Source organism: Pseudomonas sp. LFM046 (assembly GCF_000949385.2).
Classification (GTDB): Bacteria; Pseudomonadota; Gammaproteobacteria; order Pseudomonadales; family Pseudomonadaceae; genus Metapseudomonas.
In genome coordinates, this window is the sequence record NZ_JYKO02000001.1 from 5,728,787 (window position 1) to 5,841,428 (window position 112,642).

At 64.3% G+C, this 112,642-nt stretch carries 107 protein-coding genes (2 of these 107 cut by a window edge); 47 read left to right on the forward strand and 60 right to left on the reverse strand.

Translation table 11 applies throughout. The features are described from left to right. The 4 genes from TQ98_RS26360 to TQ98_RS26375 form a co-directional block, all read right to left on the reverse strand. Positions 1–333: the 5' portion of a hypothetical protein gene (locus tag TQ98_RS26360; protein WP_044873284.1), read on the reverse strand. Its footprint begins 300 nt before the window's first position; the window shows 333 of its 633 coding nt (coding positions 1–333); its start codon is at positions 331–333; its stop codon lies beyond the left edge, outside the window. Between the two features lie 15 nt (positions 334–348). Next, positions 349–1,158, reverse strand: a complete 810-nt coding sequence (locus tag TQ98_RS26365; protein WP_044873285.1) for an EAL domain-containing protein — start codon at positions 1,156–1,158, stop codon at positions 349–351. Between the two features lie 208 nt (positions 1,159–1,366). Beyond that, positions 1,367–3,172 carry a sodium-extruding oxaloacetate decarboxylase subunit alpha gene (gene oadA, locus TQ98_RS26370; RefSeq protein ID WP_103103104.1) on the reverse strand — a complete coding sequence of 602 codons (1,806 nt, stop codon included), beginning with the start codon at positions 3,170–3,172 and terminating at the stop codon, positions 1,367–1,369. Between the two features lie 16 nt (positions 3,173–3,188). Then, positions 3,189–4,604, reverse strand: a complete 1,416-nt coding sequence (locus TQ98_RS26375; protein WP_103103105.1) for an acetyl-CoA carboxylase biotin carboxylase subunit — start codon at positions 4,602–4,604, stop codon at positions 3,189–3,191. Between the two features lie 202 nt (positions 4,605–4,806). Between TQ98_RS26375 and TQ98_RS26380 the strand changes: the two genes are divergently transcribed. After that, positions 4,807–5,754 (forward strand): LysR family transcriptional regulator, encoded by a 948-nt coding sequence (locus TQ98_RS26380; protein ID WP_177410232.1) that lies wholly within the window; start codon positions 4,807–4,809, stop codon positions 5,752–5,754. Here TQ98_RS26380 and TQ98_RS26385 read toward each other — a convergent pair. Further along, a complete protein-coding gene (locus TQ98_RS26385; RefSeq protein ID WP_082073254.1) occupies positions 5,696–5,917 on the reverse strand; it encodes a transcriptional regulator in 222 nt (73 codons plus the stop codon). The two genes, TQ98_RS26380 and TQ98_RS26385, sit on opposite strands and share 59 nt — an antisense overlap. A 180-nt stretch (positions 5,918–6,097) precedes the next feature. On the opposite strand from TQ98_RS26385, the gene TQ98_RS26390 reads away from it, so the two are divergent. Beyond that, complete coding sequence (locus TQ98_RS26390; RefSeq protein ID WP_044873291.1) at positions 6,098–6,472, forward strand: thioredoxin family protein; 375 nt, start codon at positions 6,098–6,100, stop codon at positions 6,470–6,472. 6 nt (positions 6,473–6,478) lie between these two features. Here the strand turns inward: TQ98_RS26390 and hexR are convergent, their stop codons facing one another. Next, a complete protein-coding gene (gene hexR / locus TQ98_RS26395) occupies positions 6,479–7,345 on the reverse strand; it encodes a transcriptional regulator HexR (RefSeq protein WP_044873292.1) in 867 nt (288 codons plus the stop codon). 196 nt (positions 7,346–7,541) lie between these two features. Here hexR and zwf point away from each other — a divergent pair, with 196 nt between their 5' ends. After that, the gene (gene zwf / locus TQ98_RS26400) at positions 7,542–8,966 is read left to right on the forward strand and encodes a glucose-6-phosphate dehydrogenase (RefSeq protein ID WP_242443225.1); all 1,425 of its coding nucleotides are present in this window, start codon (positions 7,542–7,544) and stop codon (positions 8,964–8,966) included. 225 nt (positions 8,967–9,191) lie between these two features. Next, positions 9,192–10,517 (forward strand): tRNA 5-hydroxyuridine modification protein YegQ, encoded by a 1,326-nt coding sequence (yegQ, locus tag TQ98_RS26405; protein ID WP_044873294.1) that lies wholly within the window; start codon positions 9,192–9,194, stop codon positions 10,515–10,517. A gap of 105 nt (positions 10,518–10,622) precedes the next feature. Here the strand turns inward: yegQ and TQ98_RS26410 are convergent, their stop codons facing one another. Then, a complete protein-coding gene (locus TQ98_RS26410; protein ID WP_044873295.1) occupies positions 10,623–13,508 on the reverse strand; it encodes an EAL domain-containing protein in 2,886 nt (961 codons plus the stop codon). 200 nt (positions 13,509–13,708) lie between these two features. Here TQ98_RS26410 and uvrD point away from each other — a divergent pair, with 200 nt between their 5' ends. The 3 genes from uvrD (at position 13,709) to TQ98_RS26425 (ending at position 17,659) form a co-directional block, all read left to right on the forward strand. After that, the gene (gene uvrD / locus TQ98_RS26415; protein ID WP_044873296.1) at positions 13,709–15,889 is read left to right on the forward strand and encodes a DNA helicase II; all 2,181 of its coding nucleotides are present in this window, start codon (positions 13,709–13,711) and stop codon (positions 15,887–15,889) included. Between the two features lie 215 nt (positions 15,890–16,104). Continuing rightward, positions 16,105–16,680, forward strand: coding sequence for a TetR/AcrR family transcriptional regulator (locus TQ98_RS26420; protein ID WP_044873297.1), 576 nt, complete (start codon positions 16,105–16,107; stop codon positions 16,678–16,680). 124 nt (positions 16,681–16,804) lie between these two features. Beyond that, on the forward strand, positions 16,805–17,659 hold the full coding sequence (locus TQ98_RS26425; protein WP_044873298.1) for a TIM44-like domain-containing protein: 855 nt from the start codon (positions 16,805–16,807) through the stop codon (positions 17,657–17,659). A gap of 264 nt (positions 17,660–17,923) precedes the next feature. Here TQ98_RS26425 and TQ98_RS26430 read toward each other — a convergent pair whose 3' ends face one another. Continuing rightward, positions 17,924–18,388 carry a YbaK/EbsC family protein gene (locus TQ98_RS26430; protein ID WP_044873299.1) on the reverse strand — a complete coding sequence of 155 codons (465 nt, stop codon included), beginning with the start codon at positions 18,386–18,388 and terminating at the stop codon, positions 17,924–17,926. 291 nt (positions 18,389–18,679) lie between these two features. On the opposite strand from TQ98_RS26430, the gene TQ98_RS26435 reads away from it, so the two are divergent. Continuing rightward, positions 18,680–19,087 carry an SMI1/KNR4 family protein gene (locus TQ98_RS26435; protein ID WP_044873300.1) on the forward strand — a complete coding sequence of 136 codons (408 nt, stop codon included), beginning with the start codon at positions 18,680–18,682 and terminating at the stop codon, positions 19,085–19,087. Positions 19,088–19,213: 126 nt separating this feature from the next. Here the strand turns inward: TQ98_RS26435 and TQ98_RS26440 are convergent, their stop codons facing one another. Then, positions 19,214–20,977, reverse strand: a complete 1,764-nt coding sequence (locus TQ98_RS26440) for a cation:proton antiporter (protein WP_044873301.1) — start codon at positions 20,975–20,977, stop codon at positions 19,214–19,216. A 220-nt stretch (positions 20,978–21,197) separates the two neighbouring features. Then, positions 21,198–21,860, reverse strand: a complete 663-nt coding sequence (locus tag TQ98_RS26445; RefSeq protein WP_044873302.1) for a GntR family transcriptional regulator — start codon at positions 21,858–21,860, stop codon at positions 21,198–21,200. A 363-nt stretch (positions 21,861–22,223) separates the two neighbouring features. On the opposite strand from TQ98_RS26445, the gene TQ98_RS26450 reads away from it, so the two are divergent. The 4 genes from TQ98_RS26450 to TQ98_RS26465 all read left to right on the forward strand — a co-directional run bounded on the left by TQ98_RS26450 (position 22,224) and on the right by TQ98_RS26465 (position 26,556). Further along, the gene (locus TQ98_RS26450) at positions 22,224–23,615 is read left to right on the forward strand and encodes an aspartate aminotransferase family protein (protein ID WP_103103106.1); all 1,392 of its coding nucleotides are present in this window, start codon (positions 22,224–22,226) and stop codon (positions 23,613–23,615) included. Between the two features lie 80 nt (positions 23,616–23,695). Next, positions 23,696–25,063, forward strand: a complete 1,368-nt coding sequence (locus tag TQ98_RS26455; RefSeq protein WP_044873305.1) for a glutamine synthetase family protein — start codon at positions 23,696–23,698, stop codon at positions 25,061–25,063. Between the two features lie 105 nt (positions 25,064–25,168). Beyond that, positions 25,169–25,966, forward strand: a complete 798-nt coding sequence (locus TQ98_RS26460; protein WP_044873306.1) for a transporter substrate-binding domain-containing protein — start codon at positions 25,169–25,171, stop codon at positions 25,964–25,966. A gap of 107 nt (positions 25,967–26,073) precedes the next feature. Beyond that, positions 26,074–26,556, forward strand: a complete 483-nt coding sequence (locus TQ98_RS26465) for an acyl-CoA thioesterase (RefSeq protein ID WP_044873307.1) — start codon at positions 26,074–26,076, stop codon at positions 26,554–26,556. 1,343 nt (positions 26,557–27,899) lie between these two features. Here TQ98_RS26465 and TQ98_RS26470 read toward each other — a convergent pair. From TQ98_RS26470 to TQ98_RS26480, 3 genes are all read right to left on the reverse strand, one after another. Beyond that, entirely contained in the window at positions 27,900–28,370 is a 471-nt protein-coding gene (locus tag TQ98_RS26470; protein ID WP_044873308.1) for a copper chaperone PCu(A)C, read from the reverse strand. Positions 28,371–28,469: 99 nt separating this feature from the next. Beyond that, entirely contained in the window at positions 28,470–29,843 is a 1,374-nt protein-coding gene (locus TQ98_RS26475) for a PepSY domain-containing protein (protein WP_044873309.1), read from the reverse strand. A 90-nt stretch (positions 29,844–29,933) separates the two neighbouring features. Beyond that, positions 29,934–30,323, reverse strand: a complete 390-nt coding sequence (locus tag TQ98_RS26480; RefSeq protein WP_103103107.1) for a DUF2946 domain-containing protein — start codon at positions 30,321–30,323, stop codon at positions 29,934–29,936. Between the two features lie 226 nt (positions 30,324–30,549). Between TQ98_RS26480 and TQ98_RS26485 the strand changes: the two genes are divergently transcribed. Beyond that, entirely contained in the window at positions 30,550–30,954 is a 405-nt protein-coding gene (locus TQ98_RS26485) for a DUF3301 domain-containing protein (protein ID WP_044873310.1), read from the forward strand. 10 nt (positions 30,955–30,964) lie between these two features. On the opposite strand, the gene blaOXA is transcribed toward TQ98_RS26485, so the two are convergent. Together blaOXA and TQ98_RS26495 are read right to left on the reverse strand one after the other, a co-directional pair. After that, positions 30,965–31,750: a class D beta-lactamase gene (gene blaOXA / locus TQ98_RS26490; RefSeq protein WP_044873311.1), complete on the reverse strand. Its 786-nt coding sequence runs from the start codon at positions 31,748–31,750 to the stop codon at positions 30,965–30,967. Between the two features lie 106 nt (positions 31,751–31,856). Continuing rightward, entirely contained in the window at positions 31,857–32,735 is an 879-nt protein-coding gene (locus TQ98_RS26495) for an alpha/beta hydrolase (RefSeq protein WP_044873312.1), read from the reverse strand. Positions 32,736–32,808: 73 nt separating this feature from the next. On the opposite strand from TQ98_RS26495, the gene TQ98_RS26500 reads away from it, so the two are divergent. The 3 genes from TQ98_RS26500 (at position 32,809) to TQ98_RS26510 (ending at position 37,548) form a co-directional block, all read left to right on the forward strand. Next, a complete protein-coding gene (locus tag TQ98_RS26500) occupies positions 32,809–34,608 on the forward strand; it encodes an ATP-binding protein (RefSeq protein WP_044873313.1) in 1,800 nt (599 codons plus the stop codon). Next, a complete protein-coding gene (locus TQ98_RS26505) occupies positions 34,605–35,945 on the forward strand; it encodes a sigma-54 dependent transcriptional regulator (protein ID WP_044873314.1) in 1,341 nt (446 codons plus the stop codon). The genes TQ98_RS26500 and TQ98_RS26505 overlap by 4 nt, the downstream gene beginning before the upstream one ends. A gap of 295 nt (positions 35,946–36,240) precedes the next feature. Beyond that, a complete protein-coding gene (locus TQ98_RS26510; protein WP_044873315.1) occupies positions 36,241–37,548 on the forward strand; it encodes an MFS transporter in 1,308 nt (435 codons plus the stop codon). Positions 37,549–37,845: 297 nt separating this feature from the next. Here the strand turns inward: TQ98_RS26510 and TQ98_RS26515 are convergent, their stop codons facing one another. Beyond that, positions 37,846–38,811, reverse strand: coding sequence for a CobW family GTP-binding protein (locus TQ98_RS26515; protein WP_044873465.1), 966 nt, complete (start codon positions 38,809–38,811; stop codon positions 37,846–37,848). A 79-nt stretch (positions 38,812–38,890) separates the two neighbouring features. Between TQ98_RS26515 and TQ98_RS26520 the strand changes: the two genes are divergently transcribed. Further along, positions 38,891–39,238: a hypothetical protein gene (locus TQ98_RS26520; protein WP_044873316.1), complete on the forward strand. Its 348-nt coding sequence runs from the start codon at positions 38,891–38,893 to the stop codon at positions 39,236–39,238. 25 nt (positions 39,239–39,263) lie between these two features. Here the strand turns inward: TQ98_RS26520 and zigA are convergent, their stop codons facing one another. Next, positions 39,264–40,472 (reverse strand): zinc metallochaperone GTPase ZigA, encoded by a 1,209-nt coding sequence (zigA, locus tag TQ98_RS26525; protein WP_044873317.1) that lies wholly within the window; start codon positions 40,470–40,472, stop codon positions 39,264–39,266. Between the two features lie 162 nt (positions 40,473–40,634). Between zigA and folE2 the strand changes: the two genes are divergently transcribed. Further along, positions 40,635–41,525 carry a GTP cyclohydrolase FolE2 gene (folE2, locus tag TQ98_RS26530; RefSeq protein ID WP_044873318.1) on the forward strand — a complete coding sequence of 297 codons (891 nt, stop codon included), beginning with the start codon at positions 40,635–40,637 and terminating at the stop codon, positions 41,523–41,525. On the opposite strand, the gene cfaB is transcribed toward folE2, so the two are convergent. From cfaB to rpmH, 22 genes are all read right to left on the reverse strand, one after another. Next, entirely contained in the window at positions 41,510–42,700 is a 1,191-nt protein-coding gene (gene cfaB, locus TQ98_RS26535) for a C17 cyclopropane fatty acid synthase CfaB (RefSeq protein WP_044873319.1), read from the reverse strand. The genes folE2 and cfaB overlap by 16 nt on opposite strands. Before the next feature lie 257 nt (positions 42,701–42,957). Further along, entirely contained in the window at positions 42,958–44,793 is a 1,836-nt protein-coding gene (gene glmS / locus TQ98_RS26540; RefSeq protein WP_103103108.1) for a glutamine--fructose-6-phosphate transaminase (isomerizing), read from the reverse strand. 15 nt (positions 44,794–44,808) lie between these two features. Beyond that, positions 44,809–45,579, reverse strand: coding sequence for a DeoR family transcriptional regulator (locus TQ98_RS26545; protein ID WP_103103109.1), 771 nt, complete (start codon positions 45,577–45,579; stop codon positions 44,809–44,811). 139 nt (positions 45,580–45,718) lie between these two features. Beyond that, the gene (glmU, locus tag TQ98_RS26550) at positions 45,719–47,083 is read right to left on the reverse strand and encodes a bifunctional UDP-N-acetylglucosamine diphosphorylase/glucosamine-1-phosphate N-acetyltransferase GlmU (protein WP_044873321.1); all 1,365 of its coding nucleotides are present in this window, start codon (positions 47,081–47,083) and stop codon (positions 45,719–45,721) included. 105 nt (positions 47,084–47,188) lie between these two features. Continuing rightward, positions 47,189–47,614 (reverse strand): F0F1 ATP synthase subunit epsilon, encoded by a 426-nt coding sequence (locus tag TQ98_RS26555; protein ID WP_044873322.1) that lies wholly within the window; start codon positions 47,612–47,614, stop codon positions 47,189–47,191. Positions 47,615–47,657: 43 nt separating this feature from the next. After that, a complete protein-coding gene (gene atpD / locus TQ98_RS26560; RefSeq protein ID WP_044873323.1) occupies positions 47,658–49,034 on the reverse strand; it encodes a F0F1 ATP synthase subunit beta in 1,377 nt (458 codons plus the stop codon). A 30-nt stretch (positions 49,035–49,064) separates the two neighbouring features. Continuing rightward, entirely contained in the window at positions 49,065–49,925 is an 861-nt protein-coding gene (gene atpG, locus TQ98_RS26565; RefSeq protein WP_044873324.1) for a F0F1 ATP synthase subunit gamma, read from the reverse strand. 52 nt (positions 49,926–49,977) lie between these two features. After that, positions 49,978–51,522 carry a F0F1 ATP synthase subunit alpha gene (gene atpA / locus TQ98_RS26570; protein ID WP_044873325.1) on the reverse strand — a complete coding sequence of 515 codons (1,545 nt, stop codon included), beginning with the start codon at positions 51,520–51,522 and terminating at the stop codon, positions 49,978–49,980. Positions 51,523–51,543: 21 nt separating this feature from the next. Beyond that, a complete protein-coding gene (locus TQ98_RS26575; protein ID WP_044873326.1) occupies positions 51,544–52,080 on the reverse strand; it encodes a F0F1 ATP synthase subunit delta in 537 nt (178 codons plus the stop codon). 12 nt (positions 52,081–52,092) lie between these two features. Further along, positions 52,093–52,563 carry a F0F1 ATP synthase subunit B gene (locus TQ98_RS26580; RefSeq protein ID WP_044873327.1) on the reverse strand — a complete coding sequence of 157 codons (471 nt, stop codon included), beginning with the start codon at positions 52,561–52,563 and terminating at the stop codon, positions 52,093–52,095. 49 nt (positions 52,564–52,612) lie between these two features. Beyond that, positions 52,613–52,870, reverse strand: a complete 258-nt coding sequence (gene atpE, locus TQ98_RS26585) for a F0F1 ATP synthase subunit C (RefSeq protein WP_003457994.1) — start codon at positions 52,868–52,870, stop codon at positions 52,613–52,615. A gap of 195 nt (positions 52,871–53,065) precedes the next feature. Then, complete coding sequence (atpB, locus tag TQ98_RS26590) at positions 53,066–53,935, reverse strand: F0F1 ATP synthase subunit A (protein ID WP_044873328.1); 870 nt, start codon at positions 53,933–53,935, stop codon at positions 53,066–53,068. A 16-nt stretch (positions 53,936–53,951) separates the two neighbouring features. Next, positions 53,952–54,359, reverse strand: a complete 408-nt coding sequence (locus TQ98_RS26595; RefSeq protein ID WP_044873329.1) for a F0F1 ATP synthase subunit I — start codon at positions 54,357–54,359, stop codon at positions 53,952–53,954. Positions 54,360–54,506: 147 nt separating this feature from the next. Continuing rightward, positions 54,507–55,379, reverse strand: a complete 873-nt coding sequence (locus TQ98_RS26600) for a ParB/RepB/Spo0J family partition protein (protein ID WP_044873330.1) — start codon at positions 55,377–55,379, stop codon at positions 54,507–54,509. A gap of 9 nt (positions 55,380–55,388) precedes the next feature. Then, on the reverse strand, positions 55,389–56,177 hold the full coding sequence (locus tag TQ98_RS26605) for a ParA family protein (protein ID WP_044873467.1): 789 nt from the start codon (positions 56,175–56,177) through the stop codon (positions 55,389–55,391). A 14-nt stretch (positions 56,178–56,191) separates the two neighbouring features. Next, positions 56,192–56,839: a 16S rRNA (guanine(527)-N(7))-methyltransferase RsmG gene (gene rsmG / locus TQ98_RS26610; protein ID WP_103103110.1), complete on the reverse strand. Its 648-nt coding sequence runs from the start codon at positions 56,837–56,839 to the stop codon at positions 56,192–56,194. After that, positions 56,839–58,731: a tRNA uridine-5-carboxymethylaminomethyl(34) synthesis enzyme MnmG gene (gene mnmG / locus TQ98_RS26615; protein ID WP_044873333.1), complete on the reverse strand. Its 1,893-nt coding sequence runs from the start codon at positions 58,729–58,731 to the stop codon at positions 56,839–56,841. Before mnmG ends, rsmG begins: the two co-directional genes overlap by 1 nt. 513 nt (positions 58,732–59,244) lie before the next feature. Next, a complete protein-coding gene (mnmE, locus tag TQ98_RS26620; protein WP_103103111.1) occupies positions 59,245–60,612 on the reverse strand; it encodes a tRNA uridine-5-carboxymethylaminomethyl(34) synthesis GTPase MnmE in 1,368 nt (455 codons plus the stop codon). Positions 60,613–60,696: 84 nt separating this feature from the next. Next, the gene (gene yidC, locus TQ98_RS26625; protein WP_044873336.1) at positions 60,697–62,379 is read right to left on the reverse strand and encodes a membrane protein insertase YidC; all 1,683 of its coding nucleotides are present in this window, start codon (positions 62,377–62,379) and stop codon (positions 60,697–60,699) included. Positions 62,380–62,381: 2 nt separating this feature from the next. Continuing rightward, positions 62,382–62,627 (reverse strand): membrane protein insertion efficiency factor YidD, encoded by a 246-nt coding sequence (gene yidD / locus TQ98_RS26630; protein ID WP_044873337.1) that lies wholly within the window; start codon positions 62,625–62,627, stop codon positions 62,382–62,384. Then, positions 62,620–63,024, reverse strand: a complete 405-nt coding sequence (rnpA, locus tag TQ98_RS26635; RefSeq protein ID WP_044873338.1) for a ribonuclease P protein component — start codon at positions 63,022–63,024, stop codon at positions 62,620–62,622. Before rnpA ends, yidD begins: the two co-directional genes overlap by 8 nt. A 14-nt stretch (positions 63,025–63,038) precedes the next feature. Continuing rightward, entirely contained in the window at positions 63,039–63,173 is a 135-nt protein-coding gene (gene rpmH / locus TQ98_RS26640; RefSeq protein WP_003290924.1) for a 50S ribosomal protein L34, read from the reverse strand. A 525-nt stretch (positions 63,174–63,698) separates the two neighbouring features. Between rpmH and dnaA the strand changes: the two genes are divergently transcribed. From dnaA to TQ98_RS26670, 6 genes are all read left to right on the forward strand, one after another. Beyond that, on the forward strand, positions 63,699–65,162 hold the full coding sequence (gene dnaA / locus TQ98_RS26645; RefSeq protein ID WP_044873339.1) for a chromosomal replication initiator protein DnaA: 1,464 nt from the start codon (positions 63,699–63,701) through the stop codon (positions 65,160–65,162). Positions 65,163–65,191: 29 nt separating this feature from the next. Next, entirely contained in the window at positions 65,192–66,295 is a 1,104-nt protein-coding gene (gene dnaN, locus TQ98_RS26650) for a DNA polymerase III subunit beta (protein WP_044873340.1), read from the forward strand. Between the two features lie 7 nt (positions 66,296–66,302). Beyond that, positions 66,303–67,409, forward strand: coding sequence for a DNA replication/repair protein RecF (gene recF / locus TQ98_RS26655; RefSeq protein ID WP_044873341.1), 1,107 nt, complete (start codon positions 66,303–66,305; stop codon positions 67,407–67,409). Beyond that, entirely contained in the window at positions 67,406–69,826 is a 2,421-nt protein-coding gene (gene gyrB, locus TQ98_RS26660) for a DNA topoisomerase (ATP-hydrolyzing) subunit B (protein WP_044873342.1), read from the forward strand. The genes recF and gyrB overlap by 4 nt, the downstream gene beginning before the upstream one ends. Before the next feature lie 213 nt (positions 69,827–70,039). After that, a complete protein-coding gene (locus tag TQ98_RS26665) occupies positions 70,040–70,891 on the forward strand; it encodes a hypothetical protein (RefSeq protein ID WP_044873343.1) in 852 nt (283 codons plus the stop codon). A gap of 764 nt (positions 70,892–71,655) precedes the next feature. After that, positions 71,656–71,847 carry a hypothetical protein gene (locus TQ98_RS26670; protein ID WP_044873344.1) on the forward strand — a complete coding sequence of 64 codons (192 nt, stop codon included), beginning with the start codon at positions 71,656–71,658 and terminating at the stop codon, positions 71,845–71,847. Positions 71,848–71,981: 134 nt separating this feature from the next. Here TQ98_RS26670 and TQ98_RS26675 read toward each other — a convergent pair whose 3' ends face one another. From TQ98_RS26675 to glyQ, 4 genes are all read right to left on the reverse strand, one after another. Next, positions 71,982–72,746, reverse strand: coding sequence for a lysophospholipid acyltransferase family protein (locus TQ98_RS26675; protein ID WP_044873345.1), 765 nt, complete (start codon positions 72,744–72,746; stop codon positions 71,982–71,984). A 14-nt stretch (positions 72,747–72,760) separates the two neighbouring features. After that, entirely contained in the window at positions 72,761–73,291 is a 531-nt protein-coding gene (gene gmhB / locus TQ98_RS26680; RefSeq protein WP_044873346.1) for a D-glycero-beta-D-manno-heptose 1,7-bisphosphate 7-phosphatase, read from the reverse strand. Positions 73,292–73,363: 72 nt separating this feature from the next. Then, the gene (gene glyS, locus TQ98_RS26685) at positions 73,364–75,409 is read right to left on the reverse strand and encodes a glycine--tRNA ligase subunit beta (protein WP_044873347.1); all 2,046 of its coding nucleotides are present in this window, start codon (positions 75,407–75,409) and stop codon (positions 73,364–73,366) included. Beyond that, positions 75,406–76,353 carry a glycine--tRNA ligase subunit alpha gene (glyQ, locus tag TQ98_RS26690; protein WP_044873348.1) on the reverse strand — a complete coding sequence of 316 codons (948 nt, stop codon included), beginning with the start codon at positions 76,351–76,353 and terminating at the stop codon, positions 75,406–75,408. Before glyQ ends, glyS begins: the two co-directional genes overlap by 4 nt. Positions 76,354–76,434: 81 nt before the next feature. Between glyQ and TQ98_RS26695 the strand changes: the two genes are divergently transcribed. The 3 genes from TQ98_RS26695 to TQ98_RS26705 all read left to right on the forward strand — a co-directional run bounded on the left by TQ98_RS26695 (position 76,435) and on the right by TQ98_RS26705 (position 78,322). Then, complete coding sequence (locus TQ98_RS26695) at positions 76,435–76,986, forward strand: DNA-3-methyladenine glycosylase I (protein ID WP_044873349.1); 552 nt, start codon at positions 76,435–76,437, stop codon at positions 76,984–76,986. A gap of 60 nt (positions 76,987–77,046) precedes the next feature. Beyond that, positions 77,047–77,934, forward strand: a complete 888-nt coding sequence (locus tag TQ98_RS26700; protein ID WP_103103112.1) for a lysophospholipid acyltransferase — start codon at positions 77,047–77,049, stop codon at positions 77,932–77,934. Between the two features lie 124 nt (positions 77,935–78,058). Then, positions 78,059–78,322, forward strand: a complete 264-nt coding sequence (locus tag TQ98_RS26705) for a PilZ domain-containing protein (RefSeq protein ID WP_044873350.1) — start codon at positions 78,059–78,061, stop codon at positions 78,320–78,322. Positions 78,323–78,422: 100 nt separating this feature from the next. Here TQ98_RS26705 and TQ98_RS26710 read toward each other — a convergent pair whose 3' ends face one another. The 6 genes from TQ98_RS26710 to def all read right to left on the reverse strand — a co-directional run bounded on the left by TQ98_RS26710 (position 78,423) and on the right by def (position 84,629). Beyond that, the gene (locus tag TQ98_RS26710) at positions 78,423–78,746 is read right to left on the reverse strand and encodes a tetratricopeptide repeat protein (protein WP_044873351.1); all 324 of its coding nucleotides are present in this window, start codon (positions 78,744–78,746) and stop codon (positions 78,423–78,425) included. Between the two features lie 37 nt (positions 78,747–78,783). Further along, complete coding sequence (locus TQ98_RS26715; RefSeq protein ID WP_082073255.1) at positions 78,784–80,298, reverse strand: TrkH family potassium uptake protein; 1,515 nt, start codon at positions 80,296–80,298, stop codon at positions 78,784–78,786. 129 nt (positions 80,299–80,427) lie between these two features. After that, positions 80,428–81,801, reverse strand: coding sequence for a Trk system potassium transporter TrkA (gene trkA, locus TQ98_RS26720; RefSeq protein WP_044873352.1), 1,374 nt, complete (start codon positions 81,799–81,801; stop codon positions 80,428–80,430). A gap of 11 nt (positions 81,802–81,812) precedes the next feature. Continuing rightward, positions 81,813–83,126, reverse strand: a complete 1,314-nt coding sequence (gene rsmB, locus TQ98_RS26725; RefSeq protein WP_044873353.1) for a 16S rRNA (cytosine(967)-C(5))-methyltransferase RsmB — start codon at positions 83,124–83,126, stop codon at positions 81,813–81,815. Next, positions 83,123–84,067 carry a methionyl-tRNA formyltransferase gene (gene fmt, locus TQ98_RS26730; protein ID WP_044873354.1) on the reverse strand — a complete coding sequence of 315 codons (945 nt, stop codon included), beginning with the start codon at positions 84,065–84,067 and terminating at the stop codon, positions 83,123–83,125. Before fmt ends, rsmB begins: the two co-directional genes overlap by 4 nt. A gap of 55 nt (positions 84,068–84,122) precedes the next feature. Further along, the gene (def, locus tag TQ98_RS26735; RefSeq protein ID WP_044873355.1) at positions 84,123–84,629 is read right to left on the reverse strand and encodes a peptide deformylase; all 507 of its coding nucleotides are present in this window, start codon (positions 84,627–84,629) and stop codon (positions 84,123–84,125) included. 142 nt (positions 84,630–84,771) lie between these two features. On the opposite strand from def, the gene TQ98_RS26740 reads away from it, so the two are divergent. The 3 genes from TQ98_RS26740 (at position 84,772) to TQ98_RS26750 (ending at position 87,559) form a co-directional block, all read left to right on the forward strand. Further along, positions 84,772–85,797 carry a LysM peptidoglycan-binding domain-containing protein gene (locus tag TQ98_RS26740; protein ID WP_044873356.1) on the forward strand — a complete coding sequence of 342 codons (1,026 nt, stop codon included), beginning with the start codon at positions 84,772–84,774 and terminating at the stop codon, positions 85,795–85,797. A gap of 84 nt (positions 85,798–85,881) precedes the next feature. After that, positions 85,882–86,964 (forward strand): DNA-processing protein DprA, encoded by a 1,083-nt coding sequence (dprA, locus tag TQ98_RS26745; RefSeq protein ID WP_044873357.1) that lies wholly within the window; start codon positions 85,882–85,884, stop codon positions 86,962–86,964. 40 nt (positions 86,965–87,004) lie between these two features. Next, on the forward strand, positions 87,005–87,559 hold the full coding sequence (locus TQ98_RS26750) for a Sua5/YciO/YrdC/YwlC family protein (protein WP_044873358.1): 555 nt from the start codon (positions 87,005–87,007) through the stop codon (positions 87,557–87,559). Here TQ98_RS26750 and TQ98_RS26755 read toward each other — a convergent pair. Continuing rightward, the gene (locus TQ98_RS26755; protein ID WP_044873359.1) at positions 87,549–88,526 is read right to left on the reverse strand and encodes an NADPH:quinone reductase; all 978 of its coding nucleotides are present in this window, start codon (positions 88,524–88,526) and stop codon (positions 87,549–87,551) included. The two genes, TQ98_RS26750 and TQ98_RS26755, sit on opposite strands and share 11 nt — an antisense overlap. Positions 88,527–88,661: 135 nt before the next feature. Here TQ98_RS26755 and hemF point away from each other — a divergent pair, with 135 nt between their 5' ends. After that, complete coding sequence (gene hemF, locus TQ98_RS26760) at positions 88,662–89,582, forward strand: oxygen-dependent coproporphyrinogen oxidase (RefSeq protein ID WP_044873360.1); 921 nt, start codon at positions 88,662–88,664, stop codon at positions 89,580–89,582. Next, entirely contained in the window at positions 89,582–90,406 is an 825-nt protein-coding gene (gene aroE, locus TQ98_RS26765) for a shikimate dehydrogenase (protein WP_044873361.1), read from the forward strand. Before hemF ends, aroE begins: the two co-directional genes overlap by 1 nt. Positions 90,407–90,534: 128 nt before the next feature. Here the strand turns inward: aroE and TQ98_RS26770 are convergent, their stop codons facing one another. The 3 genes from TQ98_RS26770 to betC all read right to left on the reverse strand — a co-directional run bounded on the left by TQ98_RS26770 (position 90,535) and on the right by betC (position 94,689). Further along, positions 90,535–92,094, reverse strand: a complete 1,560-nt coding sequence (locus tag TQ98_RS26770; protein ID WP_103103113.1) for a SulP family inorganic anion transporter — start codon at positions 92,092–92,094, stop codon at positions 90,535–90,537. Between the two features lie 138 nt (positions 92,095–92,232). Continuing rightward, on the reverse strand, positions 92,233–93,159 hold the full coding sequence (choX, locus tag TQ98_RS26775) for a choline ABC transporter substrate-binding protein (protein WP_044873364.1): 927 nt from the start codon (positions 93,157–93,159) through the stop codon (positions 92,233–92,235). 24 nt (positions 93,160–93,183) lie between these two features. After that, on the reverse strand, positions 93,184–94,689 hold the full coding sequence (gene betC, locus TQ98_RS26780) for a choline-sulfatase (protein WP_044873365.1): 1,506 nt from the start codon (positions 94,687–94,689) through the stop codon (positions 93,184–93,186). Positions 94,690–94,801: 112 nt separating this feature from the next. Here betC and TQ98_RS26785 point away from each other — a divergent pair, with 112 nt between their 5' ends. Beyond that, complete coding sequence (locus tag TQ98_RS26785) at positions 94,802–95,755, forward strand: LysR family transcriptional regulator (RefSeq protein ID WP_044873366.1); 954 nt, start codon at positions 94,802–94,804, stop codon at positions 95,753–95,755. Then, the gene (locus tag TQ98_RS26790; protein WP_044873367.1) at positions 95,752–96,120 is read left to right on the forward strand and encodes a DOPA 4,5-dioxygenase family protein; all 369 of its coding nucleotides are present in this window, start codon (positions 95,752–95,754) and stop codon (positions 96,118–96,120) included. Before TQ98_RS26785 ends, TQ98_RS26790 begins: the two co-directional genes overlap by 4 nt. Positions 96,121–96,281: 161 nt before the next feature. Here TQ98_RS26790 and trpA read toward each other — a convergent pair whose 3' ends face one another. Both trpA and trpB read right to left on the reverse strand, forming a co-directional pair. After that, complete coding sequence (gene trpA, locus TQ98_RS26795) at positions 96,282–97,091, reverse strand: tryptophan synthase subunit alpha (RefSeq protein ID WP_044873368.1); 810 nt, start codon at positions 97,089–97,091, stop codon at positions 96,282–96,284. Beyond that, positions 97,088–98,299, reverse strand: a complete 1,212-nt coding sequence (trpB, locus tag TQ98_RS26800) for a tryptophan synthase subunit beta (protein WP_044873369.1) — start codon at positions 98,297–98,299, stop codon at positions 97,088–97,090. Before trpB ends, trpA begins: the two co-directional genes overlap by 4 nt. A 142-nt stretch (positions 98,300–98,441) precedes the next feature. Between trpB and TQ98_RS26805 the strand changes: the two genes are divergently transcribed. The 4 genes from TQ98_RS26805 (at position 98,442) to TQ98_RS26820 (ending at position 101,150) form a co-directional block, all read left to right on the forward strand. Beyond that, a complete protein-coding gene (locus TQ98_RS26805; RefSeq protein WP_044873370.1) occupies positions 98,442–99,332 on the forward strand; it encodes a LysR family transcriptional regulator in 891 nt (296 codons plus the stop codon). A gap of 59 nt (positions 99,333–99,391) precedes the next feature. Continuing rightward, positions 99,392–99,607 carry a dodecin gene (locus tag TQ98_RS26810; protein ID WP_044873371.1) on the forward strand — a complete coding sequence of 72 codons (216 nt, stop codon included), beginning with the start codon at positions 99,392–99,394 and terminating at the stop codon, positions 99,605–99,607. A 151-nt stretch (positions 99,608–99,758) separates the two neighbouring features. Continuing rightward, on the forward strand, positions 99,759–99,983 hold the full coding sequence (locus TQ98_RS26815; RefSeq protein ID WP_044873372.1) for a DUF1161 domain-containing protein: 225 nt from the start codon (positions 99,759–99,761) through the stop codon (positions 99,981–99,983). 168 nt (positions 99,984–100,151) lie between these two features. Beyond that, a complete protein-coding gene (locus tag TQ98_RS26820) occupies positions 100,152–101,150 on the forward strand; it encodes an LLM class flavin-dependent oxidoreductase (protein ID WP_044873373.1) in 999 nt (332 codons plus the stop codon). On the opposite strand, the gene TQ98_RS26825 is transcribed toward TQ98_RS26820, so the two are convergent. Both TQ98_RS26825 and TQ98_RS26830 read right to left on the reverse strand, forming a co-directional pair. After that, complete coding sequence (locus TQ98_RS26825; protein WP_044873374.1) at positions 101,147–101,575, reverse strand: hypothetical protein; 429 nt, start codon at positions 101,573–101,575, stop codon at positions 101,147–101,149. The genes TQ98_RS26820 and TQ98_RS26825 overlap by 4 nt on opposite strands. A 53-nt stretch (positions 101,576–101,628) precedes the next feature. Continuing rightward, positions 101,629–102,045 (reverse strand): hypothetical protein, encoded by a 417-nt coding sequence (locus tag TQ98_RS26830; RefSeq protein WP_044873375.1) that lies wholly within the window; start codon positions 102,043–102,045, stop codon positions 101,629–101,631. Positions 102,046–102,101: 56 nt separating this feature from the next. Between TQ98_RS26830 and TQ98_RS26835 the strand changes: the two genes are divergently transcribed. Both TQ98_RS26835 and TQ98_RS26840 read left to right on the forward strand, forming a co-directional pair. Then, a complete protein-coding gene (locus TQ98_RS26835) occupies positions 102,102–103,178 on the forward strand; it encodes an aminopeptidase (protein WP_044873376.1) in 1,077 nt (358 codons plus the stop codon). 57 nt (positions 103,179–103,235) lie between these two features. Continuing rightward, on the forward strand, positions 103,236–103,469 hold the full coding sequence (locus TQ98_RS26840; RefSeq protein ID WP_044873377.1) for a DUF1161 domain-containing protein: 234 nt from the start codon (positions 103,236–103,238) through the stop codon (positions 103,467–103,469). Positions 103,470–103,541: 72 nt separating this feature from the next. Here TQ98_RS26840 and TQ98_RS26845 read toward each other — a convergent pair whose 3' ends face one another. Together TQ98_RS26845 and TQ98_RS26850 are read right to left on the reverse strand one after the other, a co-directional pair. Then, positions 103,542–104,186 carry an HAD family hydrolase gene (locus tag TQ98_RS26845; protein ID WP_044873378.1) on the reverse strand — a complete coding sequence of 215 codons (645 nt, stop codon included), beginning with the start codon at positions 104,184–104,186 and terminating at the stop codon, positions 103,542–103,544. Positions 104,187–104,190: 4 nt separating this feature from the next. Continuing rightward, positions 104,191–104,736, reverse strand: coding sequence for a gamma carbonic anhydrase family protein (locus tag TQ98_RS26850; protein ID WP_044873379.1), 546 nt, complete (start codon positions 104,734–104,736; stop codon positions 104,191–104,193). A 112-nt stretch (positions 104,737–104,848) separates the two neighbouring features. Between TQ98_RS26850 and prlC the strand changes: the two genes are divergently transcribed. The 5 genes from prlC to TQ98_RS26875 all read left to right on the forward strand — a co-directional run bounded on the left by prlC (position 104,849) and on the right by TQ98_RS26875 (position 110,063). Beyond that, positions 104,849–106,897, forward strand: a complete 2,049-nt coding sequence (gene prlC / locus TQ98_RS26855; protein ID WP_044873380.1) for an oligopeptidase A — start codon at positions 104,849–104,851, stop codon at positions 106,895–106,897. After that, positions 106,894–107,160: a YheV family putative zinc ribbon protein gene (locus tag TQ98_RS26860; RefSeq protein ID WP_044873381.1), complete on the forward strand. Its 267-nt coding sequence runs from the start codon at positions 106,894–106,896 to the stop codon at positions 107,158–107,160. Before prlC ends, TQ98_RS26860 begins: the two co-directional genes overlap by 4 nt. Before the next feature lie 21 nt (positions 107,161–107,181). Beyond that, positions 107,182–107,958 (forward strand): DUF1835 domain-containing protein, encoded by a 777-nt coding sequence (locus TQ98_RS26865; RefSeq protein WP_044873382.1) that lies wholly within the window; start codon positions 107,182–107,184, stop codon positions 107,956–107,958. Between the two features lie 228 nt (positions 107,959–108,186). After that, positions 108,187–109,245, forward strand: a complete 1,059-nt coding sequence (locus TQ98_RS26870) for a PA0069 family radical SAM protein (RefSeq protein ID WP_044873383.1) — start codon at positions 108,187–108,189, stop codon at positions 109,243–109,245. Between the two features lie 110 nt (positions 109,246–109,355). Further along, positions 109,356–110,063, forward strand: coding sequence for a carbonic anhydrase (locus TQ98_RS26875; RefSeq protein WP_044873470.1), 708 nt, complete (start codon positions 109,356–109,358; stop codon positions 110,061–110,063). A gap of 166 nt (positions 110,064–110,229) precedes the next feature. On the opposite strand, the gene TQ98_RS26880 is transcribed toward TQ98_RS26875, so the two are convergent. Beyond that, positions 110,230–110,889, reverse strand: a complete 660-nt coding sequence (locus TQ98_RS26880; RefSeq protein ID WP_044873384.1) for a hypothetical protein — start codon at positions 110,887–110,889, stop codon at positions 110,230–110,232. A 386-nt stretch (positions 110,890–111,275) separates the two neighbouring features. Here TQ98_RS26880 and coxB point away from each other — a divergent pair, with 386 nt between their 5' ends. Both coxB and ctaD read left to right on the forward strand, forming a co-directional pair. Further along, positions 111,276–112,403, forward strand: coding sequence for a cytochrome c oxidase subunit II (coxB, locus tag TQ98_RS26885; protein WP_177410199.1), 1,128 nt, complete (start codon positions 111,276–111,278; stop codon positions 112,401–112,403). Positions 112,404–112,432: 29 nt separating this feature from the next. Beyond that, on the forward strand, positions 112,433–112,642 hold the 5' end (the start) of the coding sequence (gene ctaD / locus TQ98_RS26890; protein ID WP_044873471.1) for a cytochrome c oxidase subunit I. It continues 1,380 nt past the right edge of the window; the window shows 210 of its 1,590 coding nt (coding positions 1–210); it begins with the start codon at positions 112,433–112,435; its stop codon lies off the right edge, out of view.

The window sequence follows — 112,642 nt, forward strand, 5'->3', positions numbered from 1 at the left end:
GTCCCAGGTGCAGTCCAGCGCCTGGGCATAGCCATACGCGGACGACACGCGGCCCCAGGGAATGAAGCCCAGGGCGTAGTAGCGGGGCGGGAGGGCATCGTGCCGGTAACTGCTTTCCTGGTCGATGAACGCCATCGCGACGTGCACGGGGGTTCCCCAGCGCGCCTCCATCGCACGGGCGTCTTCATACCAGTCCGGATACTCGCGAAAGATCGCGCACAGGTTGTCCGGATCGCGCGGCGGCGACGTGGCGCATCCGGCGAGCAGCAACCCTGCAACCAGCAAGAGGGCGCCGCGCAGCGACCCGTGCCCAATGGTTTTGCCGTGCGACATGGCCAGGTCCGGTCGTCAGACCCGCTCCGAGTACCCCAGGCGGTAGCCCTGGAACAGCTTGAACGGCAACCCCTTGGCGATTTCGTACTGCCAGTGGGTCTCGACTTTGTCGGCAATCACTTCCACCAGGTAGCGGTGGATGAACTGGTACAGCTTTTCGGCGAGGCCGATGTAGCGCGCGGCCAGGACATCCTCATCGCCGCGCAAGGGGATACCCAACTCGCTCAGTTCGAGCTTCACGAAATCGCACAGGCCAAGGTCGAGCTCCCAGTGGACTGGAGCGTCGATGTCGTAGTTGTCGAGGGCCACCTGAACGCCTTCCTGCTTGAGGCGCATCAGCCCGCTCACGTAGGCCCGGAACTGCTCACCGGAAGCGACGGGCCGCTCGGTGACTTCCACCACCAGTTGGGCCCCGGAACTGCGCAGGTCGGCCGCGCTTTCGACCAGGTCGTCGATGACCGAGGGTTCGGCCAGGCTCCGCTTCTCGACGTTGACGAAATGCCGGAAGGCGCCAGGCCCGGCCCGCTCGCCCTTCATCTGGCTGCTGTAGTTCTTGTCCAGCATGCACCTGATCCGCAGGCTGAGCAGCACTTCACCGGTAAGCCGCTGCAATTCATCGCCAGGCAGTCGGGCGATCAGGTGCTCCATCCGGCCGCCGAACACATCGCTTTCGATGCGAGCCAGGTTCTCGAAGCCGACGACGTGCTCCTGCCGGTTCACGATCGGCTGCGCCCTCACCTCGGCCAGCCATGCCGCGTGGCAGATGACCTGCCGTGCAGAGGCCCGGCGGCCTTGGGAAAGATCGAGGGTGAAACGCTGGGGCATGGGCCTGCTCTCGCGAATTGAAGAGCGGGCAGGCTAGGTAAGTCGCGTCCGTTGATGGAAATCAGAAATCGTCATTGAGCACCGCCCCGACCCCTGTGGGCGCGCTTTCCATCGCGAAGCAGGCCGGAGACCTGCCTGTGCGCACGATTCCTCCGCCCATAAAAAAGGGGAGCCTTGCGGCTCCCCACGGGGACAATCGCTGGAGCAATCAAGCGATTTCGATCAGGACCTCGCCCGGGTTCACACGGTCGCCCTTGGCCACGTGGATGGCCTTCACGGTACCGGCGATCGGCGCCTGGACTTCGGTTTCCATCTTCATTGCTTCGGTGATCAGCACGGCCTGGCCAGCCTTCACCTGGTCGCCTTCCTTCACCAGCACGTCGACGATGTTGCCGGGCATGGTGGTGCTGACGTCACCTGGGGCGCTAGCGCTCTTGCGCTTGTTGCCAGCGCCGGCGACGAACTCGTTCAGCGGCTCGAACACCACTTCTTCCGGCATGCCATCGATGGCCAGGTAGAAGTGACGCTTGCCGTCGCTCTTCACACCCACGCCGGTGATGTCGATGCGGTAGCTCTCGCCATGCACGTCCACCACGAATTCGGTCGGGGTGCCTTCGCCACCGACCGGGGCCGCGCCGTTACCGGACGGAATCGGCAGCAGTTCTTCCGGCTTCAGCGTGCCGGCGGCGCGCTCTTCGAGGAACTTGCGGCCAATGTCCGGGAACATGGCGAAGGTCAGCACGTCTTCCTCGGACTTGGCCAGGCTGCCGATATCGGCGCGCAGCTTGTCCAGCTCGGGCTTGAGCAGGTCGGCCGGACGTACGTCGATCACTTCTTCGTTGCCGATGGCCTGGCGGCGCAGTTGCTCGTTGATCTGGCCGGCTGCCTTGCCGTAGCGGCCTTGCAGGTAGAGCTTCACTTCGTTGGTGATGGTCTTGTAGCGCTCGCCGGCCAGCACGTTGAAGAACGCCTGGGTACCGACGATCTGCGAGGTCGGGGTCACCAGGGGCGGGAAGCCCAGGTCGGCGCGCACGCGCGGAATCTCTTCCAGCACTTCGTTCATGCGGTTGAGGGCGCCCTGCTCCTTGAGCTGGTTGGCCAGGTTGGAAATCATCCCGCCCGGTACCTGGTTGACCTGCACGCGGGTATCAACGCCGGTGAAAGCGCTCTCGAACTGGTGGTACTTCTTGCGCACGGCATAGAAGTAGACGCCGATTTCCTGGATCAGCTCCAGGTCCAGGCCGGTGTCGTACTCGGTGCCGCGCAGGGCCGCGACCATGGACTCGGTGCCCGGGTGGCTGGTGCCCCAGGCCATGCTGGAGATGGCGGTGTCGATGTTATCGGCGCCGTTCTCGATGGCCTTCAGCTGGCACATGCTGGCCACGCCGGCGGTGTCGTGGGAGTGGATGAACACCGGCAGGCTCAGCTCGGCCTTCAGCGCCTTCACCAGTTCGCCGGTGGCGAACGGGGTCAGCAGGCCGGCCATGTCCTTGATGGCGATGGAGTCCACGCCCATGGCAGCCATTTCCTTGGCCTGCTTCACGAAGGCGTCGATGGTGTGCACCGGGCTGGTGGTGTAGCAGATGGTGCCCTGGGCGTGCTTGCCGGCGGCCTTCACGGCTTCGATGGAGACGCGCAGGTTACGCACGTCGTTCATCGCGTCGAAGATGCGGAACACGTCGATGCCGTTGACCGCCGCCTTGGCGACGAAGGCACGGACCACGTCGTCGCTGTAGTGGCGGTAGCCGAGCAGGTTCTGGCCGCGCAGGAGCATCTGCAGGCGGGTGTTGGGCAGGGCGGCCTTCAGCTTGCGCAGGCGCTCCCACGGGTCTTCCTTGAGGAAGCGCACGCAGGCGTCGAAGGTGGCGCCGCCCCAGACTTCCAGCGACCAGTAGCCGACTTTGTCGAGCTTGTCGCAGATCGGCAGCATGTCGTCCAGGCGCATGCGGGTGGCCAGCAGGGACTGGTGCGCGTCGCGCAGGATGGTATCGGTAACGGTGATCTTCTTGCTCATGTTCTGAATCCTTCCCCTACAGGCCGGCGTAGGCGGCGATGGCGGTGGCGATGGCGATGGCCAGGTGCGACGGGTTGCGCTTGATCGAGTACTGGGTCAGTTCCGGGTGGCTTTCCACGAAGCTGGTGTTGAACTCGGCGCTGCGGAACTCGGGGTTGCGCAGGATTTCCTGGTAGTAGGGCGCGGTGGTCCGCACACCCTGCACGCGCATGTCGTCCAGGGCACGCAGGCCGCGGTCCAGCGCTTCTTCCCAGGTCAGTGCCCAGACGATCAGCTTCAGGCACATGGAGTCGTAGTACGGCGGGATGGTGTAGCCGGTGTAGATCGCGGTGTCGGTGCGCACACCGGGGCCGCCGGGGGCGTAGTAACGGGTGATCTTGCCGAAGGACGGCAGGAAGTTGTTCTTCGGGTCCTCGGCGTTGATGCGGAACTGCAGGGCGAAGCCGCGGTGGATGATGTCGTCCTGCTTCACCGACAGTTCCAGACCCGAGGCGATGCGGATCTGCTCGCGAACGATGTCGATGCCGGTGATTTCCTCGGTGATGGTGTGTTCCACCTGCACGCGAGTGTTCATCTCCATGAAGTACACCTCGCCCTCGGCGAGCAGGAACTCCACGGTACCGGCGTTCTCGTAGCCCACGGCCTTGGCCGCGCGCACGGCGAGGTCGCCGATGTAGGCACGCTGCTCGGGGGTGAGCTGCGGGCTCGGGGCGATTTCGATGAGCTTCTGGTTACGGCGCTGGATGGAGCAGTCGCGCTCGAACAGGTGCACGGTGTTGCCGAAGGAGTCGGCGAGGATCTGCGCTTCGATGTGCTTCGGGTTGACGATGCACTTCTCGAGGAAGACTTCCGCCGAGCCGAAGGCCTTGGTGGCCTCGGAGATCACGCGGGGATACGCCTGTTCCAGTTCTTCGCGGCTGTTGCAGCGACGGATGCCGCGGCCGCCACCACCGGAAGTCGCCTTGAGCATCACCGGGTAGCCGATGCGGTCGGCTTCGCGCAGCGCTTCTTCCAGGTCGGCGACGTTGCCTTCGGTGCCGGGGGTAACCGGCACGCCGGCCTTGATCATGCTGCGGCGGGCTTCGGTCTTGTCGCCCATGCGGCGGATCACTTCGGCGCTCGGGCCGATGAACTTGATCCCGCGCTCGGCGCAGATTTCCGCCAGCTCGGCGTTCTCGGAAAGGAAACCATAGCCCGGGTGCAGGGCGTCACAGCCGGTCTCGACGGCGAGGTTCACCAGTTTGCGCGGGTTCAGGTACCCGGCCAGCGGGTCGTCACCGATGCTGTGGGCTTCGTCGGCACGCTTCACGTGCAGGGCGTGGCGGTCAGCTTCGGAGTAGATAGCCACCGAGCGAATGCCCATCTCGGCGCAAGCGCGCACGATGCGGACAGCGATCTCGCCACGGTTGGCGATCAGGATTTTCTTGATCACAAGTTTTCCCTCGACCAAGTGAACAGGCGAACGGCTGGGCCGGTCGTTGAGTGACCGCTGATCGTGAAGCGGTCGCGTAGCTACCCTACGCTCTCGACGTGAATAACCCCAATCAATAATTATTGGGTTATCCATTAGGATCGTCTTATAGTCAGCCACCCCCTGCTCGTCTGCGAGGCCCCCACCGATGCGCAAGACCCTGCTGCGCATGACCCTGCGCCAGCTCCAGGTATTCCGTGCCGTCTTCGAAAGCCGCTCCTACAGCCGGGCGGCGGAGGAGATGGCGCTGACCCAGCCGGCCGTCAGTTTGCAGATCCGCCAGCTCGAGGAACTGGTGGGCCAGCCGCTGTTCGAGTACGTCGGCAAGAAGCTCTATGTGACTGACGCCGCCGAGGCGCTGATGCGCGCCAGCAACGACATCTTCCAGCGCCTGGCCAGCCTCGACATGCAGCTGTCGGACTTGCAGGGCTCGCTGCAGGGCCAGTTGAACCTGGCGGTGGAGTCCAGCGCGAAGTACTTCGTGCCGCACCTGTTCGCCGCCTTCCGCGAGCAGCACCCGGACGTCAGCCTGCACCTGGTGGTGACCAACCGCGCCCAGGTGATCAAGCGTCTCTCGGACAACCGCGACGACCTGGTGATCATGTCCCTGGTGCCCCAGGACATGGCCCTGGAGTTCCTGCCGTTCCTGAACAACCCCATCGTCGCCGTGGCGCCCCCCGGCCACTCCCTGAGCACTGTCGCCAAGCTCACCCTGAAGGACCTGGAGCCCTACACGCTGCTGGTGCGCGAGGCCGGCTCCGGCACCCGCAAGGCGTGCGAGGAATACTTCCAGCAGAAGCGCGCGCACTTCGCCCAGACCATGGAAGTGGCCTCGCTGGACGCGCAGAAGGAATGCGTGGTGGCGGACCTGGGGATCGCCCTGATCCCGCGCCATGCGGTGAGCCTGGAACTGGCCACGGGCCTGTTGCGCGAGCTGCCGGTGGAAGAATTGCCGCTCTACCGCAGCTGGTGCGCGGTGCACGCCAAGGGCAAGCGGCTGTCGCCGGTCGCCCAGGCGTTTTTAAGCTTTATCCGCGAAGAACGCGCCCAGATCAGTGCGCTTTCGCACCGCTTTTCCGGCGCACTGCCTTTGACGACAACAGGTAGTTAGCGGCGATCAGCTCAGGGTAGGGGTAGTCCGAACATTCCACCTGCAAGCGACGCAACTCGGCACGGTCTTCGATGGCGCGGCGGAACTGCATTCGCCGCTGGTCCTCCAGTTTGCGCCGGGTCTTGCTGTCCAGATGGCTCGGTTCATCGTGAAAGCGTTGCATGGCATCTCTCCCTGGGTCGGGTCCGGTAGGCGCAGCATCGCCACGGCCTGTGACGCTTTCGCGAAGGCTCGGTGAATCTGTGGTGAAGCAGGGGTTTCAGGCTATCGGGCCGATAGCTGGACAGACCCGGGCGGCAAGACTTTGCTCAGAAGTAGAGGGATTACGTTGCGGGAGGACCCCATGAGCAACGCCGTCGAATTCTTCCAACGCTTTCCGATCCAGCGGGTGCGCTCCAGCATTCTCGATGACGTCCTCGCCAGCGAACGCCAACGGCTGGTGTTGCTCTACCTCTGGGAGGACGATTGCCCCTATTGCGATGTGGCCAAGCACGACCTGCTGCGTACCCAGGATCGCGTCCAGTGGCCCCAGGTGCGCTGGCTGCATGACGAGGTCGGGGAGGACCCGGCCCTGGCGTTGCGTTTCGGCCTGCACGGGGTGCCCACCTTCATCGCGCTGTACCACGGCAGGCCGCTCGGGCGGATCACCAGTTGGCCGGGCAGCGGGCCATTCATCGAGGCGATCGAGCGGTTGCTGGTGCGGCAGGGCCTGGCCTAGCCCGGTTCAGTCCTCGGCGCTCTTCACCGACTTGGGCGACAGGCGCAGGCTGCGCAGGCTTCGTTTCACGCTCTTCAGGTGGTTGACCAGGCTCGGACCACGGGCCATCGCCACACCCATGGCCAGCACGTCGATCACCACCAGGTGGGCGATGCGCGAGGTGAGCGGGGTGTAGATTTCGGTGTCTTCCTGCACGTCGATGGCGAGGTTCACCGTGGCCAGGTCCGCCAGGGGGGTCTGGCTCGGGCACAGGGTGATCAGCGTGGCACCCGCCTCGCGTACCAGGTTGGCAGTGATCAGAAGGTCCTTGGAGCGGCCCGACTGGGAAATGCAGATGGCCACGTCCGACGGCTTCAGCGTCACCGCCGACATGGCCTGCATGTGCGGGTCGGAATACGCGGCGGCGGTCAGCAGCAGGCGGAAGAACTTGTGCTGGGCATCGGCGGCCACCGCGCCGGAAGCGCCGAAGCCGTAGAACTCCACCCGCTGGGCCTGGGCGCAGGCGCCGATGGCACGCTGCAGGGCGTCCGGGTCGAGCTTCTCGCGCACTTCCATCAGGGTGTGCAGGGTGGTGTCGAAGATCTTCAGGCTGAAGTCCGCCACCGAGTCTTCTTCGTGGATGGCGAACTGGCCGAAGCTCGCGCCGGCGGCCAGGCTCTGGGCCAGCTTCAGCTTGAGGTCCTGGAAGCCGCCGCAGCCAATCGCGCGGCAGAAGCGCACGATGGTGGGCTCGCTGACCCCGACGCCCTGGGCCAGATCAGCCATGGAGCTGTGCATGACCGCAGCGGGATCGAGCAGGACGTGGTCGGCGACTTTCAGCTCCGACTTGCGTAGCAGATGGCGCGACTGGGCGATATGTTGCAGCAGATTCACAGGGCTGGCTCTGTCTGGAATGGGGTTTTGGCCGGTTTGTTCCGTCATGCAACGGGCCTCGACTCGGTTATGATCGGGGAAACCTGGCTGTAGTGATCTTGTAGTTATACTACATGAGCCGCTTTTCCGCCCAGTTGAACCACCTTTTCTCAGCGTGCAAGGAAGGGAGAGCGCATCCTTGACCAGTTCCTGCGACATGCTCGTCTTTGGCGGCACCGGCGATCTCGCGCTGCACAAGCTGCTCCCGGCCCTCTATCACCTGCACCGCGAAGGGCGCCTGCACCCGCAGATGCGTATCCTCGCCCTGGCCCGCAACACCCTCGACCGTGACGGCTACCGCGCCCTGGCCGAGCGCCGCTGCCGGGCCCAGGTGGCCCGCGCCGATTTCACCACCGAGGCCTGGCGCGGTTTTTCCGAGCGCCTGGACTACTTCGCCATGGACGTGTCCCAGAGCGCCGATTTCGGCCGCCTGGCCCGCCACCTGGGCCCCGATCCCGGTTGCGGGCGGGTGCACTACCTGGCCACCGCACCCGACCTGTTCGAAGACATCGCCGCACACCTGGCCATCGCCGGCCTGGCGGGCTCGCAGTCGCGCATCGTGCTGGAAAAGCCCATCGGCCATTCCCTGGAATCGGCCCGGGCGATCAATGCCGCCATCGGCAAGGTATTCGACGAGTCCCAGGTGTTCCGCATCGACCACTACCTGGGCAAGGAAACCGTGCAGAACCTGATGGCCCTGCGCTTCGCCAATGCCCTGTTCGAGCCGATCTGGCGCGCCGGTCATATTGACCACGTACAGATCAGCGTCTGCGAGACCCTGGGCGTGGAAAATCGTGGCGCCTACTACGACCGCTCCGGCGCCATGCGCGACATGGTGCAGAACCACCTGCTGCAACTGCTCTGCCTGGTGGCCATGGAAGCGCCGGTGCGCTTCGACGCCGAGGCGGTGCGCAACGAGAAGGTGAAGATCCTGGAGGCACTGAAGCCCATTTCCGGCCTGGACGTACGCGACAAGACCGTCCGCGGCCAGTACAGCGCCGGCAAGATCGGCGGCCAGGAAGTACCGGCCTACTACTTCGAGAAGAACGTCGACAACGACAGCGATACCGAGACCTTCGTCGCCGTGCAGGTGGAGATCGACAACTGGCGCTGGGCCGGCGTGCCCTTCTACCTGCGTACCGGCAAGCGCCTGGCGCGCAAGTACTCGGAGATCGTCATCCAGTTCAAGCCGGTGCCCCACCGCCTGTTCGCCGATGGCGAGGCCAACCGCCTGCTGATCCGCCTGCAGCCGGAGGAACGCATCAGCCTGCAGCTGATGGCCAAGACCCCGGGCAAAGGCATGAACCTGGAGCCAGTGGAACTTGACCTCAACCTGGCCACGGCCTTCAGCCACCAGCGCCGCTGGGACGCCTACGAACGCCTGCTGCTGGACGTGATCGAAGGCGACTCCACCCTCTTCATGCGCCGCGACGAGGTGGAAGCCGCCTGGCGCTGGGTCGACCCGATCCTCGCCGGCTGGCACGAACACTACCAGAGCCCGCGCCCCTACCCCGCCGGCTCCACCGGCCCGGAACAGGCCCGCAGCCTGCTCGAACTGCACGGGCGCGCCTGGCACGAGTGAAGATGCCCCACCAACCCACCGTTCCTGGCCCTGCGAGGCTCCGATGGTGGATGTAAAAAGCGACATCCACCCTACGCGAGCCCAGCCTGTTCCGTAGGGTGGACCATGCTTCACCGGTCCTCCATGCATGGCCCGACAGGGCTCCGATATTGCTCCAGCTCAATACCTCGCCGGGGCGGCCTCCCTAGAATCGCGCGTCCACCGCTTCCCCCCGCGAGCCGCGCCATGCACCGTCCTGAACTGCTCTCCCCCGCTGGCACCCTCAAGGCCATGCGCTACGCCTTCGCCTATGGCGCCGATGCGGTCTACGCCGGCCAGCCGCGCTACAGCCTGCGGGTGCGCAACAACGAGTTCGACCACGCCAACCTGGCCCTCGGCATCGCAGAGGCCCACGCCGCCGGCAAGTCCTTCTACGTGGTGGTGAACATCGCCCCGCACAACGCCAAGCTGCGCACCTTCCTCAAGGATCTGGAGCCGGTGGTCGCCATGGGGCCGGATGCGCTGATCATGTCCGATCCCGGACTGATCATGCTGGTGCGCGAGCGCTTTCCCGAGATGCCCATCCACCTCTCGGTTCAGGCCAACGCGGTGAACTGGGCCAGCGTGAAGTTCTGGCAGCAGCAGGGCCTCAGCCGGGTGATCCTGTCCCGCGAGCTATCCCTGGACGAGATCGGCGAAATCCGCCAGCAGGTGCCGGGCATGGAGCTGGAAGTCTTCGTCCACGGTGCCCTGTGCATGGCCTATTCCGGGCGCTGCCTGCTGTCCGGCTACCTCAACCACCGCGACCCCAACCAGGGCACCTGCACCAACGCCTGCCGCTGGCAGTACGGTGCAAAGCCGGCCCAGCAGGACGAGCTGGGCCAACTGGTACCCACCCTGGGCTGCGGCGCCCCCAGCGAGCGGCTGTTCCTGCTGGAAGAAACCAACCGCCCCGGCGAGCTGATGTCCGCCTGGGAGGACGAGCATGGCACCTACATCATGAACTCCAAGGACCTGCGCGCCGTGCACCACGTGGAGCGATTGCTGCAGATGGGGGTGCATTCGCTGAAGATCGAGGGCCGCACCAAGTCCCACTTCTACGTCGCCCGGACCGCCCAGGCCTACCGCAAGGCCATCGACGACGCCGTTGCCGGACGGCCCTTCGACCGTTCGCTGATGGACGATCTCGAATCCCTGGCCAATCGCGGGTACACCGAGGGTTTCCTGCGCCGCCACGTCCACGACGAGTACCAGAACTACGAGCACGGCTACTCCCTGGCGGAGCGCCAGCAGTTCGTCGGCGAGCTGACCGGTGTGATGCACCGTGGGCTGGCGGAGGTGCGGGTGAAGAACCACTTCGCGGTGGGCGATCGCCTGCAACTGATGACGCCACAGGGCAACCTGGACTTCCGCCTGGAGGCGCTGGAGAACCGCTACGGCGAGCGGCAAATGATCGCCCCGGGTGACGGCTACGTCCTCTACCTGCCGGTGCCGACAGGCCTGCCCCTGGAGAACGCCCTGCTGCTGCGCTGGTTCAGCACCGGCAATAGCCGGACGGCGGCAAGCGCCTGACCCTGCACGGCCCTATCCCGTAGGGTGCGCCTTGCGCACCAGCCTTTTCGCGTTCGTGTCCCGGTGCGCACAGCGCACCCTACCCAGGCGGGATCCCAGCGCGTTTCAGCGCCAGAGCGCCGTGGCCTGCTCCTTGAGCAGCCGCACGAACTGCGGCTCTTCCACCGGCGGGCTGATCAGGTAGCCCTGGATCTCGTCGCAGTGCTGACTCCTGAGGAAGTTCAGTTGCTCCTGGGTCTCCACGCCCTCGGCCACCACCTTCAGCTCCAGGCTGTGGGCCATGGCAATGATGGCGCGGGTGATGGCGGCGTCCTCGCTGCCGGCGGAAAGGTCGCGGATGAAGGTCTGGTCGATCTTCACGCAGTCCACCGGGAAGCGCTTGAGGTAGCTCAACGACGAATAGCCGGTGCCGAAGTCGTCAATCGCCAGCTTCACGCCAATCTGCCGCAGCTGGTGGAAGGTGGCGATGACGTTCTCGACGTTTTCCAGCAGGTGGCTCTCGGTCAGTTCCAGCTCCAGCAGGCGCGCCGGCAGGCCGGTCTCCTGCAGCACCTGGCGCACCAGGCTGACCAGGTTGCCCTGACGCAGCTGGTGCATCGACAGGTTGACCGAGACGCGGATGTCCGCCAGGCCCTCGCGCTGCCAGTCGCGGGCCTGCATGCAGGCCTGGCGCAGCACGAATTCGCCGATAGGCGCGATCAGGCCGGTTTCCTCAGCCAGGCCGATGAAGTCTCCCGGCGGCACCAATCCCTGCTGCGGATGGCGCCAGCGCACCAGCGCCTCGGCGGCGTTCAGGCTGTTGTCGGCCAGGCACAGCTTGGGCTGGTAGAAAACTTCCAGCTGGCCTTCCTCGATGGCCTTGCGCAGTTGGTTTTCCAGTTGCAGGCGTTCCAGGGTGCAGGCCTGGAGGTTGTCAGTGAAGAACTGGAAGGTGTTGCCGCCCAGGTGCTTGGCGTGCTGCATGGCCATGTTGGCCTGGCTGACCAGGGCGGAAAGGTCGCGGGCGTTTTCCGGCAGCAGGCTGATGCCGACGGAGCCGCTGATCACCAGTTCGTGGCCGCCTGCGGTGATGGGCATGCGCAGCTTGCCGAGCAGGCGGCTGGCCTGACGCGCCAGGCTGGCCAGGCTGCCGTAGGCGTCGAGGATCACCGCGAACTCGTCGCCGGACAGCCGCGCGATGGTGTCGGCTTCCGGCACCGCCTGGGTCAGCCGGCGGCTCACCTGGCGCAGCAGCTGGTCGGCCACTTCGTGACCAAGGCTGTCGTTGAGCACCTTGAAGCGGTCCAGGTCGATGTGCATCAGGGCCAGGCTGCGGCCGCTCTGGCGCGCACGCTGGCTGGCCTCATGGAGGCGGTCCTTGAACAGCGTGCGGTTGGCCAGCCCGGTGAGGTCGTCGTAGCTGGAGAGGTAGCGCAGACGCTCTTCGGCCTCGCGACGGGCGGAAAGGTCGGCGAAGAAGCCGACGATATGACTGACATGGCCCCGGGAATCCCGTACCACCTTGAGGTGCAGCAGCTGGGGATACAGCTCGCCGTTCTTGCGGGTGTCCATCAGCTCGCCCTGCCAACTGCCCCGCTGCTCCAGCTCCTGGCGGATCAGATGGTAGCGGCGACGGGCCTCCCGGCTGCCAATCAGGGTGGAGACGCTGCGCCCGATCACTTCTTCGGGGTGATAGCCGGTGACCTGGCTGAAGGCGGCGTTGGCCTGGATCACCCGGTATTCCGGGTCGAGGATGATGATGCCTTCGCTGGCCGCCTCGAACACCGTGGCCGCCAGGTGTTGTTCTTCGTCCTGGGCCTTGCGCGCGGTGATGTCGCGACGGGTGCCGAGCATGCGCAATACCTTGCCGGACTCGTCCCGCTCCACCACCCGGCCCCGGTCTTCCACCCAGACCCAATGGCCGTCGCTGTGGCGCACGCGGTAGTCGATGGAATAGCCGTCGGTGCGGCCCTTGAGGTGTTCCACCAGGGTCCGGCGCAGCAGCGGCAGGTCGTCGGGATGCAGGCGCGGCTTGAGGTCGCTGAGCACGCGGGTCACGTCATCGGCCTCGATGCCGAAGATGGCCTTCAGTTTGGAGTGGTGTACCTCGTCGGTTTCCAGGTTCCAGTCCCACAGCCCCAGCTCGCTGGCCTCCAGGGCCATGGCCAGGCGCGCTTCGCTCTTGAGCAGGGCGTGGCTCGCATCGGCCAGCTCCAGGGTGCGCTGGGCCACGCGCATCTCCAGCTCGCCATGAGCCCGGCGCAGTTCGCGCTCGGCGCGGCGGCGCTGCTCCACTTCCCGGGCCAGCTCTTCGTTCAGGCCCTCGGCGCGGCCCTTGGCCTGCTCCAGATGACTGATCAGCGCCTGGTTCTGGAAGCGGTGCAACAGGCTGCGCTGCACCAGCCGGTTGACCTGCCAGGCCACCACCATGAGCGACGCGGCCAGGATCACCCCGAGCACGCCCCAGCCCCGCAGCAACGAGGTATCCCCCAGCAGCAGCCAGGTGATGGCGGGCAGCAGGCAGGGCAAGGCGAAGGTGAGGAAGGCGGAAAGGCTGACGGCGTAGGCGACGCTGGCGGAGAGGATCGCGGCCGCGATCAGGCCGTAGACCAGCGCCTGCTGAAGGAAGGCATCCGGTGGCACCAGGACCACGGCGGCGAAGGCCAGGGTCAGGCCGGAAGCCCCGGCGCCCAGCAGAAACGCCCGGCGCCAGCGCGGTTCGGCCTGCTGGGCCGGCTTCGCGTTCTTGAACGCTGCCACCTGGGTCAGGCGCAGCACGGCCAGCATCACCAGCCAGGCCAGCCAGCCGCCGAGCTGCAGACTGCTGCCCGTGCCCCAGAGCAGGTAGGCACAGGCCAGGCCGTTGAGCAGCATGAAGAGGGTTGGAACCTGCGAGCCCTGATAGAGCAAGCGCGTGCGTTCGGCCGCAATGTCGGTCGCGAACTGCTGGCGAATCTCACGGCTGTCGGCCAGGGCAAGCCCCTGGCCGGCGGACATTGAATTAGCGGTCATAGGCGCTTTTTTTTGTTGGGTCTGCCTAAGCGAGCCCGGAGCTTACCCGAGCGGGGAACACGTGCAATAGCTTTATGTGACAGGTTTCTGACGAGCGCCCCCAACTTTTGGAGGGTGTCTGGGCCGGGGATCCGCGACCGTCCGGCTGACCATCCGGTCATCGGTTTGCCCTCCCCCACCCGCGCCCCTAGAATGCCGCGATGCATGACGATCTCTCCCTCCTCCTGAACTCCCTCAACGATGCTCAACGCCAGGCCGTAGCGGCCCCGCTTGGGCGTCAACTGGTGCTGGCCGGCGCCGGTTCCGGCAAAACCCGCGTGCTGGTGCACCGCATCGCCTGGCTGATCCAGGTGGAGCAGGCCTCGCCCCACTCGATCCTGTCGGTGACCTTCACCAACAAGGCCGCCGCCGAAATGCGCCAGCGCATCGAGCAACTGCTGGGCATCAACCCGGCGGGCATGTGGGTCGGTACCTTCCACGGCCTGGCGCACCGCCTGCTGCGGGCCCACTGGCAGGAAGCGGGACTTTCCGAGAATTTCCAGATCCTCGACAGCGACGACCAGCAGCGTCTGGTCAAGCGGGTGATCCGCGACCTCGGCCTCGATGAACAGCGCTGGCCGGCGCGCCAGGCCCAGTGGTTCATCAACGGGCAGAAGGACGAGGGCATCCGCCCGCAGCACATCCAGGCCGGCGGCGACCTGTTCCTCGGCACCATGCTGAAGATCTACGAAGCCTACGAGGCCGCCTGCGCGCGCACCGGGGTGATCGACTTCTCCGAACTGCTGCTGCGCGCCCTGGACCTCTGGCGCGACCGCCCGAGCCTGCTGGAGCACTACCAGCGGCGCTTCCGCCATGTGCTGGTGGACGAGTTCCAGGACACCAACGCCGTGCAGTACGCCTGGCTGCGCCTGCTCGCCAAGGGCGGCGAGAGCCTGATGGTGGTGGGCGACGACGACCAGTCCATCTACGGCTGGCGCGGCGCGCGGATCGAGAATATCCAGCAGTTCTCCAGCGACTTCCCCGATACCGAGGTGATCCGCCTGGAGCAGAACTACCGCTCCACCGCGGGCATCCTCAAGGCCGCCAACGCCCTGATCGCCAACAACCAGGGCCGCCTGGGCAAGGAGCTGTGGACCGAGGGCGAGGAAGGCGAGCCGATTGGCCTCTACGCCGCCTTCAACGAACACGACGAAGCCCGCTACGTGGTGGAAAGCATCGAAAGCGCGCTGAGGAACGGCATGTCTCGCAGCGAGATCGCCATCCTCTACCGTTCCAACGCCCAATCGCGGGTGCTGGAAGAGGCGCTGCTGCGGGAGAAGATTCCCTACCGCATCTATGGCGGCCAGCGCTTCTTCGAGCGCGCCGAAATCAAGAACGCCATGGCCTACATGCGCCTGCTGGACGGCCGCGGCAACGACGCCGCCCTGGAGCGGGTGATCAACGTGCCGCCCCGTGGCATCGGCGAGAAGACGGTGGAGAGCATCCGCGAGTTCTCCCGCGTCCACGAAGTCTCCATGTGGGAGGCCATTCGCCTGATGATCGCCAACAAGGCCCTGGCAGGGCGCGCGTCCAGCGCCCTGGCAGCCTTCATGGAGCTGATCGAGAACCTCGCCGCCAAGGTGCTGGAGATGCCCCTGCACCTGATGACCCAGACCGTCATCGAGCAGAGCGGCCTGGTGGCCTACCACAAGGACGAGAAAGGCGAGAAAGGCCAGGCCCGGGTGGAAAACCTGGAAGAACTGGTCAGCGCCGCACGCGCCTTCGAGAACGAAGAGCCTGAGGACGATCTCACCCCGCTGCAGGCCTTCCTCAGCCACGCCTCCCTGGAGGCCGGCGAAACCCAGGCTGACGCCTTCGAGGACAGCGTGCAACTGATGACCCTGCACAGCGCCAAGGGCCTGGAGTTCCCTCTGGTGTTCCTGGTGGGCATGGAAGAAGGCCTCTTCCCCCACAAGATGAGCATGGAAGACCCGACCCGCCTGGAAGAAGAGCGCCGCCTGGCCTACGTGGGCGTTACCCGCGCCATGCAGCGCCTGGTGCTGACCTACGCCGAAACCCGCCGTCTCTACGGCAGCGAGACCTACAACAAGGTCTCCCGCTTCGTCCGCGAAGTGCCGCCGCAGCTGATCCGCGAAGTGCGGCTGAACAACAGCCTCAGCCGCCCCATGGGTACCACCAGCCGTCACGGCTCCATCTTCGACGGCGCCGCCGTGCCGGAAACGCCCTTCTCCCTGGGCCAGCGGGTGCAGCATTCGCTGTTCGGCGAAGGCACCATCCTCAACTTCGAAGGCGCCGGCGCCCAGGCGCGAGTGCAGGTGAAGTTCGAGACCGAAGGCAGCAAGTGGCTGATGCTGGCCTACGCCAAGTTGCAGCCGCTTTGAACTGAGCGACCTCTCGCCTTCCTCTGTGGGGGCGAATTCATTCGCCAAGGGCAGCGCAGCTGCCCCCTGCACGCCTAAAGGGCGAACCTGCGGTCCGCTTGGCGATTGAAATCGCCCCTACAACGGCACAGCCCGGCGGGCTCGCATACCTCCGCCCGTCCGATCCCGCTGTCGCTACCACGCGCTTGGCCATACTGAGTGGCGGAGGTAATTCCATGCCCCGCTCACCCAGCGCCCAGCAGATCCTCGATTGCGCCCTGAAACTGGCCGACGCCTGTGGCTGGGAGCGCCTGCACCTGTTCGAGGTGGCCAAGGAGCTCGGCGTCGGCCTCGATGCCATCGCCAAGCACTTCCCACAGAAGGACGACCTGGTGGAAGCCTGGTTCGACCGCGCTGACCAGGCCATGCTGACCCGCGCCCAAGGTGACGACCTGGAGGCCCTGAACCCGGAGAAGCGGCTGGAGGAGCTGCTGGTAGCCTGGCTCTCCCCCTTGGCGACGCATCACGCAGTGACCGGGCAGATGCTGCTCTACAAACTGGAGCCCGGCCATTTCCACCTGCAGGTGCTAGGCCTGCTGCGGGTCAGCCGCACCGTGCAGTGGTGGCGCGAAGCGGCCCAACGGCAAACCGTGCACCTGGCCCGGATCATCGAAGAAAGCCTGCTCACCGGCGCCTACCTGCGGACCTTCGTCCACTGGCTGCGCCACCCGCTGGAGGATGAAGCCGACCTGCGCGCCCTGCTGCGCCGGCAACTGCGCTGCGGCCCCCTGGTCTTCCTGCTGCGCAAGTGAACGGCATGCCCGGAAACGTCCGACGGGCCTGTATGACAAAATCCCGAAACACTCTGCCGCTAGCCAATGCCACACCGACTGTGCAGCATGGCGCGCGTAGATTCATAACCAAGAGATGCCTCTGATGCGCCGATTCCTCAGTATTGCCCTGGCCCTTTGCGTCGGCCTGACGCTCAGCCTGGATGTCAACGCCGCCAAGCGACTGGGTGGCGGCAAGTCCTTCGGCTCCGCGCCGACCCACCAGACCCGCCAGGCGCAACCCGCCCAACAAGCCCCGAACGCCACCGCCACCGCTCCGATGGCCGGCCGCCAGCCCGCTGCCGCCAGCGGCGCTTCCCGCTGGCTCGGCCCGCTGGCCGGCCTTGCCGCCGGTGGCCTGCTGGCCTCCATGTTCATGGGTGACGGCTTCGAAGGCATGCAGATCTTCGACTTCCTGATCATGGGCCTGATCGCCTTCCTGATCTTCCGCTTCCTGGCCGCCCGCAAGCGCCAGCAGCACCAGGGACAGCCGGCCATGGCCGGTCACGCGCCCTTCCAGCGTGAAATGCCGCAGCAGCAGGCGCCGATCTTCGGCAGCGCCGCCCCCGTCGCCCAGCCGGCCTTCAACGCCCCGAGCTGGTTCAACGAGCAGCGCTTCCTCGAAGCCGGCCGCGAGCACTTCATGGCCCTGCAGCAGCACTGGGACGCGGGCGAGATGGACAAGATCGCCGAGTTTTTCACCCCGCAGATGATGAATTTCCTCAAGGAAGAGCGCGCCAGCCTGGGCGAGGGCTACCAGTCCACCTACATCGACAACCTCCACGTGCAGATGGACGGCATCGACGAGCTGGCCGACAAGACCGTCGCCACCCTGACCTTCACCGGCGTCTCCAAGACTTCCCGCTTCGACCAGGGCGAAGGCTTCAGCGAAAGCTGGCGCATGGAGCGCCTGAACGGCGACAACCAGCCCTGGCTGGTGGCGGGCATCCGCCAGAACTGATCGACCCTGCTATGAAAAACCCCGGGCCAGTCCCGGGGTTTTTCATTGGCGGCGCCCTCCGCCCCGACGCCAACGGCGCCGCGCAATGGAGCGGCGGAACCAGAACGGCGGTGGCTGAGCGGGACGCCCAATCTTGAGCTTCTTCATGATTTAGCGAGCTAGAGAAGAACAAGGCGAAATTGGCTGAGGGCGCGGAGTTTACGAGTTGTAAATGAGCAGCCCGAAGCCAATTTCAACGCAGTTATTCCGACGCGCAGCCAATCATTAATGGCAGAGCTCGCAGACTTCGGCATGCGGCACCAGCTTCAGATAATCATCCATGCGCATGTGCACCAGGCTCTCGTGGTCACCGGCCTCCAGGTAGATGTCGCGTTGCCGGGTCAGTTGCGGGTCCAGCACCATGTTCATTCCGTACGACTCGCCCAGCGCCGGCACGGCACCGAGTTCGCAGTCCTTGAACAGGCCGGCCAGGGTGGCTTCGCTGGTGAGCTGCCAGGCCTTGGAATCCTTGCGCACCTTGCCCACGTCGAGGTGCCGGCTGGCGGGCACCACCGCCATGAGGAAGTGGCCTTGGCGGTCGTCGAGGATCACGGTCTTGGCCAGGCGCTCCGCCGGCACGTTGGCCACCCGGGCCGATTCCAGGCTAGTGGCCGAGTGCGGATGCGGCACCAGGTCGAATGGGGTGTGGGTACGCTCCAGGCTGCTCTTCAGGGTTGCGGCCATTCGCATGATGCACCTCCTGTGGATAACCAGGGTTGGGACTGCCGCGGGCAGCCCTATCGGTGCTCAAAGTTTAGCCACCCCAGCCCTGACCGGGCTGAAACACTTGGTGCTGAGCCGGACCTCCTAAAGCAGCCTGAGGCCTAAGCGCGACGAAGCTGCGTGCGGGTGAGGACGATGGATCCGGGCGAATGATTGTCCCCGCCGGACCGGCCGAGCCGCTCGGAAGATCGAGCCCCGATTTGCCGCTCGATCTGGCTACTGTATAAAGCGCATCCCAATGCATGAGGGCCTGCCGCCGTGGAAGAAGTCATCGAACAACTGCGCGAACTCAACGAGCCGGTGCCGGTTCCGCTGGAGCTGCCGGACGAGGAGCTGCTGGTGGAAATCGAGGAGCAGTTGCTGATCAACCTGCCCTTCGAGCTGCGCGAATTCCTGCTCAAAGTCAGCGACGTGGTGTATGGCCGCCTGGAGCCGGTGACGGCCACCGACCCGCAGTCCCACACCTACCTGCCGGAAGTGGCCGCCGTCGCCTGGGACCTGGGCGTGCCCCGCGATCTGGTGCCGCTCTGCCAGGACGGCCGCGACTACTACGTGGTCGACGGCGAGGGCGAAGTCCTGCTGTGGGACGGCGACGAGCAGGAACTCACCGACGAGAGCTGGGATTCCGTGTGGCACTGGGCGCGGGACGTCTGGCTGGCCAGCTGAACCCCATTGAACAACGTCGTTGTCCGGTAGGGTGCGCCATGCGCACCAGCGATCTAACAGCGCGCAGAGCCGGTTCCGCAGGCGGTGCGCGCAGCGCACCCTACGTCGTGCGTCTCGCGTCGCCGCTCAGCGGTGATGGTTGTCCTGGTTCTGCTCCAGGGTCTCCATCAGGGCGATCTGCATCCGGGAATGCACCCGGATCAGCCAGCGCCAGAGCAGCGCACTGACGGCCGCCGCCACCAGCGCTATCAGTACCAGCAGCTCCAGGGTCGGCAGGATGCTCGCCGAGAGCGCCATCAGCAGCAGCAGGATGCCCAGCAGCGAGAGCAGCGGAATCACCTCTGCGATCACCTTGCGCACCCGCTCCGTGTGGCGCCCGGCCTTGTCCGCGCTCACGCCCATCTCCGCCAGCAGCATGGAAAGCGCCTTGAGCTTGCGGTAGGCGGCGATCAGGAACGGCAGCGACAGCAATAGCGCGCCACCCCAGATCAGCGCCTTCTGCTGGTTGGGCGACGCCACCCAGTCACTCAGGTACTCGGCCAGGGTGCCGGCGAAATAGGCGCTGCCGAGGAAGATGGCCACCACCAGCGCCAGGTTCACCAGCACCTGCAGCAGGATCTTGCGGATCATCCCCGCCAGCACCGCGCTCTGACCCTGCGGCTGAATGCTCCGTAGCCATTCGCCGTATAGACCAAAGACCCGCGCCAGCGGCCCCGGCATCACCTGCGCCAGCTTGATGGACAACGGATCGGCGGCGCGGATCAGGTAAGGCGTCAGCAGGGTGGTGATGGCAGACACGGCCACCGCCACCGGATAGAGGAAGTCGCTGGTGACCTGCAGGGTGATGCCCAGCGCGGCGATGATGAAGGAGAACTCGCCGATCTGCGAAAGGCCCATGCCCACCCGCAGCGAGGTGCGGCCGTCATTGCCGGCGATGAAGGCGCCGAGGCCGCAGGAGAGCATCTTGCCGAGCACCACCGCGAGGGTGATGACCACGATGGGCCAGGCGTATTCCACCAGCACCTTGGGGTCGATCAGCAGGCCGATGGCGACGAAGAAGATGGCGCTGAACATGTCCCGCATCGGCTCCACCAGGCGCTCGATCTGCGCCAGCTGGCGCGACTCGGCCATGATCGCGCCGATCAGGAAGGCCCCCAGGACCATGCTGTATTCCAGCTTCACCACCAGCAGGCAGAAGCCGAAGCACAGGCCCAGCACCGTCACCAGCAGCATCTCGTTGCTTTCGAACTTCGCCACATAGGCCAGCAGGCGCGGCACCAGCAGGATGCCGATGACCAGGGCAACGATCATGAACAGGCTGAGCTTGCCGACAGTGGCGAACACGTCGCCGGTTTCCACCGTGCCGCTCACCGCGATGCCGGACAGTAGCGCGATGATGCCGATGCCGAGGATGTCTTCGACGATCAGCACGCCGAAGATCAGTTGGGCAAAGCGCTCGTTCTTCATCTTCAGGTCGCTGAGCGCCTTGACGATGATGGTGGTGGACGAAATGGCCAGAATCGCGCCGAGGAACAGCGAATCCATGGTGCTCCAGCCGAAATAGCTGCCGATCTGGTAACCGATCCAGATCATCAGCACGATTTCCAGGAAGGCGGCGATGAACGCCGTGGCCCCCACCCGGAACAGCTTCGCCAGGCTGAACTCCAGCCCCAGACAGAACATCAGAAAGATCACCCCCAGCTCGGCCAGGGTCTTGATCGTTTCTTCGTCGTGGATCAGTTCGAAAGGCGGCGTGTGCGGTCCGATGATGAAGCCGGCGACGATGTAGCCCAACACCACCGGCTGTTTGAAGCGGTGGAAAAGGATGGTCACCATGCCCGCGACCAGCATGATCACGGCGAGGTCCTGAATGAAGGCTATGGCATGCATGGCGGCGGACTCCTGTTTCTGCAATGCGCGGCACAGCGGGCCCGCGCGCGGGCTTCTCGCTTGGCTCCTGCGGGGCCATGTAGGAATTGAGGAAGTTGAAGATAGGAACTTTCGCAGGTTATCACCGCACTCCTACGCGCCAGGCTGGAGCAACACGCGGTAACACTTGCGTCAGGGGAGTAGCGGGAGCGAGGTCGGCTCGCTCCCGGGAGGTGAAGGATCAGCCGCTGCGGACCTGGGCGAAATCCAGCTCCAGGAGGTTGAGGAGCACCTGGAAGAAGAACGAGAGATCCTGCTCGATGGCAGCGCGCGCGGCCTCGCCATCGCCGGCCAGCAGCGCTTCGAAGGCGTCTTCGTGGAAATCGTTGAGGCGCAACGACAGGTCCGCCTCGGTGAACAGGCGATTGAAGAAGGGGCCGACCTGCAGCCAGAGGGATTCGATGGTACGCAGCAGGACCGGGTTGCCGCAGGCGCCGTAGAGCACCCGGTGGAACCGGCTGTTATCGGTCAGATAGCCCTGCACGTCGCGCCGTTCGATGGCGACGTCCATGCGCTCCGTGCAGCCCCGCAGGGTCTCCAGTTCCTCGCCCGTGAGCTGGCCCGCCGCCGCTTCCACGGCCATGCCTTCCAGCGCCATGCGCACCTGGAAGATCTGCTTGAAGCGTTCGCGGGTCATGGGCGGCACGCGCACCGAGCGCTGTGGCTCACCCTCCAGGGCGCCTTCGGCCACCAGGCGCTGCAAGGCGGCGCGCACGGGCATCGGACTGGTGCCCCAGGCGGCGGCGAGATCGCGAATCTTCAAGCGCTCGCCGGGTTTGAACTGGCCTGCCAGCAGGCCTTCGCGTAGTCGTTGGTAAAGTTGTTCCTGCAGGTTCTCGGCCATGGCATATCACCCTGCAAGGGCCGGTGGCGCCGGCAGTTGGTTCAGGGTCAGGCTGCAGTTACGCATGATTTTGGTCGCCTTCTAGTCTTGGGTTGATGGCCGTGCCGACACCTGCATTCCAAAGGGCCGGGCGGCAGCGAAGTGTATCGCGGCGGTCACCCGCGTTTCCGCTGGACATTCGGCAGATACGGAGTGCCACAGAGATCGAATCCCATGCCAATGGTGGGAATCCAACTGGCCCTTCATTCGGCCCTGTGATCACAAATACGGATTCACGTTAAATTTCATGGCCTGTTTTCGCAAGTCTTGACAGAATTGTGATCACAAAACAGGATGTGCAGAAATTCGAACGAGGTGTTCAACATGACTGCCAGTGGTATCAGCCAAGCCGCCGTGGAAACGTTCGCTGCCCGCGAACGCGCCCGGTTCCTCGAGCGCAACCCGAAATCCGTCGCTCTCGCCGAACGCGCGCACAAGTCCCTCTACGCCGGCGTGCCGATGCACTGGATGGCCGACTGGTCCACGCCCTGCCCGCTGTTCGTCGAGCGCGCCAAGGGCGCCCGCTTCTATGACGTGGACGGCCACGAGTACATCGACTTCTGCCTGGGCGACACCGGCACCATGTTCGGCCACTCGCCGGACCCCATCGCCCGCGCCATCGCCGAGCAGGCCAACAACGGCCTGACCACCATGCTTCCGGGTGAGGACGCCGTGGTCTGCGGCGAACTGCTGGCCGAGCGCTTCGGCCTGCCCTTCTGGCAGGTGACCGCCACCGCCACCGACTCCAACCGCTACGTGCTGCGCTGGGCCCGCGCCATCACCGGGCGCAAGACTCTGCTGGTGTTCGACGGCTGCTACCACGGCACCGTGGACGACGTGATGGTGCGCTACCGCGACGGCGAGACCGTGCACCGCTCCGGCCTGGTGGGCCAGGCCTACGACCTCACCCAGTACAGCCGCTCGATTCCCTTCAACGATGTCGAGGCGCTGGAAGCCGCGCTGGCCCAGGGCGACGTCTGCGCCCTGCTCTGCGAGCCGGCGATGACCAATATCGGCATGGTCCTGCCCGATCCGGGCTTCATGCAGAAATGCCGCGAGCTGACCCGCAAGTACGGCAGCCTGCTGATCATCGACGAGACCCACACCATCTCCACCAACATCGGCGGCTGCACCCAGCTGTGGAATCTCGACCCGGACTTCTTCGTGGTCGGCAAGCCCATTGCCGGTGGCGTGCCCTGCGGCATCTTCGGCTGCAGCGCGGACATGGCCGAGCAGATGCTCGCCTCGCGCAAGAAAGCCCAGGAAGACAGCCATGGCCACGGCCACAGCGGCATGGGCACCACCCTCTCGGCCAACGCCCTGGCCATGCACTGCATGCGCGCCAACCTGGAACAGGTGATGAACCAGGCCGCCTACGACCACATGCTGCCCCTGGCCAAGCGCCTGGCCGACGGCTTCCGCAGCCTGATCGCCAAGCACGACCTGAAATGGTCGGTGACCGAACTGGGCGCCCGCAGCGAATTCCAGTTCTGCCCCGTCTCGCCGCGCACCGGCGCCGAAGCCGAGGCCGCCTTCCACGACGAGCTGCAAATGGCCCTGCACCTCTACCTGATCAACCGCGGCATCCTGATCACGCCCTTCCACAACATGACCCTGTGCTGCCCGGCCACCACCACGGCGGATGTGGACCAACTGATCGCCACCCTGGACGAAGCCATCACCAACCTGCTGGCCATCCCCGGCGCGCGCCTCTGAGGTCTTTCATTTCGTAGATTCGTAGGATGGGTGGAGCGAAGCGATACCCATCGATGCCCGACACATACAGGTCCACCATCATGCAATTCGCCAATCCCCAGGAAGCCCGCGACTTCCTCGAACAACACCCCGAAGTGCGCAGCATCGAGCTGATGCTGATCGACGCCAACGGCATTCCGCGCGGCAAGCTGCTGCATCGCGACGAGTTGCTGCCGATCTTCGAGCACGGCCGCCCGCTGCCCAGCTCCATCCTCTCCCTGACCATCCAGGGCGAGGACGTCGAAGCCAGTGGCCTGGTCTGGGAAGTGGCCGACGCCGACTGCTGGACCTATCCGGTCCCCGGCTCCCTGTCGCTGCAACCCTGGCGCGCCACACCCACCGGCCAGGTGCAGGTGAGCATGCACCCGACCCAGGGCCTGCCGGCCACCCCCGGCGACCCGCGCCATGTGCTGGCCCGCGCCATCGACCAGCTCAAGGCCGACGGCTACCACCCGGTGATGGCGGTGGAGCTGGAGTTCTACCTGCTGGACAAGAACCGCGACGCCAACGGCCGTCCGCAACCGGCGCTGCAGATGAACGGCGTGCGCCCGCAAGCGCCCCAGGTCTACGGAGTCTACGAACTGGAGCAACTCCAGCCCTTCCTCGATGACCTCTATGCCGCCTGCGAAGCCCAGGGCCTGCCGGTGCGCACCGCCATTTCCGAGTACGCCCCCGGCCAGCTGGAGCTGACCCTGGAGCACCGCTTCGACGCCCTGCGCGCCGTGGACGAAGGCATCCGCTACAAGCGCCTGGTCAAGGGCGTGGCCAACAAGCATGGGCTGATCGCCTGCTTCATGGCCAAACCCTTCGGCGACCTGGCCGGCAGCGGCCTGCACATGCACGTCAGCCTGGCCGATGAGCAGGGCAACAACCTGATGGCCAGCGAAGACCCCCACGGCACCCCGCTGCTGCGCCACGCCATCGGCGGCATGATGGCCACCCTGAACGACGCCCTGGCGATCTTCTGCCCCAACGCCAACTCCTACCGCCGCTTCCAGGCCAACAGCTACGCGCCGCTGGCCAAGAGCTGGGGCGTGAACAACCGCACCGTGTCCTTCCGCGTGCCCGGCGGGCCGGCCAAGAGCCGCCACGTCGAACACCGCATCTGCGGCGCCGACGCCAACCCCTACCTGGCGGCGGCGGCGATTCTCGCCGGTATCCACAAGGGCATCCGCGAGCAGATCGACCCGGGCGAGCCCATCGTCGGCAACGGCTACGAGCAGGCCCGCGAAACCCTGCCCACCGACTGGCTGACTGCGCTGCGCAACCTGGAACAGTCGACCTGGGCCCGGGACGCCCTGGGCGAGGACTTCCTGAAGATCTTCCTGGCGATCAAGTGGGAAGAATTCCGCCAGTTCGTCAGCGAAGTCGGCGAACAGGACTGGCGCTGGTACCTGACCCATGCCTGACGGGGTCGGGACGACGGAGGCGGCGATCGACCACGCGCCGCCCACGGCGTCCATCGCCCAGCTGCTAGGCTCATTGGCAACGTCCCACGACTTTCAGGCCCGCCGATGAAGGGAGCGATCCTCGCGCTGCTGTTCCTGGCTCTTGGCGTCTGCCAAGCGGAACCGCTTCGCGTGGGTCTGGAGAGCCAGGATTACCTGCCCTACTACCGCGCCCTGCCCGGCCAGCCCGCCGAAGGCTATGCCATCGCCCTGCTGCAGCGCTTCGCCAGCAGCCAGGGCATGAGCCTGGAGCTCGAAGCCCTGCCGATCAACCGCCTGCACCGCAACCTGCAGACCACCGACCGCCTGATGCTGGTGTTCCCCGACAACCCCGAGTGGTCGCGCCAGCTCAAGGGTGACGTGCGCATGCACTACAGCCAGCCGGTGATCCGCATCGTCGACGGCAGCGTGGTGCTGCGCGAACACCTTGGCCGCGGCGTCGACGCGGTGCGCCGTCTCGGCACGGTGCGCGGCTTCACCCCCGAGGCCTGGCAGGAACGGCTGCAGGGCGGCCAGGTTCAACTGGTGGAAGCCAGCGACGTCGGCAGCCTGGTGCGGATGCTGCTGCGTCTGCGGATCGACGCGATCTATGCGAACCCGGAAGTGCTGCACCACTATCTGGAGGCGAATACCGACCTCGGCGGCGACCGCCTGCTGCTGGACCCTGCCCTGCCCCTGGTCCGAACCGCCTTCCACGCCAGCAGCCTGAAGCACCCGGAACTGCTGGAAGCCCTCGACCGCTTCCTGGCCGAGCACGCCGACGAACTGGTCCAGCTCCGTCGCGAGCACGGCCTGGCCTGCGGCCCCAGTGACCTGGCGGAACAGGTGCCGGCCTGTCCCCAGCCGGCCGCCGCGGTGCCCTGAACCCGCTTATCCACAAGCCGGTCATGATTACGCACGAGACTCGCCCTGTGGCGCCCCGGCGCCCGCCCGCGTCTACCCCTGACAGACCCCAGAACGACGAGGCCACCATGGAACCCGGAACCGCACAACTGTCGATGACCGTCCTCATGACCCCGGACATGGCCAACTTCTCCGGCAATGTCCACGGCGGCACCCTGCTCAAATACCTGGACGAAGTCGCCTATGCCTGCGCCAGCCGCTATGCCGGCCGCTACGTGGTGACCCTCTCGGTGGACCAGGTGATCTTCCGCGAACCCATCCACGTGGGCGAGCTGGTGACCTTCCTCGCCTCGGTGAACTACACCGGCAACACCTCCATGGAGGTGGGCATCAAGGTGGTGACCGAGAACATCCGCGAGCGCTCGGTCCGCCATACCAACAGCTGCTTCTTCACCATGGTCGCCCTGGACGACGAGCGCCGCCCCGCCCAGGTACCGCCCCTGCAGCCACACACGGCCGACGAGAAGCGCCGCTTCGCCCAGGCCAAGCAGCGCCGCCAGATCCGCCAGGAGCTGGAAGCGCGCTACCAGGAAATGCGCGAGGGCAGCTGAGCCCTCGTTTTTCCACCTTCTTCCCCAAAATCAGTGGAAGAGGCTGTGGATAACGTGTAGACCAAGCGCCAGGCCCCACGTAGCGCGGGCCTCCCCGGAGCCTGGCGGTTTTCTGAACGTTTTCAAACACTTGGGTTGTGCACTGCTCACAGATGCTGTGCAGCAGGCTGTGGATAAACTGTTTGGATACCGCTGCAGCCCGCGCCAGCCGGGCCTTTCAAGCATCTGATCATTTCCTGACCAATTTAGCCGTCGCGCTGGACTCCAGACGTGGCGCGGCTTTGCCGATTTCCGGCCAGCGCTCGCTGAAAGGCCTTTTCCCACGATTTCCGTGGATGATCCTGTGTATAAGTTGTCGATGGGTGCTCAGAGGCCAGGCTGGGCGCAGCTTTCCACTGATCGGATATTTTTCGAGCAAAATCATAGGTATAACTTATCCCTTGCTCACAAAATCTGTGTAGCCCTCTGTGGATATTCTGTGCGGCCAATGCTGGAGGCCCCGGTTGGCGCTGCCTACAGCAACCTGATCATTTTCTGCTCGCTGCCCCCTGCTGCTTTCGACATTGTGCATAACCCCCAGCCTGCTTCGGCCGTATGGGGGCAAATTCATTTGCGAATCCGAGCCCAGGCGGCAAGCCAGCGTCATCCTGATCCTGCGGAACACGCCGCATGGCGCAATTCATACACAGGGCGGCGGGCTTTTTGCCCAAATACAGTGGATGCCGCTGTGGATAAGCTGTAGTTCGACCGCTGCGTGCCGCGCCAGCCGAGGAATGCAGGGTTTTGTACGTTTTTCGTTCTGATTCAATAAGTTAGCCTGTGCATTGCACACATTATCTGTGCAGGCCTCTGTGCATAACCTGTTCAGCCATGGCTGTAGCCCAGGGATAGCGGGGCCTGCGGCAAACTGATCACGAATTGATCAGCCTCGCTCCTGCTGTGCACAACCCTTCTCTTCGGTGCGGGCTGGCGCTGAACGCAGCATCGTCTCGGGCCCCGGAACAGCCTTTCAGCCGGCATGTCCCGGCCCAACAGCCACCTCTCAAGCCCGAATATCCACAAGGCCGTGAACAATTATTCAGTCTTGTGCCCAGATTACGTGGATGGCCCTGTGGACAACGTGTCCATGAATGGCCCTGAGCCAGGCACGGCGCGGCCTGCCGGCAATTGAGCATTTTTCCAGCGGTTTCAATGACTTATGCCGTTGGCTGCACACAGAATCTGTGCAGCCAACTGTGGATAAAGTGTGGAATCACGCCGCCAGCCCACGGCTGGCGTGGCCTGGCGAGAACGGGTCATTTTTCAACCAGTTCTCGCCGAAGAACGGGCTTGTGCCCTTGGGATCAGTGCTGATGCTCGGCCGCGCCGGGCGGCGCTTCCTTCTGCACGTGGATTTCCACGTCCAGGTCACCCGCCTTCTGGAAGTGCAGGGTCATGGGGAACTTGTCGCCGTCGTTCAGCGGCTGCTTCAGGCCGAACATCATGAAGTGGTAGCCCCCCTGCTCCAGACGGACTTCGCCGCCAGCGGGGATATCCAGGCCGCCCTGGACTTGCTGCATCTTCATCAGGCCGTCTTTGTGCAGGTGCTCGTGGATCTCGGTCTTGCCGGCACGCGCCGTATCGGCGCCGAGCAGTTTGTCCGCCTGTGCGCCCATGTTGTGGATAACCAGGTAAGCGGCGCCGTTGGGCGAAACCGCCGGTACGGCCATCGCCCAGGGATGCTCGATATGCAGCGACCCCAGGGTGTAGTCATGGGCGTAGAGGTTGCCGGAAACGCTCAGCAGGGCTCCCAGGGCCAGCAAAGTCTTGCGCATGTTGGAACTCCATTTGATCGAATGTTTGCGCCCACCTCGGCAGGCGCCGATTGCTTTCCATTGCGGACGCGACCACTAAGCCGCGTCCGCATCGCCGGCTTAGCCGGTCACGACCTTGCCGCCGCCGATGCGCGACAGCACCAGCCAGTCCAGCGCCCAGACCGCCAGCAGGGACAGGCCCACCAGCGGAAAGGCGATGCCGAGGCCGATCATGATCACCACCGCGGTTTTCCACAACGGCAGGTCATGGCGCAGCGGCGGCACGCCAAGGCGGCCCTGCGGGCGGCGCTTCCACCACATCACCAGGCCGCTCACCGAACTGAGGAGGATCAGCAGGCAGACCGCGAACATCAGCAACTGGTTGGCCAGGCCGAAGAACTTGCCTTCGTGCAGCACCACGCCCATTTCCACGCTCTTGGCCACCAGGCCGTAATCCTGCCAGCGGATATCGGCCAGCACCTTGCCGCTGTATTGGTCCAGGTGCAGCGTCGCGTCGTTGCGCGGATCGTCAGCGAACACCGCGATGCTGAACACACCGGTGGCATCCGCCGGCAGGGTGATGCTGTAACCCGGCACCACACCGCGTTCACGCGCGGTGTCCACCACCTGCTGCAGGCCCACCTGTCCGGCGCCGCCAGCGACGCCCGACGCCGCATGGCCCTTGTGGGCGGCATGGGGATCGGAGGCCGGCATCGGCGTGTTTTCCACAGCCCAGGCGACGGTCTGGTCGGTGGCGGTGTTGAGGCTGCGGGCCTGCTGGTCGGACTGGGGTACTTCATTCCACATGGCGGCCGGGAAACGGTTCCAGACGTCGGCGAATTGCTCGCCCCAGAAGCCCGTCCAGGTCATCCCGGTGAGCAGCATGAACAGCAGCACCAGCGAGCCCCAGAAACCGGTCACGGCATGCAGGTCACGCCAGAACAGGCGCCCGCGACTGGCCAGGCGCGGCCAGAACACACCTCGCATCACCTGGCCCCGGGGCCACCAGAGGTAGAGCCCGGACACCACCAGGACGATGGCCCAGCCGGCGGCCAGTTCGATCAGCCGATCGCCAACGCTGCCGATCAGCAAGGTCCCGTGCAGGGAGCGGGAGATCGCCTGCAGATTGCGCTCGGCATCCTGGGTGCCCAGCACGCGGCCGCTGTACGGGTCGAGGAAGAGGTTGGTCTTGCGCCCGTCCAGGCTCACCACGAACTGGGCGCTGTGCTCGGCGTCCACGGGAGGCAGGTACTGGCTGACGGTGGCTTGTGGATAAGCCTGGCGCACCTTCTCCAGCTGCTGGTCGGCGCTGAGGGGCTGGCCGTCGGCGCGAACCTGCATCAGGTCGCTGTAGAGCAGGTTGTCCAGCTGAGGTTTGAACAGGTAGATGCTGCCGGTGACCGCCAGCATGATCATGAACGGGATGACGAACAGCCCGGCATAGAAATGCCAGCGCCACGCCAGGTTGTAAAAGGAGACAGTGTGCTTCGACATTGTCGTGCTCCCTGATGAACCAGTGGCCCGCGCGCAATTGCGCCGGAAAGGGCCGGCGCGTGCGGAACGCGGAAAAGAGGGTTGCGAGGATCAGGAAAGCGCGACGGGAGGAGCGCGGGTCAGGGCACCGGGAAACACCGCCTGGGTGGCGTGACCGGCCTGGGGCGCGGGCACCAGCGGCGGATTGCCGGAATCGGCCAGGGTCAGGCCGTGGAGTGCGGTAGAGCCAAGGGCTGGCGAGTTGAACAGCAGGGTGCAGTAGCCGCACTTGGCCCAGGACATTTCATGGGCCGGCATGGCCGGCTCGTGGCTAGACGGACCGTGGTCACTGCCGGAGCAGGCCAGCTCACCCATCCACGGCGGCACTTCGCCGGCCTGGCCGAGGCTCTGTACCTGGGACACCACCGGGCCAACGAACAGCAGCAGCATGGCCAGAAGGCCAAGCCAGGCGCCGCGCTGTCGTGTTCTGCGGTAGGTCAAAGGGACGGTTCCATGCCGGTCGGTTGGGGGCGCCTATGCTAGCCAAGCGCCTGCTCGGGCAGAAGCCTAGTCGCTGGGACAGAAGGCCGCAGGCCGGATGCACCGTTTTTCTCGCCGCTCGGCAGCGAGACAGCCTCGGGCGCTAAGGTGGACGAAACCGTATCGAACTGGCCCTCTGAAACCATGCCGGATGGTTTAAGCTTGAAGCTATGTCTCTGGAGTCAACATGCTGAGCCTGGCTGACGTTTTCCTGCTGATGTTGTTCGCCACCGGCGCAGCCTGGCTGTGGCGCGGCCACGGCGTGCGCGAGCGCGCCCTGGTGCTGGCCAAGCAGCATTGCGCGCGACTCGATGTGGAATTGCTGGATGGCAATGTCGCCTTCCGCCGCCTGGCGTTGGTGCGCGACGGCAAGGGCAACCGCCGGCTGGCGCGCATCTACGACTTCGAGTTCACCGTCACCGGCGAACAGCGTCTGACCGGCAGCCTGCAGATGTTCGGCAACCACCTCGGCCGTATCGACCTGGAAGCCCACCCCTTCCAGGCCGAGCCTCATCTGGACGGCAAAGTTATCCACATGAGCGAGTGGCGGCGTAACCACCCCAAGCCGGACGAACAGCGCCGCGTGGATTGATCCACAGCCCTCAGCGAATCACCCCCAACTGCCTCAACGCCGCCTTGCCCAGTTCCACGCGCTTGGGCAGGTCCGCTTCACCCGTCATGTCGATATTCAGGGCAAACGCCTGGATTTCGCCCTGCTTTTCCACCCAACCGACCCACCAGCCTATCGGCGGTTCCTCGCGCGTGGCCCAGCCGGTCTTGCCGTAGAGGGCCCAGTCCGGGCCCTGCTCCAGCAGGGCGATTTCCCGCACCTTTGCCTGGGCGTCGGCCGGGAACGGCAGGCGCCCCTTGGCCAGGCCGGCAACGAAGCGGGCCTGCTCCAGGGCACTGATCTTCAGCGGCCCCCGTAGCCAGAAGATATCCACAACCTTGCCGACCTCGGCATTGCCGTAGTCAAGCCGGCGCACCGCCTCGGCCATGCGCGGCAAGCCGATGCGCCGCGCCAGCTCCTGATAGATCGGGACATTGGAGATGCGTATGGCCTCGCGCAGGCCCATGTTCTTCTCCCAGGCCTTGATCGGCTGGGGCTTGCCACCGTAGGGCAGCACTTCGTCCACGCTGGACACCGCGCCTGTGGATAAACCAATCAGGCTGTTGGCCAGCTTGAAGGTGGAGGCCGGGAGATAACGCCGCTCGGCGCGGACCCGATCATGGCCAACCAGGGTTTCCCGCTGCGGATCGTAAAGCACGAAGGTGCCCTTGAGACCCTGCTGCTGGAACAGCTGCGCCACCTCCGGGCTTTCCTGCCACTGCGCGGCTGCCGCCCAACCACTCGCCAGGGCCAGGAGGCCCGCCAACATCCATTTCATCTGCCTTGCTCCTTTAGCCATTCCAATCTGTGGATAACCCCCTGCCAGTCTTCTTCGCCTGCCTGCCCCATGGACCGGTGCCGGAAGGATGCCCGCCGCGGGTCGCTCATGCCGAGCGCAGCAGAAACTCGGCCGTGCGTTCGGCACTGACCTGGGGATGCTCCTGCATGAAGCAGTGGCCGCCTTCCACCACCTGGGCGCTGATATGGCCATTGAGCGCGGTCAGACGCGCCACCGCCTTCGCCACGAAGGGGTAACTGTTCTGGCCATGGAAGATCAGGGTCGGGGTGACGATGCGTCCCAGGGACGGCCACAGACGCTTCGGGAAAGAACTGAAGATCTCCGCCTCGCGGCTCGGCCGGCACTTGAGCTCGACGCCGTTATCCACAGCCTTGAGTGCATGGTCCACATAGCCCCGCAGCGCGTCCTCGGTCCACCCCTTGAAGGTGCCGCGGCCATGCAACCCGTTCCACGCCGCCTCGCGGTCGGCCCAATGACTGCGCCGAGCCCGCGCGCGGCTGGCCATGGTGGTGCGGCGATGCAGCCCGAGGACCTCGGAAAACGCCATCACACCGATCATGGCCGGGGTGAAGATGACCGGATCGAGCAGCACGGCGCGGCTGAACAACTGGGGATGGCGAGCCAGGATCAGGCTGGTGAGCACCCCGCCGAAGCTGTGCCCCACCGCCATGCGCGGCACCTCGCCGAACGGCCCTCGCCCCGCCTCGAAGGCTTCCACCGCCAGCTCGGCGTTGCGGTTCCAGCCGAGGAAGCGGCCGCCATGGTCACTGTCGCCGTGCCCCTGGATATCGCACAGCCAAAGGTCGAAATCCTGAGCCAGCGCCTGCAGCAGGGGCGTGTAGGTACGACCGCAGAAGCCATTGCCATGGAGGAAGTGCAGAAGCGGCTTGCCGGAGGGCTGGCTGTGCCAGCCGCGCAGGGTGAATCCGGCCGAAGTCGAGTGGGACCAGGGGAGCAATTGCATCGAACGTGCCTCGAATTGACTGGGCGGCAGTGTATCCGCTGATACCGCCCAAAAGCAGGGGGCAGGGCCAGCCATGCTATCGTCGGCGCCTGCACTCCAAGGACATCACACCTTGATCTCCCGCCCCTTGCGCATCGCCCTGCTGATCCTGCTGCTGCTCGCCGGCCTGTTCCTGGCGATGCACCTGGCCGGACGCCAGGCCGAACACCAGGCCCTGCGGGATGAAGGCGAGCAGGCCCGCGGGCAGCTGACCCTCTACGCCGGCAGCCTGCGCACGCTGATCGACCGCTTCCGCGCCCTCCCCGCCGTGCTCGCCCTGGACCCGGAGGTGCGCAGGATTCTCCAGGGGCCTGTGGATAACAACCAGCAGCACCAGCTCAACCTCAAGCTGGAGCAAATGAACCGCGCCGCCGGTTCCACGACCCTGGAACTGCTGAACCGCGACGGCCTCGCCGTAGCCGCCAGCAACTGGCGCTCCCCCACCAGCTACGTCGGCCACAACTACGGCTTCCGTCCCTACTTCAACGAAACCCGCGCCCACGGCAGCGGCCGCTTCTACGCGGTGGGGGTGATCAGCGGCATCCCCGGTTACTTCCTCGCCAGCGCGGTGCGCGGTGAACAGGACGAGTTCGTCGGCGCCATGGTGGTGAAGCTGGAGTTCCCCGAGCTGGAACAGGAATGGAGCCAGAGTGCGGACATCATCCTGGTCAGCGACGCCCGTGGCGTGGTGTTCATCGCCAACCAGCCGGGCTGGCGCTATCGCGAGTTGCAGGCGATCCCCGCCGAAGGCCGCGCCGAGATGAGCACCACCCGCCAGTACGACAAGCAGCCCCTGGCCCCACTTATCCACAACACCCTGGCGGACTTTGGCGACGGCAGCCGATTGGCACGGGTCGATGGGCCGGCCGGCCAGGCCGACTACCTGTGGGAAAGTCTGCCGCTGCCCAGCGAAGGCTGGACCCTGCATCTGCTGCGCACCCCGCAGGACGCCGCCAGCAGCGCCCGCAATGCCAGCCTGGCGGCCGGCGGCGCCTGGTTGGCGCTGTTCTTCCTCGCCCTCTTCCTGCACCAGCGCTGGCGCCTCGCGCGCATTCGCCAACGCAGTCGCGAGGAGCTGGAGCAACTGGTGGAGCAACGCACCGCCGCCCTGCGCACCGCCCAGGACGGATTGATCCAGGCCGCCAAGCTGGCTGCCCTGGGTCAGATGTCCGCTGCGCTGGCCCATGAGATCAACCAGCCCCTGACCGCCCTGCAGATGCATCTCGCCAGCCTGCGCCTGATGCTCGACAACGGCCACCTGGAGCAGGCGCGCAAGGCGTTGACCCGGCACGACGAGTTGCTGCAACGCATGGCCGCCCTGACCGGCCACCTGAAGACCTACGCGCGCAAGACACCGGGCGGCCTGCGTGAGTGCCTGGAGCTGGGAAGCGTTGTGGATAAGTCCCTGCAGCTGCTGGCCCCTAATCTGCGCGATGCGAAGGTGGAGATCAGCCAGGAGCTGAACGTCCCGGCGTGGATTTCGGGGGACGCCATCCGCCTGGAGCAGGTGCTGGTCAATCTGCTTCGCAATGCCCTGGATGCGGTGGCCGGCAAGCCCGAACCGAGATTGTGGATAACCGTGCAACGGGATGCCGACAGCTGGTTGCTGCAGGTCGCCGACAATGGCGGCGGCATCGCCGAAGAAGACCTGCCCCGGGTCTTCGACCCCTTCTTCACCACCAAGCCGGCGGGTGCCGGCCTGGGTATCGGACTGGCGGTGTCCTACGCCATCGTCCACGAACTCGGCGGCACCCTGAACGCCGCCAACCAGGCCGACGGCGCGGTGTTCAGCCTGCGTCTGCCTGTGGATAAAGTCAGAGAGGAAATGCCATGACAGCCCAGGTGATCTTCGTCGACGACGAAGCGGCCATCCGCGAAGCCGTGCGCGAGTGGCTGGAGCTTTCCGGCTTCGAGGTGCAGGTGGAATCCAGCGCGCAAGACTGCCTGAAGCGTCTCGGGGCGGATTTCCCGGGTGTCGTCGTCAGCGACCTGCGCATGCCGGGCATGGATGGCATGGCCCTGCTCCAGGCCGTGCAGGCCCTGGACCGCGAGCTGCCGTTCCTGATGGTCACCGGCCATGGCGACGTGCCCCAGGCAGTGGAGGCCATGCGCCTCGGTGCCTACGACTTCATCGAGAAGCCCTTTACCGCCGAGCGCCTGCTGGACAGCCTGCGCCGCGCCCTGGAGAAGCGCCGGCTGGTGCAGGAGAACCGTCGCCTGCGCATCCAGGCGGCGTTCAAGGACCAGCTCGACGGCCGCCTGCTCGGCGTGTCCCGGCCCATGCTGCAGTTGCGCCGCCAGGTGCTGGAACTGGCGGGCACCCCTGTGAATATCTTGCTGCGCGGGGAGACCGGCGCGGGCAAAGAGATGGTCGCCCGCTGCCTGCATGATTTCGGCCCCCGCGCCGGCAAACCCTTCGTGGCACTGAACTGTGCGGCGATCCCGGAAAACCTCTTCGAGAGTGAACTGTTCGGCCACGAGAGCGGCGCCTTCACCGGCGCCCAGGGCAAGCGCATCGGCAAGATCGAACACGCCCACGGCGGCACCCTGTTCCTCGACGAGATCGAGAGCATGCCCCTGGCCCAGCAGGTGAAGCTGCTGCGGGTATTGCAGGAGCAGCGCCTGGAGCGGCTGGGCTCGAACCAGAGCATCGCTGTGGATATCCGTGTGGTGGCCGCCACCAAGCCGGACCTGCGGGAGGAAGTGCGCGCCGGCCGCTTCCGCGAGGACCTGCTCTACCGCCTCAACGTCGCTGAACTGCAATTGCCGGCCTTGCGCGAGCGGCGTGAGGACATTCCCCTGCTGTTCGAACACTTCGCCCGCCTGGCCAGCGAGCGCCTGGGCCGGCCGCAGCCCACCCTGACCCCGGCGGAACTGGCGCAGTTACTGGCCCACGGCTGGCCGGGGAACGTCCGCGAACTGGCCAATGCCGCCGAACGCCATGTCCTGGGGTTATCCACAGGCCAGGCGGAACGTGTCGAGGGCGAGCCGTCCCTGGCCGAGCTGATGGAGGCTTACGAGGCCCAATGCCTGCGTCAGGCCCTGGCGCGCTGCCAAGGGGACATCAAGGCGGTGATGGACCTGCTGAGCCTGCCCCGCCGCACCCTCAACGAGAAGATGGTCCGCCACGGCCTGGCACGCAGTGAGTTCCTGCCGGGCGAGGATGATTGACGGCGCAAACGCTGTCGTAGGTTGGCGCTGAGCGAAACCCAACGATCCCGGCATCGATTCCTCGTGGGGCCTTGCGGGCTCGGCACCCAACCTACGGAAGCGCCACGCATCGGCGGAATCTTGCTCATCGCCCTCCCGGCGTCGGCAGGATTCCGCGCATGATCGCCGTCGATTCCCGCTGAAACCCTTCTATTCCGCACCTTTCCTCCGCTGGCACAGCTCCTGCTATGAGCCAGATGCCCAAGCGCGGCCACGGCCAGCGCCCACAACAACAACTAAGCGTCGAGGAAACATGATGGATAGCTCCAGCACCCTGACTGCCTCTGCAACACCCCGCACGACATCCCAGCGCATCAAGTCCATTTTCAGCGGCTCGGTGGGCAACCTGGTGGAGTGGTACGACTGGTACGTATACGCCGCCTTCTCGCTCTACTTCGCCAAGGCCTTCTTCCCCCAGGGCGACACGACCGCCCAATTGCTCAATACCGCCGCCATCTTCGCCGTAGGCTTCCTGATGCGCCCCATCGGCGGCTGGCTGATGGGCATCTACGCCGACCGCAAGGGCCGCAAGGCCGCCCTGCTGGCCTCCGTCCTGCTGATGTGCTTCGGCTCGCTGATCATCGCCCTGACCCCCAGCTACGAAACCATCGGCGTCGCCGCGCCCATCCTCCTGGTGGTCGCACGCCTGCTGCAGGGGCTCTCGGTCGGCGGTGAATACGGCACCTCGGCGACCTACCTCTCGGAAATGGCCACCAAGGAGCAGCGCGGCTTCTTCTCCAGCTTCCAGTACGTGACCCTGATCTCCGGCCAGCTCGTCGCCCTGGCGGTGCTGATCGTCCTCCAGCAGACCCTGAGTGCCGAGCAGTTGGAAAGCTGGGGCTGGCGCGTACCGTTCTTCATCGGCGCCCTGTGTGCGGTGGTGGCCATGTTCCTGCGGCGCGGCATGGAGGAAACCGACTCCTTCACCAAGACGAAGGAGAAGCCGAAGGAAAGCCTGCTGCGCACCCTGATGCGTCACCCCAAGGAAGTGCTGACCGTGGTCGGCCTGACCATGGGCGGCACCCTGGCCTTCTACACCTACACCACGTACATGCAGAAGTACCTGGTGAACACCGTGGGCATGAGCAAGGACGACTCGACCATGATCTCGGCCGCCACGCTGTTCCTGTTCATGCTGCTGCAGCCCATCGTCGGCGGGCTTTCCGACAAGATCGGCCGCCGTCCGATCCTGATCGCCTTCGGCGTGCTGGGCACCCTGTTCACCTACCCGATCCTCAGCACCCTGCACAGCATCGAAACCTGGTGGGGCGCGTTCTTCCTGATCATGGCGGCGCTGATCATCGTCAGCGGCTACACCTCGATCAACGCCGTGGTGAAGGCCGAACTCTTTCCCACCGAAATCCGCGCCCTGGGGGTGGGCCTGCCCTACGCGCTGACCGTGTCCATCTTCGGCGGCACCGCCGAGTACGTGGCGCTGTGGTTCAAGAGCATCGGCATGGAAAGCGGCTTCTACTGGTACGTCACCGCCTGCATCGCCTGCTCGCTGCTGGTGTACGTGTTCATGAAGGACACCCGCACCCATTCGCGGATGAACCACGAATGACCGGGCGCTGAGCCTGGATCGTTGCCAGACGGGCCCTTCGGGGCCCGTTTTCGTTGGTGGGGAAGGTAAAACGCATCGATCTGATGGGTTTCGCTTCGCTCTACACCATCCTACGAAGGTCCCGCTGAGCTCACAGGGCGTGGCGAAGCTGGCCGCCGTAGGATGGGGTAGAGCGGAGCGATACCCATGCGGACAGAACTGATTCGCGAGCTCGCAGAACGCGCGCGACCCATCCTGCGATTTGCAGGGCCCTTCGCGAATGAATTCGCTCCTACAAGAGAAGCGGTATCTGCGCCGCTAACCCAGCCTGCACGCCTCCATTCCCGCCTTGAGCGCCGCCTCATCCTGAGGCCCGGCGAAGATCAGTTCCAGACGCGAATCCTTGCGCCATTCGCTGGCCTGCCAGTGGATCGGCGCGCCGTCCAGGGCATTGCCGGAGAGCCAGCCGGCGTTGGTCTGGAGCACCAGCTTGGCCCGACGCCAAGGCAGGCTGGAGAGCCAGAGTTGCAGGCGCGTCAGCTCGAATTTCTGGCTCGGATGCCACCGCCAACCAATGCTCCAGCCGTCGGCGCTGCCCTGGATCTGGCAGATCGGTTCGGCGGGATTCGTCCACAGAACGGGAGATTTACCCACACCTGTTGGTAACTCATCGATACCAACAGCTTTTCCACGTTGTGCATGGATGCCTGGAAGCTGCTCGATGTCTAGCCTTCCTTGCGTCGTCCACAGCCGAGGCACAGCAGGCAGTTTCAGGGAAAGTTGTTCACAGGTGGCCGAATCCAGGTTTTCGGCCTTGTTTAGTAGCACAAGGCCAGCACCCAAAAGTGCCTCTTGCTGGCTGTCTGGCAGTAGCTGGCCCGTAGCCAGCGCCGCCGCGTCCAGCACCATCACGCTCGGCTGTAGCGCCAGGACGCCCTCCCAAGGGGGTTCGCGTAGCTGTCGCAGTAGCTCGACGGGATGTCCGAGTCCGGAGGGTTCAATCAGTAGCCGGTCCGGCCGGGCCTTGCGCAGTAGCCGAGCCAGGCCCACCTGGAAGGGGGCACCGTTGACGCAGCAGACGCAGCCGCCTGCCACCTCCGCCAGGGCGATGCCGTCGTCATCGCTCGTCAGTAGCGCGGCGTCCAGGCCGATCTGGCCGAACTCGTTGATCAGTACCGCCCAGCGTTCGTGGGCAGGCCGCTGCGCCAGCAGCTGGCGGATCAGGCTGGTCTTGCCGGCGCCCAGGGGTCCGGCGATGACATGGGTAGGGATATGAGTAAGCATCGGGATAGGGTGCTGCTTCACGGGCGGCCTGCAAAGCCCCGTGCTAGAGTCGCGTCCTTCATGACCTGGAAGACCTCCCATGCGTATCTGGTTGCTGCCCCTGCTGCTGTTGCTGTCCGTTGACGCTCGCGCCGATGCCTGCGTTATCCACAGCCAGGGCGAAGGACTGGATGTGAAGCTCTGCCAGGAAAACCGTAGCATCCCCTCGCAACTCTTCCATGACGGGTTCTGCAAGCCGGAGATGAAGGGCCAGAAGGTCGAAGTGACCTATGTGGATAAGTGCCCCACCGGCGCGTTTGGCGTGTGCCGCAACGCCAAGGTCAGCAACCAGCCCTACCGTCAGGATCTTCATTACTACGGTGTCGCCAGCGACGCGCGCTACCTGAAGCCCTTCTGCGAAGGCCAGAGCCAGGGGAAGTGGGAGTAAGGACAGACGCCTTCCAGGGTCTCCATCAGGCGCCCTCCTCCTCCGCCCAGGGCCCGAAGGGATCGGACAACATGGCCCAGCCCTCTGGCCCCATGGCCATTTCGTCGTCGTCCAGCAGGCAGGCATCCAGCGCCTCCCGCAGACGGTCGAAGTCGATACCCTGGCCGATGAACACCAGTTCCTGACGGCAGTCACCCACCTCCGTGCTCCAGTGCTGCATCACCGCCTGCTGGTCCTCTTCGTCCTGGGGCCAGTGCTCGCGGGGCACGAAACGCCACCAGCGGCCAGCCAGGCCATGACGCATCAACCCTCCTGCCTGGGACCAGTTGCCGGCTTCCCGATAGCGGCTGGCCAGCCAGAAGAACCCCTTGGAGCGCAGCAGACGGCCATTGCTCCACTCTCCGTCGAGCAAGTCGAAGAAGCGTTGGGGATGGAACGGGCGCCGGGCCCGGTAGACCGTCGAGGCGATGCCGTATGCCTCGGTTTCCGGCGGGTGCTCGCCGCGCAGTTCCTTGAGCCAGCCCGGTGCCCGGGCCGCGCGCTCGAAGTCGAAACAGCCGGTGTCGAGGATGCGCTTCAGCTCCACCTGCCCCAGCACCATGGGCAGCACCTCGGCGTCGGGGTTGAGGCGGCGCAGGATGGAGGTCAGCTCTTCCCGCTCCGCGCTTGAGATCAGGTCGATCTTGCTGATGAGCAGCACATCGGCGAATTCCACTTGTTCGATCAGCAGTTCGCTGATGCTGCGCTGGTCGTCCTCGCCCAGGGTTTCCCCCCGGCTGGCCAGGCTCTCGCCTGCCTGGTAATCCCGCAGGAAGTTCACGCCGTCTACCACTGTGACCAGGGTGTCGAGCCGTGCCAGGTCGGACAGACTCCGGCCCTGCTCGTCGCGGAAGGTGAAGGTTTCGGCCACGGGTAGCGGTTCCGAGATACCGGTGGATTCGATCAGCAGATAGTCGAAGCGCCCTTCGCGGGCCAGGCGACTGACTTCCTCCAGCAAGTCTTCGCGCAGGGTGCAGCAAATGCAGCCATTGCTCATTTCCACCAGGCGTTCCTCGGCGCGGTTCAGGCTGACGTCGCGCTGAACCTCACTGGCGTCGATGTTGATTTCACTCATGTCGTTGACGATGACGGCCACACGCAGCCGCTCGCGGTTGCGCAGGATGTGATTGAGCAGCGTGCTCTTGCCGGCGCCGAGGAAGCCGGAGAGTAGGGTGACGGGTAGGCGTGGGTGCATGGGGAGTCCTATGAGTCGCGCAGCCGAAGGCGTTCGCGTTGTTGCTGACGTTGCTTGAATTCGATGCAGCGGTTGGCAGTCGACCGCAGCAGCGGTGTCGATTGCTGGATGCTAAATTTGTTATAACATAACAATATCCAATCAGTTCAAGGCCTGCCTCCGATGAACGCCATCTCCCTCCCGGATATCGCCACCCAATCCACCACCCTGCCCCTACCGCTGGACTGGGTCGGCATGTGCGGGATCGCGCTGCCGCTACAGCTGGAAGGCCAGCGCGTCCTGGCCAGCGTCGATGCGGGTGTCAGCCTGGACGACACCACTGCGCGCGGCATTCATATGTCCCGCCTCTACCTTGCACTGGAGGAACTGGAGTCCTGCGAGCTGTCTGGAGGATTGCTCCGGCGAGTACTGATGCGCTTCCTCGACAGCCATCAAGGTCTGTCCAGCAGCGCCAGCCTGACGCTGCGTGGCGCGCTCCCAATGCAGCGCCCTGCCCTGGTCAGCCCGCTGTCCGGATGGAAGACCTATCCCTTCGAGGTCGTTGCACGCCAGGATCCAAGGGGGTTCCACGTGGAACTACGGCTTGAGTTGATCTATTCCTCCACTTGCCCCTGCTCCGCCGCACTGACCCGTCAGCTGATCCAGCAGCGCTTCGCCAACGACTTTGCCGACCGCCCCCTGGAACGGGACCAGGTGCTCGCCTGGCTGGGCACTCAGGGCACCACCGCTACGCCCCATAGCCAACGCAGCACCGCTCGGCTGTGGGTACGTCTGGGGCAGGCGGAGTATCTTCCGCTGCGCCGGCTGGTCGACCTCGCGGAACAGGCCCTGGGGACTGCAGTGCAGACGGCGGTGAAACGCGCGGACGAGCAGGCCTTCGCCCTGGCCAACGGTCAGAACCTGATGTTCTGCGAGGATGCGGCACGACGCCTGGGCAGCGCCCTGCGTGGTCAGGAATGGCTAGAGGGTTTCAGGTTGCGGGTCGTGCACGCGGAGAGCCTCCACGCGCACGACGCCGTCGCCGAGTACCGCTGGAACTATCCGGCGGAATAGATATCCCCGCGACTCCAGGGCAGTTCGTGGGCCCCGTTCCCATGGGGCTTGGTGGCGAGAATCTGGTGCAGGTTGATCCACCCCTTCTGGAAGGCATGGGCGCAGCCGGCCAGGTAGAGCCGCCAGATGCGCAGGGCCTGTTCCGGCACCAGCCTGGCGGCCTGATCCAGCTTCGCTTCCAGGTTGGCACTCCAGAACTCCAGGGTCCGTGCGTAGTGAAGGCGCAGGCTTTCAACGTCCACCACTTCCATACCCGCCAGGCTGAGCTGGGCAATCATGGTGGAGAGGTGCGGCAGCTCGCCGTGGGGGAAGACATACCGGTCGATGAAATCGCCGGCGCCCCGGCCCACAGGGCGGCCATCCGGGTGCCGGGCGGTGATGCCGTGGTTCATGACCAACCCGCCCTCGCGCACGGCACCGAACAGGCGCTGGCAGTAGACCGGCAGGTTGCCATGGCCGACGTGCTCGAGCATTCCGACGCTGACCACCTTGTCGAAGCGGCCATCCTGGGGCAGATCCCGGTAGTCCAGCAGTTCAAGCTCCACCTGGCCCTCCAGCCCCTCCGCCTTGACCCGCTCGCGCCCCAGGGCCAGCTGTTCGCGGCTCAGGGTGATGCCGAATACCCGGGCTCCGTACTCACGGGCGGCGTGCCGCGCCAGGCCGCCCCAGCCACACCCCACATCCAGCAGGTACTCGCCGGGCTTCAGCCGCAGCTTGCGGCAGAGGTGATGCAGCTTGGCTCGCTGGGCGCTGTCCAGGTCCTCGGTGCCGGTGGGGTAGTAAGCGCAGGAGTAGACCATCTCGCGGTCGAGCCACAGGGCGTAGAAGTCGTTGGACAGGTCGTAGTGGTAGGAGATGGCGGCAGCGTCGGTTGCCTTGTCGTGAGCCTGGCGCTCAGGGACAGCCTCTTCCTCGTCTTCGACCAGCGCTTCGCTCAGGGCATCGCCGATCCGGATCACTTCTAGGATGGGCCCGGCGAGGTCCAGCCGACCCTCCACATAGGCCGTGCCCAGGCTGTCCAGGCTAGGCCTGCCCAGCAGGGAAACCAGGCTGGGGTCTTTCACCGTCATGGTCACGGTGGGATTGGGACCGAGATCGACTTCCTTGCCATCCCAAAGCTGCAGCCGAAGCGGCAGTTGCAGATCGCGCAGGACCGTTGGAAGTTGCGCAAGCATGGGAACTCCTCCTTTACCAAGGACACTGGAAAGGTAGACCACCCGGAGCCGTTGTCAGGCTATCGATTCAATAGTTCTCCTCAACCCGGGTGCTCGCAAGCGCTATCAATCGAGCATACGTACCTTCCTGAATGTTTTGACCACAACCTGGCACAACGGCTCAACGTTTTTGCGCCGAGGTAACGGACGTGCAAGTCGGCGACTCCTGAAACACGAACGGCGCCCTAGGGCGCCGTTCGTGTTTCATCCGGTCCGTGTCACTCCACGGTCACCGACTTGGCCAGGTTGCGCGGCTGATCCACGTCGGTGCCCTTGAGCACCGCCACGTAGTAGGACAGCAGCTGCAGCGGGAGGGTGTAGAGGATCGGTGCCAGCGCGTCATCGATGTGCGGCATGGCGACCATGTGGGTGCCTTCGCCGTTCTCGATACCGGCCTCGCGGTCGGCGAAGACGATCAGTTGGCCTCCACGGGCGCGCACTTCCTGCAGGTTGGACTTGAGCTTCTCCACCAGTTCGTTGTTCGGTGCCACGGTGACCACCGGCATATCGGCGTCCACCAGGGCCAGCGGGCCGTGCTTGAGCTCGCCGGCAGGATAGGCTTCGGCGTGGATGTAGGAAATTTCCTTGAGCTTCAGCGAGCCTTCCATCGCCACCGGGTACTGGGCGCCACGGCCGAGGAACAGGGTGTGGTGCTTCTCGGCGAACAGTTCGGCCACCTTCTCCACGGTCTTGTCCATGGCCAGGGCCTCACCCAGGCGGGTGGGCAGGCGACGCAGTTCTTCTACCAGGTAGGCTTCGACACCCGCTTCCAGGGTGCCGCGTACCTGGCCCAGGGACAGGGTCAGCAGCATCAGCGCTACCAGCTGGGTGGTGAAGGCCTTGGTGGAGGCCACGCCGATTTCCGGGCCGGCCTGGGTCAGCAGGGTCAGGTCGGACTCGCGCACCAGGGAGCTGGTGCCGACGTTGCAGATGGCCAGGCTGGTCAGGTAACCCAGTTCCTTGGCATTGCGCAGGGCAGCCAGGGTGTCGGCGGTCTCGCCGGACTGGGAGATGGTCAGGAACAGGGTGTCGGGCTGCACTACCACCTTGCGGTAGCGGAATTCGCTGGCCACTTCAATCTGGCAGGGGATGCCGGCCAGACCTTCGAGCCAGTAACGGGCAACCATGCCGGCGTGGTAGCTGGTGCCGCAGGCGACGATCTGCACGTTGCGCACCTTGGCGAAGAGCTCCGCAGCGCGCGGACCGAACGCGTTCACCAGCACGTGATCAGCGCCCAGGCGGCCTTCCAGGGTACGTTGGACCACCTTGGGCTGCTCATGGATCTCTTTCAGCATGAAGTGGCGGTATTCACCCTTGTCGGCGGCTTCCGCACCTTCGTGGTACTGCACCTGCTCACGCTGTACGGCGTCGCCAGCCTGGGTCCAGATCTGCACGCTGTCGCGGCGGATTTCGGCGATGTCGCCCTCTTCCAGGTAGATGAAACGGTCGGTGACCTGGCGCAGGGCCAACTGGTCGGAGGCAAGGAAGTTCTCGCCCAGGCCCAGGCCGATCACCAGGGGGCTGCCGCTGCGGGCGGCCAGCAGGCGGTCCGGCTGGCTGGCGCTGATCACCGCGAGGCCATAGGCGCCGTGCAGTTCGGCGACCGCGGATTTCAGCGCGTCGCCCAGGTCAGGCAGGCTCTTCAGCTTGTGGTGCAGCAGGTGGACGATGACTTCGGTGTCGGTGTCCGAGGAGAAGACGTAGCCCAGGCCCTTGAGTTGTTCCCGCAGGGCCTCGTGGTTCTCGATGATGCCGTTGTGAACCACGGCCAGCTCATCGCCGGAGAAGTGCGGGTGGGCGTTGCGCTCGCAGGGGGCGCCATGGGTGGCCCAGCGGGTGTGGGCGATGCCCAGACGGCCAGCCAGGGGCTCTTCCGCCAGGGCCTGTTCCAACTCGGCGACCTTGCCGGCACGGCGACGGCGCTCCAGCGTGCCGTCGTTGGTGAAGACGGCCACGCCGGCGCTGTCATAGCCACGGTATTCGAGGCGCTTCAGGCCCTCGACCAGGATTGCGGTGATGTTGCGTTCGGCGACGGCGCCAACGATGCCACACATGGCTGTTCTCCTATCTCAATCAAGGCTCGCGCAGATCAGCTTGACCCCGCGCGCTGCTATCAGTTCGCGCGCTTCCGGGGCAAGGCGCTCATCGGTAATCAGGGTATGGATGCTGCTCCAGGGCAGCTCCAGGTTGGGAATGCGCCGGCCGACCTTGTCGGACTCGGCCATGACGATCACTTCACGGGCCACTTCGGCCATGACCCGCGAAAGGCCCAGCAATTCATTGAAGGTGGTGGTACCCCGTTGCAGGTCGATGCCATCGGCACCGATGAACAGCTGGTCGAAATCGTAGGAACGCAGCACCTGCTCGGCCACCTGGCCCTGGAAGGACTCCGAATGGGGGTCCCAGGTACCGCCGGTCATCAGCAGAACGGGTTCGTGTTCCAGTTCGCGCAAGGCGTTGGCCACGTTCAGAGAGTTGGTCATCACCACCAGACCGGGCCGGTGGCCCAGTTCCGGGATCATGGCGGCGGTGGTGCTGCCACTGTCGATGATGATGCGCGCGTGCTCACGGATGCAGCCAACGGCGGCACGGGCGATGGCCAGTTTGTAGGAAGAGACTGGCTGGCTGCTTTCGCCTATCAGTTCCTGGGGCATCGGCACGGCTCCACCATAGCGGCGCAGCAGCAGGCCATTCTTCTCCAGGGCCGTGAGGTCCTTGCGAATGGTGACTTCAGAGGTGGCGAAGGCCTTGGCCAGTTCGTCGACGCTCACCTCGCCCTGTTGTTCGAGCAGGGCGAGGATGGCATGACGGCGTTGCGGCGTGTTGCGTTTCGTCATCAACGAAAGTTTCGATTCGAAAGATAGTGGCGCGAATCAAAACCTAACGAAGCCTTGGCGTCAACCCCGAAAACGACAAAAGGCGGCCTGGGCCACCTTTTGCGTAGGCGATGGGTTATCCACAGCCCGGTTTTCCACAGCCTTACTTCTTGACCTTCACCGGGCGCTTCCAGCCTTCGATATTGCGCTGCTTGGCGCGGCCGACGGCCAGGGTGTTGGCCGGCACGTCCTGGGTGATGGTGGAGCCGGCGCCGGTGGTAGCGCCATCGCCCAGCGTGACCGGGGCCACCAGGGAGCTGTTGGAGCCGATGAAGACGTCTTCACCCATGACGGTGCGGAATTTGTTGGCGCCGTCGTAGTTGCAGGTGATGGTGCCGGCGCCGATGTTGGTGCGCGCACCGATCTCGGCATCACCCAGGTAGGCCAAGTGGCCAGCCTTGGCGCCCTCACCCATCACGGCGTTCTTCAGTTCGACGAAGTTACCCACATGAGCCTTGGCGCCCAGCACCGCGCCCGGACGCAGGCGGGCGAACGGACCGCAATCGGCACCTTCGCCCAGTTCTGCGCCTTCCAGGTGGCTGCTGGCTTTCACGATGGCGCCGCGGCGCAGGATGCTGTCCTTGATCACGCAGTTCGGGCCGATCTGAACGCCGTCTTCGATCACGACCTTGCCTTCGAGGATCACGTTCACATCGATCAGCACATCGCGGCCCACGGCCACTTCACCGCGCAGGTCGAAGCGGGCCGGGTCCAGCAGGGTTACGCCCTGGGTCATGAGGCTGCGGGCCGCGCGCTTCTGGTAATGGCGCTCCAGCTCGGCGAGCTGGATGCGGTCGTTGGCGCCCTGCACCTCCACCGCGTCGTGGGGGTGCTCGGTGGCCACCACCAGGCCGTCGGCCACGGCCATGGCGATGACGTCGGTGAGGTAGTACTCGCCCTGGGCGTTGTCGTTGGACAGGCGGCCCAGCCAATCGGCCAGGCGCTTGCCGGGCACGGCGAGGATGCCGGTATTGCCTTCGCGGATGGCACGCTGCTCGGGGCTGGCGTCCTTGTGCTCGACGATGGCTTTCACCACGCCGGCGGCGTCGCGAACGATGCGGCCGTAGCCAGTGGGGTCATCCAGCTCGACGGTGAGGAGAGCCAACTGGTCATCCTTCACTTGCTCCAGCAGGCGCTGCAGGGTTTCCACTTCGATCAGCGGCACGTCGCCGTAGAGGATCAGTACGCGTTCGGCGGACAGCGCCGGCAAGGCCTGGGCGACGGCATGGCCGGTCCCCAACTGTTCGGCCTGCAGGACGAAGTTCAGGTCATCCGCAGCCAGCCGCTCACGCACGGTATCGGCGCCATGGCCGATGACCACATGGATACCCTGGGGCCCGAGTTTGCGAGCGGTATCGATGACGTGGCCAAGCATGGCCTTGCCGGCCACCGGATGCAGGACCTTGGGCAGGGCCGAACGCATGCGCGTGCCCTGACCGGCGGCGAGGATGACGATATCGAGGGACATGGAGGGAATCACCGAATCAGGCTGGTAAGCGGAAACCGGAATGCCGGAAAAGAAAAAGGGTAGCCAAGGCTACCCTTTAACTTGTCTGCAATGAAGCCTTGGGCGTTAGCCGCCGAACTTCTTGCGGATCTGCTGGACGGTACGCAGCTGGGCTGCGGCCTCGGCCAGTCGAGCGGAGGCGGTGGAGTAGTCGAACTCCGCGCCCCGGTCGTGCAGAGCTTTCTCAGCAGCCTTGAGGGACTCCTGAGCAGCCGCTTCGTCCAGGTCACTGGCGCGAAGCACGGTGTCGGCCAGGACCTTCACCATGTTCGGCTGGACTTCGAGGAAACCGCCGGAGATGTAATACACCTCGTCCTCGCCACCCTGCTTCACCAGGCGAATGGGGCCCGGCTTGAGGTCGGTGATCAGCGGGGCGTGGCCCGGCGCGATACCCAGATCGCCCAGGTGGCCGTGCGCAATCACCATCTCCACCAGACCGGAGAAGATCTCCGCTTCGGCGCTGACGATATCGCAATGGACAGTAATAGCCATACGCTTGCCTCACGTAAGCGCCCGTCGCCGGGCGCTCAGGGGGTTACAGTTTCTTCGCTTTCTCGATGGCTTCTTCAATGCCGCCGACCATGTAGAACGCCTGCTCGGGCAGGTGGTCATAGTCGCCGTTGAGGATGCCTTTGAAGCCAGCAATGGTGTCCTTCAGGGCGACGTACTTGCCCGGGGAACCGGTGAAGACTTCGGCCACGAAGAACGGCTGGGACAGGAAGCGCTGGATCTTACGAGCACGGTTAACGAGCTGCTTGTCCGCTTCGGACAGTTCGTCCATACCCAGGATCGCGATGATGTCCTTCAGTTCCTTGTAACGCTGCAGAACGTACTGAACACCACGAGCGGTCTCGTAGTGGTCCTGACCGATCACCAGCGGGTCCAGCTGACGGCTGGTGGAGTCCAGCGGGTCAACGGCCGGGTAGATACCCAGGGAGGCGATGTCACGGGACAGTACGACGGTAGCGTCCAGGTGGGCGAAGGTGGTCGCCGGGGACGGGTCGGTCAGGTCGTCCGCGGGAACGTATACGGCCTGGATGGAGGTAATCGAACCGGTCTTGGTGGAGGTGATGCGCTCTTGCAGAACGCCCATTTCCTCGGCCAGGGTCGGCTGGTAACCCACAGCGGACGGCATACGACCCAGCAGCGCGGACACTTCGGTACCGGCCAGGGTGTAACGGTAGATGTTGTCGACGAACAGCAGAACGTCGCGACCTTCGTCACGGAACTTCTCGGCCATGGTCAGGCCGGTCAGGGCAACGCGCAGACGGTTGCCCGGCGGCTCGTTCATCTGGCCGTATACCAGGGCTACCTTGTCGAGAACGTTGGAGTCCTTCATCTCGTGGTAGAAGTCGTTACCCTCACGAGTACGCTCACCCACGCCGGCGAACACGGAGTAACCGCTGTGCTCGATCGCGATGTTACGGATCAGTTCCATCATGTTCACGGTCTTGCCTACACCGGCGCCACCGAACAGGCCGACCTTACCGCCTTTGGCGAAGGGGCAGACCAGGTCGATTACCTTGATGCCGGTTTCCAGCAGCTCGTTGCCGCCAGCCTGCTCCGCATAGGACGGAGCGTCGCGGTGGATAACCCAACGCTCTTCTTCGCCGATGGGGCCGGCTTCGTCGATGGGGTTGCCCAGCACGTCCATGATGCGGCCCAGGGTCGCTTTACCGACCGGAACTGCGATGGCTGCGCCAGTATTGGATACGCCCAGGCCACGCTTGAGGCCTTCGGTCGAACCCATGGCGATGGAACGAACCACGCCGTCGCCCAGCTGCTGCTGGACTTCCAGGGTGGTTTCGACGCCGCTGACCTTCAGCGCGTCGTAAACGTTCGGCACCTGATCACGCGGGAATTCCACGTCGATAACGGCGCCGATGATTTGAACGATACGTCCGCTACTCATATCTGGTTCCTCTAAATATATGAACCGGTCTTAAACCGCGGCAGCGCCGCCGACGATTTCCGAAATCTCTTGAGTGATCGCTGCCTGACGCGCCTTGTTGTAGATCAGCTGGAGGTTGCTGATCAGGTCACCGGCGTTGTCGGTGGCGTTCTTCATTGCGATCATCCGTGCCGCCTGCTCGCAGGCGTTGTTCTCAACCACGGATTGATACACCTGGGATTCCACGTAGCGCACCAGCAGACCTTCGAGGATCTCCTTGGCGTCGGGTTCGTAGAGGTAGTCCCAGTGATGCTTCAACTCTTGATCCGGATCGGCCACCAGCGGAACCAGTTGGTCCACAGTCGGCTTCTGCGTCATGGTGTTGACGAACTTGTTGGAAACCACGAACAGGCGGTCGATACGGCCATCCAGGTATGCGTCGAGCATGACCTTGACGCTGCCGATCAGGTCGTTGATCGAAGGTTCCTCGCCGATGTGGCTGATGGCTGCAACGACGTTACCGCCGTAGTTGCGGAAGAAGGCCGCACCCTTGCCACCAATCACGCAGAGGTCGATCTCCACGCCTTGTTCGCGGTAACCCGCCATGTTCTTGATCAGGGTCTTGAACAGGTTGATGTTCAAGCCGCCACACAGACCGCGGTCGCTGCTCACCACGACATAACCAACGCGCTTCACTTCGCGGTCGATCATGAACGGGTGGCGGTATTCCGGGTTCGCGTTGGCCAAATGACCGATCACCTGGCGGATGCGCTCCGCGTAGGGGCGGCTGGCAGCCATGCGCAGTTGAGCCCTGCGCATCTTGCTGACCGCCACCTTTTCCATGGCGCTGGTGATCTTTTGCGTGCTTTTGATGCTCGCAATCTTGCTGCGAATCTCTTTTGCGCCTGCCATGTAACACCTATCGGGTTAGCAGGCGGGGGGTCTTGCGACCCCCCGCTGCGGCTTACCAGGTTTGGGTGGCCTTGAACTTCTCGATACCAGCCTTGATGCCGGCGTCGATTTCGTCGTTGAAGTCACCCTTCTCGTTGATCTTCGCCATCAGGGCGGCGTGATCACGATTGAAGTAAGCAATCAGGGCCTGCTCGAAGGCGCCGATCTTGGCCAGCTCGATGTCCTGCAGGAAGCCACGCTCGGCGGCATACAGGCTCAGCGACATATCGGCGATGGACATGGGCGCATACTGCTTCTGCTTCATCAGCTCGGTAACGCGCTGACCGTGTTCCAGCTGCTTGCGGGTAGCTTCGTCCAGATCGGAAGCGAACTGCGCGAACGCAGCCAGTTCACGGTACTGGGCCAGAGCGGTACGGATACCACCGGACAGCTTCTTGATGATCTTGGTCTGGGCCGCACCACCAACACGGGATACCGAGATACCGGCGTTAACGGCCGGACGGATACCCGAGTTGAACAGAGCGGATTCCAGGAAGATCTGACCGTCGGTGATGGAGATCACGTTGGTCGGAACGAACGCGGAAACGTCGCCAGCCTGGGTTTCGATGATCGGCAGAGCGGTCAGGGAACCGGTCTTGCCTTTCACGGCGCCATTGGTGAACTTCTCTACGTACTCTTCGGAAACGCGGGAAGCGCGTTCCAGCAGACGGCTGTGGAGATAGAACACGTCGCCCGGATAGGCTTCGCGGCCCGGCGGACGGCGCAGCAGCAGGGAGATCTGGCGGTAGGCTACGGCTTGCTTGGACAGGTCGTCGTAGATGATCAGGGCGTCTTCGCCGCGATCACGGAAGAACTCGCCCATGGTGCAGCCGGCGTACGGTGCGATGTACTGCAGCGCAGGAGATTCGGAAGCACTGGCAGCCACGATGATGGTGTTGGCCAGGGCGCCGTTTTCTTCCAGCTTGCGAACCACGTTGGCGATGGTCGATTGCTTCTGACCGATAGCCACGTAGACGCAGCGGATGCCGCTGTCTTTCTGGTTGATGATGGCGTCAACGGCCAGGGCGGTCTTGCCGATCTGACGGTCGCCGATGATCAGCTCACGCTGGCCACGGCCGATCGGGATCATGGCGTCGACGGCCTTGTAGCCGGTCTGTACCGGCTGGTCTACCGACTTACGCCAGATCACGCCCGGGGCTACCTTTTCCACCGCGTCGGTGGCTTGAGCGTTGATCGGGCCTTTGCCATCGATCGGGTTGCCGAGGGCGTCGACAACGCGGCCCAGCAGTTCCGGACCTACCGGTACTTCCAGGATGCGGCCGGTGCACTTGGCGCTCATGCCTTCGGCGAGGCCGACGTATTTACCCAGGATCACAGCACCAACGGAGTCTTGCTCCAGGTTCAGCGCCATGCCGTAGATGCCGCCCGGGAACTCGATCATTTCACCGTACATCACATCGGCCAGGCCGTGGATACGCACGATGCCGTCGGAAACGGAGACGATGGTGCCTTCGTTGCGGGCTTGGGAAGAGACGTCGAGTTTCTCGATACGTCCCTTGATGATTTCACTAATTTCGGAAGGATTGAGTTGCTGCATTGCTCTGCTGCCCCTTCAAACTCAAGATTTCAACGCTTCGGCCAGTTTCGCGAGCTTGCCGCGAACCGAGCCATCGATAACCAGGTCGCCGGCGCGGATCACGACACCGCCTATGAGGCTGGAGTCTTCCGCGGCGTGCAGACGCACTTCCCGGCTGAGCCGTGCGCTGAGAACCTTGGCGAGTTTGTCTTGCTGTTCATCGCTCAATGCGAAGGCACTGACGACTTCCACGTCTACCGACTTCTCCTGCTCGGCCTTGTACAGCTCGAACAGCTCGGCGATTTCCGGCAGCAGCACGAGGCGGCCGTTTTCGGAAACAACATGGATGAAGTTCTGTGCCTGGGCGTCGAACTTGTCGCCAACCACTTCATTGAAGGCGTTGGCTTTCTCTGTACTCGTCAGACGCGGGGCTTTGAGCACGCGCTGCATGGTGTCGTCCTGCGACACCGCAGCGGCCAGGCCAAGCATGGCCGACCAGGCGGCCAGCTGCTGATGGGCCTGGGCGTACTCGAAAGCAGCCTTGGCGTAAGGTCGGGCCAGCGTGGTCAGTTCTGCCATGATCGCCCTCGCTTAGATTTCGGCAGCCAGTTTGTTAACCAGCTCCGCGTGCGCGTTTTGATCGATAGTGGCACCCAGGATCTTCTCGGCACCGCCGACCGCCAGGCTACCCAGTTGGGCGCGCAGCGCGTCTTTGACGCTGTTCAGTTCCTGCTCGATCTCGGCCTGAGCCTGCGCCTTCAGGCGCTCGCCTTCAGCACGTGCCTGATCGCGAGCTTCGTCGACGATCTGGTTAGCGCGCTTTTTGGCTTGCTCGATGATTTCTGCCGCCTGACCTTTGGCTTCGCGCAGTTGCTGACCCACTTTTTCATGGGCCAGCTCCAGGTCACGAGCCGCTCGGTTGGCAGCGTCCAGACCGTCGGCAATCTTCTTCTGACGTTCATGCAGAGCAGTGATGACCGGAGGCCACACGAACTTCATGCAGAACAGTACGAAGATGAAGAAGGCAACGGACTGGCCGATCAGGGTTGCATTAATGTTCACGCCAACACCTCGCTCGTTCGTTGTCAGTCGAATCCTCGGTCAACGAGGATTACTGGGCTACCTGAGCAATGAACGGGTTAGCGAAGGTGAAGAACAGAGCGATACCAACGCCGATCATGGTTACGGCGTCGAGCAGACCGGCCACGATGAACATTTTAACTTGCAGCATCGGGACCATTTCCGGCTGGCGAGCAGCGCCTTCCAGGAACTTGCCACCCAGCAGACCGAAGCCAATGGCGGTACCCAGGGCACCCAGACCAATCAGCAGAGCTACGGCGATCGCGGTCAGACCTACTACAGTTTCCATTTTTCCTCCCGACTTTATGTCGTGTTGGTTAAGGTTTAAGTGAAGCGGTAAAGCGAAATCGTTTTGTTCCTAGTGCCCTTTCGAGCATCCCCGTACCGGCTGGTACGGGACCATCTCCAACGAACCACGCATCCACTTGCGCCCTTCGGGCACCTTCCCCTGCAGGGAGAAGGTCATCGGATGCGCTGCGCGTTCTTAATGGTTGTCCTCATGCGCCATCGACAGGTAGACGATGGTCAGCATCATGAAGATGAAGGCCTGCAGGGTGATGATCAGGATGTGGAACACAGCCCACGCCCACTGCAGTGCGATGCCCAGGCCGCTCAGCAGCAGGATGCCGGCGCCGAACATCACGGCGATCAGGATGAACACCAGTTCGCCAGCGTACATGTTGCCGAAGAGACGCAGGGCCAGGGAGATCGGCTTGGCCACCAGGGTCACAAACTCGAGCAGGAAGTTGACCGGGATCAGCAGAATCTGAACGAGCATGTTCTTGCTGCTGAACGGGTGCAGGGTCAGTTCGCCGAGGAAGCCGCCGATGCCCTTGACCTTGATGCTGTAGAAGATGATCAGGCCGAATACCGAGAAAGCCATGCCGAGGGTGGCGTTCGGGTCGGTGGTCGGAACGGCACGGAAGGCCAGGTGCTCATTGCCGGAAACGGTGGTGGCCAGCAGCGGAATCCAGTCGACCGGGATCAGGTCGATGGCGTTCATCAGGAAGATCCAGACGAAGATGGTCAGGGCCAGGGGGGCGATCAGCGGGTTACGGCCATGGAAGGTGTCTTTGACGTTGCTGTCGACGAAGTCGACCATCACTTCAACCAGGTTCTGCAAGCCGCCGGGAACACCGGAGGTGGCCTTCTTGGCTGCCATGCGGAAGAGGAGCACGAACAGCAGGCCGAGGCCGATGGACCAGCCCAGGGTGTCCAGATGGAAGGCCCAGAAGCCCATTTCCTTGGCTTGTTCGGCGCTGTGGGCGAAACCCCACTCGCCGGTGGGCAGACGACCGAAGGTCAGGTTCTGCAGGTGATGCTGGATATAGCCCGAAGCGGTTTGCTCTGCCATGTTTGCCTCAAACGCCCTAAGGTTTCGAAAATCTTGTTCTCATCAGCAGGGGCGCGAACCAGCTGACCGACTGGGTCAACAGGAAGACGCCGAATACCGCCGGCGCATCCAGGGGTTTCACACCTGCGAACGTCAGCGCAAACAGCACTGCCGTCAGAATCAGCTTGCCCATCTCGCCCGCATAGAAAGAGCGGACTATCGCCTGGGCTGCACGGGCTCCGCTGTAACGGAACGCCTTGCGGGCGAAATACAGGTTCGGCACCCAGGCGATCAGGCCGCCGCACAAGCCAGAGTATCCAGCCACCGTGCCACGCCACTGCCAGAGAACGACAGCAGCGATCAGCAGGACGACCAACTGGGCCAGCAGGACCGGAAATACCGGCATTCGATGGAAGGGCAAGCGGTTTGGCGTGCGGTTATCCATCGCAGCTGATCCTCTGGTGTCGGCCGCTTGAATCAACGACTTGGCATACTTTGTGCCGACAAAATTGCGCGCAGAGTATAGGGGGCGAACCCCCCCTATTCAACTGCCCGGTAGTGAAATCCGACCGTCGCTACAGCGTCATATGTTTCAGCGAATGTGGGCCAGGACGCCCTGTAATTCGTCGAGCGAGTTGTAGCGGATCACCAGCTGGCCCTTGCCTTTCTGGCCATGCTTGATCTGCACGGGAGCCCCTAGCTTCTCAGCCAGACGCTGTTCCAGGCGGCTGATATCCGGGTCGGACTTGACCACTTCGACAGCCTTTTCCTTGGTGTTCAGCCAGTGCCTTACCAGTGCCTCGGTTTGGCGCACGGTGAGGCCTCGTGCGACAACATGTCGCGCCCCTTCCACCTGCCGCTCCAGGGGCAGACCGAGCAGGGCACGAGCGTGGCCCATTTCCAGGTCGCCATGGGAAAGCAGGGTCTTGATCTCTTCCGGCAGGCCGATCAGGCGCAGCAGGTTGGTGATGGTGACGCGGGACTTGCCGACCGCTTCCGCCACCTGCTGCTGGGTGAGCTGGAATTCCTGCTGCAGACGCTGCAGGGCGATGGCTTCCTCGATGGGGTTGAGGTCTTCGCGCTGGATGTTCTCGATCAGCGCCATGGCGATGGCGGCCTCGTCGGGAACCTCGCGAACCATGGCCGGAATCTTCTCCAGCCCTGCCTGCTGACTGGCACGCCAGCGACGCTCTCCCGCAATGATCTCGTAACGGCCTGCACCGATCGGGCGCACAACGATGGGCTGCATGACGCCCTGGGCCTTGATGGACTGGGCCAGTTCCTCGAGGGCGGTGGGGTCCATGTCGCGGCGGGGCTGGTACTTGCCGCGCTGGATCAGGTCCAGGGGCAGGTGTTGAAGCTCACGGGTATCGACCTTGACGGCTTCTTCTTCGAGGGTAGCGACGGTACTGCCGCCCAGCAGGGCGTCCAAGCCACGGCCCAGACCTCGTTTTTTCGCGGCCATGCGGATTCCTTATGCGGTAGCGGTTTTGGCGTTGGCGCGCTGGCGGCGGACCAGTTCGCCTGCCAGCGCCAGGTAGGCGATGGCGCCACGGGATTGCTTGTCGTAGACCAGGGCGGGCATGCCGAAGCTGGGGGCCTCGGCCAGGCGCACGTTACGCGGAATGACGGCGTCGTAGAGTTTGTCGCCGAAGTGTTCCTTGAGCTGCGCCGAGACTTCGTTGGTCAGGCTGATGCGCGGGTCGTACATGGTGCGCAGCAGACCCTCGATCTTCAGGCTGGGGTTCAGCAGCTGGCCGATGCGCTGGATGCTGTTGACCAGGTCCGACAGGCCTTCCAGTGCGTAGTACTCGCACTGCATGGGGATGATCACGCCATCGGAAGCCGACAGGGCGTTGATGGTCAGCATCGACAGCGAAGGCGGGCAGTCGATGAGGATGTAGTCATAGTTCTCGCGGATCGGTGCCAGGGCTTCGCGCAGGCGATGCTCCTTGTTCGGCATGTCCAGCAGCGCCACTTCCGCCGCGGTCAGGTCGCGGTTGGCGGGCAGGAGCTGGTAGCCACCGTGCTCGGAGAACTGCATCGCCGTCGCCAGGTCGCATTCCCCGGTGAGGACGTCGTAGATCGAGTGCTCCAGGGCGAGCTTGTCGACGCCGCTGCCCATGGTGGCGTTGCCCTGAGGGTCAAGATCGATCAGCAGCACACGGCGCTTGGTAGCGACCAGCGAGGCTGCCAGGTTGACACAGGTGGTGGTCTTGCCGACCCCGCCTTTCTGATTGGCGATTGCGAATACCTTGGCCATGGCCACCTTCCCCCTCATTGCGTGCGGCGCAGTATCAGCAGATGGCGCTGACCTTGGCAACCGGGAACCTCCAGCTGATGCGCGGACTCCACGCGGAAGTCCGCGGGCAGGGTCTGCAGCTCGTCGTCCGGGTGCAGGCCCTTCATGGCCAGCCAGCGAGTCTCGCCATCGCCCAGGTGGCGGGTCCAGTTGCTGAAGTCTTCCAGCGAGCTGAACGCGCGGGAGACGATGCCGTTGAACGGCTGCTCGGGGGCGAAGGCTTCGACGCGGTTGTGGACCACTTCCAGGTTGGCGAGTTTCAGCTCCAGCTTCACGTGGGTGAGGAAGCGGGTCTTCTTGCCGTTGGAGTCGAGCAGGGTGAAGCGCCGTTCGGGGAACAGGATGGCCAGTGGAATACCGGGCATGCCGCCGCCGCTGCCGACGTCCAGCCAGTTATCCCCAAGCGCTGCCACGAAAGGCACGACGCTCAGGCTGTCCAGCAGGTGACGCGACACCATCTCGTCAGGATCGCGTACCGCGGTGAGGTTGTAGGCCTTGTTCCACTTGATCAGCAGAGCCAGGTAGGCCAGCAGGCGTTCCTGCTTTTCCGGGGTGAGTTCGACAGCGAGCTGCTGCGCGCCACGGGACAGTTCGTCAGCGTGGCGCAGGGTGACCAGGGACATCAGGCGCTTTGCTCCAGCTGACGGCCAGCGCCGCGCTTCTTCAGATGGATCAGCAGCAGGGAAATGGCTGCCGGTGTCACGCCCGGGATGCGGGAGGCTTGGCCCAGGGTTTCCGGACGGGAATTGCCGAGCTTGTGCTGGATCTCCTTGGACAGGCCGGAGATGGTGGCGTAGTCCAGGTCCTCGGGCAAACGGATGTCTTCGCTGGCACGCAGCCGGGCGATCTCGTCCTGCTGGCGGTCGATGTAACCGGCGTACTTGGTCTTGATCTCCACCTGTTCGGCCACCTGCGGATCTTCCGCGCCGCCACCGGTCACTTCCACCAGGCCGGCGTAGTCGATTTCCGGACGGCTCAGCAGGTTGAGCAGGTTGTACTCATGGGCAAGCGGCGTACCGAAACGCTCGGCAATGGCATCGCCTTCCGGCGTGCCCGGACGGACCCAGGTGCTCTTCAGGCGCTGCTCTTCGCGGACGATACCTTCGCGCTTGGCTTCGAAAGCGGCCCAGCGCGTGTCATCCACCAGGCCCAGTTCGCGGCCCTTCTCGGTGAGGCGCAGGTCCGCGTTGTCCTCGCGCAGGATCAGGCGGTATTCCGCGCGGGACGTGAACATGCGGTAGGGCTCCTGGGTGCCCAGGGTGATCAGGTCGTCCACCAGCACGCCGATGTACGCCTCGTCGCGGCGCGGGCACCAGGCTTCGCGGCCTTGGGCGCGCAGAGCGGCGTTGGCACCGGCGAGCAGGCCTTGGGCACCGGCTTCTTCGTAGCCGGTGGTGCCGTTGATCTGGCCGGCGAAGAACAGACCGCCGATCACCTTGGTCTCCAGGCTGTACTTCAGGTCGCGCGGGTCGAAGTAGTCGTACTCGATCGCATAGCCGGGACGCACGATGTGGGCGTTCTCCATGCCGCGAATGGAACGCACGATCTCCAGCTGCACGTCGAAAGGCAGCGAAGTGGAGATGCCGTTGGGGTACAGCTCATGGGTGGTCAGCCCTTCCGGCTCGAGGAAGACCTGGTGGCTGTCCTTGTCGGCGAAGCGATGGATCTTGTCCTCGATGGACGGGCAGTAGCGCGGACCAATGCCCTCGATCACGCCTGAGTACATGGGCGAGCGATCGAGATTGCTGGCGATGATCTCGTGGGTGCGGGCATTGGTGTGGGTGATCCAGCAGCTCACCTGGCGCGGATGCTGCTCCTTGGAACCCAGGAAGGACATCACCGGAATCGGGGTATCACCGGGCTGCTCGGTCATGACCGAGAAGTCCACGGAACGGCCATCGATGCGCGGAGGGGTGCCGGTCTTCAGACGGCCAACACGCAGGGGCAGTTCCCGCAAGCGCTGAGCCAGCGCGATGGATGGCGGATCGCCGGCGCGACCGCCGGAGTAGTTCTGCAGACCGATGTGGATAAGTCCGCCAAGGAAGGTACCGGTGGTGAGCACCACGGACTCTGCCTGGAAACGCAGACCCATTTGCGTCACGACGCCCTTCACCTGGTCGTTCTCGACGATCAGGTCATCGCACGCTTGCTGGAATATCCACAGGTTCGGCTGGTTCTCGAGGATCTCGCGGATCGCGGCCTTATAGAGAACACGGTCTGCCTGGGCACGGGTGGCACGTACGGCTGGACCCTTGCGGCTATTGAGGACACGGAACTGGATGCCGCCGAGGTCGGTTGCGGTCGCCATGGCGCCGCCAAGTGCGTCGATCTCTTTGACCAGGTGGCTCTTGCCAATACCGCCGATGGCTGGGTTGCAGCTCATCTGGCCCAGGGTTTCCACATTGTGAGTCAGCAGCAAGGTCTTCACGCCCATGCGTGCAGCTGCCAGCGCAGCCTCGGTGCCGGCATGGCCGCCGCCGATCACGATCACGTCAAAACGGGAAGGGAAGTCCACCACGCACCTCGTGCCTGTCCAGGCATGGGAAATAGAGAAAGCCGCACAGTATAGGGGATTTCTTTCTGAGGCATGAAGCCGTCTGGCCAAAAAGTAGCCAACCTCTCGTACATGGCTTTTCTCAGGGAGTTATCCAGATGGGGAAAAGTCCCTGTGGGTAAAAGAAAATAAGAGAGAAGAATTTTTAAAAAAGCCTGTTTTTATGTTTATACCTTGGGGGGCAGGGTTTCTGTGGATAACTAGATTGGAGCCACCTATCACGCGTCTTTCAGGGAATGATAACCCTGTGGCGATCCTGCCTGTAGCTACTGGGTAAGCCGTCAGAAAGCTGTGCATCCAATAGGCAGTTATGCACAGCCGATTTATCCCTCGGGTTTTCACCAGGCTTATGGACGGGGTTACAGGCAACTTATCAACAGGGTTCAGGCGGGCGCTTTTCCGGGCGAGCAGGCAGCAACGGACCGCCTGGCAAGCAGGCAGTCGCAGTCGCTGTGGATAAGGAGAGGGGGCGGCTTATTTGCCGATGCAGAAGCTGGAGAAGATGCGGCCGAGCAGGTCGTCGGAGCTGAAGGCGCCAGTGATTTCGCCGAGGGCCTGCTGGGCTTGGCGGAGGTCTTCGGCGAGCAACTCACCAGCGCCGGCGAGGGTGAGTTGGGAGCGGCCGTGATCGAGGAAGGCACCCGCCTGGCGCAGGGCCTCAAGGTGCCGGCGGCGCGCGCTGAAGCTGCTTTCTGCGGTCTGTTCGTAGCCCATGCAGGCCTTCAGGTGCTCACGCAGCAGTTCCAGGCCCTCACCGGAGCGGGCGGAGAGGCTGAGGGTGACGTGGCCGTCTTCACTGACTTCCAGGCCCACTGACTCGCCGCTGAGGTCGGCCTTGTTGCGAATCAGGGTAACTTTCGCCGGGTCGGGGCGCCGGTCGAGGAATTCCGGCCACAGCGCAAAAGGATCCACAGCCTCAGGAGCAGTGGCATCCACGACCAGGAGCACACGATCGGCTTCGCTGATGGCCTTGAGGGCGCGTTCCACGCCGATCTTTTCCACATGGTCATCGGTATCCCGCAGGCCGGCGGTATCCACAACGTGGAGCGGCATGCCGTCGATGTGGATATGTTCCCGGAGTACATCACGGGTGGTGCCGGCGATGTCGGTAACGATGGCGGCCTCGCGCCCCGCCAGGGCGTTCAGCAGGCTGGACTTGCCGGCATTCGGACGGCCGGCGATCACCACGGTCATGCCATCGCGCAGCAGGGCGCCCTGGCCGGCCTCACGGATCACTGTGGATAAGTTCTCCCGCACGCCGTCCAACATCCCCAGCACGTGGCCATCGGCGAGGAAATCGATCTCCTCTTCAGGGAAGTCGATGGCGGCTTCGACGTAGATGCGCAGCTGGATCAGCTTCTCGGTCAGGGCATGGACACGCTTGGAAAACTCGCCCTGAAGGGAGCGTAGGGCGTTGCGGGCGGCTTGTTCAGAGCTGGCTTCGATCAGGTCGGCGATGGCTTCGGCCTGTGCCAGGTCCAGCTTGTCATTGAGGAAGGCACGTTCGCTGAATTCACCGGGACGGGCTTGGCGTGCTCCCAGTTCCATGCAGCGACGCAGCAGCAGGTCGAGGACCACCGGGCCACCATGACCCTGCAGTTCGAATACGTCTTCACCGGTGAAGGAGTTGGGACCCGGAAAATAGAGGGCTATGCCTTGGTCCAGGGTCTGCCCGGTGCCATCGAGGAAGGGGCCGTAGTGGGCGAAGCGCGGTTTCGGCGTACGACCGCTGATGGCCTCGGCAATCTTCGCGGCGCGCGGCCCGGATACGCGGACAATGCCCACCCCGCCACGGCCCTGGGCGGTGGCAACGGCGGCGATGGTGTCACGGACAGGATTCATCGGTGGATACCTTCGGGTCTGCGAATGGCGGATAGCAAGACGCCCCCAGAGGGGGCGTCTTGTTCAAGCGGTCTGGCGTCGCTGTCAGGCTGCTGCCTTCTTGCTGGCCGCCTCGATCTGCCGGGTAATGTACCACTGCTGGGCAATGGACAGGACGTTGTTGACCACCCAGTACAGGACCAGACCGGCCGGGAACCACAGGAAGAAGAAGGTGAAGATGATCGGCATCAGCTTCAGCACCTTGGCCTGCATGGGGTCCGGCGGGGTCGGGTTCAGCATCTGCTGGATGAACATGGTGGCGCCCATGATGATCGGCAGGATGAAGAAGGGGTCCTTGATCGACAGGTCGGTGATCCAGAACATCCACGGGGCCTGGCGCATATCCACGCTTTCCAGCAGTACCCAGTAGAGGGCCAGGAAGACCGGCATCTGCACCAGGATCGGCAGGCAGCCGCCCAGCGGGTTGATCTTTTCCTTCTTGTACAGCTCCATCATCGCCTGGGACATTTTCTGGCGATCGTCACCATGCTGCTCTTTCAGTGCCTGCAGCTTCGGCGACACGGCGCGCATGCGGGCCATGGACTTGTAGCTGGCGGCGGAGAGCGGGAAGAAAGCACCTTTGATCAGGATGGTCAGGACGATGATCGACCAGCCCCAGTTGCCCAGCAGGCTGTGGATATGTTGCAGCAGCCAGAAAATTGGCTGAGCGATGAACCACAGGAAGCCGTAGTCGACGGTCAGTTCCAGACCCGGGGAGAGTTCCTTCAGGTGGTTCTGGATCTTCGGACCGGCGTAGAGGGTGGCGGAGGTCTCTGCCGAGGCGCCGGCCGGAACGTTCAGTGCGGGGCCGACGAAACCGACGATGTAGTTGCCGCGAGAGTCCTTGCGAGTCTGGATAGCGTTGTTCTGGTCCTTCGGTGCGACCCAGGCAGTCACGAAGTAGTGCTGCAGCCAGGCAACCCAGCCGCCCTGAACGGTTTCCTTGAAGGGTTGCTTGTCCATGTCCTTCATGGACACCTTCTTGTACGGCTCGTCCGGAGTCCAGACCGCGGCACCCAGGTAGGTGGACACGCCGGTGGCGGTGGTGGAGGACGGGTCGGCGCTGGCGTCACGCTTCAGTTGTGCGTACATGCTGCCGGTCCAGGGCTGGGCGCTCTGGTTCTCGACCTTGTACGACACCTGCAGCTCGTATTTGCCACGGGTCAGCGTGAAGCGCTTGGTGTAGTTGACGCCGGCTTCGCTGAAGGTCAGGTCGACGACCAGTTGTTCCTGGCCGTCCGCCAATTTGTAGCTGCGCTGTGCAGCGCTGTAGGCCGGGCGACCATTTGCGCGGGCATCCGGGCCATTGGCGCCGACCAGACCGCTCTGTGCCTGGTAGATACGCTCGCCGCCGTTGTCGAACAACTGGAACGGAACGTCCGGTCGATCCTGACGACGCGGGTACTTCGGGAGGGTCAGCTGGACGATATCGCCACCGTTCGGGTCGATGGCCAGGCTGAGGACATCGGTTTCAACGCGGATCAGGTCGGTGCTGGGAGCGGCGGCCTGCTGGGTGGGTGCCGCCTCGGTGCGTTCTGCATTGGCGGTCGGCACGTCGTCGCTGGACTTGGCGGTTGCGGTGTTGTCCGGCAGGGTCGCTTGCGCGCTGCTGGCGCTGGTGCCTGCGGTCGGCAGGGCGGCTTGGCCGTAGTCCTGGTTCCACTGGAGAACCATCAGGTAGGACACGATTGCCAGGGCGACGATCAGGATCGAGCGTTGAATATCCATGATTACTCGGCCATCGAAGAGTTTTGGGAAGTGTTGGCGGGTGGCACCGGGTCATAGCCGCCCGGATTCCACGGATGACAGCGGCCCAGCCGACGCAGGGTCAGCCAGCCGCCTCGCAGGACGCCATGCTGTTCGATGGCTTCCTGCGCATAGCAAGAACAACTGGGATAGAAACGACAGTGACTGGCCATCAGAGGGCTGATGGCGTAGCGGTAGAACTGGATCGGAGCGAGGGCCAGTTTACGCATGGGGACTGTCAGACACCCCTGATTCGGTTGGGGGCTCAGGGCGAGAACGACTGCGCGCCAGGCGCTTCCAGAGTTTGCCGAACTGATGCCTCAGCTCAGGATTCTCCAGGTCGCCGATCCCCTTTCGCGCCACGATCACGATGTCCCAACCTGCCAGCAACTCGAGGTTGTGGCGGAAGGATTCACGAATTTGGCGTTTGAGGCGGTTGCGTTCTACGGAGAGCTTGACGCTCTTCTTGCCGATCACCAGACCCAGGCGGGGATGATCGAGGCCGTTGTCACGCGCGAGGAGCAGGACGTGCTTGCCGGGAACCTTCCCGGTCGGTGAGTCGAAGACTGCTTTGAATTGTCGGGGAACCAGCAGACGCTTTTCCCGACCGAAGCCCTGACTCACCACCCGTTCCGGATAAATCAGACGGTCAGGCGCTTGCGGCCCTTGGCGCGACGACGCGACAGGACTTGACGGCCGTTCTTGGTGGCCATACGGGCACGGAAACCGTGGGTGCGAGCGCGCTTGATGGTGCTGGGTTGGAAAGTGCGTTTCATGATGCTTTACCTGGTGGTCACTACGGGCCGGAAGTGGCCCCCGTTTAAAGAGACCGGCAATTCTAGTGAAACGGGGCGGGCAGGTCAATTTCCAACCAGCACCACTGGGTAAAAGAATATAGAAGGAAAGGAAATTCAGAAAAGCTTGGTGATGTTTATTGAAACTGGTGACGGCGTCTGCCTGTGGAAAACTACCCGAAGTCGCGATTCTGCCTGTCGGTCAGCAGGCTAACAACCTTGTCGACAAGACGTGTCCTGCCTGTGGGATGCCTGGGCGGAAGCTGGGGGTGAAAGACCTATTTATCCACAGGCAGGATATGCCCGCGGTTTTCCCCAGGGAAAAAAGGGGGGTTACGGATAGGTTATCCACAAGATTCATGCCAATCACAGGGTGTGTCGGGGCGGTGAATAACATCTTGATTTTATTCAACCATTCACCCTTTTTCGTGTGGATAACTCTTTCTGCGGCGGCTACAATGACGGCTGTTTTTTGCGTCCGGCACCTTTCCGACTTGGGGGATATCCGTGTCAGTGGAACTTTGGCAGCAGTGCGTGGAACTCCTGCGCGATGAGCTGCCTGCCCAGCAATTCAACACCTGGATCCGCCCATTGCAGGTTGAAGCCGATGGAGACGAGCTGCGCGTTTACGCGCCGAACAGGTTCGTCCTCGATTGGGTCAATGAGAAGTACATGGGGCGGCTTCTTGAGTTGCTCGGCGAACGCGGCAATGGCCTGGCGCCTGCCCTTTCCTTATTAATAGGCAGCAAGCGCAGCCCGGCTCCCCGGAAGGCACCGCCGCCTCCTCCGCCGGTCATGGCACCACCGCCGCCTCCTGCTCCCGCACCTTCGCAGGTACGTATCGAGACCGTGGAAGAAAACCGCGACAACCTCGATCCGCTTGCATCCGTGGTGCAAGCGCCGGCAGTTCGTACCGAGCGTTCCGTGCAGGTGGAAGGTGCGCTGAAGCACACCAGCTACCTGAACCGTACGTTCACGTTCGAGAATTTCGTCGAGGGCAAGTCGAACCAGCTGGCCCGTGCTGCGGCCTGGCAGGTAGCGGATAACCCGAAGCACGGTTACAACCCGCTCTTCCTTTATGGCGGTGTTGGCCTCGGCAAGACGCACCTGATGCACGCTGTGGGTAACCACCTGCTGAAGAAGAACCCGAATGCCAAGGTGGTCTACCTCCACTCCGAGCGTTTCGTGGCGGACATGGTCAAGGCGTTGCAGCTGAATGCTATCAACGAGTTCAAGCGCTTCTACCGCTCGGTGGATGCGCTGCTGATCGACGATATCCAGTTCTTCGCCCGCAAGGAGCGTTCCCAGGAGGAGTTTTTCCACACCTTCAACGCCCTTCTGGAAGGTGGCCAGCAGGTGATTCTCACCAGCGACCGCTATCCGAAGGAAATCGAGGGGCTGGAGGAACGTCTGAAGTCCCGCTTCGGCTGGGGCCTGACGGTTGCCGTCGAGCCGCCTGAGCTGGAAACCCGCGTGGCGATCCTGATGAAGAAGGCCGAACAGGCCAAGGTGGAACTGCCCCACGACGCCGCCTTCTTCATTGCCCAGCGAATCCGCTCCAACGTGCGTGAACTGGAAGGCGCGCTGAAGCGCGTGATCGCCCACGCCCACTTCATGGGCCGGGACATCACCATCGAACTGATCCGTGAGTCGCTCAAGGACCTTCTGGCCCTGCAGGACAAGCTGGTCAGCATCGACAACATCCAGCGCACCGTAGTCGAGTACTACAAGATCAAGATGTCCGACATGCTCTCCAAGCGCCGTTCGCGCTCGGTGGCGAGGCCGCGGCAGGTCGCCATGGCACTGTCCAAGGAACTGACCAACCACAGCCTGCCGGAAATTGGTGATGCCTTCGGTGGAAGAGACCACACCACCGTGCTTCACGCCTGTCGTAAGATTGCGCAATTAAGGGAATCCGACGCGGATATTCGCGAGGATTACAAGAATCTGCTGCGTACACTGACCACCTGACCGCAGCCCAAGAGGCAAGGGACTAGACCATGCATTTCACAATTCAACGCGAAGCCCTGTTGAAACCCCTGCAACTGGTCGCCGGCGTCGTCGAGCGCCGCCAGACCTTGCCGGTCCTCTCCAACGTGCTACTGGTGGTTGAAGGCCAGCAGTTGTCGTTGACCGGCACTGACCTCGAGGTCGAGCTGGTTGGGCGTGTCGCCCTGGAAGAGCCGGCTGAACCGGGTGAGATCACCGTACCCGCGCGCAAGCTGATGGACATCTGCAAGAGCCTGCCCAGCGATGCCCTGATCGATATCCGTGTCGATGAGCAGAAGCTGCTGATCAAGGCTGGCCGCAGCCGTTTCACCCTCTCCACCCTGCCGGCAAATGACTTCCCGACGGTGGAAGAAGGCCCGGGTTCGCTGAACTTCAGCCTGGTACAGAGCAAGCTTCGCCGCTTGATCGAGCGCACCAGCTTCGCGATGGCGCAGCAGGATGTCCGTTACTACCTTAACGGCATGCTCCTGGAAGTGAACGGCGGCATCCTGCGTGCGGTAGCCACTGATGGCCACCGCCTGGCGATGTGTGCCATGGAGGCTGGAATCGAAGGTGTCGATCGCCACCAGGTGATCGTGCCGCGCAAAGGCATTCTGGAACTCGCTCGCCTGCTTACCGAGCAGGATGGCGAGGTACGCATCGTCCTCGGTCAGCACCACATCCGTGCCACGACTGGCGAGTTCACCTTCACTTCCAAGCTGGTGGATGGCAAGTTCCCGGATTACGAGCGCGTCCTGCCCCGTGGCGGTGACAAGCTGGTGATCGGTGATCGCCAGGCGCTGCGTGAAGCCTTCAGCCGTACCGCGATCCTCTCCAACGAGAAGTACCGCGGCATCCGTCTGACCCTGGCATCCAGCCTGCTGAAGATCCAAGCGAACAACCCCGAGCAGGAAGAGGCCGAAGAAGAGGTCGCTGTTGATTACAACGGCGGTAACCTCGAGATCGGTTTCAATGTGAGCTACCTGCTGGATGTGCTGGGCGTCATGTCCACTGAGCAGGTTCGTTTGATCCTGTCCGATGCCAACAGCAGTGCTCTGGTCCAGGAAGCTGACAACGACGATTCTTCCTATGTCGTAATGCCGATGCGCCTGTAACGACTCAATGTCACTCAGCCGTATCTCGGTCACCGGCGTGCGTAACTTGCAGCCGGTGACCCTCTCCCCCTCCCCCCGCATCAACATCCTCTACGGCGCCAACGGCAGCGGAAAGACCAGTCTGCTGGAGGCAATCCATCTTCTCGGTCTCGCGCGATCCTTTCGCAGCAGTCGCTTGCAGCCGGTGATTCAGTACGAGCAACCCGCATGCACAGTATTCGGTCAGGTCAGTCTGCCGGAGGGGGGCCAGTGCAACTTGGGGATATCCAGGGATCGGCAGGGGGAGTTTCAGATTCGTATCGATGGGCAGAACGCGAAAAGTACCGCCCAGTTGGCCGAGGCTCTTCCGCTTCAGCTGATCAATCCTGACAGTTTCCGGCTGCTCGAAGGCGCGCCGAAAATTCGCCGGCAGTTTCTCGATTGGGGTGTGTTCCACGTGGAACCTCGCTTCCTGCCGGCCTGGCAAAGGCTGCAGAAGGCCCTGCGGCAGCGGAACTCGTGGCTCCGGCATGGTACACTGGACGCCGCTTCGCAGGCGGCCTGGGACCGGGAGCTGTGCCTGGCCAGCGTCGAAATCGATGAGTATCGACGGGCTTATATCCAGGCATTGAAGCCGGTCTTTGAACGGACTCTTGCCGACCTTGTGGAACTCGACAGTCTCACCCTGAGTTACTACCGCGGCTGGGACAAGGATCGGGAGCTGTCCGAAGTGCTGGCCACTTCCCTCCTCCGCGACCAACAGATCGGGCACACCCAGGCGGGACCCCAACGAGCCGACCTGCGATTGCGCTCAGGTGCACATAACGCTGCAGACATACTGTCGCGTGGTCAGCAGAAGCTGGTGGTTTGCGCACTGCGAATCGCCCAAGGCCATCTGGTGAATCAAGCGAAGCGCGGCCAGTGCATCTACCTAGTTGACGACTTACCGTCAGAGTTGGACGAACAGCATCGACAGGCTCTTTGTCGATTGCTGGAAGATTTGGATTGCCAGGTGTTCATCACCTGCGTTGACCATGAATTTCTGAGGGACGGCTGGCGCACGGATACGCCGGTCGCCATGTTCCACGTGGAACATGGCTGTATCAGCCCTACGAACATCGGGAGTGAAGCATGAGCGAAACCAACACGTACGACTCTTCCAGCATTAAGGTGCTGAAGGGATTGGATGCCGTACGCAAACGCCCCGGTATGTACATCGGCGACACCGATGATGGGACAGGTCTGCACCACATGGTGTTCGAGGTCGTCGACAACTCGATCGACGAAGCACTCGCCGGCTTCTGCTCGGAAATCAGCATCACCATCCACACCGACGAATCCATCACCGTTCGCGACAACGGCCGTGGCATTCCGGTGGATATCCATAAAGAAGAAGGGGTTTCTGCCGCCGAGGTCATCATGACCGTGCTGCACGCCGGCGGTAAGTTCGACGACAACACCTACAAGGTTTCCGGCGGTCTGCACGGTGTAGGTGTGTCCGTTGTGAACGCCCTTTCCGAAGAACTGCGCCTGACCATCCGCCGTGCCGGTCAGGTCTGGGAGCAAATCTACCACCACGGTGTTCCGCAGTTCGCGCTGCGACCCGTGGGTGAAACCGAGGGTACCGGCACCGAGGTGCACTTCAAGGCTTCGGCCCAGACCTTCAGCAACATCCATTTCAGCTGGGACATCCTGGCCAAGCGCCTGCGCGAACTGTCCTTCCTGAACTCCGGTGTGGGTATCGTGCTGCGCGACGAGCGCAGCGGGAAGGAGGAGTTGTTCAAGTACGAGGGTGGCCTCAAGGCGTTCGTCGAGTACCTGAACACCAACAAGACCATCGTCAACGAAGTGTTCCACTTCAACATCCAGCGCGAGGAAGACGGTGTGGGCGTGGAAGTCGCCCTGCAGTGGAACGACAGCTTCAACGAAAACATCCTCTGCTTCACCAACAACATTCCCCAGCGCGACGGCGGCACCCACCTGGCGGGATTCCGTTCCGCCCTCACCCGTCACCTGAACAACTACATCGAACAGGAAGGCTTGGCGAAGAAGTTCAAGATTGCCACCACCGGCGATGACGCGCGCGAAGGCCTGACCGCCATCATCTCGGTGAAGGTGCCGGATCCGAAGTTCAGCTCCCAGACCAAGGACAAGCTCGTGTCCTCCGAGGTGAAGACCGCGGTGGAACAGGAGATGGGTAAGTACTTCGCCGACTTCCTGCTTGAGAATCCCAACGAGGCCAAGGCCGTCGTTGGCAAGATGATCGATGCGGCGCGTGCCCGTGAAGCCGCACGCAAGGCGCGTGAGATGACTCGCCGCAAGGGCGCGCTGGATATCGCCGGCCTGCCGGGCAAACTGGCGGACTGCCAGGAGAAGGACCCTGCCCTCTCCGAACTGTACATCGTGGAGGGTGACTCCGCGGGTGGCTCGGCCAAGCAAGGCCGCAACCGCAAGACCCAGGCCATCCTGCCCCTCAAGGGCAAGATCCTCAACGTCGAGAAAGCCCGTTTCGACAAGATGCTGTCCTCCCAGGAAGTCGGCACCCTGATTACCGCACTGGGCTGCGGTATCGGCCGCGAGGAGTACAACATCGACAAACTGCGGTACCACAACATCATCATCATGACCGACGCCGACGTCGACGGTTCGCACATCCGCACCCTGCTGCTGACCTTCTTCTTCCGTCAGATGCCGGAGCTGATCGAACGCGGCTACGTCTATATCGCCCAACCGCCGCTCTACAAGGTGAAGAAGGGCAAGCAGGAGCAGTACATCAAGGACGACGAGGCCATGGACGAATACATGACCCAGTCGGCCCTGGAAGAAGCCAGCCTGCACGTGAACGAGAACGCCCCGGGGCTCTCCGGCGAGGCACTGGAGCGCCTGGTCAACGACTACCGTGGCGTGATGCGAACCCTCAAGCGTCTGTCTCGCCTGTACCCCCAGGACCTGACCGAGCACATGATCTATCTGCCCCGCGTCAGCGTGGAGCAGCTGTCCGATCAGCCAGTGATGCAGGCCTGGCTGGAAGGCTTCCAGGCCCGCCTGAAGGCAGCCGAGAAGTCCGGCCTGACCTACACCGCCAACCTGCGCGAAGATCGCGAGCGTCACCTGTGGCTGCCGGAAGTGGAGCAGACTGCTCACGGCCTCTCCCACTACATCACCTTCAACCGCGATTTCTTCTCCAGCAACGACTACCGTCAGGTGACCGAGCTGGGTGCCCAGCTCAGCAACCTGCTGGAAGAAGGTGCCTACATCCAGCGTGGAGAGCGCAAGAAGCCGGTAGCCAGCTTCAAGGAAGGACTGACCTGGCTGATGACCGAAAGCACCAAGCGTCACACCATTCAGCGATACAAAGGTCTGGGCGAGATGAACCCGGAGCAGCTGTGGGAAACCACCATGGACCCGAACGTCCGCCGCATGCTCAAGGTCACCATTGAGGACGCCATCGCGGCGGACCAGATCTTCAACACCCTGATGGGAGACGCCGTGGAGCCACGACGCGACTTCATCGAGAGCAACGCCCTGGCAGTGTCCAACCTCGACGTGTAACCCTTCTGGTGCGCCGCACCAGGAATCACACTGAGGAACAAGCAGAACCCCCGGCCAATAGGTCGGGGGTTTTGTTTTGACGAATGGAAAGTGTCTCGAAAGGTGCAGTGTCCGAGATGCCAGACCCAGGAAGCTGTGGCGTGGCGGCCGTCGATGGGGCGCTGGCAGAATGCATCGTTCAGTTCACCACCGTACTGGAGAGCCAGTTGGGTTATGCGCATCATCCTGAGCAGAAAGGGCTTCGATTCGTCCGCAGGCGGCTGTCCCAGTCCAATCCTGCCGGACGGGCGCCTCTGCTCGCTGCCCATACCCGACGACCGATCGCCAATCACCTATTCCAGCGTTGATTTCGACGGAGTGAATCTTGGCGAATTGCTGGCGTTGCTGACCGGCGATGGCGCCTGGCATGGAAGCGGGGCTCACCTGGATCCTGATTTGCGCGCTGACGCCCTTCCCCGCTCGCCTGGCTGGAAGCCCCTGCTGGGGCAAAGTGGCAGCGCCCAAGGGCATCTGCGCAATGAATCGGTGACGGTGGGTGACCTGTTCCTTTTCTTCGGATCCTTTCGCCCGATCCAGCAGGCAGCAGATGGTTGGCGTTTCATCCCGGACCAGATGCCCCGGCATGTGATCTGGGGATGGCTGCAGGTCGGTGAAATCCTCAAGGTCGATGAGCTGCCGTCAGACGCTGTTGCGTGGGCGCGATACCACCCGCACTTCGCGTATGGGGAGGACCCCAGCAACACCTTGTACCTAGCCACGGAAAGGTTGAATCTGGATCAGCTGGCGCGGGAATTTCCCGGGGCGGGTACCTTTCGCAGTGTGGATGAGCGCCTGGTACTCACGGCGCCTGAGTCGAGGCTGCAGACCCGCTGGAAACTCCCGGCGTTTTTTGCGCCTGGAGCAGGCCGGGAAGGATTGAGCTTCCACCGCAATCGAAGTCGCTGGACGATGGAGGGGAATCGCTGTTTGCTGAACAGTGCATTCAGAGGCCAGGAGTTTGTCCTGGACACGGCAGGCTGCGGCTTAGCGCTGGACTGGCTGATTGACCTGCTGGCCGCAGCGTGACCCCGCGCCGCACAGGAAGCTTTTCCTTTCCGGGCAAGGGGATACTCGCCGGAAACATGGGGTAACACCGCGGTCGCAAAGATGTTGACGGAGTGTTACCCCCGACCCGGCCCGAGAGAACCCGGACGAGTCGTATGGGAACATTTCTGGGCACGTCGAGGACTATCCTGAGAGCGTGAATGGCTTAACACATTGATTTATATGTGTTTTTTATTTTATGGCACGACTCATGCTCTATATATGGCACAACAACAATAAAAAGCTTCAAAAAGAACGTTTTTCGACTCTGACAAAACAAAAACAACAGCCGCAGAGAAGAAGCAAACCGATTTTTTTGGACAGGGTGTGCCGTTCCGCACCCGGTAACCAGAGCAACAGAACAATAAAACTACCTTGAGGTAGCGGCGCTCCGGTTGGTTCAGAAATGACGATGGCATGATCAGCGTCCAAAAAAATCCGTTTGCCCTAGGTCCATGTTGGGACCAGCCATTTCTGGCTCGCTATGAGCCAGTAGCGAAGAACAACAACGAACACTCGATAAGAACAACAACAAAAAAAATGAAGAAACATTTGAGGGGAGCTTCGGCTCCCCTCAGTGTTTTCCGGCTTCCGTAAAACTCCCCCTCCCCAAGCTTCCCCCCATTGCCCACAGCAGCGCGCATTCCCGTGTTTTACCGACAGGGTAGGGCGTCGCCATGTCGAGCGGTGGAGCGTAGGCTGGAGGCGCTTGCAGGGGCCCTGGAGCCCGTTTGAGGTGTAGCAGGATGGATGAGAACAAAGACGACGCGTCGATCACTGATGAAGAGATCAGCGCCTATATGATGCGGCAGCTGAGATCGGGACGGGTCAAGCCGGGTGTGCTCGTGGTACTGACCGAGAAGAACTTTCCTGGGGTGGCGCGTGAGCGCATCATCCGCTGCTTTAACGCCCTGGATTCCGGCTACCTGAAAGGCTGACGCAGGACAGCCGCGAGAAAGCGTTATGCACTTTCTCGCTAAGCTTTATTTTGAATGGGAAAGCCTTGAAATTCAGGGCTTTGAGAGGCGATTTTGGCGATTCGCCAAAATTTTGTTCACAGCTTATCCACAGATCAGGCCGGGTTCTCGACCGCCGCTGCGGTTTGCGGGCCTTCGAGCTCCCGCTGAGCGGCTTCCACCCAGGCGTAGGCGCGGTCATTCAGCTCCGCAATGGCCCTTGGGCCCTCCCCTTCTGCGTACATCGCCGGGCCGATTACCACCTGAATGGTGCCCGGGCGCTTCGCCCAGCCTTCCTTGGGCCAGAAATGGCCCGCATCGTGGGCCACTGGCAGGACCGGCAGTCCGGCGTTGACCGCCAGGGCCGCGCCGCCCCGGGAGAACTTGCCCATCTGTCCGGCCGGCACGCGGGTACCTTCGGGGAAGATGAGTACCCAGGCGCCTTGCTTGAGGCGTTCATCGCCCTGCGCGGCCAGTTGCTTGAGGGCTGCCTTGGGGTTGCTGCGGTCGATGGCGATGGGCTTCATCAGCGCCATGGCCCAGCCGAAGAACGGCACCCGCAGCAGTTCGCGCTTGACCACCTGGCTCAGCGGCTCGAAGGCGCCGGAGAGGTAGAAGGTCTCCCAGGTGCTCTGGTGTTTGGCGAGGATCACGCAGGGCCGTTCCGGCACGTTTTCCAGACCTTTCACCTCATAGCGGATGCCCACCACCACTTCGGCCAGCCACACGGCGAAACGGCACCAGCGGCGCACCACGAAGCGGTAACGCATGTGGAACGGCATGAAAGGCGCGAAAAAGAGGCTCAGCGTGCCCCAGATAAAGGCGCTCAACGACAGCAGCACGTAAAAGATGAACGTTCTGATGGCCTGCACTGTCGTCATGGGAGTTGTTGACCTTATTGGAGGAGATGCGCGGCAACCGCCGCCAGATCGTCGAATACCAGGGTTCCCGCTGGCAAGGGCTTGGCCAGGGTCCGTTCGCCTTTACCGGTCTTCACCAGAACGGGCTGACAATCGACGGCCCGCGCGGCTTCCAGGTCACCGCTGCTGTCGCCGACGAACCAGACTCCAGCAAGGTCCACGCCATAGTGATCGGCAATGCGCTTGAGCATGCCGGGGCGAGGTTTGCGGCAATCACAGCCATCGTCCGGGCCGTGGGGGCAGTACTGGATCACGCCCAGTTCACCGCCCTGCTCTGCCACCAGCTCGCGCAGGCGAGCATGCATGGATTCCAGGGTGGCGAGGTCGTAGTAACCGCGTGCAATACCCGACTGGTTGGTGGCCACCGCGACGGTCCAGCCGGCCTGGCTCAGGCGGGCGATGGCAGCGATGGCGCTGGGAATGGGGAGCCATTCCTCGAGGGATTTGATGTAGTCGTCGGAGTCCTGGTTGATGACGCCGTCGCGGTCGAGGATCAGTAGTTTCATTTACAACGCCTGGTGTGCGAGACCGGAGAGCCCGAAGCGTGCAGCTCCGGGCCTCCGGTTCGCGGTATCGCCTTAGCCCAGTACCGAGATGTCCGCTACGCCCAGGAACAGGCCGCGCAGCTTGGCCAGCAGCGCATAGCGGTTGTTCCGCACAGCGGCATCTTCAGCGTTGACCAGGACCGCTTCGAAGAAGCTGTCCACCGGCTCGCGCAGGCTGGCCAGACGTTCCAGGGTCTCGCGGTAGCTGCCAGCGGCGGCCAGCGCCTGCTCGGCGTCGGCCACGGCCTTGGCCAGGGCCTGCTCGGCGGCTTCCTGCAGCAGGGCGCTGTCGACGCTGTTCGGCACGGCGCCGTCGGCCTTGCTCAGCAGGTTCGACACGCGCTTGTTGGCGGCGGCCAGGGCAGCGGCTTCCGGCAGCTTGCGGAAGGCCTGTACGGCCTGTACGCGCTGGTCGAAGTCCAGGGCCGAGGACGGCTGCAGGGCACGGACCGAGAGGTACACGGCCACGTCCACGCCTTCGTCCTCGTAACGGGCGCGCAGACGGTCGAAGACGAACTCCAGCACCTGGTCGGCCAGGCCTTCGGCTTTCACCTTGGTGCCATAGAGGTCGATGGCGAAGCCAACGGCTGCGGCGAGGTCGAGGTTCAGCTGCTTTTCGATGAGAATGCGCAGCACGCCCAGGGCCTGGCGACGCAGGGCGAAGGGGTCCTTGCTGCCGGTGGGCAGCATGCCGATGCCGAAGATACCCACCAGGGTGTCCAGCTTGTCGGCCACGGCCAGGGCGGCGCCGGTGAGGGTCTGCGGCAGCTCGGCGCCGGCGCCACGGGGCATGTACTGCTCGTTCAGCGCCTGGGCGACGTCTTCCGGCTCGCCATCATTGACGGCGTAGTAGTAGCCGGCGATGCCCTGCATTTCCGGGAATTCGCCGACCATCTCGGTGGCCAGGTCGCACTTGGCGAGAATGCCGGCGCGCGCGGCGCGGGCCGGGTCGGCGCCGATCTGCTCGGCCACGAAACCGGCCAGGCGGGATACGCGCTCGGCCTTCTCGAACACAGTGCCGAGCTGAGCCTGGAAGACCACGTTCTTCAGGCGCTCGTTGAAGCTTTCCAGCTTCTGCTTCTTGTCCTGCTTGAAGAAGAACTCGGCGTCGGTGAGGCGCGGGCGCACCACCTTCTCGTTGCCGGAGATGATCTGCGCCGGGTCCTTGCTGACCACGTTGGCCACGGTGATGAAGCGCGGCAGCAGCTTGCCGTTGGCATCCAGCAGGCAGAAGTACTTCTGGTTGTCCTGCATGGTGGAAATCAGAGCTTCCTGGGGCACGGCGAGGAAGCGTTCCTCGAAGGAGCACACCAGCGGTACCGGCCACTCGACCAGGGCGGTCACTTCATCCAGCAGGTCGGCGGGCACTACGGCGGTGCCTTTCTGCTCGGCGGCCAGTTCGGCGACGCGCTTGCTGATGATCTCGCGACGCTCGGCGAAGTCGGCCAGCACGTGGGCGCTGCGCAGGTCTTCCAGGTAGGTCGACGGCTTGCCGATGCGGATGTTGTCCGGATTGTGGAAGCGGTGGCCACGGGACTCACGACCGGCTTTCTGGGCGAGGATCTCGCACTCGACCACGTCATCCCCGAACAGCATCACCAGCCATTGGGTCGGACGCACGAACTCGTCACGACGGGCGGCCCAGCGCATGCGCTTCGGAATCGGCAGCGCGGCCAGCGAAGCTTCGACGATGCCCGGCAGCAGGCTCACTGCCGGCTGGCCCGGGATGGTCTGGCTGAACTTCAGTTTCGGGCCGCTCTTGTCGATCTGTTCCAGGTCGACGCCGCACTTGCGGGCGAAGCCCAGGGCCGCCTGGGTCGGCTTGCCTTCGGCGTCGAAGGCGGCCTGGATCGGCGGGCCGTCGAGGTTGACGCTGCGGTCGGGCTGCTGGGTGGCCAACTGCTCCACCAGCACGGCCAGGCGGCGCGGTGCGGCGAATACCTGGGCCTTGGCGTAGCCCAGGCCGGCGCCTTTGAGGCCCTGCTCGATGCCGGCCAGGAAGGCGTCACCGAGGGATTTCAGGGCCTTGGGAGGCAGCTCTTCGGTGCCCAGCTCTACCAGAAAATCTTGTGCACTCATTCTTGAGCCTCCAGCTTGGCCAGTACTTCGTCACGCAGTTCGGGGGTGGCCATCGGGAAGCCGAGGCGGGCGCGGGCCTGCAGATAGCTCTGCGCCACGTTACGGGCGAGGGTGCGCACACGCAGGATGTAGCGCTGACGCTCGGTCACCGAGATGGCGCGGCGGGCGTCCAGCAGGTTGAAGGTGTGGGAGGCCTTGAGGACCATCTCGTAGGTCGGCAGCGGCAGCTGCAGTTCGATCAGGCGGTTGGCTTCGCTCTCGTAGAAGTCGAACAGCTCGAACAGCTTCTCGACGTTGGCGTGCTCGAAGTTGTAGGTCGACTGCTCCACTTCGTTCTGGTGGAACACGTCGCCGTAGGTGACCTTGCCGAAGGGGCCGTCGGCCCAGACCAGGTCGTACACCGAATCGACGCCCTGGATGTACATGGCCAGGCGCTCCAGGCCGTAGGTGATTTCGCCGGTAACCGGGTAGCACTCGATGCCGCCCACCTGCTGGAAATAGGTGAACTGGGTGACTTCCATGCCGTTCAGCCAGATTTCCCAGCCCAGGCCCCAGGCGCCGAGGGTCGGGGATTCCCAGTTGTCCTCGACGAAGCGGATGTCGTGCACCAGCGGGTCGATGCCGATGGCCTTCAGCGAACCCAGGTACAGCTCCTGGAAGTTTTCCGGATTGGGTTTCAGCACCACCTGGAACTGGTAGTAGTGCTGCAGGCGGTTCGGGTTCTCGCCGTAGCGACCGTCGGTCGGGCGGCGGGACGGCTGCACGTAGGCGGCGTTCCAGGTCTCCGGACCGATGGCGCGGAGGAAGGTGGCGGTGTGGAAAGTACCGGCGCCCACTTCCATGTCGTAGGGCTGGAGCACCACGCAGCCCTGCTCGGCCCAGTACTGCTGCAGGGCGAGGATCAGGTCTTGGAAGGTGCGCACGGCGGGCGTAGTCTGGCTCACGAATTTCACCTGTGCTGGGTCTTCAACTGAAAACGCGGGAGTATACCCGATCCGACCCGCCGCAACCGCATGGAAAGCCTTATGCCACGCTGCTTCTGGTGCAATGACGACCCCCTCTACATCGCCTACCACGACACCGAATGGGGCGTACCGCTGAAGGACTCGGCGGCGCTCTTCGAACTGCTCCTGTTGGAAGGCTTCCAGGCCGGCCTGTCGTGGATCACCGTGCTGAAGAAGCGCGAGCGTTACCGCGAAGTCCTGTTCGGCTTCGATGCGCGACGACTCGCGGCGATGAGTGATGAGGACATCGAGAAGCTGATGCAGGACCCGGGCATCATCCGCAACCTGCTCAAGCTCAAGGCTGCGCGCCAGAATGCCCAGGCCTGGCTGCGCCTGGAGGACCCGGTGGCGCTGCTCTGGTCCTTTGTCGGCGGCAAACCCAAGGTCAACCATTTCAGCGAGCGCGGCCAGGTGCCGGCCGTGACGCCCGAGGCCGAGGCGATGAGCAAGGCGCTCAAGAAAGCCGGCTTCACCTTTGTCGGTCCGACCATCTGCTACGCCTTCATGCAGGCCGCGGGCATGGTCATGGATCACACGGTGGACTGCGACCGTTACCGTGAACTGACCGCCTGAGGCAGCATCGTTCACGCTGCGAGAGTAGAATGCGCGCTTTTCGATCTACTGGAGATGCCTGTGGATAAGCTGAAAGGCGCGCTGGTCGTCGGTTTCCTGCGCCTCTTTGCCCTGCTCCCGTGGCGCGCCGTGCAAGCGGTAGGCGCGACCATCGGCTGGCTGATGTGGAAACTGCCCAACCGCTCCCGTGAGGTGACGCGGATCAACCTGTCCAAGTGCTTTCCCGAGCTGTCCCCGGCCGAACTGGATCAGCGCGTGGGCCAGAGCCTGAAGGATATTGGCAAGACCCTGACCGAAAGCGCATGCGCCTGGATCTGGCCGGCGGAAAAATCCATCGGCCTGGTGCGCGAAGTGGAAGGCCTGGACGTGCTGCACGAGGCCCTGGCCAGCGGCAAGGGCGTGGTGGGCATCACCAGCCACCTGGGCAACTGGGAGGTGCTCAACCACTTCTACTGCGCCCAGTGCAAACCCATTATTTTCTACCGTCCACCGAAGCTGAAGGCGGTGGACGAGCTGCTGCAGAAGCAGCGCGTGCAGCTGGGCAATCGCGTGGCGCCCTCCACCAAGGAAGGCATCCTCAGTGTCATCAAGGAAGTGCGCAAGGGTGGCGCCGTGGGTATTCCTGCTGATCCGGAACCGAGTCTCTCGGCCGGCGTGTTCGTGCCGTTCCTCGGTACCCAGGCGCTGACCAGCAAGTTCGTCCCCGGCATGCTCGCTGGCGGCAAGGCCCGTGGCGTCTTCCTCCATGCCCTGCGCCTGGCCGACGGCTCGGGCTTCAAGGTGATCCTGGAAGCCGCGCCGGAAGGCATGTACAGCGAGAACGTGGAAGAGGCGGTAGCCGCCATGAGCGCCGTGGTGGAGCGCTACGTGCGGGCTTACCCCACCCAGTACATGTGGAGCATGAAGCGCTTCAAGAAACGCCCCGAGGGCGAAAAGAAGTGGTACTGACGAAGGAGGCGCCGGAAGGCGCCTTTTTCATGGGCGAGTGATTCCCCTCAGTCGGAGGGTTGTGTCGAAACGCGATACCCCGTATTAACGACGGCTGCAAACCCGCTCAGGATGACGCGATCGAATGGTGAACCAGCGGCAATTTCCCCGAACTCCGATGAAATGCAGGATCAAGATCAGCCACCCGAGCTTCGGCGAGCTGATCGCGCAGACCCGCGATCTCTCCGACGGCGGTGTCTACGTCCGTCATCCGGACCTGGCCGCCCTGCCCGTCGGTAGCACGGTTCGTGGCCAGGTACAGGACCTGCCCTTCGAGGCGCCTGTCCTGGAAATGGAAGTGATGCGGGTGGATGTCGAAGGGGCCGGATTGCGATTCCTGGAGGCCTGATTGCCCGCGGGGCGAGTCCAGTCTCGATCGGGGTCTGACCAGGCGTGATGCTTGGCCGGGTCGGAACGGGCTACGCTGCGCTCAGCGCCAACTGGTGGGATCAGGCCGATGCGCCGCCTCGCTTGTCGAGGCGCTTGAGGAACACCGTCATTTCCTTCTCCGCCTGCTTGTCGCCATGAGCCTGAGCAGCAGCGAGGCCTTCGGTCCAGGCGTCGCGGGCGGCGTCATGCTCGCCTTCTGCCTCCAGGGCCTTGCCCAGTAGTTTCCAGGCAGCGGAGTACTTGGGATCGAAGGCCACGCAGCGGCGCAGGTGTTCCGCAGCCTTGGGGAAGTCGCCCTGATCCAGGTAACCCTTGCCCAGGCCGAAGCGCAGCAGCGCGTTGTCCACGCCCTTGGCCAGCATCTTTTCCAATGATTCGATCATGCGCCGCTCTCCTGTGTGCCGCCTGTCATTGTGCCAGCTAGAAGCGCCAGAAGGCCGGGCTGAGGAGGATCAGCAGGGAAAACACTTCCAGCCGGCCAAGCACCATGGCCAGGCTCAGCACCAGCTTGGCACCGTCGGGCAGGTTGGCATAGTGCAGGGCCGCCTCGCCCAGGGCGGGACCCAGGTTGTTCATGCAGGAGGCCAGCACCGAAAAGGCGGTCAGCTGGTCGAGGCCCAGGGCGAGCAGGATCAGCAGGAGCACCACGAAGGTCATCAGGTAGATGGAACAGAACCCCCAGACCGACTCCACCACCCGGTCCGGGATGTGCCGCCGGCCCAGCTTGACGCTGAACACGCCATTGGGGTGCAGAAGCCGCTGGAACTCGCGAATTCCCTGGCGATAGACCAGCAGGATGCGCATCACCTTCATGCCGCCGCCGGTGGAGCCGGCGCAGGCGCCGATGAAGGTGGTGTAGAGCAGCAGATAGGGCAGCAGCGTCGGCCAGCTGCTGAAGTCGGCCAAGCCGAAGCCCGTGGTGGTGGCGACGGACACCACCATGAAGGCGGCGTAGCGCAGCGACTGGGCGGGCGTTTCATAGTACTGGTGGAGGATCAGGGTCGCCGCGCAGATGATGAAGACTGCGCTCAGCAGCAGCAGGTAGCTGCGGCATTCGGCGTCACGCAGGTAGTGGCTCAGGCTGCGCCGGCGCCAGGCGAGGAAGTGCAGGCCGAAGTTGATCCCGGAAATGACCAGAAAGAACATGCAGATCAGCTCGATCAGCGGGCTGTCGAAGTAGCCGATGCTGGCGTCGTGGGTGGAGAAGCCGCCGATGGCGATGGTCGAGAAGCTGTGGCCGATGGCGTCGAACAGGCTCATGCCGGCGGCCCAGTAGGCCAGGGCACAGGCCAGGGTCAGCCCGCAGTAGAGCAGCCAGAGGGTCTTGGCGGTTTCGGCGATGCGCGGTGAGAGTTTCTGCTCCTTCAGTGGGCCGGGCATTTCCGCGCGGTACAGCTGCATGCCGCCGATGCCGAGCATCGGCATGATGGCCACCGCCAGCACGATGATGCCCATGCCGCCGAACCATTGCAGCTGCTGGCGGTAGTAGAGGACCGCGCGCGGCAGCTGGTCGAGTCCGGTAAGCACGGTGGCGCCAGTGGTGCTGATGCCGGAGACGGACTCGAACAGGGCATCCACTGGCGTCATGCTCGGGTTGTCGATGAGCAGGAAAGGGATGCTGCCGAAACTGCCGAGCACGATCCAGAACAGCGCGGTGATCAGGTAACCGTCGCGGATCTTCAGTTCCTCGCGGGCGCCGCGCACCGGCAGCCAGATCAGCAGGCCGACGGCCAGGGTGATGAGCAGGGCGAGGAGGAATCCCCGCCAGGCGCCCTCGGCGTAGTACAGGTCGATCAGCAGCGGCGGCAGCTGGGTGCAGCTGAACAGCATCAGCAGTACACCGAGGATGCGCAGGATCGCGGCGCGGCGGCTGGCACGGGAGGGCGCCGGCGCTGGCCTGAGGCGGGTCGGGTGGTGGGTACGGAGGCTGGACATGGCGCGGCTGGGTTCGGCGATGCGGAGGCGCCGAACCCTAACCCAGGGCCCAGGGGGTGGCTGTAGGCTGGGGCCGAAATGGCTTGGGAATTATCCGCAAGCCATGTCGGCCTCCTGGAGGCGCGGAACTCAGAAGAAGGTCAGGCCGACCTGGAACAGCCGCTCGACGTCGCGGATGTACTTCTTGTCCACAAGGAAGAGGATCACATGGTCGCCGGTTTCGATCACGGTGTCGTCGTGGGCGATCAGCACTTCTTCGTCGCGGATGATGGCGCCGATGGTGGTGCCCGGCGGCAGCGCGATGTCTTCGATCATCTTGCCCACCACCTTGCTCGACTTGGTGTCGCCATGGGCGATGGCTTCGATGGCCTCGGCCGCACCGCGGCGCAGCGAGTGCACGCTGACGATGTCGCCACGGCGCACGTGGGTCAGCAATGTGCCGATGGTGGCCAGCTGCGGGCTGATGGCGATGTCGATATCACCGCCCTGCACCAGGTCCACGTAGGCCGGGTTGTTGATGATGGTCATCACCTTGCGTGCGCCCAGGCGCTTGGCCAGCAGCGAGGACATGATGTTGGCCTCGTCGTCGTTGGTCAGGGCGAGAAAGATGTCCGCATCGTTGATGTTTTCCTCTACCAGCAGGTCGCGGTCGGAGGCACTGCCCTGAAGCACGATGGTGCTGTCCAGGACTTCCGAGAGCTGGCGGCAGCGTGCCGGGCTCATCTCGATGATCTTCACCTGATAGCGGCTCTCGATGGCCTCGGCCAGGCGCTCGCCGATATGGCCGCCACCGGCGATCACCACGCGCTTGTAGCTGTCTTCCAGGCGGCGCAGCTCGCTCATCACCGCACGGATGTGGGCCTTGGCGGCAATGAAGAAGACTTCGTCGTCGGCCTCGATCACCGTGTCGCCCTTCGGCAGGATCGGCCGGTTGCGGCGGAAGATGGCCGCCACGCGAGTGTCGACGTTGGGCATGTGCTCGCGGATCTGGCGCAGTTCCTGGCCCACCAGCGGCCCGCCGTAGTAGGCCTTGACCCCCACCAGCTGGGCCTTGCCCTCGGCGAAGTCGATGACCTGCAGGGCCCCGGGATACTCGATCAGGCGCTTGATGTAGTTGGTCACCACCTGTTCCGGGCTGATCAGCACGTCCACCGGAATGGCGTCGTTGTCGAACAGGCCGGCGCGGGTCAGGTAGGCCGCCTCGCGCACCCGGGCGATCTTGGTGGGGGTGTGGAACAGGGTGTAGGCCACCTGGCAGGCAACCATGTTCACTTCGTCGCTGTTGGTCACCGCCACCAGCATGTCGGCGTCGTCGGCGCCGGCCTGGCGCAGCACGGTGGGGAACGAACCGCGCCCCTGTACGGTGCGGATGTCGAGGCGGTCGCCGAGGTCGCGCAGGCGGTCGCCATCGGTGTCGACCACCGTGATGTCGTTGGCTTCGCCCGAAAGGTGTTCCGCCAGGGTGCCACCCACCTGGCCCGCACCGAGAATGATGATCTTCACTGCTAGCTCCCTTAGCCGCGCCCTGAAGCGGCGATCTTGATCAGCTTGGCATAGTAGAAACCGTCGTGGCCGTCCTCACGGGCCAGTAACTGGCGACCATGGGGCTGCTTGAGCCCGTAGGGGCCGGGGATGTCCAGCTCGCGGGCACCGGGGGTGCGGGCGAGGAAGGCGCCAATGTTGTCACTGTTCTCCGCCGGCAGGGTGGAGCACGTGGCGTAGACCAGCACGCCGCCGACTTCCAGGGTCTGCCAGAGGGCATCCAGCAGCTCCCCTTGCAACTGGGCCAGGGCCGGGATGTCGTCTGCCTGGCGGGTCAGCTTGATGTCCGGGTGGCGGCGGATGACGCCGGTGGCCGAGCAGGGCGCGTCCAGCAGGATGCGCTGGAACGGCTTGCCGTCCCACCAGCGGGCGGTGTCGCGGCCGTCGGCGGCGATCAGCCTGGCTTCGAGGCCGAGTCGTTCGAGGTTCTCGCGAACGCGCACCAGCCGGCTTTCTTCCAGGTCCACGCCGACCACTTCGCTCAGGCCGGTCTCGGCCTCCAGCAGGTGGCAGGTCTTGCCGCCGGGGGCGCAGCAGGCATCCAGCACGCGTTGGCCGGGGGCCAGCTCCAGCAGGTCGGCGGCCAGTTGGGCGGCTTCGTCCTGCACGCTGACGCGGCCTTCGGCGAAGCCGGGCAGGGTCTTCACATCGCGGGCTTCCAGCAGGCGCACGCCGTCGCGGCTGAAGGCGCAGGGCTCGGCGGCGATGCCGGCGCTTTGCAGTTCGGCCAGGTAGGCGTCGCGGCTGCCGTGGCGGCGATTGACCCGCAGGATCAGCGGCGGGTGGGCATTGTTCGCAGCGCAGACGGCTTCCCAGTGATCCGGCCAGGCGGCCTTGAGGGCCTTCTGCAGCCAGCGCGGATGAGCGGTGCGTGCTGCCGGGTCGCGCTCCAGTTCGGCGAAGATCGCCTCGCCTTGGCGCTGGGCATTGCGCAGCACGGCATTGAGCAACCCCTTGGCCCAGGGCTTTTTCAGTTTTTCCGCGCAGCCGACGGTTTCGCCAATGGCGGCATGGGCGGGAATCCGGGTGTAGAAAAGCTGGTAGAGGCCCACCAGCATCAGGGCCTCCACATCCTTGTCGGCAGCCTTGAAGGGCTTTTGCAGCAGGCGTTCGGCCAGGGCCGACAGGCGTGGCTGCCAGCGGGCGGCGCCGAATGCCAGGTCCTGGGCCAGGGCGCGATCGCGGGGTTCCACCTTGTCCAGCTGCGGCGGCAGGCTGCCACCGAGGGAAGCCTTGCCGTTGAGGACAGCGGCCAGGGCGCGGGCGGCGGCGAGACGCGGGTTCATGCGCCCAGCACCTTGCCCACGGCGAACTGCTCGCGACGGCTGTTGTAGAGGTCAGCGAAATTCAGCGGCTTGCCGCCCGGCAGCTGCAGGCGGGTGAGAAGCAGGGCGCCGTCGCCGCACGCGACGGTGAGGCCGTCCTTGCTCGCGGCGAGGATTTGGCCGGGCTGGCCTTTGCCGTCACCGAGGGCCGCGGCCAGCACCTTCAGCGGCTCACCGTCCAGCGTGCTGTGGCAGATCGGCCAGGGATTGAACGCGCGCACCAGGCGCTCCAGCTCAACGGCCGGACGGCTCCAGTCGAGGCGAGCCTCGTCCTTGTTCAGCTTGTGGGCGTAGTTGGCCAGGGCGTCGTCCTGTACTTCGCCGTTCAGGGTGCCGGCGGCCAGGCCTTCCAGGGCTTCCAGAACCGCCTTCGGGCCGAGTTGGGCGAGCCGGTCATGCAGGCTGCCGCCGGTGTCGGAGGCCGAGATCGGGGTCGTGACCTTGAGCAGCATGGGGCCGGTGTCCAGGCCCGCTTCCATCTGCATCACGGTGACGCCGCTTTCCGCGTCGCCGGCCTGCACCGCGCGCTGGATGGGTGCGGCGCCGCGCCAGCGCGGCAGCAACGAGGCATGGCTGTTGATGCAGCCAAGGCGCGGGGTGTCGAGCACCACCTGGGGCAGGATCAGGCCGTAGGCCACGACCACCATCAGGTCGGCATTCAGTGCCTTGAGCTCGGCCTGGGCGGCCGGGTCGCGCAGCGTGGGCGGCTGCAGCACCGGAATGCCGTGTTCCACGGCCAGTTGTTTGACCGGACTGGGCATCAGCTTCTGGCCACGGCCAGCCGGACGATCCGGCTGGGTGTAGACGGCGATGACCTGGTGGCGGGAGTCCAGCAGGGCTTTGAGGTGCTCGGCGGCGAACTCAGGGGTGCCGGCGAAGACGAGACGCAATGGCTCGGTCATGGGGTAGTCACCAAAAAGAAAAGGCTTGCCGGAGCAAGCCTTTGGGATCGGGGGTTCAAGCCTGGAGGCGGTGCTGTTTTTCCAGCTTCTTCTTGATGCGGTCGCGCTTGAGGGACGACAGGTAGTCGACGAAGAGCTTGCCGTTGAGGTGGTCGCACTCGTGCTGGATGCACACGGCGAGCAGGCCTTCGGCGATCAGTTCGAAGGGTTGGCCGTCACGGTCCAGTGCCTTGATCTTCACCTTTTGCGGGCGGTCGACGTTCTCGTAGAAGCCCGGTACCGAGAGGCAGCCTTCCTGGTACTGGTCCATCTGGTCGGTGAGGGACTCGAACTCAGGGTTGATGAAGACCCGCGGCTCGCTCTTGTCTTCCGACAGGTCCATCACCACGACGCGCTTGTGCACGTTCACCTGGGTGGCGGCGAGGCCGATACCCGGCGCGTCGTACATGGTTTCGAACATGTCGTCGATCAGCGTGCGGATGGAATCGTCCACAACGTCCACTGGTTTTGCGATGGTGCGCAACCGCGGATCGGGGAATTCGAGAATGTTCAGAATCGCCATATGCGTTTGTGATGCACTTGTGGAATAAGTTAAAAATCCGCTGCTAAGATGGTGAGCAGCATCGAAAAAACGGCTGAAGAGCCCGGTAGGGGCGGCTCTCAGGGCGTTTCGCGTGAATGAACATAATAAAGGGATTCACCGCATGAGGAAATCACTACTCGCCCTGCTGCTCCTGGCTGCCAGTGGCTTGACCCAGGCTGCGGTGGAGCTCAAGGAGGGCCATCCGGAGCGCTACACCGTGGTCCGGGGCGATACGCTTTGGGACATCTCCGGCAAATTCCTGAGCCAGCCTTGGAAATGGCCGGAAATCTGGCACGCCAACCCGCAGATCGAAAACCCGCACCTGATCTACCCCGGCGACGTGCTCACCCTGGTCTACGTCGATGGCCAGCCGCGCCTGATGCTGAACCGCGGCGCGTCCCGCGGGACCATCAAGCTCTCGCCGAAGGTGCGCAGCACGCCGATGGCCGAAGCCATTCCCGCCATCCCGCTGGAAGCCATCAATGCGTTCCTGCTGACCAACCGCATCGTCAACGACCCCCAGGAATTCGAGTCCGCGCCCTACATTGTCGCCGGCAATGCCGAGCGTGTGGTCAGCGGTGCCGGTGACCGTGTCTACGCCCGCGGCAGTTTCTCCCACGAGCAGCCGGCCTATGGCATCTACCGCCAGGGCAAGACCTACCTCGATCCGGAAACCAAGGAATTCCTCGGCATCAACGCTGACGACATTGGCAGTGGCGAGATGGTCGCCGACGAGGGTGATATCGGCACCCTTGAGCTGACCCGTTCCACCCAGGAGGTACGTCTGGGCGACCGCCTGTTCCCCACCGAGGAACGCGCGATCAACTCCACCTTCATGCCCAGCGCGCCGGAGCGCGAAGTCAACGGCGTGATCCTCGATATTCCGCGCGGCGTGACCCAGATCGGCCAGTTCGATGTGGTCACCATCAACAAGGGCCGCCGCGACGGTCTGGTGGAAGGCAACGTGCTGGCGGTCTACAAGACCGGCGAAACCGTCCGCGACCGCGTCACCGACGAGTTCATCAAGATTCCGGACGAGCGCGCCGGCCTGCTGATGGTGTTCCGCACCTACGACAAGCTCAGCTACGGCCTGATCCTCGCCGCGACCCGCCAACTGGCGGTGCTGGACAAGGTACACAACCCGTAACACCTGCAAGCCCCCGACTCCGGGGGCTTGTTGTATTGATGGCGGTCCTGCCGCGACCTGCGGCGTGATCAAGGATTGATCGAAATGACCGCCCTCTCCCCCGCCGAGCTGGAAGCTCGCCTGCGCCTGCATCACCTTCCTGAACTGGGCCCTGCCCGTTTCCGTCGCCTGATCGATGCATTCGGTTCCGCCTCGGCCGCGCTCAGCGCTCCGGCCGCCGCCTGGCGCTCACTGGGCCTGCCCTCTGCCTCCGCCGACCCGCGCCGCAGCCCGGAAATCCGCGACGCCGCCGCCCGCGCCATGACCTGGCTGGAGCACCCCGGCCACCAACTGCTGTGCTGGGACGATCCCGCCTACCCCGCCCTGCTCGCCGAATTGGTCAATGCACCGCCGCTGCTCTTCGTCGCGGGCGATGCTTCGCTGCTGGAGCAGCCACAACTGGCCATGGTGGGTAGCCGTCGCGCCTCGGCTGCCGGGCTGGACACCGCCCGTGCCTTTGCTCGCAGCCTGGCTGGCGGTGGCTTCGTCATCACCAGCGGCCTGGCCCTGGGCATCGACGGTGCCGCCCACCAGGGCGCGCTGGAGGTGGGCGGCAGGACGGTGGCAGTGCTCGGTACCGGCCTCGAGCGCATCTACCCGAACCGCCATCGCGGCCTGGCCGCGCGCATCGTCGACGAAGGCGGAGCGCTGGTCTCCGAATTGCCCCTGGACTGCCCGCCACATCCCAGCAATTTCCCCCGACGCAACCGCATCATCAGCGGCCTCTCCCTCGGCGTCCTGGTGGTGGAAGCCAGCCCATCGAGCGGCTCCCTCATCACGGCCCGTCTCGCGGCTGAGCAGGGCCGCGAGGTTTACGCCATTCCCGGTTCCATCCATCACCCTGGCGCGCGGGGCTGCCATCAGCTGATTCGTGAAGGCGCCGCCCTGGTGGAAAAGGTGGAAGACATCCTGGAGGCCCTGCGCGGCTGGCAGTCGGTACCCGCCGAAACCCCGGAGCCAGACGACCATCCCCTGCTGGAGCTGCTGCGCGCCGCCCCTTACAGCAGCGAAGGCTTGGCCGCTGCCAGTGGCTGGGAGTTGCCGCGCCTGCTGGCTGAACTCACCGACCTGGAACTCCAGGGGCGCGTGGCCCGCGACGCCGGTTGCTGGGTGCATCGCGCAGGTTGAGGCTTGTACACTTTCGCCATCAGGTTTCCGGGAGTGGGTGATGGTCAGCAAGTGGCGAGTTCAGCAAGTGGCGCGCGTGGTACGCGAGGGGGGCGTGATCGCCTATCCCACCGAGGCGGTTTGGGGCCTGGGCTGCGATCCCTGGAATGAAGATGCGGTGTATCGCCTGCTGGCGCTGAAGGAGCGCCCCGTGGAGAAGGGGCTGATCCTGGTGGCGGACAACATCCGCCAGTTCGATTTCCTCCTCGAAGGCCTGCCAGAAGCCTGGATCGACCAGCTCGCCAGTACCTGGCCCGGCCCCAACACCTGGCTGGTGCCCCACCAGAACCTGCTGCCGGAGTGGATCACCGGCCAGCACGACAGCGTCGCTTTGCGCGTCAGCGACCACCCGCTGGTCCGTGACCTTTGCGCCCTCACCGGGCCGCTGGTGTCCACGTCCGCCAATCCCACCGGGCGTCCGTCGGCCTACTCGCGCCTGCGCGTGCAGCAGTACTTCGGCGACACCCTGGACGCAGTGCTGGGGGGCGCCCTGGGTGGGCGACGCAACCCCAGCGTGATCCGCGACCTGGCCAGCGGACGCGTGCTCAGGGGATAAGCACGGTCGAGCCCGTGGTCTGGCGGCTCGCCAGGGCGGTATGCGCCTTGGCGGCGTCGGCCAGGGCGAAGCGCTGGTTCACCTCCACCTTGATGCGGCCGTCGGCGATCAGCCCGAACAGCTCGTCTGCCATGGCCTGCAGGCGCTCCGGGGTGCTGGCGTAGCCGAACAGCGTGGGGCGGGTGACGAATAGCGAACCCTTCTGCGCCAGGATACCCAGGTTGACCCCGGTCACCGGCCCCGAGGCGTTGCCGAAGCTCACCATCAGGCCACGCGGCGCCACGCAATCCAGGGAGGTTTCCCAGGTGTCCTTGCCCACCGAGTCGTAGACCACCGGGCACTTGGCGCCGTGGGTGAGCTCCTGCACCCGTTGCACCACATTCTCGTGGCTGTAGTCGATGGTCGCCCAGGCACCGTGGGCCTTGGCTTGCTCGGCCTTTTCCGCCGAGCTCACCGTACCGATCAGCTTCACCCCGAGTGCGCGTGCCCACTGGCAGGCGATCAGGCCCACACCGCCGGCAGCGGCGTGGAAGAGGATGGTCTCGCCGCCCTTGAGCTCGTAGGTCTGGCGCAGCAGGTACTGCACGGTCAGGCCCTTGAGCATCACCGCCGCGGCCTGCTCGAAACTGATGCCATCCGGCAGGCGCACCAGCTTGTCCGCCGGCAGCACGTGCAGCTCGCTGTAAGCGCCCAGTGGGCCGGTGGCGTAGGCGACGCGGTCGCCCACCTTGAACTGGGTCACCGCGCTGCCCACCGCTTCCACCTCGCCCGCGCCTTCGGTACCCAGGCTGGTGGGGAAGGCCGGCGCCGGATAGAGGCCGCTGCGGTAGTAGGTGTCGATGAAGTTCAGGCCGACGGCGCGGTTGCGCACTCGTACTTCCTGGGGCCCCGGTTCCGCCGGTTGATAGTCCGCGTACTCGAGGACTTCCGGACCGCCGTAGGCGGAGAACTGGATGCGTTTGGCCATTGCTGCAACCTCCTGGTCGGAAAAGCTCCCATCCAACGCCTCACCTTGATTCCCGTCAAGCCACCAGGCCCCTCGGGCGGTGGTATGCTTGCCTGCTCATTTTTCCGCCACTTACCTGCTGCCAGGGTTGACCACGTGACTGACCGTATCGAGGCCGTGAAGGCCTACCTGCTCGATCTGCAAGACCGCATTTGCGCTGCCCTGGCGGCCGAGGATGGCAAAGCCGAATTCTTCGAGGATTCCTGGGTTCGCCCGGCAGGTGGTGGCGGTCGTACGCGGGTGATCGAGAACGGCGCGCTGATCGAGAAGGGTGGCGTCAACTTCTCCCACGTCTTCGGCGCCAGCCTGCCGCCATCGGCCAGCGCCCACCGCCCGGAACTGGCTGGCCGCGGTTTCCAGGCCCTCGGCGTTTCCCTGGTGATCCATCCGGAAAACCCCCATGTGCCCACCTCCCATGCCAACGTGCGCTTCTTCTGCGCCGAGAAGGCAGGCGAGGAGCCGGTCTGGTGGTTCGGCGGCGGCTTCGACCTGACCCCCTATTACGGCAATGAGGAAGACTGCGTGCACTGGCACAAGGTGGCCCGCGACGCCTGCGCCCCCTTCGGTGCCGATGTCTACCCGCGCTACAAGGAATGGTGCGATCGCTACTTCCACCTGAAGCATCGCAATGAACCGCGCGGCATTGGCGGCCTGTTCTTCGATGACCTGAACCAGTGGGACTTCGACACCACCTTCGCCTTCATGCGCGCCATCGGCGACGCCTACCTGGAGGCCTACCTGCCCATCATCCGCCGTCGCCGCGAAACCCCCTTCACCGAACAGCAGCGCGAGTTCCAGGCCTTCCGCCGGGGCCGCTATGTGGAGTTCAACCTGGTGTTCGACCGGGGCACCCTGTTCGGCCTGCAGTCCGGCGGCCGCACCGAATCCATCCTCATGTCCCTGCCGCCCCATGTGCGCTGGGGCTACGACTGGAAGCCGGAGCCGGGTACCCCCGAGGCGCGCCTCACCGAGTACTTCCTCCAGGATCGCGACTGGCTCGGGGAGGCCGGACTCTGATGGACCGCTACTGCGTTTTCGGCAATCCCATCGGCCACAGCAAGTCGCCGCTGATCCACCGCCTGTTCGCCGAACAGACCGGCCAGCAGCTCACCTACGAGGCGGTGCTGGCGCCCCTGGACGACTTCACCGGGTGCGCCTGGCAGTTCTTCGAGAACGGCCGTGGCGGCAACGTGACCGTGCCTTTCAAGGAACAGGCCTACCAGATGGCCGCCAGCCTCAGCGCCCGCGCCCAGCGCGCCGGTGCGGTGAACACCCTGAAGAAGCAGGACGACGGCAGCCTGCTCGGCGACAACACCGACGGCGCCGGCCTGGTGCGTGACCTGACCCGCAATGCCGGGCTGTCCCTGGCGGGCAAACGCATCCTGCTTCTGGGTGCCGGCGGTGCCGCGCGAGGGGTGATCGAGCCGCTGCTGGCCGAGAAGCCGGCCGCCCTGGTCATCGCCAATCGCACCGTGGAAAAGGCCGAGGCCCTGGCGCAGCTCTTCGCTGACCTGGGACCCATTTCCGCCAGCGGTTTCGACTGGCTGGAAGAGCCGGTGGACCTGATCATCAATGGCACCTCGGCGAGCCTGGCGGGCGACCTGCCGCCCATCTCGCCGAGCCTGATCAAGCCGGGCCATACCGTCTGCTACGACATGATGTACGGCAAGGAAATGACCGCCTTCAACCGCTGGGCCGCCGAGCACGGCGCCGCCCGCACCCTCGACGGTCTGGGCATGCTGGTAGAACAGGCGGCGGAAGCCTTCCTGCTCTGGCGCGGCGTGCTGCCGGACAGCGCGCCGGTGCTGGCTGAACTGCGCCGCCAACTCGCGCAGGGCTGATCCGGGTTTCGCTCCTCGTCGGATGGGTGGAGCTTGCGATACCCATCAGGCATTGCGCAGCAGCATGGGTATCGCTCCGCTCGCGGAACGCCGCCCGACCCATCCTACAAGGCAGGCACTTCCCTGATTCAGCCCTCGATCACCAGGCTGCTGCCCTCGCCTTCCAGCTTGCGCAACTCCCGCTCCACCTGCGGACGTGCGCGACGCAGCACCAGGCAGCGCCCTTCCCCGCCCAGGCGCCGCGCTTCTTCATGCAGCATGCTCACCCCGGCGTAGTCGATGAAGTTCACATGGTGGGCGTCCAGCACCAGGCGCCCGGCGCGGCTGCGCTGGATCAGCTTCTGCAGGTAGGGGCAGGCGCCGAAGAAGATCGACCCCTCGATGCGCAGCACCTCGTCATCCCCGTCCTTCGCCTGGAGCACCCGGGGCTGCGAGGTGCGCTTGAGGTAGAAGAACAGCGATGCCAGCACCCCGGCGTAGATGGCCGTCTGCAGTTCCAGCAGAAGCGTCGCGGCACAGGTCAGCGCCATGACGGCGAATTCGGCCCGGCTGACTCGCCAGAGCTGGCGGATGCCGCGTATGTCCAGCAGCCCCCAGCAGATCAGCAGAATGCTGGCGGCCATCGCCGGCAACGGGATATGGCTGATCAGCCGCGCGCCCAGCAGGGCAAAGAGCGCCACCCAGAGTGCCGAGCACACGCCGGCTAGCGGTGACTGGGCGCCGGACTGGAGGTTCAAGCCGGAACGGGTGAAGGAGCCCGCCGAGAGGTACCCGGAAAAACAGGCGCCGATCAGGTTGGAAAGGCCTTGGCCACGGGTTTCCTGGTTGGCGTTCAGCACCTGACCGGACTGGCTGGCCAGGGCGCGGGCGATGGACAGGCTGGTGACCAGCCCCAGCACGCCGCAGGCCACGGCGGAGGGCAGCAGGCGCAGCATGTCTTCGACGTCGAAGCGGATCGAGGCCAGCGGCGGCAGGCTTCCCGTGAAGGGTTGCACCAGTGCGACACCGGCGAAGCGGTCGGGCAGCGCCAGTACCAGCAGGCTGCCGCCGGCGATGCCGATCAGCAGCGCCGGCAGGCGCGGCCACAGGCTGCGGACCAGTATCGAAATGCCCAGGGTCAGCGCGGCGACGAGCATCGACGGGACGTCCAGGTTGCGTACATGCCCGGCCAGTTCCGCCGCGCTCTGCCAGGCGGTGGCACGTCCTTCCAGGCCGCCGAGACCCAGCAGGTTGGGCACCTGGCCGAGGGCGATCACCAGCGCCGCGCCCAGGGTGAAACCAAGCACCACCGACTGCGAGACGAAATTGGCCAGGGCGCCGAAGCGCAACATCCCGAGCAGCCACTGGAAGGCTCCGGCGAGAAACGTGAGCAGCAGCACCAGGCTGATGTAGTCCTGGCTACCCGGCAAGGCGAGTGGGCTGACGCTGGCGAAGAGCACCACCGAGATGGCCGCCGTCGGCCCGCAGATCAGCTGCCGCGACGAACCCCAGAGGCAGGCGACGATCACCGGCACCACCGCCGCATAGAGCCCGTACTCCGCCGGCAGGCCGGCGATCAGTGCGTAGGCGATGGATTGCGGCAGGGCGAGGATGGCGCCGGTCAGCCCCACCAGCGCATCGCGGCCAAGGCTGCGCGGGGCAATGGCGGGGAGCCAGGTCAGGAAAGGGAAGAGGTCGTTGGGTTTCACGTTGGGCGAGGCTCTTGTAGGGGCGAATTCATTCGCCAAGCAGGCCGAAGGCCTGCCATTCGGGGGCAACAGGGGGCAGCTGCGCTGCCCTTGGCGAATGAATTCGCCCCTACAGGCACGATCGGCCCCGAACTGGGCTCAGAGCTTCGCCTGCACCGCCGCCACGGCATTGCCGCCATCGCGAGTGGTCACACCCTGCAGCCAGCTCTCGACCACCGCCGGGTTGGCCTTGAGCCAGGCCTTCACCGCCGCTTCGTTGTTGGCGTTGTCGTTGAGCACCTGGTTCATGATCGAGTTCTCCATCTCCTGGGTGAACTGCAGGTTGGTCAGCAGCTTGCCCACGTTCGGGCACTGCGCGGCATAACCTTTGCGGGCCAGGGTGTTCACGCTGCCGCTGTCGCCGAAGTACTTCTCGCCGCCCTTGAGGTAGGCCATGTCGTACTGCACGTTCATCGGGTGCGGGGTCCAGCCCAGGAAGACCACGAACTGATCGCGTTTCACTGCCCGGCCCACCTGCACCAGCATCGCCTGCTCGCTGGACTCCACCAGCGTCCAGTCGCCCAGGCCGAATTCGTCCTTGGCGATCATCTGGCGGATCGACTCGTTGGCCGGTGAGCCGGAGGCGATGCCGTAGAGCTTCTTGTCGAACTTGTCGGCGAACCTGTCCAGATCGGCGAAGGTCTTCACCCCCGCGTCATAGGCATAGCGCGGCACCGCCAGGGTGTACTCGGTGCCGCTGAGATTCTGTGCCACCTTGTCGACGCTGCCGGCACTGACGAACTTGTCGTAGTTGCTCTGCTGCGCCGGCATCCAGTTGCCGAGGAAGACGTCGATCTGCCCCTTGTGCAGGCCGGCGAAGATGATCGGCACCGCCAGGGTCGGGGTTTCCGTGCGGTAGCCCAGACCATCGAGGAGGATGCGCGCCACGCCGTTGGTCACGGCGATATCGCTCCAGCCCGGATCCCCCAATTTCACCGTCGCGCAACTGGCGTCTTCCGCCTGGGCGTTGAACGCCAAGCCGGTCAGCAACACGCCGCCGGCAAGCACTGCATTGATCGTCTTCATGCCTTGGTTCCTCGCAAGAGTGGGTCAGGGTTGGGGAAAGCGCGCGCGACGCTCCAGGTCATCCAGGTCGATGTGATTGCGCATGTACTGCTGGCTGGCGTCGACAAAGGGCTGGTGGTCCCAGCTCTTCAGCCTGCCGTGGGTCAGGGCCTCGGCGACGAAGCGACGGCGGCGCTGGCTGGCCAGGGTGGCCTCGGCTATCGAAGGGAGATTCCAGCGGGCGCGGGCCTCGTCGAGGAAGGCCGCGAGCAGGGCCTGGTGATCCGCCGAGGTGGCCAGGTCCTCCAGCTCCTGCGGGTCGTTGGCCAGGTCGAAGAGCAGGCAGGGGTCCTCTTCCGAGTAGATGAATTTGTATTGGCCGCGGCGGATCATCATCAGCGGGCTGGTGGTGCCTTCGGCCATGTACTCGCCCAGTACCTCGTCATGTCCGTCCTCACCCCGGAGGTGCGGCAGCAGCGAACGGCCATCCAGCGGCAGGTTGCGCTCCACCACGCCGCCGGCCATTTCGACCAGGGTGGGCAACAGGTCGACGGTGGAGACCGACTGGCTCACCCGGTGTGCCTGGAAGCGGCCGGGGGCGTGGACCAGCAGCGGCACGCGGGCGGCCATCTCGAACCAGTGCATCTTGTACCAGAGGCCACGCTCGCCAAGCATGTCGCCGTGGTCGCCGGAGAACACCACGATGGTGTCCTGATCCAGGCCGCAGTCATTGAGCGTCTTGAGCAGCGCGCCGATCTGGTCGTCGACGTAGCTGCAGGCGCCGAAGTAGGCCCGGCGGGCGTCGCGGATCTTCGCTTCCGGCAGCGGTTTGCCCCAGAGGTCGATGACCTTGAGCAGACGCTGGCTGTGCGGGTCCTGTTCGTCATCGGCGAAGTGCACGCGCGGCAGAGGGATGTCCGCTTCGTCGTAGCGATCCCAGTACTCGGCGGGAATGGTGTAGGGATCGTGCGGATGGGTCAGCGAAACGGTCAGGCAGAACGGCTGCTCGGCATGCTCCCGCACATGGTCATAGAGGTACTGGCGCGCCTTGAACACCACCTCTTCATCGAAGTCCAGCTGGTTGGTCCGCACGCAGGGGCCGGCCTGCAACACCGAGGACATGTTGTGGTACCAGCTCGGGCGCACGTCCGGCTCGTCCCAGTTGACCGCCCAGCCGTAGTCGGCCGGGTAGATGTCGCTGGTCAGGCGTTCCTCGTAGCCGTGCAACTGGTCCGGGCCGCAGAAGTGCATCTTGCCGGACAGCGCCGTGCGGTAGCCCAGGCGGCGCAGGTGGTGGGCGTAGGTGGGCACGTCGGCGGGGAAGTCGGCGGCGTTGTCGTAGGCGCCGATCTTCGACGGCAGCTGGCCGCTCACCAGGGTAAAGCGCGAAGGGGCGCACAGCGGGCTGTTGCAGTAGGCCGAGTCGAAGACCACGCCTTCGGCGGCGAGCCGCGACAGGTTCGGCACCTTGATGGGCGAGGGCGCGTAGAAAGGCAGCAGCGGCGCGGCCATCTGGTCGGCCATGATGAACAGGATGTTGGGTCGTTTCATCGTTCGCTTATCCATACTGTCGAATTATGCGAAAGTGCTGGGGGGTGATGATTGCGCTCGCCAATCTCCCGGTAAACGGTACGACGGAACATGACTCGGATAAGCAAGCGTTATGGCAGAACTGCAATCTGAACTGTCGCTGGACCTGCTGCGGGTATTCGAATCCGCCGCCCGCCACCTGAGCTTCACCGCCGCCGCCGTGGAGCTGGGTACCACCCAGCCGGCGGTCAGCCAGCAGATCCAGCGCCTGGAGAAGCAACTGGCGACCCGCCTGTTCGACCGGGTGTATCGCGGTATCGAGCTGACCGACAGCGGCCGCCTGCTGTTCCTGCATGTCCAGGAAGGCATGCAATCCATCCGCGCCGGACTGGAGGCCATTGGCTCGCGGACGCAGCATGAAGTGCTGCAGGTGGCCACCGACTTCGCCTTCGCCGCGTACTGGTTGATGCCACGGCTGCACCGGTTCCATGAGGCGAACCCCGAGATTGACGTCAGCATCGTCACCAGCGACCGCACCATGAACATGTTGCGCTCGGAGGTGGACATCGCCATCGCCTTCGGCGACGGCCGCTTCAAGCACGGCGAGGCCATGCTGCTGTTCCGCGAGGAAGTCTTCCCCATCTGCAGCCCGCGCCTGCTGGCGGGGCGCACCAGTCCGCTGCCGGTTGCGGCACTGGCGGAGTTGCCGCTGCTCCACCTCAAGCCCGAAGTGCGCACCCGCTGGTTCGACTGGGGCGCATTGTTCCGCGAACTTGGCATCGCCCGGCCGCCAGGCTCGGGCACGCTACGCTTCGACAACTACACCCTGCTGATCCAGGCCGCCATCGCCGGCCAGGGCGTGGCCATCGGCTGGCGCTACCTGGTGGACGACCTGCTCGACCAGGGCCTGCTGGCGCGGGTGCTGGATACCAGCGTCAGTTCGGACTTCGGTTATTACCTGGTGCAGCCGGAGCGCAAGCGCCGCGCGCGGCTGATGAAGTGCTTCGTGGACTGGCTGCAGCAGGAACTGGGCGACGAGCCCCGCCACGCGCAGCTCATCAAGCAACGGGAAGGAATCGCCATATGACCCTGAACCCCTCTCCGCGGATCAAGGGCTATCACGCCCACGTCTACTTTGACGCCGCCACCCTCCCCCAGGCCCGCGAACTCTGTGAAGAGGCCGCCCGGCGATTCCCGCTGAAGATGGGCCGCGTCCACGAAAGGCCCGTCGGCCCTCACCCCGACTGGAGCTGCCAGCTGGCCTTCAAGCCCGAGCTGTTCGGTGAAGTGATCCCCTGGCTGGCGCTGAACCGCAACGGCCTCACCGTGCTGATCCACCCCATCACCGGCAGCGACCTGCGCGACCACCGCGACTACCCCATGTGGATGGGCGCCATGCGGCCGCTGGATCTGTCCTGCCTCGAAGACGGCGAGATCGAGTACGACCTCTGACCGAGGCGTAGGGGGGATCACGCTTCACCGATCCACCATCGGTGCTCAACCTGGCCACGCTGGTGGACATGAAAAGCGATGTCCACTCTACGGGGTGAATACCTACGAAAAAGCCGCTGTTCCCGTGAGGAACAGCGGCTTTTCTATGCCCTGGGCGTGAATCAGGCGCGGGCGCCGCGCACGCCTTCGGCGAGGGTCTTGCAGAGGCTGAGGACGCCGTTCACGGCTTGCTCGGGGGTGTCGGCCTTGGCGATCTGGTCCACCAGAGCGGAGCCCACCACCACGCCGTCGGCCAGTCGGGCGACGTTGGCGGCGTGTTCGGCGGTGCGGATGCCGAAGCCGATGCACACCGGCAGCTGGGTGTGGCGGCGCAGGCGGGTGACGGCTTCCTGCACGTGTTCCAGGGTGGCGGAACCGGCGCCGGTCACGCCGGCCACGGAGACGTAGTAGACGAAGCCGGAGCTGCCTTCGAGCACGGTGGGCAGGCGGTTGTCGTCGGTGGTCGGGGTGGTCAGGCGGATGAAGTCGATGCCGGCGGCCTGGGCCGGGTGGCAAAGGTCTTCGTTATGTTCCGGCGGCAGGTCGACCACGATCAGGCCGTCCACGCCCGCGTCCTTGGCGTCGGCGATGAAGCGGTCCACGCCGTAGTAGTGGATGGGGTTGAAGTAGCCCATCAGCACCAGCGGAGTGGTCTGGTTACCGGCGCGGAATTCGCGAACCATCTGCAGGGTCTTGGCCAGGTTCTGCTTGCCGGCCAGGGCGCGGATGTTGGCCAGCTGGATCGACGGACCGTCGGCCATCGGGTCGGTGAACGGCATGCCCAGCTCGATCACATCGGCACCGGCTTCCGGCAGGCCCTTGAGGATGGCCAGGGAGGCGTCGTAGTTCGGGTCGCCGGCGGTGACGAAGGTCACCAGGGCGGCGCGGTTCTGTTCCTTGAGTTCGGCGAAGCGAGTCTGCAGGCGGCTCATGCGTTGGCCTCCTTCTGCTGCATGTGGTGCATAACGGTCTGCATGTCCTTGTCGCCACGGCCGGACAGGTTCACCACCATGATGTGGTCCTTCGGCAGGTTCGGCGCGCGCTTGAACACTTCAGCCAGCGCGTGGGAGCTCTCCAGGGCCGGGATGATGCCTTCCAGGCGGCAGCAGGTGTGGAACGCGGCCAGGGCTTCGTCGTCGGTGATCGAGGTGTACTCGACGCGGCCGATGTCGTGCAGCCAGGCGTGTTCCGGGCCGATGCCGGGGTAGTCCAGGCCGGCGGAAATGGAGTGGGCGTCGATGATCTGGCCGTCCTCGTCCTGCAGCAGGAAGGTGCGGTTGCCGTGCAGCACGCCCGGTACTCCGCCGTTCAGGCTGGCCGCGTGCTTGCCGGTCTCGATGCCGTGGCCGGCGGCTTCGACGCCGACGATCTTGACGCTGGCGTCATCCAGGAACGGGTGGAACAGGCCCATGGCGTTGGAGCCGCCACCGATGCAGGCCACCAGGGAGTCGGGCAGACGGCCTTCCTGCTCGGCGAGCTGCTCGCGGGTTTCCTTGCCGATCACAGCCTGGAAGTCGCGGACCATGGCCGGATAGGGGTGAGGACCGGCGACGGTGCCGATCAGGTAGAAGGTGGTGTCGACGTTGGTCACCCAGTCGCGCAGGGCTTCGTTCATCGCGTCCTTCAGGGTGCCGGTGCCGGCGGTGACCGGAATCACCTCGGCGCCCAGCAGCTTCATGCGGAAGACGTTGGCCTGCTGGCGGTCGATGTCGGTGGTGCCCATGTAGATCACGCACTGCAGGCCGAAGCGGGCGGCCACGGTGGCGGTCGCCACGCCGTGCATGCCGGCGCCGGTCTCGGCGATGATGCGCTTCTTGCCCATGCGGCGGGCCAGGAGAATCTGGCCGATGCAGTTGTTGATCTTGTGCGCGCCGGTGTGGTTCAGCTCTTCGCGCTTGAGGTAGATCTTCGCGCCGCCGCAGTGCTCGGTCAGGCGCTCGGCGAAGTACAGCGGGCTCGGGCGGCCGACGTAATCGCGCTGGAAGTAGGCCAGCTCCTTCTGGAATTCCGGATCATCCTTGGCCTTTTCGTATTCGCGGGCCAGGTCGTGGATCAGCGGCATCAGGGTTTCGGCAACGTATTGCCCGCCGAAGCTGCCGAAGAGGCCCTTGGCGTCGGGGCCGGTGCGCAAAGAGGTCATGCTGGACTCCTGTTTCTGCTCCCCGCTCCTGCGTGCGGGAGAGGGGCTGGGGGAGAGGGTGAATGGCGCCATTCTACCGCTGGCGAGGTGACGGAAAAGCGATTAGATTGCTTTTATCTGTCAGCAAAACTCACATATTGCCATGGCTCGAGACCTTCCTCCCCTGAACGCCCTAAGGGCATTCGAAGCGGCTGCCCGGTTGCAGAGCATCAGCCGTGCGGCGGACGAATTGCACGTCACCCATGGCGCCGTGAGCCGGCAGGTGCGGCTGCTGGAAGAGGAGCTGGGCGTCGCCTTGTTCGCCAAGGAAGGGCGTGGCGTAAAACTCACGGATGCCGGACAGCGTCTGCGGGACGCCACCGGTGACACCTTTGAGCGCCTGCGCGCGGTCTGCACCGATCTCGCCAAACGTAGCGAAGACTCTCCCTTCGTCCTCGGTTGCCCCGGCAGCTTGCTGGCGCGCTGGTTCATCCCGCGTCTCGACCGGCTCAACCGCGAACTTCCCGAACTGCGCCTGCAACTGTCCGCCAGCGAAGGCGAACTGGACCCGCGCCGCCCTGGCGTCGACGCCACCCTCTGTTTCGCCGAGCCGCCCTGGCCGTCGGACATGCGGGTGTTCGAGCTGGCGGAGGAATCCATCGGCCCGGTGCTGAGTCCACGCTTCGCCCGCCATGACGCGCTGGCCTCCGCCGCGCCCTCGGTTCTGCTGCAGGAGGCCCTGCTGCATACGGTGTCGCGGCCCCAGGCCTGGCCCCAGTGGGCCACCGCCCAAGGCCTGGACGCGGATCGACTGCGCCTGGGCCAGGGCTTCGAACACCTCTACTACCTGCTGGAAGCCGCCGTGGCCGGCCTGGGCGTGGCCATCGCGCCGCAGCAGCTGGTGGCCGACGAACTGGCCTCCGGTCGCCTGGTGGCGCCCTGGGGCTTTGTCGGGACGCCGGCGCGCCTGGCGCTCTGGGTGCCCGCCCGGCAGCTGGATCGCCGCGCTGAGCGCTTCGCCCAGTGGTTGCGTCAAGAGTTGGCGGGCCGATAGCGGCATTCTTGGCTAGCCTTGCTGGGGTACCCAACCGGGCCCGCCCAAGGAGATACGCCATGTCTGATCACCACACCTACAAGAAGATCGAGATCGTCGGTTCCTCCCGCAACAGCATCGACGAGGCGATCAGCAACGCCGTCGTCGAAGCGGCGAGGACCATCCGCAACATGGACTGGTTCGAGGTCGTGGAAACCCGTGGGCATATCGAGAACGGCCGGGTCGGCCATTACCAGGTGACCCTGAAGATCGGTTTCCGCATCAGCGACAGTTGAGGCTCGGCGCCTGCATGGGCGAGAGGCGATGCACAGGCCTCCCTCGGTCGAAATGGGCTAGGCTCTGCCGGTCCGCTCGCGGTCGTCCTGGTGCCAGGCGAGGGCGGACGGCTCATGCGAGCCCTTCATCCATTACGAGGGAGCGTTACCCATGAAGAAACTGCTGTTGGCCCTGGGACTGTTCGCCCTGGCCGGTTCGGCTTTTGCCGCCGTAAAACCCTGCGAAGAGCTCAAGGGCGAAATCGACGCCAAGCTCAAGGAAAAGGGCGTCGCCTCCTACAGCCTTGAAGTCGTCGACAAGGGCAATGCCGCCGACAAGAAGGTGGTGGGCAGCTGCGACGGGGGCGCCAAGGAAATCGTCTACCAGCGCAATTGATGACGCTCCAGCCATTGGACCGGCCTCCGTGCCGGTCCATTCCTTACTTCCTGGTGCCCTGGTTACCGAAAAGTGCCTTCTAGCGGCCTTGGGCGCCAATCCCTAGAGTAAGACCTACTGATTCACTCGGATAAGGCCCCACGCCTATCCCTTGCCAAGGTCTTGCCTATGTCTGCCCTGTCCAACCTGCCTCTTTCCGTCCTCGATCTGGCGCCCGTGCGCGACCACGGCGGCGCGACCCAGGCCCTGCACAATTCACTGGAGCTGGCGCGCCACGCCGAGCGTCTGGGCTTCTCGCGCTTCTGGGTTGCCGAGCACCACAACATGGAAGGTATCGCCAGTTCCGCCACTGCGGTGTTGCTGGCCTACCTTGCCGGCGGGACGTCCAGCATCCGCCTGGGGTCCGGCGGCATCATGCTGCCCAACCATGCGCCGCTGGTGGTCGCCGAACAGTTCGGCACCCTCGCCAGCCTGTACCCGGGCCGCATTGAACTTGGTCTGGGCCGTGCCCCGGGAGCCGATCACCAGACCGCCCGCGCCTTGCGCCGCGACCGCCTGGGCAGCGCCGACGACTTCCCCCGGGACGTCGAGGAGCTGGAGATGCTCCTCGGCCCGCGTCAGCCGGGCCAGCAGGTGATCGCCATGCCGGGGATGGACACCAACGTGCCCATCTGGCTGCTCGGTTCCAGTCTGTTCAGCGCCCAGCTGGCCGGACAGAAGGGGCTGCCCTACGCCTTCGCCTCGCACTTCGCGCCGCGCTACATGCACGAGGCGATCCGCGTCTACCGCAATCACTTCCGGCCTTCGGCGGTGCTCGACAAACCCTATGTGATGCTCGGTGTGCCCCTGGTGGCGGCACCAACCGATGAAGAGGCGGAGTTCCTCGCCACCACCGTCTACCAGCGTGTGCTCGCGCTGATCCGAGGCGAAAGCCTGGTACTGCGGCCGCCGGTGGAAAGCATGGCGGGCCGCTGGCTACCTCACGAGAAGGACGCGGTGGGCAGTTTCCTGGCCATGGCCATGGTCGGCGGGCCGGAGAAGATCCGTGCGCGCTTGCAGGTGCTGTTGGACCAGACCGATGCGGACGAACTGATCTTCACCTGCGATCTCTACCAACACGAACACCGGCTGCGCGCCTTCGACATTCTCGCCAGCCTGCGGGATTAGAACGGCATGCAGCGGGGGAACTTCTCGTGCCGGGCCAGCACGGTGCGGTTTTCGCCGTAGAGCCAGGCACTGGGCTGATTGGCGGCATTGCGCGCTTCTATGCGGTAGCGCTTGCCCGCCTCGAACTGGTCGTAGCGCATTTCCATGTAGCAGGTGAGGGTGAAAGGTTCGGAGTTCATGTTGAATCCGCCCCCACCGCCGCCGCCCACCTCGAACTGATAGCGCAACTCCAGTTCGTGTTTGCCTGGCAGCACCTGGTAATAACGGCCATCGTTCCAGTGCTTGCCGTCGAGGCGGTGGGCCATGAGGGTGTCACTGGGGTCCGGGTCGATATCGATCCAGGCCATCTTTGGGTCGGGTTGTGGCACTGGACCGGCGCAGGCCGTCAGGCTGGCCAGGAGCGTGAAGGCCAGCAATGTACGCATGACGGGAATCCTCTTGGGGGTAATGCGTTCAGCATAACGCCAAGTAGGAAAATTCAGACATCTCCGCAGCGACTTTCCCGCGCCTTGGCGACCTCCTGGTTGCGCTCGTCGTACAGCCGGGCCCAGGGACGGAAGCCGATGCCCCCGGCTTCCAGCTGGTAGCGTTGGCCGGCGGCGAAATCGTCGTAGGACAGCTTCAGCAAGCAGGTGCGGCGGTAGGTGGAACTGCCCTTGCCGATGTCGTGGCCGTCCACGTCGAACTCCAGGCGCACCTCCAGTTCGTGCTGGCCCGGCGGAACCTGGAAGTAGCGCGGATCGGTGAGGTCCTTGTTGTCCACTCGGCTGGCTTCAATGGCTTGTCCCTCCTGCTGTTTCAGGGAGATCCAGGCCTGGTTGGGGTCGGGGCTTGGCAGCAAGAGGGCGCAGCCGCCGAGGGTGAGCAGCGGCAGGGAAAGCAGCAGAGGGCGCATGAATGACTCCGGCAGGTGGATGGCAGCTGGTGGTTCTGTTGCGCTAGTGTCGCGCCATGACGACCACCCTTCTTATCCAATTGCTTGACCGCATCCGCAGGCCCTCGGTTCCCCTGCTGGGCGCCCTGCTGCTGAGCGGTTGTTCCACCCTGGACTACTACGCCCAGCTGACCCGTGGACAGATGGCGCTGCTGAATGCGCGCCAGCCGGTCCAGTCGCTGATTGCCGACCCGGCCCAGCCCGCGGAACTGCGTCAGCGTCTTGAGCGAACACAGCAGGCACGGGCGTTCGCCAGTGCGAAGCTGGGGCTGCCGGACAACGGCAGCTACCGGGTCTACGCCGATATCCAGCGGCCTTACGTGGTCTGGAACCTGTTCGCCACGCCGGAATTTTCCCTGCAGCCGGAGACCTACTGTTTTCCGGTCGCCGGGTGCGTCGCCTACCGCGGCTATTACCAACTCGGTCGGGCACGGGGCGCCGCCGCACTGCTCCGGCAGCAGGGGCTGGATACCTGGGTTGGCGGCGTCGAGGCCTACTCCACCCTGGGCTGGTTCGACGACCCCATCCTCAACACCATGCTGCGCTGGGACGACGATCGCCTGGCCGCGCTGATCTTCCACGAACTCGCGCACCAGCAGCTCTACGTGCCGGGAGACACGGCCTTCAACGAGTCGTTCGCCAGCTTCGTCGAGCGCGAGGGGCTGCTGCAGTGGCAGGCCAGCCGTGGTCAGGCCGTGAAAGACGACATCGAAACCAAGCGCCGCGATGCCCTGACCCGCCTGGTGCTGGAGGCCCGCGAGCGCCTGACGAGGCTGTACGCCAGCGACCTTCCGGCGGATCGGATGCGCCGCGCCAAGGCCGAGGAATTCGAGCGTCTGCGCCGCGACTACCGGGCGATGAGGGATCGCGACTGGGGTGGTTTCAATCGCTTCGATGCCTGGATGGAAGGCCCGATGAACAACGCCAAGCTGCTGCCCTTCGGCCTCTACGACCAGTGGGTGCCGGCATTTGCCGCGCTGTTCCAGGAAGCGGGCGGGGACTGGGCAACCTTCTACCAACGCGCGCGAGTGCTGGGTGAGCTGTCTCAGGAAGAGCGCACACGGACACTGGAAAGGCTGAAGGCGACCCGCTAGAACTTGCCTGGCGGGCCGTCAGTCAAACGGCCAGGACAACAAGGAATGGAGTAGGCGATGAAGAAAGTTGCTGTAGTCCTGATGCTGGGCGCGCTGTCGGGTACCGCCTTCGCGGCACCGAAGTCTTGCGAGGAGCTGAAGCAGGAAATCGAAGTGAAGATCCAGGCCGCTGGGGTCACCAGCTACACGCTGGAGATCGTTCCCAACGACGAGGTGAAGGACCAGAGCATGGTGGTCGGCTCCTGCGAGAACGGCACCAAGAAGATCATCTACCAGCGCAACGGGGATTGATGCCGGCGCTGGGCTGAACCCTCCAGGGGCGAATGAATTCGCCCCTGTACGTGATCATTCGGCCCCGGCCCCTCAACCAAACGCCCGGTCCAGATCCGCCAGGCTGGCGAAGTAATAGACCGGCGACTCTCCCAGCAGCTCTTCGCGGCTGCCGAAGCCATAGCCCACCCCCGCCCCGTGCAGCCCATTGCGGCTGGCGCCGATCAGGTCGTGCTTGCGGTCGCCGATCATCAGGGTATCGGCGCGGTCCAGGCCTTCTTCCTCCAGCAGGTGGGCGATCAGCTCCACCTTGTTGGTGCGGGTGCCGTCCAGTTCGCTGCCGTAGATGTGCTTGAAGTGCCGGTCGAAGCCGAAGTGCCGGGCAATTTCCTTGGCAAAGACCGTCGGCTTGCTGGTGGCGATATAGAGCGTGCGGCCCTGTTCGCTCAGCCGCCCGAGCAGCGCTTCGATCCCATCGAACACACGGTTCTCGTAGAGCCCGGTGACCTTGAAACGGTCGCGGTAGTGATTCACCGCTTCCCAGGCGCGCGCCTCGCTCAGGCTGTAGCTCTGCATGAAGCACTGCAGCAGCGGCGGGCCGATGAAGTGCTCCAGGTTCTTCAGGTCCGGCTCGTGGATATCCAGCTTGGCGAGCGCGTATTGGACCGAACGGGTGATGCCCTCACGCGGGTCGGTGAGGGTGCCGTCGAGGTCGAAGAGGATGTTCTGGTAGTGCATCGCCTCAGACTCCGTAGCCTTCCTCGATGTGCAGATCCTTCAGCTTCACGTAGTTCGCTGCGCTGTAGGTGAAGAAGGCCTTTTCCTTGTCGGTCAGCGGACGGGCCTGCTTCACCGGGCTGCCGACGTAGAGGTAGCCGCTTTCCAGGCGCTTGCCCGGCGGCACCAGACTGCCGGCGCCGAGCACCACGTCGTCCTCGATCACCGCGCCGTCCATCACGGTGCTGCCCATGCCGATCAGCACCCGGTTGCCCACCTTGCAGCCATGCAGCAGGGCCTTGTGGCCGATGGTCACGTCGTCGCCGATTTCCAGCGGGTAGCCATCCGGGTTGAACGGCCCGGCGTGGGTGATGTGCAGCACGCTGCCGTCCTGCACGCTGGTGCGCGCGCCGATGCGGATGCGGTGCATGTCGCCACGAATGGTGACGAGCGGCCACACCGAGCTGTCGTCGCCCAGATGGACGTCGCCGATGACCACGGAGGAAACGTCGACGAAGACTCGCTCGCCGAGCTGTGGGGTGATGCCCTGGTAGGTTCTGATCGGGTTCATAGAGATTCCTGAGGCTGCGTCAGCCCGCGATTGTAATTAAGATGACCGGCATTCGGGCTGTATCTCGTTTCGTTGTCCAGCCCGCGCCCCTCCCCGAACACAGGTGAATGCCGTGACCCTGAGCAATCCCCTCCTGCAAGACTTCGATCTGCCGCCCTACTCCACCATTCGTCCGGAACATGTCGAACCGGCCGTCGACCAGATCCTCGCCGACAACCGCGTCGCCATCGCCGAGCTGCTGGCGCGCCAGGATGGCACACCGACCTGGAAAGGCCTGGTGCTGGCGCTGGACGAACTGGGCGAGCGCCTGGGTCGCGCCTGGAGCCCGGTGAGCCACCTGAATGCCGTGTGCAACAACGCCGAATTGCGCAGCGCCTACGAGGCCTGCCTGCCCAAGCTGTCCGAGTATTGGACCGAGCTTGGCCAGAACCGCGAACTGTTCCAGGCCTACGAGGCCCTGGCCAACAGCCCCGAAGCCGCCGGCTTCGAGGTGGCGCAGAAGACCATCCTCGACCACGCCCTGCGCGACTTCCGTCTGTCCGGCATCGACCTGCCGGCCGACAAGCAGCAGCGCTATGGCGAAATCCAGATGAAGCTGTCCGAGCTGGGCAGCCGTTTCTCCAACCAGCTGCTGGACGCCACCCAGGCCTGGACCAAGGAGGTCCTCGACGAAGCGGCGCTGGCCGGCCTTACCGACTCGGCCAAGGCCCAGATGAAACAGGCCGCCGAAGCCAAGGGACTGGGCGGCTGGCTGATCACCCTGGAATTCCCCAGCTACTACGCGGTGATGACCTACGCCGACGACCGCGCCCTGCGTGAAGAGGTCTACACCGCCTACAGCACCCGCGCCTCCGACCAGGGCCCCAACGCCGGCCAGAACGACAACGGCCCGGTGATGATGGAAATCCTCGACCTGCGCCAGGAACTGGCCCAGCTGCTGGGCTTCGAGCACTTCTCCGACCTGAGCCTGGCCACCAAGATGGCCGAGTCCACCCCGCAGGTGCTGGGCTTCCTCCGTGACCTGGCCAAGCGCAGCAAGCCGTTCGCCGCCAAGGACCTGGAAGAGCTCAAGGCCTTCGCCGCCGAGCGTGGCGTGGCTGACCTGCAAAGCTGGGACGTGGGCTATTTCAGCGAGAAGCTGCGTGAGCAGCGCTACAGCATTTCCCAGGAAATCCTGCGCGCGTACTTCCCCATCGACAAAGTGCTGTCCGGTCTCTTCACCATCGTGCAGAAGCTGTACGGCATCGAGATCAAGGAACTCTCCGGCTTCGACACCTGGCACCCGGACGTGCGCCTATTCGAAATCAGCGAGAACGGCCAGCACGTCGGCCGCTTCTTCTTCGACCTCTACGCCCGCTCCAACAAGCGTGGCGGTGCCTGGATGGATGGCGCCCGGGACAAGCGCCGCAATGCCCATGGCGATCTGATCAGCCCGGTGGCCAACCTGGTCTGCAACTTCACCCCGGCGGTGGGCGACAAGCCGGCCCTGCTGACCCACGACGAGGTCACCACCCTCTTTCACGAATTCGGCCACGGTCTGCACCACCTGCTCACCCGTGTCGAACATGCCGGCGCCTCTGGCATCAACGGCGTGGCCTGGGACGCGGTGGAGCTGCCCAGCCAGTTCATGGAGAACTGGTGCTGGGAGCCGGAAGGCCTGGCGCTGATTTCCGGTCACTACCAGACCGGCGAAGCCCTGCCCCAGGACCTCCTGGACAAGATGCTGGCAGCGAAGAACTTCCAGTCCGGCATGATGATGGTGCGCCAGCTGGAGTTCTCCCTGTTCGACTTCGAACTGCACGCCACCCACGGTGACGGCCGTGCCGTGCTCGATGTGCTCGAAGCGATCCGCGACGAAGTGGCGGTGATGCGCCCGCCGGCCTTCAACCGCTTCGCCAACAGCTTTGCGCACATCTTCGCCGGCGGTTACGCGGCCGGTTACTACAGTTACAAGTGGGCGGAAGTGCTGTCCGCCGATGCCTTCTCCCGCTTCGAGGAAGAAGGCGTGCTCAACCCGGCCACCGGCCGCGCCTTCCGCGACGCCATTCTGGCCCGTGGCGGCTCTCAGGAACCGATGGTGCTGTTCGTCGACTTCCGTGGTCGCGAACCCTCCATTGACGCCCTGCTGCGCCACAGTGGCCTCTCGGAGGATGCCGCATGACGACGACCACGAAGCGCTTCATCGCCGGGGCTGTCTGCCCGGCCTGCAGCGAGATGGACAAGATCCGGATGTGGGACGAAGACGGCGTGCCGCACCGCGAATGCGTGGCCTGCGGCTACACCGACACGCTCAACGCCCAGGGCCAGTCCGTGCCCAAGGAGCTGGGTACGCGGGTCAACCAGGTGAAGCCCAAGCCGGCCGATCCGAAGGTGCAGGGGGTGCAGTTCTTCCCCAATCCCAAGCTGAAGAAGCCCAGCGAGTAACCCGAACGCCAAGGAGGGCTCATGTGGCATCTGGTGTGCGGCGATGTGGCGGCGGTCGGTGTTCGCCGGGTGATTGGCGATGCCGTGGCCGACGCACATCTTCGCGTGCTGCGTGATGACCTGGCGGTAGGCCCGCTGGTGGACATCGACCAGCCCCCCTGCGCCGCTCGCGCGCAGTATTGGCTGGCGGTCTGGCCGAGTGCGGTGACGCCCCGGCCGGATTTCGCCAGCGGCCTTTGCGCCGATGCCGACTGGCTCGCCGGGCTGCAACAGCAGGATCAACCGGTCACCGTCTGGCATGGCGACAGCTGCTCCGAACAGCTGTTGCTGGCCCGTGTAGCCGCTGCACTGGAAGGCAGTGACCTACCGCTCTGGGAGGTGGCTTGCGGCACCGGCGACAGCCGTGTCCAGCGGCGCCGCGCCGTGGGCATGATCGAGCCTTCGGTTCTGAGTGATTACTACCTGCCACGGCAAATCGATGCCGGGCGCCGGTCCCGGCTGGCCGCACAGTGGCACGCTGCCGTGGCCGCCAACGCGGATATCCGCCGCTGGCGCGACGACGATTTCCATGGAGAGGACCACAGCCTGGTGGATGCCGTGCTGCTTGCCGCCTGTACCCCCGACTGGCAACCGCTGCCTCGCGTGATGGCTGAGCTGATGGGACACAACGACGGCTTCTTCGCCACGGACTTCTTCACCCTATGGCGCGCCCGTGAACTGGCCGCCAAGGGGTGCATCGAACTGGGTGGTAACGCCGGTCAGCACGGCTACGGTGGACTGATGGTCCGTCTCGCGTAGGTTGGCGCTGAGCGTAGCGAAGCCCAACGCCCAAGGCCGAGACCGTGCACTGTTGGGCCTCGCGGAGCTCGGCCCAACCTACGGGAAGCCTGCTCTCGTGGGAGCGAATTCATTCGCGATGGGGCAGCGAAGCGGGCCGGGATCGACTTGTGCCGCTCGGCAGACAGGGCTAGGCGTCGGAAAGATCTGCATATACTGTATGAATATACAGTTTGTGAGGTTCATCCCATGCCTGCCCCTCTCCCGCCCCGTGGCCGCGGCACGGCCAGCAATCCTTTCAACCGTTTTGCGCCGACCACGTCAGTGGCGATGGACGATGGCTGGTTCCAGGAGGTCCCGCCCAGCCGTGCGACCGAGGTCCGGCAGGAAACCGCGAAGAGCATCATCACCCGCAACCAGTCGCCGGACCTGCCGTTCGACCGCTCGGTGAACCCCTACCGGGGCTGCGAGCATGGCTGCATCTACTGCTACGCCCGGCCCAGCCACGCTTACTGGGACATGTCGCCGGGGCTGGATTTCGAGACCCGGCTGATCGCCAAGACCAACGCCGTCGCCCTGCTCGAACAGCAGCTGTCCAAACCCGGCTACCAGTGCGCGCCGATCAACCTCGGCTCCAACACCGACCCCTACCAGCCCATCGAGCGCGAATACCGCCTCACCCGCCAGACCCTCGAAGTGCTGCTGCGCTACCGCCACCCGGTGACCATCGTCACCAAGGGTTCGCTGGTACTGCGTGACCTCGACCTGCTCACGCAACTGGCGGAACAGAACCTCGTGGCGGTGATGATCAGCCTCACCACCCTGGACGACGAACTGAAGCGCATCCTCGAACCCCGTGCCGCCGCGCCTTCGGCCCGACTGCGGGCCATCCGCGTGCTGCGGGAGCATCACATTCCGGTGGGTGTGCTCTGTTCGCCGATGATTCCGATGATCAACGACATGGAGCTGGAAGCCCTGCTGGAGGCGGCCCGGGATCAGGGTGCGCGGCAGGCGTCCTACCTGCTGCTGCGATTGCCTCGGGAGGTCGGGCCGTTGTTCGAGGAATGGCTGCAGGCGCATTACCCGCAGCGGGCCGCCCATGTGATGAGCATCATCCGCCAGTGCCGGGGCGGTGAAATCTACGACAGCCGTTTCGGCCACCGCTTCAAGGGCGAGGGCCCCTTCGCCGAGCTGCTGGCACAGCGTTTTGCCGTGGCCATTCGCAAGCTTGGGTTGAACCGACGTCGGGACTATGAACTGGATTGTTCACGCTTCTGTCCACCCGGTGGCCAGATGGCGTTGCTCTGAGTTGTGACTCGGCAGCCTGTAACGACAGTCCTGTAGGAATTCAAATGCCGGCAATCAGTGGATAATGATCGGCAGACCAGACAATTCCTACGATGACCGAGGTTGGCAGCATGAGCAACGAGCACGACAAGCAACGTGGTGAGAGTGCGGAAGAGGCCCTGCGGAACATAGTCGATGGCTTCCAGCGGTTCCGCGACGAGGTCTTCCCGCAGCAGGAGGCGTTGTTCAAGAAGCTCGCCCACGAGCAGAAACCTCGCGCCATGTTCATTACTTGCGCCGATTCGCGCATCGTTCCCGAGCTGATCACCCAGAGTTCGCCCGGCGACCTGTTCGTCACCCGTAACGTCGGCAACGTGGTACCGCCCTACGGTCAGATGAACGGCGGCGTCTCCACCGCCATCGAGTTCGCCGTCATGGCCCTCGGCGTGCACCACATCATCATCTGCGGCCATTCCGACTGCGGCGCCATGAAGGCGGTGATGGACCCGCAGACCCTGGAGCGCATGCCCACCGTAAAGGCCTGGCTGCGCCACGCTGAAGTGGCCAAGGTGGTGGTCCAGGAAAACTGCGGTTGCGCCAGCCACGAATCCCTGGCGGTGCTGACCGAAGAGAACGTGGTGGCCCAGCTCGACCATCTGCGTACCCATCCCTCGGTGGCGGCGCGCCTGGCCAGCGGCCAGCTGTTCATCCACGGCTGGGTCTATGACATCGAGACGTCCGTCATCAAGGCGTATGACGCCGAACAGGGCCGCTTCCGTGTCATTGGCGACGGCCCGCTGCCGATGGCCACGCCAAAGCCGCGCTACCAGGCTGAGTGATGAAGAAAGGGGCTGCCGAGGCAGCCCCTTTCTATTTCGCGGATGGGCAGCGGCCTACAGTCACCCCTCTCCCATTGGGAGAGGGGGCGGGGTGAGGGAGGGCCGGCTTCGCTCGGTGCTTTTTCGCGAATGAATTCGCTCCTACGGGTGGCTTTGGGGGCGAACTTCAACCTGCTGCGCGCTGCCCCTGGTTCAGCTGCAACTCGACGCCCAATTGCTGCGACAGGCAAGGCCAGCGCTTCCAGGCCGCCTCCACCTTGGGGTCGTGCAGTTGCTGGCGGTAGGCCTGGGCCGAGGGCAGGCTGAACACCTCGTCATCCAGCAGGCCGTCCACAGCGTGATGCACGGCCTCGTCCAGCTGGTTGGCGAAGGGTTCGCCGATCAGCGCGTGGGCGATCAGGTTGGCCACCGTGGTATCCAGCGGGATCAGCGGCTGGCCGAAATGCACGATGTAACGGTCGTTGACTTCCTCTACCAGGCGATGGGCCAGGTAGGCCTCGTCGAGCAGGCCTTCCAGGCCGTTGTGACCGGTCATCACGGCCGGAGGCTGGAGGAAGAACTGCTCGGCCACCTGCAGCACCGGCTTGATCCGCACCTCGATCCCGGCTTCGCGGGCGACATTGGCGGCGGCATCCAGCACGTCGGGGACCTGTTCCACATAAGCGGCGATGAAGCGGGCAAGCACGCCCTGGGCATCCTCTGCCGGCAGGCGAATGGCGGGGTGCAGGCTGGCGACCTGGGATTCCAGTATCCGGGCCAGTTGGGCGGAGGCGGCTTCGTGTTGTAGGGCGCGCTGGATGACTTCGCGCAGTGCGGCGGTGTTCATGACTGCTCCTGAAAAGGACATGGCGGTTGCAGGTGAATGAAAAGTTGAAGACAAGACCTTAGCTCGCTCAGCGGAACTGCTAAGACCGGATTGTCATAATTTCTTCGCAGTTATGCGGGCAGGCTATAAAGGCACTTTGCCATTTGCTTCCAGCCCGCGCCAGCCGTGGCCTTTAGAACAAGGCTTGCGCGGATTCGGCTATTTCCCCGGTCGCGTTGCGCACCGAAAGTCCCTGTCTATACTCCGACTCGAAAGGCATTACCTGATGGAACCCGACTGTGCACCTGCGTGCCGAGGTCGGCGGTCCGAGTGTGGTAGTCCGGACAGCCGTCCCCAAGCCGTTGGCCCAGCCGGCGGGATAACAAGAACGAGAAGGGGAACCCGCAATGATGCGACATCCACGAGTCTGGATGGGACTCCTGCTGTGGTTTGTTTTCTGCCAGGCGGAGGCTGCCTGGACAGTCAACATGGCGCCCGGGGCAACCGAGGTCAGCCGCACCGTATTCGATCTGCACATGACCATCTTCTGGATCTGCGTCGTCATCGGCGTACTGGTCTTCGGTGCCATGTTCTGGTCGATGATCATCCACCGTCGCTCCACCGGCCAGCAGCCGGCGCATTTCCACGAGAGCACCACGGTGGAAATCCTCTGGACCGTCGTGCCCTTCGTCATCCTCGTGCTGATGGCGGTGCCGGCGACCAAGACCCTGATCGACATCTACGACACCTCCGAATCCGGTCTGGATGTACAGGTCACCGGTTACCAGTGGAAATGGCACTACAAGTACCTGGGCCAGGACGTGGAGTTCTTCAGCAACCTGGCCACGCCCAGCGAGCAGATTCACAACAAGGCGCCCAAGGACGAGCATTACCTGCTGGAAGTCGACCAGCCGCTGGTGGTGCCGGTGGGCACCAAGGTGCGCTTCCTGATTACCGCCGCCGACGTGATCCACTCCTGGTGGGTGCCGGCGCTGGCGGTGAAGAAGGACGCCATCCCCGGCTTCGTCAACGAATCCTGGACCCGCATCGAGAAGCCCGGCATCTACCGTGGCCAGTGCACCGAGTTGTGCGGCAAGGATCACGGCTTCATGCCGATCGTGGTCGAGGCCAAGTCCAAGGAAGACTTCGCCAAGTGGCTGGCCGCTCGCAAGGAAGAGACCGCCAAGCTCAAGGAGCTGACCGACAAGGAATGGACGCGTGAGGAGTTGGTGGCGCGTGGCGACAAGATCTACCACACCACCTGCGCAGCCTGTCACCAGCCTGAGGGCCAGGGCTTGCCACCCATGTTCCCGGCACTCAAGGGCTCGAAGATCGCCACCGGTCCCAAGGCCGATCACCTGAACATCGTCTTCCACGGCAAGCAGGGCACTGCCATGGCCGCCTTCGGCAAGCAGCTGTCCGAAGTCGACATTGCCGCCGTCATTACCTACGAGCGCAACGCCTGGGGCAACAACATGGGCGACATGGTGACTCCGAAGGAAGTGCTGGCCCTGAAACAGGGGGAAGGCCAATGAAGAAGACACCGGCCTATATGGAGACGGACATGAGTGCAGTGATCGATCACGATCATGCCGGACATGATCACCATCACGGTCCCGCCAAGGGCCTGATGCGCTGGGTGCTCACGACCAACCACAAGGACATCGGCACGATGTACCTGTGGTTCAGCTTCACCATGTTCCTGCTGGGCGGGTCCATGGCGATGGTGATCCGCGCCGAGCTGTTCCAGCCCGGCCTGCAGATCGTGCAGCCG

Bases quoted from the DNA above. Each gene is read 5' to 3' on its own strand.
- TQ98_RS26365 (WP_044873285.1), bottom strand. From the start codon at position 1,158: ATGCCCCAGCGTTTCACCCTCGATCTTTCCCAAGGCCGCCGGGCCTCT.
- oadA (WP_103103104.1), bottom strand. From the start codon at position 3,172: ATGAGCAAGAAGATCACCGTTACCGATACCATCCTGCGCGACGCGCAC.
- TQ98_RS26385 (WP_082073254.1), bottom strand. From the start codon at position 5,917: ATGCAACGCTTTCACGATGAACCGAGCCATCTGGACAGCAAGACCCGG.
- TQ98_RS26390 (WP_044873291.1), top strand. From the start codon at position 6,098: ATGAGCAACGCCGTCGAATTCTTCCAACGCTTTCCGATCCAGCGGGTG.
- zwf (WP_242443225.1), top strand. From the start codon at position 7,542: ATGCTCGTCTTTGGCGGCACCGGCGATCTCGCGCTGCACAAGCTGCTC.
- yegQ (WP_044873294.1), top strand. From the start codon at position 9,192: ATGCACCGTCCTGAACTGCTCTCCCCCGCTGGCACCCTCAAGGCCATG.
- TQ98_RS26410 (WP_044873295.1), bottom strand. From the start codon at position 13,508: ATGACCGCTAATTCAATGTCCGCCGGCCAGGGGCTTGCCCTGGCCGAC.
- uvrD (WP_044873296.1), top strand. From the start codon at position 13,709: ATGCATGACGATCTCTCCCTCCTCCTGAACTCCCTCAACGATGCTCAA.
- TQ98_RS26420 (WP_044873297.1), top strand. From the start codon at position 16,105: ATGCCCCGCTCACCCAGCGCCCAGCAGATCCTCGATTGCGCCCTGAAA.
- TQ98_RS26425 (WP_044873298.1), top strand. From the start codon at position 16,805: ATGCGCCGATTCCTCAGTATTGCCCTGGCCCTTTGCGTCGGCCTGACG.
- TQ98_RS26430 (WP_044873299.1), bottom strand. From the start codon at position 18,388: ATGCGAATGGCCGCAACCCTGAAGAGCAGCCTGGAGCGTACCCACACC.
- TQ98_RS26440 (WP_044873301.1), bottom strand. From the start codon at position 20,977: ATGCATGCCATAGCCTTCATTCAGGACCTCGCCGTGATCATGCTGGTC.
- TQ98_RS26445 (WP_044873302.1), bottom strand. From the start codon at position 21,860: ATGGCCGAGAACCTGCAGGAACAACTTTACCAACGACTACGCGAAGGC.
- TQ98_RS26450 (WP_103103106.1), top strand. From the start codon at position 22,224: ATGACTGCCAGTGGTATCAGCCAAGCCGCCGTGGAAACGTTCGCTGCC.
- TQ98_RS26455 (WP_044873305.1), top strand. From the start codon at position 23,696: ATGCAATTCGCCAATCCCCAGGAAGCCCGCGACTTCCTCGAACAACAC.
- TQ98_RS26460 (WP_044873306.1), top strand. From the start codon at position 25,169: ATGAAGGGAGCGATCCTCGCGCTGCTGTTCCTGGCTCTTGGCGTCTGC.
- TQ98_RS26465 (WP_044873307.1), top strand. From the start codon at position 26,074: ATGGAACCCGGAACCGCACAACTGTCGATGACCGTCCTCATGACCCCG.
- TQ98_RS26470 (WP_044873308.1), bottom strand. From the start codon at position 28,370: ATGCGCAAGACTTTGCTGGCCCTGGGAGCCCTGCTGAGCGTTTCCGGC.
- TQ98_RS26475 (WP_044873309.1), bottom strand. From the start codon at position 29,843: ATGTCGAAGCACACTGTCTCCTTTTACAACCTGGCGTGGCGCTGGCAT.
- TQ98_RS26485 (WP_044873310.1), top strand. From the start codon at position 30,550: ATGCTGAGCCTGGCTGACGTTTTCCTGCTGATGTTGTTCGCCACCGGC.
- blaOXA (WP_044873311.1), bottom strand. From the start codon at position 31,750: ATGAAATGGATGTTGGCGGGCCTCCTGGCCCTGGCGAGTGGTTGGGCG.
- TQ98_RS26495 (WP_044873312.1), bottom strand. From the start codon at position 32,735: ATGCAATTGCTCCCCTGGTCCCACTCGACTTCGGCCGGATTCACCCTG.
- TQ98_RS26500 (WP_044873313.1), top strand. From the start codon at position 32,809: ATGCTATCGTCGGCGCCTGCACTCCAAGGACATCACACCTTGATCTCC.
- TQ98_RS26505 (WP_044873314.1), top strand. From the start codon at position 34,605: ATGACAGCCCAGGTGATCTTCGTCGACGACGAAGCGGCCATCCGCGAA.
- TQ98_RS26510 (WP_044873315.1), top strand. From the start codon at position 36,241: ATGGATAGCTCCAGCACCCTGACTGCCTCTGCAACACCCCGCACGACA.
- TQ98_RS26515 (WP_044873465.1), bottom strand. From the start codon at position 38,811: ATGCTTACTCATATCCCTACCCATGTCATCGCCGGACCCCTGGGCGCC.
- TQ98_RS26520 (WP_044873316.1), top strand. From the start codon at position 38,891: ATGCGTATCTGGTTGCTGCCCCTGCTGCTGTTGCTGTCCGTTGACGCT.
- zigA (WP_044873317.1), bottom strand. From the start codon at position 40,472: ATGCACCCACGCCTACCCGTCACCCTACTCTCCGGCTTCCTCGGCGCC.
- folE2 (WP_044873318.1), top strand. From the start codon at position 40,635: ATGAACGCCATCTCCCTCCCGGATATCGCCACCCAATCCACCACCCTG.
- cfaB (WP_044873319.1), bottom strand. From the start codon at position 42,700: ATGCTTGCGCAACTTCCAACGGTCCTGCGCGATCTGCAACTGCCGCTT.
- glmS (WP_103103108.1), bottom strand. From the start codon at position 44,793: ATGTGTGGCATCGTTGGCGCCGTCGCCGAACGCAACATCACCGCAATC.
- glmU (WP_044873321.1), bottom strand. From the start codon at position 47,083: ATGTCCCTCGATATCGTCATCCTCGCCGCCGGTCAGGGCACGCGCATG.
- TQ98_RS26555 (WP_044873322.1), bottom strand. From the start codon at position 47,614: ATGGCTATTACTGTCCATTGCGATATCGTCAGCGCCGAAGCGGAGATC.
- atpD (WP_044873323.1), bottom strand. From the start codon at position 49,034: ATGAGTAGCGGACGTATCGTTCAAATCATCGGCGCCGTTATCGACGTG.
- atpG (WP_044873324.1), bottom strand. From the start codon at position 49,925: ATGGCAGGCGCAAAAGAGATTCGCAGCAAGATTGCGAGCATCAAAAGC.
- atpA (WP_044873325.1), bottom strand. From the start codon at position 51,522: ATGCAGCAACTCAATCCTTCCGAAATTAGTGAAATCATCAAGGGACGT.
- TQ98_RS26575 (WP_044873326.1), bottom strand. From the start codon at position 52,080: ATGGCAGAACTGACCACGCTGGCCCGACCTTACGCCAAGGCTGCTTTC.
- atpE (WP_003457994.1), bottom strand. From the start codon at position 52,870: ATGGAAACTGTAGTAGGTCTGACCGCGATCGCCGTAGCTCTGCTGATT.
- atpB (WP_044873328.1), bottom strand. From the start codon at position 53,935: ATGGCAGAGCAAACCGCTTCGGGCTATATCCAGCATCACCTGCAGAAC.
- TQ98_RS26595 (WP_044873329.1), bottom strand. From the start codon at position 54,359: ATGGATAACCGCACGCCAAACCGCTTGCCCTTCCATCGAATGCCGGTA.
- TQ98_RS26600 (WP_044873330.1), bottom strand. From the start codon at position 55,379: ATGGCCGCGAAAAAACGAGGTCTGGGCCGTGGCTTGGACGCCCTGCTG.
- TQ98_RS26605 (WP_044873467.1), bottom strand. From the start codon at position 56,177: ATGGCCAAGGTATTCGCAATCGCCAATCAGAAAGGCGGGGTCGGCAAG.
- rsmG (WP_103103110.1), bottom strand. From the start codon at position 56,839: ATGTCCCTGGTCACCCTGCGCCACGCTGACGAACTGTCCCGTGGCGCG.
- mnmE (WP_103103111.1), bottom strand. From the start codon at position 60,612: ATGAATCCTGTCCGTGACACCATCGCCGCCGTTGCCACCGCCCAGGGC.
- yidC (WP_044873336.1), bottom strand. From the start codon at position 62,379: ATGGATATTCAACGCTCGATCCTGATCGTCGCCCTGGCAATCGTGTCC.
- yidD (WP_044873337.1), bottom strand. From the start codon at position 62,627: ATGCGTAAACTGGCCCTCGCTCCGATCCAGTTCTACCGCTACGCCATC.
- rpmH (WP_003290924.1), bottom strand. From the start codon at position 63,173: ATGAAACGCACTTTCCAACCCAGCACCATCAAGCGCGCTCGCACCCAC.
- dnaN (WP_044873340.1), top strand. From the start codon at position 65,192: ATGCATTTCACAATTCAACGCGAAGCCCTGTTGAAACCCCTGCAACTG.
- recF (WP_044873341.1), top strand. From the start codon at position 66,303: ATGTCACTCAGCCGTATCTCGGTCACCGGCGTGCGTAACTTGCAGCCG.
- gyrB (WP_044873342.1), top strand. From the start codon at position 67,406: ATGAGCGAAACCAACACGTACGACTCTTCCAGCATTAAGGTGCTGAAG.
- TQ98_RS26665 (WP_044873343.1), top strand. From the start codon at position 70,040: ATGCGCATCATCCTGAGCAGAAAGGGCTTCGATTCGTCCGCAGGCGGC.
- TQ98_RS26670 (WP_044873344.1), top strand. From the start codon at position 71,656: ATGGATGAGAACAAAGACGACGCGTCGATCACTGATGAAGAGATCAGC.
- TQ98_RS26675 (WP_044873345.1), bottom strand. From the start codon at position 72,746: ATGACGACAGTGCAGGCCATCAGAACGTTCATCTTTTACGTGCTGCTG.
- gmhB (WP_044873346.1), bottom strand. From the start codon at position 73,291: ATGAAACTACTGATCCTCGACCGCGACGGCGTCATCAACCAGGACTCC.
- glyS (WP_044873347.1), bottom strand. From the start codon at position 75,409: ATGAGTGCACAAGATTTTCTGGTAGAGCTGGGCACCGAAGAGCTGCCT.
- TQ98_RS26695 (WP_044873349.1), top strand. From the start codon at position 76,435: ATGCCACGCTGCTTCTGGTGCAATGACGACCCCCTCTACATCGCCTAC.
- TQ98_RS26705 (WP_044873350.1), top strand. From the start codon at position 78,059: ATGGTGAACCAGCGGCAATTTCCCCGAACTCCGATGAAATGCAGGATC.
- TQ98_RS26710 (WP_044873351.1), bottom strand. From the start codon at position 78,746: ATGATCGAATCATTGGAAAAGATGCTGGCCAAGGGCGTGGACAACGCG.
- TQ98_RS26715 (WP_082073255.1), bottom strand. From the start codon at position 80,298: ATGTCCAGCCTCCGTACCCACCACCCGACCCGCCTCAGGCCAGCGCCG.
- rsmB (WP_044873353.1), bottom strand. From the start codon at position 83,126: ATGAACCCGCGTCTCGCCGCCGCCCGCGCCCTGGCCGCTGTCCTCAAC.
- fmt (WP_044873354.1), bottom strand. From the start codon at position 84,067: ATGACCGAGCCATTGCGTCTCGTCTTCGCCGGCACCCCTGAGTTCGCC.
- def (WP_044873355.1), bottom strand. From the start codon at position 84,629: ATGGCGATTCTGAACATTCTCGAATTCCCCGATCCGCGGTTGCGCACC.
- TQ98_RS26740 (WP_044873356.1), top strand. From the start codon at position 84,772: ATGAGGAAATCACTACTCGCCCTGCTGCTCCTGGCTGCCAGTGGCTTG.
- dprA (WP_044873357.1), top strand. From the start codon at position 85,882: ATGACCGCCCTCTCCCCCGCCGAGCTGGAAGCTCGCCTGCGCCTGCAT.
- TQ98_RS26750 (WP_044873358.1), top strand. From the start codon at position 87,005: ATGGTCAGCAAGTGGCGAGTTCAGCAAGTGGCGCGCGTGGTACGCGAG.
- TQ98_RS26755 (WP_044873359.1), bottom strand. From the start codon at position 88,526: ATGGCCAAACGCATCCAGTTCTCCGCCTACGGCGGTCCGGAAGTCCTC.
- aroE (WP_044873361.1), top strand. From the start codon at position 89,582: ATGGACCGCTACTGCGTTTTCGGCAATCCCATCGGCCACAGCAAGTCG.
- choX (WP_044873364.1), bottom strand. From the start codon at position 93,159: ATGAAGACGATCAATGCAGTGCTTGCCGGCGGCGTGTTGCTGACCGGC.
- betC (WP_044873365.1), bottom strand. From the start codon at position 94,689: ATGAAACGACCCAACATCCTGTTCATCATGGCCGACCAGATGGCCGCG.
- TQ98_RS26785 (WP_044873366.1), top strand. From the start codon at position 94,802: ATGGCAGAACTGCAATCTGAACTGTCGCTGGACCTGCTGCGGGTATTC.
- TQ98_RS26790 (WP_044873367.1), top strand. From the start codon at position 95,752: ATGACCCTGAACCCCTCTCCGCGGATCAAGGGCTATCACGCCCACGTC.
- trpA (WP_044873368.1), bottom strand. From the start codon at position 97,091: ATGAGCCGCCTGCAGACTCGCTTCGCCGAACTCAAGGAACAGAACCGC.
- trpB (WP_044873369.1), bottom strand. From the start codon at position 98,299: ATGACCTCTTTGCGCACCGGCCCCGACGCCAAGGGCCTCTTCGGCAGC.
- TQ98_RS26805 (WP_044873370.1), top strand. From the start codon at position 98,442: ATGGCTCGAGACCTTCCTCCCCTGAACGCCCTAAGGGCATTCGAAGCG.
- TQ98_RS26810 (WP_044873371.1), top strand. From the start codon at position 99,392: ATGTCTGATCACCACACCTACAAGAAGATCGAGATCGTCGGTTCCTCC.
- TQ98_RS26815 (WP_044873372.1), top strand. From the start codon at position 99,759: ATGAAGAAACTGCTGTTGGCCCTGGGACTGTTCGCCCTGGCCGGTTCG.
- TQ98_RS26820 (WP_044873373.1), top strand. From the start codon at position 100,152: ATGTCTGCCCTGTCCAACCTGCCTCTTTCCGTCCTCGATCTGGCGCCC.
- TQ98_RS26825 (WP_044873374.1), bottom strand. From the start codon at position 101,575: ATGCGTACATTGCTGGCCTTCACGCTCCTGGCCAGCCTGACGGCCTGC.
- TQ98_RS26830 (WP_044873375.1), bottom strand. From the start codon at position 102,045: ATGCGCCCTCTGCTGCTTTCCCTGCCGCTGCTCACCCTCGGCGGCTGC.
- TQ98_RS26835 (WP_044873376.1), top strand. From the start codon at position 102,102: ATGACGACCACCCTTCTTATCCAATTGCTTGACCGCATCCGCAGGCCC.
- TQ98_RS26840 (WP_044873377.1), top strand. From the start codon at position 103,236: ATGAAGAAAGTTGCTGTAGTCCTGATGCTGGGCGCGCTGTCGGGTACC.
- TQ98_RS26845 (WP_044873378.1), bottom strand. From the start codon at position 104,186: ATGCACTACCAGAACATCCTCTTCGACCTCGACGGCACCCTCACCGAC.
- TQ98_RS26850 (WP_044873379.1), bottom strand. From the start codon at position 104,736: ATGAACCCGATCAGAACCTACCAGGGCATCACCCCACAGCTCGGCGAG.
- TQ98_RS26860 (WP_044873381.1), top strand. From the start codon at position 106,894: ATGACGACGACCACGAAGCGCTTCATCGCCGGGGCTGTCTGCCCGGCC.
- TQ98_RS26865 (WP_044873382.1), top strand. From the start codon at position 107,182: ATGTGGCATCTGGTGTGCGGCGATGTGGCGGCGGTCGGTGTTCGCCGG.
- TQ98_RS26870 (WP_044873383.1), top strand. From the start codon at position 108,187: ATGCCTGCCCCTCTCCCGCCCCGTGGCCGCGGCACGGCCAGCAATCCT.
- TQ98_RS26875 (WP_044873470.1), top strand. From the start codon at position 109,356: ATGAGCAACGAGCACGACAAGCAACGTGGTGAGAGTGCGGAAGAGGCC.
- TQ98_RS26880 (WP_044873384.1), bottom strand. From the start codon at position 110,889: ATGAACACCGCCGCACTGCGCGAAGTCATCCAGCGCGCCCTACAACAC.
- coxB (WP_177410199.1), top strand. From the start codon at position 111,276: ATGATGCGACATCCACGAGTCTGGATGGGACTCCTGCTGTGGTTTGTT.